This window comes from Plantibacter sp. Mn2098 (assembly GCF_049319745.1).
In the GTDB taxonomy this organism is placed as follows: Bacteria; Actinomycetota; Actinomycetes; order Actinomycetales; family Microbacteriaceae; genus Plantibacter.
Genome location: NZ_JBMOUH010000002.1, coordinates 342,038 through 453,421, shown reverse-complemented (window position 1 = coordinate 453,421; position 111,384 = coordinate 342,038). Strand labels below are relative to the sequence as shown.

The window sequence follows — 111,384 nt, the reverse complement described above, 5'->3', positions numbered from 1 at the left end:
TGCTCGTCGCCCGTGTCGACGGTGAGGCGATCGGTTGCGCGGTGCTCATGCGCCCGTTCGACGGCATCAGCGAGCTGAAGCGCCTGTGGGTGTCGCCGAGCGCACGTGGAACCGGTGTCGGCGGTCGTCTCGTCGCATCGGCGATCGAGGTCGCCACGACATCACCCGCATCACCGGTAGACCGACCCGACCGCGCGATCCGTCTGTCGGTCTGGGACTGGCGGCACGGTGCCATCGGACTCTACGAACGACACGGATTCCGCGAGGCGCCCAGCTGGGAGGAGCGCGACCGCCTGCGGTGTTTCCAACTCCGTCTGCCTGACGCCGTGCATCGTGATCCCAGCCCCGTCCGCCCGACGCCGGGTATCGTGCTTCCAACGAGTCAACAACCGAGCCGAGGACGCCGAGCGGGAGGCGCAGGATGAACGAATCGACCGAGGACACCAGCACGGCGGCAACGGCCGATGCCGGAACGGCGAGCGCGTACATCGTCCGCGAGGTGGTCGAGGCCGACTGGCCGCAGTTGCGCGAGCTCAGGCTCGAGATGCTGGCCGACACCCCCATCGCGTACGGCGAGACGCTCGACGTCGCCCTCACGCACGAGGAACCGGAATGGCGGATGCGGGCACGCCGCGGACTGCCGGAGCACACGATCCTGCTCACCGCGATCCACCGGGAGACCGGCCGATGGGTCGGCACGATGGGCGGATTCGTCCAGCGGGAGCCTGGCGCACAGGGGCCGTTGCTCGTCGGCGTCTACGTGTCGCCGGAACACCGCGGACGGTCGCACGGCGTCGCCGAGGCGATGATCGGCAGAGTCGAACAGTGGGCGGCCGGCGAGGCCGATTCGCTCCGGCTGATCGTGCACGAGGACAACGCGCGCGCCATCGCCTTCTACCGCCGGTTGGGCTACGTCCCGAACGGGCGCACGATCCCCTACGTCCTCGATCGGACTCGCAGAGAACTCGAGCTGGAGAAGCCCCTCCGCTGAGCCGGGCGACCGGGCGGATCAGGACGCCGCGAGTTCCTCCGCGCGCGCGATCGCCGCTGCCGTCGCCTCATCGAACATGCCCTTGAGACCGGCGTCCTGCATCACGGCGAGCGCCCGCTCGGTGGTGCCCTTCGGACTCGTGACGTTGATGCGCAGCTGCTCGGGGGACTCGTCCGATGCTGCGAGCAGCTCGGTCGCGCCACGGAACGTGCCGTTGACCAGCACGGCGGCCTGCTCCGGTGTGAAGCCCAGGTCGATCGTCGTCTTCGTGAGTTCCTCGATCAGGTAGAACACATACGCGGGGCCGGAGCCGGAGATCGAGCTGAGCGCGTTGATCTTGTCCTCAGGGACGACTACGACCTCGCCGACGGTCTCGAAGAGCGCCTGCACGGCCTGCAGGTCGGCGTCGCTCGACCTCGTGCCTGCCGCGACACCCGTGACGCCCAGTCCGACGAACGACGGAGTGTTCGGCATCGAACGGATGACGGAGACCGATGCAGGGAGCAGCGACTCGAACGTCGCCACCGTGACCCCGGCGGCGATGCTCACGACGATCGTGCCCGGCGTCAACGCATCGCCGATCTCCCGCAGCAGGTCCGGGACCATCGCCGGCTTGACCCCGACGAGCACGATCTTCGCGCCGGCGGCCGCACGACGGTTGCCGTCCGGATCGGATTCGAGCGCGATCGACGTCACACCGGGAAGCTCGGCGAGCGCCGCGGCCTTCGCAGCCGTGCGGTTCGTGACGGTGATCCCGCCGTCGACGACGACGCCTGGCTGGACGAGCCCGCGCAGGATGGCACCCCCCATCGAACCGGCTCCGATGATGGCGATACTGGGCAGCGTTGTGGTCTCGGTCACCCCGCAAGTCTAGGCTGGCAGCGTTGGACAGTGGAGGGCTGGGCATGGAACCGACCGCGGGCGACACGACACACGACACAACCGGCGCGCACCGGCTCCTGACGACCGTCGACCGGCTCGCCGGAGGCCGCAAGGCCGGCATCCGGGTCGGCGATGACGCCAGGACGCACCCGAAGACCAGGCGAGCGTTCACCACGATCGCCTGGCTGCTCGCCGCGGAGTTCGTGATCGGGATCGCCGCGGTCGTCGTCGCGATCGTGCTCCTCACGAACGGTGCGGACGTGCCGTGGTCCGTCTGGATGCGGAGCCTCGTGGTGCTCGGCATGACCGCGACGCTGTTCTACTTCGCCTGGCGGGCGGCCGCAGGATACGTCTGGGCATACTCTCGGCTGCGCCTGTTCAGCAAGATCTTCCCCGTCGTGACCCTCGTGATCGCCGCGATCCCCGGCTTCTACCCGCTGTGGATGGTGACCGAGCAGATCGTGTTCAGCCTCATCCTGATCGGTGTGGCCGACTACCTCGACTCGGACCACATGCGGGCGACGTTCCGGGCGCCGGTGGCGGGGTAGGGGCTGGGGCGCACTCGGCCGGTGCGGTTGTCGGGGTGGGCCCTTCGACAAGCTCAGGGACCGAGGAGCCCTTCGACAAGCTCAGGGACCGGGGGCCTCGATCGACTCAGGGACGGGTGGGCCCTTCGACAGGCTCAGGGACCGGGGGCCTCGATCGGCTCGGGGAGCGGGGCGGGCTACTTTGTCAGACAGGTGCCGGAGGCCACCGGCTGCGTGAGCGACGGGGCCTGCGCCACCACGGGCATGACCTCGTCCATCGCGAGCGCGTACCCGATGGGCGCCTCGTTCGCGTCGCGCGCGAACACCACACCCGTCACGGCGCCGTCCTCCGTGAGCAGCGGACCGCCGGAGTTGCCCGGCCGCACCTGCCCGGCGAGCGTGACGACCTCTCGCGGGGCCGGGTTGGCGCCGGTGATGTCCGCGACCATGCTCTGAGCCACCGTCATCACCCGGGCTCCGCCCATCGTGAACGGCCCGCCGAACGGGTACCCGGCAACAACGGCGACCGACCCGGGGGCCGGGTTCGGCGCGAGCGCGAGCGGCTTGGCGCCCAGGCCGTCGACGCGCACGACCGCGATGTCGTTCACGGGGTCGAAGTAGACGATCGTGCCGGTCTTCGGCACCGCGCCCGGAACCTCGACGACGGGTTCGTTGACACCGGCGAGGACGTGCGCGTTGGTCATCACGAGGTCGTCGGCGAACACGAACCCGCTGCCGGTGGACCCGCGCCCGCACTGCACAGCGTTGCCGCTCACCCGGACGACGGATGCGCTCGCCGCGACGAGTGCCTGGGAGTGGGTGTCGACATCGGGAACAGCCGGGACCTCCGTCGTGCCGCCGAACGCCTCGATGACCCGCTGCGATGCTCCGTCGACGACCGTCGAGCGCAACTGCGCCATCGCCGCGGTGACCTGCGGCGGCGTGTACCGGTCGATCGTGCGGATCACCGCGGACGACCCGACCGCCTGCGAGAGCACCGGGATGCCGAGCGATCCGACGCCGACGGCCGCCGTGACGACGACGAGCGCGGTGACGACGACGTTGAGGACGGCGCCCAGGAACCGCTCGATGACCCGCAGCGGCGTCTTGTGCAGCGCCGACCCGATGAGTCCGCCGATCGCCGCCCCGATCGAGTAGCCGACCGCCAGCAGGACCAGCCCGGCGCCGACCGCGGCGAGACCTCGCCACTCCGGAGCAGGGACCCAGCCGGCCACGAGCGGGATGGCGAAGAACGCCGCGACGCCGCCGGCCGCGAGCCCGATGAGGCTCCCGAGGCTGCCGACGAGGCCCGTCCGCCAGCCGCGGATCGCGAACGCGACGAGCAGCGCGATCAGCACGATGTCGAGGATGATCCCAGGCTCCATCCACAGATCCTCCCATCCCCGCCCGACACCCACCTCCGGGAACACTGGGAAGCTCGCTCCAGGCACCCTCCGTTTCCCGGACGAGGTCGGCGCAGACGCCCGCGCGCAACCGTCGCGCAGCTGCCGCTGAACACCGGAGAGAAACTCACCCGCGCGCCCGCCCGCCGGTCCCCTAGTATTGACTCCTCGACTGACTGGGGAGTCCACGAATGAGTGCTTCTGGCGGCAACAAGGCGATCATCGCGGCCTTCTCCGCGAACCTCGGCATCGCCATCACCAAGTTCATCGCCTGGGCGTTCTCCGGATCGTCCTCGATGCTCGCGGAGGGCGTCCACTCGCTCGCCGACTCCGGCAACCAGCTACTCCTCCTGCTCGGCGGCCGCAAGGCGAAGAAGGCGGCGGACACCGAGCACCCGTTCGGGTACGGCCGTGAGCGGTACGTGTACGCGTTCGTCGTTTCGATCATCCTGTTCTCCGTCGGCGGCGTGTTCTCCGTCTACGAGGGCATCGAGAAGCTGACGCACCCGCACCCGCTCGAGAACTGGTGGATCCCGATCCTCGTCCTCGTCATCGCGATCGGGCTGGAGAGCTTCTCCCTCCGCACCGCGATCTCGGAGAGCAACCCGCTCCGCGGAAAGCAGTCGTGGGTGCAGTTCGTGCGCCGCGCGAAGGCGCCGGAGCTGCCCGTCGTGCTGCTGGAGGACGTCGCCGCGCTCACCGGTCTTGTGTTCGCGCTCGTCGGCGTGGGCCTCACCGTCATCACGGGCGACGGCACCTGGGACGCGATCGGCACGCTCGCGATCGGCGTCCTCCTCATCCTCGTGGCGATCATCCTCGGCGTCGAGACGAAGAGCCTGCTCGTCGGCGAGGGCGCGTCGGACACGGATCAGGCGGCGATCATCCAGGCGATCGAGGCCGGCCCGGAGATCGAGAAGCTCATCCACATCAAGACGCTCTACCTCGGTCCGGACGAACTGCTCGTCGCCGCGAAGCTCGGTTTCGCGACCGATCGCCCGCTCGGCGACGTCGCGGCGGCGATCGACGCGATCGAGCAGCGCATCCGGGCGGCCGTCCCGATCGCGCGGGCGATCTACCTGGAGCCCGACGTCTACCGGGCGGCGAAGGGACCACGTGCGGCTGCGGAACCGCTTGCAGCTGCTGGACCGCGCTCGTCCGAGAAGCCGCTGCCGCCGAAGGCGCCGCTGTCGACCGAGGCCATCGTCATCAAGGGCGAGGACTGACGCTCCGAGCCGCACGGTAGCGTTCGACGTCCGCAGCGACCTCCTCGGTGACGAGCTCGGCATTGATGACCGCGCCGGCCATCATCCCCGACGCGGCCGCCACAACGACCTGCCCCATCGGGTTGCTCGCGTTCCCCACCGCCCACACGCCTGGCACCGACGTCCTGCCCTGCGCATCGGCATCGATCATCGTCCCCACACCGGACGGGTGCGGCACAGGCTCCAACCCGAGGGCGGCGAGCGCCCCGGCCCGGACCGCGAACCTCGGGCCGACGACGACCGCCTCCACCGCGTGCGCCGAGCCGTCCTCCAGGACGAGCGCGGTGATCGCATCGTCCACGACCTCCACCGATGCGACGATGCCACGCACCACGGGGATCCCCCGCGCGGCCAACTGCTCCAGTTCCTCGGCGGTCGGCTCGGGCGCCGTGCCCAGGTACAGGGTGACGTCATCGCTCCACTGGCTGAAGAGGATCGTCTGGTGCATCGCCATCGGGCCGCTGCCGAGGATGCCGATGCGCTGATCGCGCACCTCCCAGCCGTGGCAGTACGGGCAGTGCAGGACGTCGTTGCCCCAGCGCTCGCGGAGGCCGTCGACCGGCGGGAGTTCATCGACGACACCGGTCGCCAGGACGATGCGCCGGCCGAAGAGGACAGTCCCGTCGCCGAGTGCGACCGCGAAGCCGTCCGCCGTCCGCTCGGCCGTCTCAGCCGAGCCGTCGAAGAACGAGACGCCGTACTGCTCGGCGTCTGCGCGGCCGATCCGGACGAGTTCGAGCGGGTTGACGCCCTCCCGGCTGAGGAAGTTGTGGACGCCTTCCGCCGGTGCGTTCCGCGGCTCGCCCGCGTCGATCACCGCGACCCTCCGGCGTGCGCGACCGAGCGCCGTCGCCGTACTGAGGCCGGCGGCCCCTCCGCCGAGGACGATGACGTCGAAGCGTCGCTCGTCCGCGGGGTCCGGGGTCGTGGTGGTGGTGGGCCTGGGGTGGGCGCTGACCGGGTCTTGGGCGTTGTCCGGGTGCTGTGCGTTCGTCATCGTGATACCTGCTCCTCGTGCTTGGTGCTTGGTGCTTCGTTGCCTCCATGCTCGATCCGAGTTCTCCAAAACGACAAGCTTCGTTGCCGAAGTGGCAAACTGGAGGGATGAACGACACCACGGAAGCCGTCCTCACCGCCGTCGGGCCGAGGCTGCGGGCGCTGCGGACGAAACGCGACGTGACGCTCGCAGACCTGTCGGCGGAGACCGGCATCTCGGTCAGCACGCTCTCCCGACTCGAATCCGGACAGCGACGCGCCACCCTGGAACTCCTCCTCCCCCTCGCGCGGGCATACGGCGTCCCCCTCGACGAACTCGTCGGAGCGCCCGCAACGGGCGATCCGCGCATCCACATCCGTCCTGTCGACAGGCACGGGATGACGATCCTGCCGCTCAGCCGCGGCGTCGGAGCTGGCGATGCCGGCGGCCTGCAGGCGTTCAAACACCTCATCCCGACGAGCACACCGGTGAAGGAGCCGACGCCGCAGGTGCACGAAGGCTACGAGTGGGTCTACGTGCTGCGCGGCAAACTGCGGCTCGTCCTCGGCGAGCACGACCTCATCCTCCCGGCCGGGGAGGCGGCGGAGTTCGACACCAGGACGCCGCACTGGTTCGGACGGACCGACGACGGCGCCGTCGAGTTCCTCAGCCTGTTCGGCCGCCAGGGCGAGCGGATGCACGTGCGAGCTCGGCCGTCGTCCGCCACCGCCGATCGGGCGGCGTCAACGCGCTCCGTCTGAGCGGTTCGGGACTCAGGGCGCGACGTCGCCGCTCGCGCCGCGGAAGAAGTCGGTCAACAGTGCAGAGCACACCTCGGCGTCGACCCCCGCGTACACCTCGACCCGATGATTCAGCCGGCGATCCCGAAGCACGTCGTACACCGAACCCGCCGCACCGGCCTTGTCGTCCCAGGCGCCGTAGACGACCCGCGGGATGCGGGAGGCGAGGATCGCGCCGGCGCACATCACACACGGTTCGAGCGTCACGACGAGCGTCGCCCCCGTCAGATGCCAGTCCCCCGTCGCAGCAGCCGCCGCCCGGATCGCGACCACCTCGGCGTGCGCGGTCGGGTCCTGGTGCAGCTCCCGCTCGTTCCGTCCGATGCCGATGACCGCACCATCGGCATCCAGCACGATCGCGCCGACCGGCACGTCCCCCGTCGCAAGCGCAGCCCTGGCCTCAGCGACGGCGATGCCCATCCAGTCCGAGAACTCGCCCGGAACCTCCATGCCAGCACCCTTTCGAACCGTGGAATCCACCGGAAACCGATAGATTGAAGCCTATGCGAGTGCACGTAGCCGATCATCCCCTCATCACCCACAAGCTCACGGTGCTCCGCGACAAGCGCACACCGTCACCGGTCTTCCGGTCACTCACGGAAGAGCTCGTCACCCTCCTCGCGTACGAGGCGACCCGCGGCGTGACCGTCGAAGAGGTCGAGATCGAGACCCCCGTCACCACGACCGTCGGCGTCCGCATCAGCGAACCGCGCCCCCTCGTGGTCCCCATCCTCCGCGCCGGCCTCGGCATGCTCGAGGGCATGGTCAAGCTCCTCCCGACGGCGGAGGTCGGATTCCTGGGCATGGTGCGGAACGAAGAGACCCTCCAGCCCACCACGTACGCCGAGCGACTCCCGGACGACCTGTCCGACCGCCAGTGCTTCGTCCTCGACCCGATGCTCGCGACGGGCGGGTCCCTCGCAGCAGCGATCGACTTCCTGTTCCAGCGCGGTGCCGTCCACGTGACGGCCATCTGCCTCCTCGCAGCCCCCGAAGGCCTCGAAGCGCTCGATGCGGCGACGGCCGGCAAGGACGTCACGATCGTGCTCGGCGCGCTCGACGAGAAGCTCGACGAGAACGGCTACATCGTTCCGGGCCTCGGTGACGCCGGCGACCGCCTCTACGGACTCGTCTAGTCCGTTCCTCGCTTCGCTCTTCTCTCCGCTCTTCTCTCCTCCTCTCTGCGCTCTCTGCACGATGGCCGGATGACACACGTCATCCGGCCATCGTCGTCCCTTCCACAATTCAGGAACTTTCGCTGAATTCAGGACGAAACCGCTCGAAATGGGCCCCAAACGTCCTGAATTCTCGAAAAGTTCCTGAATTGTGCGAGCAGACGACGGAGCGATGAAGTCGGACGACAGCGAGCGAGTCTGATTGAGCGCACAAGAGGCGACGCAATAAAACGTCATTTGGCGCAAAGACTTGACACACGTCTTCCATTCGGGTTTGATTTCCAACTATGACGACCAACGCGCCCGCCCTGACCTCCCTTGAGGCCCCTGGGAACGCCGGCATGATGATGCCCGGCGGCGCTGTTATGTGTTGTCGAATGTGTCGCTGACCCGATCGCTCCAGCACAGCACCCCTCCCGCGGAGCAGGTGCACTGACGGGCCCCAGCCGAGTTCGCTGCTCCACCTGAGCCGAACTCCCGGATGCTGGCACCATCCGCCACCGGCCATCGCGCCATCACCGAACCACGGACCCTCCCGCAGCCGCACGACCGGCGCCCGGGTCCATGAGCCGAACGCTCAGGTTCACCGAAGCATCATCACTTCATAAGGATTCATCCCATGTCTCTTGCAGCCGTTCAGACCTCTCACGCCGTCTCCCCGATCCGCATCGCCGAGGCCCCCCGCCCAACCTCAGCTCCCCACGTCCGCGCCGTTCCGGCCGGTCCCGAAGCTCGTGGATTCGTCCTCTACGTCGGACTCGACGAAGCCAAGGCGGCAGCTGCCGGCACGAGCCTCGGTGAGATCGTCGAGGCGATCAAGGCGCTGACTGCACAGTTCGCTCCGACGTCCGAGACCCATGCGGCAGTCGCCCTCGCTCCTCGCGGAGCCGGTGGCCGCGACATCGACGTCGTCCGTCTCGCCCTCCAGGACCCCTCGGCCCTCGCCGCGAACCGCCAGGCGACCGATGAGGAGCAGGACCGCGCGCACGACGGCGTCGTCGTCGACATCTCGCGCAAGCGTCTCGTCCTCGACAACGAGGCGGCACCGCTCACCTACAAGGAGTTCGAGCTCCTCCAGTACCTCGTCCTTCGCGAAGGACGCACGATCGAGCGCGCAGAGCTCATCTCATCGCTGTGGCGTGCTGGTGACGAGGAAGAGGTCCCGAACGAGCGCACGATCGACGTCCACGTCCGTCGTCTCCGCTCGAAGCTCGGCCGCTACGAGGACATCGTGCGCACCGTCCGCGGTGTCGGCTACCGGTTCGACCGTCACGCCGACGTGTCGATCCGCTACGCGAGCACGCCGTCGCCCGACCTCTTCTGAGTTCGACGCGGGGGTCGGTCGTCGGGCTGGCGCTTTATCCGCGGCTCGCACGCTCCGTCCGCGAGTCTCCGGCTTCCACCCATCGCGCATAACTCCTTCGATTCGCAACTCGGTTCGACCGAGATCCCCGAAATTCCGCGGATCGCCAATCCGGCACCCTCCGATTTGAAGGAGTTGCGCTCGATGGCGGCTCGACCAGGCCGGTGGACGAGAGTGGTGAGTGAGATCGCTGGATGAGCGGGCTCAGTCGGTCGGAACGGGATCAGTGGGGTCGGAACGGGCCAGCACGTCCGAAGATCGGAACAGCCAGCACGTCCGAACGACGGAAGAACCAACCGGCCGAAGGACGGAGCGGGTTCAGTCGGCCGACGAGGTCGACGCGGAGGACGCCGAGGAACCGGACGACGCGGCAGGACCGACGGACGGCGCGGGCACCGGCCGGGTCGCGAGCTTCCACACGCCGTAGACGGCCATCGCACCGGCCACCACAAACGCCACCAGGGCGTACCACGGAGCGTTCGACGCCTCCCCAAGCACCACGATGCCGATACCGACGGCGACGATCGGATCGATGACCGTCAACCCTGCGACAACCAGCTCCGGCTGCCCCGTCTGATGCGCCTTCTGCACGAAGAACCCGCCCAGGATGCCGGCGGCGGCGAGTGCGACGATGCCCACGACCGTGAGTCCCTCGAAGTTCTGCGTGATGACCCGGTTGATGACGACCTTCGCGAGCGTCACCACAAATCCGTAGAGGACACCAGCGGCGACCACGAAGAACACCGTGTTGAGCTTATGCCGCAGGAACGCGTACGCCGCGACGAGCCCCACGATCACGATGCCCAGCATCACGAGGATGATGATGAGCTGCGGCTGCTCGATCGGCTGCTCGACGGCATACAACGCGGCGACGATCACAAACAGTCCGATGCCGACGACGCAGAAGATCATCGCGTGGATCTGCGCCTTGTCGATGCGCGTGTGCGTGAGCCTGGCGTTCAACAGCGCCGTGATCACGAGCGCGATCGCCCCCAACGGCTGCACCACGATGAGCGGCGCGAACCCGAGCGCGACGAGCTGGAACACGACCGCGAGCCCCAGCATCACCGTGCCGATGATCCACGACGGACGACGCAGCAGCTTCGGCAACTGCCGCAGCCCGAACGCGGACGATGCCGCCTCGACCTTGCCGACACCGCGCGACTGCAACTGGGTGCCGACCGCGAGGAACACGGCGCCGACGAGCGCGAACGGGATGCCGATCGCCTGGTACGGGGTGACCGAGATCGTCGGGATGTCGACCTCCGCCCCCGGCCACACCGACAGCCCGGCCAGGCCCGAGAGCCCGGCCGGCAACACACCGGTCGCACCGGCCGCAGCAGCACCGACCACCGCGAGGCCGGACACGACGGCCCAGTTCATCGCCGCCGTCACCATCCCGACCCCCATCAGCGGTTCACCGCCGGCGCGACATCGCCCTTCTTCGTCTCAGGGGTGAGCTTCGCATCCTGAGCGGGGAAGACGACCTTCTGCACGATGATGATGATCGATGCGGCGACCGGGATCGCGACGAGCGCACCGAGGATGCCACCGATCGCACCACCGGCGACCGCGGCGATGACCACGAGCGCACCCGGCACGGCGACCGCACGGTTCATGATCCGCGGGCTCAGGATGTACGCCTCGATCTGCATGTAGATGAGGTAGTAGATGATCGCGATGAGCGCGGTCACCGGCGAGATGAACAGGCAGATCACACTGTTGATGATCGACGCGCTGAGCGTTCCGACGAGCGGGATCATCGACCCGATGAACGCGATGAGCGCGAGCAGCGGCGGGAACGGGGCCCCGATGATCGACAGGAAGATGAAGCTCAGGATGCCGTTCACGAGCGCGAGGCTCACCTGTCCGACCACGTAGCGGCCGACCGCCTGCGTGATCTCCTCCAGCACCTGCGCGAACCCGTCACGACGGTACGCGGGGACGAAACGGTAGGTGACCCGCTTCATCGATCGCAGCGACGCCATGAAGTACAGGGTGAGGATGAGGACGATGATCGCGCCCGTCACCCCGCTCGCGATGCCGGTGCCGACGGCGAGGATGCCGCCACCGATCGACAGGAGGTTGTTCGGATCCTTGATGAAGTCGACGGCCTGCCCGAGGGTCTGGTCGATGTCGAAGTTCGGCCCGACGACCGTCTGGATCCAGTGCACGAAGTCGCTGTTCAGGAACTCCTTGGAGATCTGCGGGAAGTCGTTCACGAGGTTCGTGATCTGCGTCACGAGCAGCGGGACGATCGCGAAGATGATGCCGGCGAACGCCAGGATCACCGCGAGGACGATGATCGCGACGGCGGCGCCACGCGGAAGCTTCTTCTCGAGCCAGGCGACGAGCGGGTCGAGGCCGAGCGCGAGGAACAACGCGACGCCCACGTACACGAGCGTGGTGCTGAGCTGGGCGACGACGGAGCCGATGAGCAGGGCGACGAGTACCCCGAGCCCGCCGACGAGTCCGATGCGGAACGAGTTGACGTGCAGGCTCGGCCCGAATGCGGGCAGGCCGCTCACACTGCCGAGCGCGTTGCTGGCGGTCGTCTGAGCGGACTTCGAGGCCGGCTTGGCGGCGCGGGCGCTGGCCCGGCCCGCGTCGCGATCCTCTTGGTGGACCGCATCGCCGTCGTGTGCGGTGTGCTCGGCCCTCGCGGCCTTCCCCGTCACGCGCTTGAGTCGCTTCATCGTGCTCCCCCTCCATCGACCTCGTCGGTCGCTGATCCGTCGGCGTGTGCGCCTGCTGCGGATCGTCCATCACCAGTGTGGCCCGCCGCGGCTGCTTCCGCATCCGTCCGGGCGTCTTCCGTCTGCTCGTGCGCGGCGGCCTCGGCCTGGCCCTCTTCGACATGCACGTCGTTGACCGTCACGTCGATGTCGCCCGCGGTCATCCCGAGGAGCACCGTGATCGCGTGGGCGATGGCGGCGCGGACGTCGGAAGCGACCTCCTGCACGGGATGCGGGTAGTCGACGACGATGACGGCCGCCACCGAGACGACACCGTCCACGTTCGTGACCGTGACACCCTGCGAGTGATCCGTCGAACCGATCGCGTCACGCAGTGCGCCGAGCACCCGCGTCGCCCCGTCGCCGAGCGCGTACACGCCGTCGACGCCGGCCGCCGAGAGGCCGATGACCTTCCCGATCACCGAGTCCTGGATGGTCGTGGACCCCGGAACCGCGTCCGAACCGCCTGCACCATCAGCTTCGGCTTGGAATCTGTACATTCTCGGTCTCCTTCGTGCGCCGGTCGTGCCGACCGTACCAGTGTGTTTACAGTAGTGAGACGGAGCCTGAGGCGAAGATGTCACGGTCCGATCCGGATTCGTGTTCCGCACCACGCGAGACGAGGATGTTCGGCATGACCGAGGCGGTGGCTGGAACGGGGACCGGCGCGGCGCCGAGCCTGCTCGCCCAGGCGAGCGATCGCACCCTCGTCGAGCGCTGCGTCGATGGCGACACCCGCGCATTCGAGACGATCATCACCCGATACGGCCGCATGATGAAAGCGTACGCCGTCAGACTCACCGGTTCGGGAGCCGACGCCGACGACGTGGTGCAGGAGTCGCTCATCTCCGCCTGGAAACGCATCGACACCCTCGAAGACGGTGCGATGGTGAAGAGCTGGCTGATGCGTATCGTGAGTCGGCGGGCGATCGACCTCATGCGGCAGCGACGCGATGCCGACTCAACGGACGACGTGGTCATCGAGTCCCCTGAGCAGGACGGCCCGGAGCGGAAGGCGGAGGCGTCCTCGCAACTCGACGCGCTCTCCGCAGCGCTCGACCGCCTGCCGACGGGCCAGCGACAGGCGTGGGTGCTGCGGGAGATCGGCGGGTACTCGTACGAGGAGATCGCCGAGCAGGTCGGACAGACGACGGCGAGCGTTCGTGGGAGCCTGGCACGCGCCAGAGCGACCCTCGTGAAAGAGATGGAGGTTTGGCGATGACCGACACACCCGATCCGATGGCCGGCGGCTGCGGCCACGACATCGAGACGCTCAGCGACTACCTCGACCGGGGCATGACCCCTGCCGACCCGTCGATCGACGACTCCCCGGAGTGCCAGCGGATGCTGCGTTCCCTGCGGCGGGTGCGCTCGCTCGCCGAACCGCTGCTCGAAGCCGACGTCGCCGCCGTGAAACCGCTGGAGCAGAACTGGATCCGCGGCATCATGGAGACGATCGGTCGCGAGGTGAAGGCCGGGCGCGACATCCCGTTCGCGGCGTCGGACGATGCGTCGACGCTCGTCATCACCGAGGGCACCGTGCGCGGACTGGTGCGGGACGCCGGCGACATCACCCCGGGTGTCCTGGTGGGCAAGTGCGTCCTCGACGGCGAGGTGACGCGCATCGGGGCGCCGATCGCGCTGCGGGTCACGGTGAGCGCCGTGTGGGGCAAGCCGGTGCCGTCGACGACCGACGAGCTGCGGCGCAACATCATCGCGGCGATCCGTCGTCACACCGACCTCGTGCTGACGAGTGTGGACATCGTGGTGGACGACCTGTTCATCGACGAGGGCGGGGCCGGTGGGGCTGGGGCTGGGTCCGTGGGAAACCCTGGGGCCGCCGGGAACGACGATGGGAGCATCCGATGAGCGACGACCTGCGCAGCCAGGCGACCACCCTCGACGACGTCGTCGCCGCGGTTCCGGGCGTCGCGGCGGTGTATGCGACCCAGCCGGCGCTGCTGCACGCGGCGAAGGAGACGCTCGGCGCGATCCTCGGGTCGGGCCCCGCATCGCTCGTGCTCGCGAAGGAGGCCAAGGGGGTCGTCACCGTCGAGGCGAACATCGCAGTCGCCGCCGACGCCGCGGCGCCTCAGGTGGCTTCAGCCGTCCGCGATGCCGTCCTGGCCGTCCTGCCCGAGTTGTTCCCGGGCACAGCGGATCCCGTCATCACGGTCCGCGTCACGGACGTCCGCCCCTGACCGCTCGCCCGTCCACTGGTCCGTTCGCAATTCAGGAGGGCCCTCGGCGTGTCGCCGGAAACGTCGTGATCCGGGGCCGACACGCCGGGACGCTCCTGAGTTGTGAACAGCCGCTGGGCGCGGACGGACGAGTCAGGCGGCCAGGGAGTCGCGGGGCGACGGAGCCCGCAAGGAGTCGAGCAGCGCGTGGATCGTCTGCAGCGCTGAAACGTCCACCCCGAGCTCACGGCCGCGGCGCACCAGTTCCCCGGTGATGTAGTCGTGTTCGAGTGGGCGCCCCGATCGGCGGTCCGCCTGCATCGATGAGATCGTGCCTGGCGGCAGGCCGTCGAGGTTGGCGAGCATCCACCCGTGCTCCTCCGGACCGAACTCGATGCCGGACGCGGCGGCGACCGCGAGGCCCTCGCGGAGCATCCGTTCGATCACGGGTCGCATGGCCGGGTCAGCGCACACGTCCGCCGTTCGCGAGGTCAGGGTCGTGACCGAGTTGAGCGCCGAGTTGAGGATGAGCTTCCGCCAGGACGTCGTCGCGAACGCGGGGTCGATGCGCACGGGCAGGTGCGCTCCGGCGAGCTCCGCGAACGCCTCACCGAGGGCGGTGTCCGGGACGACGACGCTGTTGAGGGCACGCAGTTCCACGAGGTCCGTTGCGGTGCGCTCCGCGACGATGAAGACCGTCGCCGGCAGCACCCGCTCGGCGGGCACCCATCGGGCGACCCGATCCGCATGTCCGATGCCGTTCTGCAGCACCGCGATCCGGGTGTCGGGTCCGACGAGCGCATCGAACCACGGCCCGGCGGATGCGACGTCCTGCGCCTTGGTCGTCACGACGATCCAGTCCACCGGTCCGATGCCGGCCGCCCGGAGCGCCTCTGGCGAACCGACCACGGTCGCGTCGACGGTCCGCGTCGCATCGCCGTCCTGCAGCAGCATCGTGCGTTCGGAACCCCGCCGGCACAGGATCACGTCCGCCGCACCGCTCAGGGCATCCGCGACGACGACACCGATGGCGCCGACGCCGACGATCGCGATGCTCGGCCTGGCCGCGGCACCCGATCCGGCGGACCCGCCAAGCCCCGTCGCGCCAGCAGCGCCACCAGCGCCGGCAGCCCGACCCTCCCCAGCCGCTCCGTCGGATCTGTCCGTCATGTCCGCATCCAACGTCGGTTCCTCCTGGTGTCTCCCCCGACCACGTGCGGTCAGAGGTCCTGCGGTCATCGCAGCCCGGCTCAGTATGCGCTTCGTATGTTTCGAAAAGATCAGCACTTCCTGAGCGCACACGGCGTCCACACAGCTGGGAGCGGCCGGTATGGCGTAAGGTTCTCCGGGCCGTCGAGCAGATCGACGGCGAGGAGGACCGTGCACAACACCACATCAGCAGTCATCGACGAGACGGGCACCCATGTGCTCGACAACGCCGCTTGGCACTCGCTCACCGGGCCGCTCGTCGGCTTCGCGACGACCGACGGGACGCGCGCTCGCCGCTTCCGCCCGGACGTCTCCCCCATGGTCGGCATCCAGTATCCGACCGATGCCGACACGTGGACCGAACTGCACGCGCTCGTCGGGAACGACGCGGTCGCGATCAGCCTCGAACCAGGCACGTCGACACCGGAGGGCTGGGACGTCCTCGACCGGTTCACCCTCCACCAGCTGACCGATGACGACGTCGCCGACTCGCTCGCCGCCATCGCCACGACCCCGCTCGACCCGTCGCTCGAACTCGTGCGACTCGGTGAGGCCGATGCGGCTGCGATGATCGAGCTCGTCGCCCGTACCGAGCCGGGCCCGTTCCTCGACCGCACGATCGAGGTCGGCGCCTACTTCGGCGTCAAGGCCGACGGCGTGCTCGTGGCCATGGCCGGCGAACGGCTGCGGCCGGCCGGTTGGACCGAGATCAGCGCCGTCTGCACAGCGCCGGAGTTCCGCGGGCGCGGGCTCGCGGCCAGGCTCGTCCTCGCCGTGACCGAGCACGTGCACAGCCGCGGCGACCGCGCCTTCCTGCACGTCATCGACGGCAACCCGGCGCAGGCGCTCTACGAACGCCTCGGATTCCGTCGGCGCGCCGACATCGAGATCACCTTTATGCAGGTGGTGGACGGCGCACGATGAGCGATCGTCGGATCCGTTCGTTCACGGAGGTCGCGCCAGGGGTGCACTTCGTGGAGGGTCCGGCATCGAACTGGACCGTGCTGACGGGAGCCGGGAGCGACCCGACCCGTGTCGAGGTCGCCCTCATCGATGCGGGGTATCCGGAGGATCTCGCCCTCGTCGACGAGTCGATCGTGCGCGCGGGCGGACGGATCGACGACCTGAGCACGATCCTCGTGACCCACGGCCACAGCGATCACATCGGGACGATCGCTCCGCTCGTCGCCCGCACGGGCGCACGGGTCCTCGGCCATGCAGCCGAGCTGCCGAACATCACCCGCGTCGAGCTGCACCAGATCGCCATCGCCGACATCCTGCCCGTGCTGTGGAAGCCGCGCATCGCCAACTGGGTGGTGCACGCCATCCGGTCCGGCGGGCTGTCGGACGTTGCCGTCGCATCGCCGGTCGCATTCGGGTCCGACGTGCAGGTGGACGGGTATGCGAGCCGCGTCGTCGCCGGGCACACGGTCCTGCAGATCCCGACCGCCGGCCATACGCCTGGCCACAACGGGTACCTCCTGCCGGAACACGGGGTGCTCATCACGGGCGATGCGATCATCACGGACCATCCGACGACGTCCGTCGCAGGTCCGCAGATCCTTCCGCCGATGTGGCATACGGACGCGCGCGAGGCGGTGCGCGCGATCGACGCGTTCGGCGATCTCGACGCGACCGTGGTGCTGCCGGGTCACGGACCGCTGTTACGTGCGACCCCCGCCGACATCGTACGTCGTGTCTCGGAGCGTCTGCACGGCCGGTGAGCGCTCCGCGCCGTCCGGTCCTTCTTCGCGAGGGGCGGCAACTTGTCGCTCGCGCGCGCTTGGAGCGACGAAATGACTCCCCTCGGCCGGGGGTCACAAGCGTCGAAATCGGCTCTTGGGGAATTCCCAGCAAAAATAACGAACTGATAACTAGCGCTCGTTACCGATCCGTTATACATTGATGGAACGTTAGTTGTTTTGCTGTGGCAACTGACGGAATGTGATTGCAGGACACTCTTGGTGCAAGGGAAATGAGAGTCGGTCGTTGAGCCTCTACGACCGACTCTCTCCCATTTAACGGTCGCCTCGACGGTCGCCCCAGAACGTCTCGGCAGGGGCCGCCTGGAGAACCGTCGCGGATACTGCCGGCGCTCTCACAGCGGGCCAGCTGCCGACATCGGTGCCACCTCTGATGCCGATGTCACCAGTCCGGACTAGATTCGGGTGACGGAGTGTTCTCTCCGTAGGAGGCAATCATGGAAGACAGACGACTCGCGGTCACGGCTTGGGAGGCGCTCTTCCGCGCCCAAGTGGATGTCATGCGTCATCTGTCGCATGAATTCCCGAATCAGGGCATCTCCCTCAACGAGTACGACGTGCTCCTGACCATGTCGCGTGAGCCGGATCGCCGCATCCGCCTCCGCGATCTGAACACGCAGGTACTGCTGTCGCAGCCGAGCATCAGCCGCCTGGTGGATCGACTCGTCGCGCGTGGATTCGTCGGCAAGTGTCCAGACCCGGACGACGGCCGCGGCACGCTCGTGCGCATGACCGACGAGGGCTACAGCGTGTTCCGGAAGGTCGCGGTGCAGCATGGGGCGTCGATCGCCGAGCGGGTGAGCACAGCGCTCAGCCCGGAGGAGATGAGCACACTCGCCGCCCTCAGCAACAAGCTGCGCGGCAGCTGACGAGCGCGATCCTCGTGCACGCCTGACTCCTGCTGTCAGCGGCAGACGCCACCCGGATGACGACTCCACCGTCATGTCCGATTTCCGCTCGTCCGAGGGTGGATCAGGTGCGAGACTCGAAGCATGGACTTCGACGAACGCTACCGCGCCATCCAGGCGAAGGACACCCGGTTCGACGGCCAATTCATCACCGCCGTCCGCACGACAGGCATCTATTGCCGCCCGTCCTGCCCAGCACGGACCCCACAACCACAGAACGTCACCTTCTACGCGACGAGTGCCGCAGCGCATGAGGCCGGCTATCGGGCGTGCAAACGATGCCTCCCGGAAGCCGTCCCCGGAACACCGGACTGGAACCTCCGCAACGACCTCGCAGCCCGCGCGATGCGACTCATCGCCGACGGGGTCGTCGAGCGTGACGGCGTTCCCGGCCTGGCCGCGAACCTCGGCTATTCGAGCCGCCACCTGACGCGCATCCTGACCCAGGAACTCGGCGCCGGACCACTCGCCCTGGCTCGTGCGCACCGCGCCCACAGTGCCCGCAGCCTGCTGACCGGGACCGAACTGCCGTTCGGCGACATCGCGTTCGCCGCCGGGTTCTCCTCGATCCGGCAGTTCAACGACACCATCAGCGAGGTGTTCGAGCTGACCCCGGGACAACTGAGGGCGAAGCATCGCCGCACCCCGTCCGTCGAACCGGGAACGATCCAGTTGTCTCTGCCGTATCGGAAGCCGTTCAACGCTGCGGGGGTCTTCGCGTGGCTGGCGCCGCGGGCCGTCGCCGGCGTCGAGGAGGCCGGCCCGGATCGGTACTCGCGGCTGCTCGCGCTGCCGGGCGGTACGGCGTGGTTCGAGGTCCGCGAGGAGCATGGCGCCCTCACCCTCACCGCCGAAGTCGCTGACCTGTCCGACCTGCCGGTACTCGTCTCCCGTGTCCGCCGACTGTTCGACCTCGATGCTGACCCGCAGGCGATCGATGCGGCCATCGGTGCGGATCCACGGCTCGCCGCATCGGTCCGGGAGACGCCCGGCATCCGCCTGCCGGGAGCCGTGAGCGCGCCGGAGATGCTGTTCCGCGCGATCATCGGACAACAGATCACGGTCGCCGCGGCCCGCACGGCGCTCAGCAGGCTCACCGAGGCGGTCGGCGACACGGTCGAGGCGCGGCACGGACTCAGCAGGCTGTTCCCGACCGCCGCACAGATCGCCGAGGGCGGTCGAGACGCCCTGGTCGGTCCGAAGGCGCGGATCAACACCATCATCGGTGTAGCCGAGGCCCTCGCGAGCGGGGAGCTGACCATCGGCTTCGGTGACGACCGGACCGCGCTCCGCGACCGGTTGATGGCGCTCAAGGGCATCGGCCCGTGGACCGCCGATTACGTCAGCATGCGCATGCTCGGCAACCCCGATGTCTTCCTGCCTGGCGACGTCGCCGTCCGGACCGGCGCGAAACGACTCGGCCTCCCGGAAGACCCGCTGCCGCTCACCGTCGAAGCGTCTGGGTTCGCTCCCTGGCGGTCCTATCTGTGCCTGCACCTGTGGAAGGCGGCGGCGATGCCTGCGGCAGCACGCGCAGCCGAGAGCACGCCGCCTGCTCCCACAACATCACCACACTCCTCTGCCATCGAGAAAGGCAACCGATCATGACCAGCACCAAGACCATCCACCAGACCATCAGCACACCGGACGGCCCGTTCACGATCATCGCTCGGGCGGAGGACGGCGCCGTGCTGGCTTCCGGCTGGAGCGATGACGTCCAGGTGATGCTCGACCGCATCCGCCCGGCCGACCGACCCGCGTCCAGCGCGCCCGGCGAGATCGCGGCGAGCGAAGCGGTCGAGGCCTACTACGCCGGCGATCTCTCCGCGATCGACGATGTGCTCGTCGCCCAGTCCGGCGGCCCGTTCCGGACCCACGCGTGGTCCGTGCTCCGGACGATCGAGCCGGGGAAGCCGCTGACCTACTCGGAGTTCGCCGTGGCATCGGGGCGGCCCTCTGCCGTTCGGGCCGCCGCGAGCGCCTGCGCGACGAACGCTCCGGCGCTGTTCGTTCCGTGCCATCGGGTGCTGCGCACCGACGGGTCGCTCGGCGGGTTCGCCTGGGGCCTCGACGTGAAGCGCTCGCTCCTCGCCCGTGAGGCGTCCCTCGCGCTCCAGCCCGACTGAGGGCCGCCCGCCTGAGCCAGTCGCCCCGGTCCAGCCACGTCCAGCCCCACGCCCACCCACTGTTCGCAATTCCGGAACTCCTGTGACACGAGTGACGAAGCAACCGCTTTCCAGCTCTGCCATGCGCATTCCCGCCTCAGAGTTCCGGAATTGCGAACAGGGAAGGGTGGCTCGCGTAGGCTGACGGGATGGCCGAATCTCCAACGATCGTCTGGTTCCGCGACGACCTCCGGCTCGCCGACAACCCGGCGCTGCACGCCGCGATCGAGATCGGCGCACCGATCATCTGCCTGTACGTCCTCGAAGAGGACACCAACGGGCTGCGACCGCACGGCGGAGCATCGCGCTGGTGGCTGCACGGCAGCCTCGAAGCGCTCGGGGCGGACATCCGCGGTCTCGGCGGCACACTGGTCCTTCGACGAGGCGATGCTGCGCAGATTCTCGACGACCTCGTCACCGAGACCGGCGCGGCCGCCGCACTCTGGAACCGTCGCTACGGTGGCGCGGAACGCGACCTCGACACCCGGATCAAGACATCACTGCGAGACCGCGGTCTCGACGTCCGCAGCTTCTCGGCGACGCTCCTGGCCGAACCGTGGGAGATCACCACGGGACAGGGCAATCCGTACGCCGTGTTCACGCCGTTCTGGAACGCATGCCTCACCCGGCATACGACGAATCCGCCGCGCCATCCGATCGCCGAACCGTCGCAGATCACCGCTCCAACGGCTGCCGCCGACATCGCGAGCGACGACCTCGACGCCTGGGCACTGCGCCCGACCCGCCCCGACTGGGCCGGTGGCCTCCGCGACCTCTGGACACCGGGCGAAGCCGGCGCGCACGAACGCCTGGCGGACTTCATCGACGGGGAGATCATCGGATACGCGGAAAATCGCGACATCCCCGCGAAACCCGCGACATCACGACTGTCCCCGCACCTGCGCTTCGGTGAGATCAGCCCCAACCAGATCTGGTGGGCCGCGAAAGACGGCGGACGACGACTCGGCGATGACGGCGCCGTGTTCCTGAAGGAAGTTGGCTGGCGCGAATTCGCGCACCACTGCCTCTACGCGTTCCCGGCGCTCGCCACCGACAACTGGCGATCGACCTTCGACGCGTTCCCCTGGCCGGACGTCGACGAAGAAGCCTTCGAAGCATGGACGATGGGGCGCACCGGCATTCCGATGGTCGACGCCGGCATGCGCGAACTCTGGCACACCGGCACGATGCACAACCGCGTGCGCATGGTCGTCGCCTCGTTCCTCACGAAAAATCTCCTCATCCACTGGCGCCGCGGCGAAGAATGGTTCTGGGACACCCTCGTGGACGCCGACCCGGCATCGAACCCGTTCAACTGGCAGTGGGTCGCCGGGAGTGGGGCCGATGCTGCGCCGTACTTCCGCGTCTTCAACCCCGAACGGCAGCGCGAGCGGTTCGACGGCGACGGCGCCTACATCCGGCGGTGGATCCCGGAGCTCGGCACCATGGCGTACCCGCAGCCGATCGTCGACCTCGCGACGACCCGGCAGGCGGCGTTGGCGGCGTACAAGCAGGTGTAGGCCCTTCGACAGGCTCAGGGACCGGCGATACGGGCGGGCCCTTCGACAAGCTCAGGGACCGAGCGTGGTTCACGTAACGCCAGAAGCCGGTCGCTGAGCCTGTCGAAGCGTGCGACGTGGGCCCTTCGACAAGCTCAGGGACCGGGCGTGGTTCACGTGACGCCAGAAGCCGGTCGCTGAGCCTGTCGAAGCGTGCGACGTAGGCCCTTCGACAAGCTCAGGGACCGGGCGTGGTTCACGTGACGCCAGAAGCCGGTCGCTGAGCTTGTCGAAGCGTGCGACGTGGGCCCTTCGACAAGCTCAGGGACCGAGCGTGGTTCACGTAACGCCAGAAGCCGGTCGCTGAGCTTGTCGAAGCGTGCGACGTAGGCCCTTCGACAAGCTCAGGGACCGGGACGAGGACCGGGGCTCAGCGCGGACGGAAGAGGCCCTGACGCTGGGCGGCGGCGATGGCGGACGAACGGTTCGTGACATCGAGCTTTGTGTAGATGTGCGCGAGATGCGACTTGATCGTCGTCTCACTGACGTGCAGCCGCGCCGCGATCGCGAGGTTCGTGAGCCCTTCGGCCACTTTCGCGAGCACCTCGATCTCCCGCGCACTCAACGCCGTCTGCGGCGCGCTCACCCGCGCGACGAGCCGTGTCGCGACGGCCGGCCCCAGCACCGATCGCCCGGCGACGGCAGACCGGATCGCCGCAACGAGATCATCCGGGGGCGAGTCCTTCAGCAGGTACCCCGCCGCCCCCGCCTCGATCGCACCGAGGATGTCCGCATCGGAATCGTAATTCGTCAACACGAGGACGCGCGGGGATCCGGCGGCCGAGGCGATGACACGGGTCGCCTCGATCCCGGACATCCCGTCCCCGAAGCTCAGATCCATCAGCACGAGGTCGGGAACAGGACGTCCGTCGGCGCCGTGCAACGCGAGCTCGATCGCGTCCTCCGCCGTCGCAGCCTCACCGATCACGTCGAGATCGTGCACCGTTCCGAGCACGGCACGGAGGCCGGCTCGCACGATGGGGTGGTCGTCGGCGATGACGATGCGGATCGTCGGCACGGCGGGGCCGTCAGCGCCCTCGGCCGCCCGGTCCCCCATCGTCGCATCCTCGCTCATGCCGCCTCCTCGAATCGTGCCGTCACGGTCGTCCCCTGCCCCGGTTCGCTGCGGAGGTCGAGCGATCCGCCCAGTTCCTCGATCCGCTGCCGCATCGCGACGAGCCCGAACGACCCGCCGGCTGTCCGCTCGCCGGCCCCGCCGATGACCGCCGGTTCGAAGCCGATCCCGTCGTCGTCGACATCGAGGATCACCTCGGAGTCCAGGTAGCTGAGCGTGATGTCCGCGCGGGATGCCTCCGCGTGGCGGACGGCGTTGGACACGGCGCTCTGGGCGACCCGCAGGAGGCACGTCTGCACCGAGGTGCTGAGGTCGATGGGGTCACCCGTCACCGTGAAGGAGACGACGGGACCGCCCTGCGCCGTGGTCGTTGCGGCCAGCCGGGACAGCGCGTCGGCGATCGTGCTTCCCGCGAGGGCCGGCGGGCTGAGCTCGTCGATGAGGCCGCGGGTCTCCGTGAGCGCCGTGGCGGCCGCGGCCCTTGCACCGCGCAGGTGGACTGCAGCACGGGTGGGGTCGGTCTCGGCATCACGTTCGGCGGCGTGCAGGAGGAGCTGGATGCTCGACAGCGCCTGCGCGACGGTGTCGTGGATGTCGCGGGCGAGGCGCTCGCGTTCGGCCAGCTTCCCGGCCTCCCGCTCGGTCGCCGCGAGCTGTTCACGGGTGGCGACGAGTTCGACGATGAGCCGTTCGCGCGCCTCCGCCTCCCGCGCGAGCGCCTGGTAGCCGAGCCCGATCGCGACCGCCACGGCGGCGCCGACGATCGGCCCGACGACCCCGCCGAGGCTGAACCCGGAGTGCGCACCGATCGCGATGATCGCTGCGGCGGTCGCCGCGAGCACCGCGACGACCGCGACCGGCCAGCGCAGCAGGTGCAGGTAGAGGAAGAACAGCGGGAAGACGAGGTACGCCGCATCCGGGCTGAGGAACACGAGGGCGATCCACTCGATGCTGAGGACGGCGAGCCAGACGCCGATGACGATGCGGCCTGTGCGGCCGGTACGGGGCATCGTGGACCCGTCAGCGTCGGTACCGTCGCCGTTCGTGTTTCCGCCGCCACCGACTTCGTCAGCTCCCGCTCCCCCGCGCCCCCGCCGACCCCGCCGCGCCCGCGCGCCGAACACCGCCCCGAGGACGTGGGTCGCGAGCATCACCGCGGTCAGCACGATCGACAGCACCGAGTACGGGCCGGGGACCAGGATCGCCCGCACCACGACAACGAGTGCCAGCGCGACGAACAGCACGTGCAGACCCGCGTTCAACGCCGTGAACACGGGGCTGAGGGCCGAATGGTCCGCCTGCGCTCTCCTCGCCCCGAGGGCGCCGCCTGGCACCGATTGCGTCATCCGCCCAGCGTACGGTGCGCCGGGCGGAAACGGATCGTCCAAAAGGTGGAAGGAACCCTCCATACTCCCGCCGCCGGAGAGCATCATCCCGGCCGATGCCGGCGGTGCGCCGCACGGGGAGGCTTGAAGCGTGCACCACCAGACCGGATCCGCCGGCCTGCGGACGGGTGCATCGAGGAGGTTCCATGTTCGTCGCCTGGCGTGACATGCGATTCGCGACCGGACGGTTCGTGCTGATCGGCGCGGTCGTTACACTCATCACCCTGCTCGTGGGGTTCCTCAGCGGGTTGACCGCCGGGCTCGCGAACCAGAACATCTCGGCGGTGACGGGACTCGGCGCCAGCAGCATCGTCTTCTCTGCGCCTGCCGACGGTGAGCAGGCGAGCTTCTCGGACTCCGCGGTGACCGCGGACATGGCATCCGATTGGGCCGCCGTGCCCGGTGTGGAGCGTGCCGAGCCCATCGGGATCACGCAGACACGGCTCGAGACGCCCGATGCGCGCACGTCCGTCTCGCTCTTCGGCGTCGAGCCGTCGTTCGGACACGATGCGCCGACCGCATCTGGGCAGCTCCGACTGAGCGCCGCCGCCGCGAAGGAACTCAAGGTCACAGCCGGGGACGAAGTGTCCATCGGCGCGAAGCAGTTCACCGTCGAATCCGTCGGCGACGACGCGTGGTACAGCCACACGCCGGTCGTCTGGATGAGTGCGACGGACTGGCGGACGATGGCGGCAGCGACCTCCGGAGTCGCCGCGGGCAGTGCCGGCGCGCCGTTCGCCACCGTGCTCGCCGTGTTCGGGAATCCGACCGGCGCCACTGCGACCGCAGCCGACGCCCAGGCCGGCACCGTCTCGAAGTCGGTGCTCCCCGCGCTCATGGCGATCGGTTCGTTCCGATCCGAGATCGGGTCACTCCTCCTGATGGTGGCGATGCTGTTCGGCATCTCCGCGCTGGTGATCGGCGCGTTCTTCACGGTCTGGACCATCCAGCGCCGCGGTGACGTCGCGATCCTGAAAGCGCTCGGTGCGACGACCCGTCGGCTCACGACCGATGCGCTCGGGCAGGCACTCGTCCTCCTCATCGTGGGCGTGGGCGTCGGGATCGGGCTCACCGCCCTGCTGGGGTCGCTCGCGGGGACGGCGCTGCCGTTTGTGCTGAGTCCGCTCACGACCCTCGTCCCCGGCGTGATCATGGTGGTCCTCGGGCTCGCGGGCGCGGCGTTCGCGCTCCGGTCCATCCTCACGGCCGACCCGCTCACCGCCCTCGGCGGCAACCGATGAGCGCCCGTCCCCGGTCCCTGAGCTTGTCGAAGGGCCCCACCCACCCCCGGTCCCAGACCCTGTCCCACCCCCGGTCCCTGAGCTTGTCGAAGGGCCCCACCCCAGGAGGCACCCGATGATCCAACTGACCGACGTCACCCTCACCTTCCCCGACGGCGATTCCACCGTCACCGCCGTCGACCGTGTGAGCCTCACCGTCCCGCCGGGCACGGTCGCAGCCCTCACCGGCCCGTCCGGCTCCGGTAAGTCGAGCGTTCTCGCCGTCACGGCGTCGCTCATCCGGCCGGACAGCGGCACCGTCGAGGTCGCGGGCATCGATGTCACGGGCTTGGATCGCGGGGCGGCAGCCGAATTCCGACGCTCGACCCTCGGCATCGTGTTCCAGCAGTCGAACCTGATCCCGTCACTCACGGCACTCGAACAGTTGACGGTGATGAACGAGCTGGGCGGGCGCGGCAGTCGTGGCCGGCGCGCTGCTGTTCGAACCAGGGCGCTGGATCTGTTGAACGAGGTCGGGCTGAGCGCACATGCCGGCAAGCGTCCCCATCAGTTGTCGGGAGGCCAGCGTCAGCGGGTCAACGTCGCCCGGGCACTGATGGGCGAACCGGCCGCGCTCGTGGTGGACGAGCCGACGAGTGCGCTCGATCACGAGCGCGGGTCGGCGATCATCGACCTCATCCTGCGGTTGACCGAGGAGGCGCACACGTCGACGCTGCTCGTCACGCACGACCGGTCGCACCTTTCGCGGATGGATCAGGTGCTCACGATGCAGGATGGTGCGCTCGTCGCCGCTGTCGAGGACGAGGACGTGCTCGTCGCCGCGGGGCGCTGAGCGGCGACCCGGGTCGCTGAGCCCGTCGAAGCGCAACACCCAGGACCCTTCGACAAGCTCAGGGACCGAAGCCACCACACGCAAAAGCCCGGCCGCTGAGCTTGTCGAAGCGCAGGACACAGGACCCTTCGACAAGCTCAGGGACCGAAGGCTCCACACCCGAAAAACCCGGCCGCTGAGCTTGTCGAAGCGCAGGACCCAGAACCCTTCGACAAGCTCAGGGACCGAAGCCACCACACGCGAAAGCCCGGTCGCTGAGCTTGTCGAAGCGCAGGAAGCAGGACCCTTCGACAGGCTCAGGGACCGGTGGCGGCCAGCCTCGCCAGCGGATCGGCGAAGAACGCCTCCTCGTGCGCCGCCGAGACGAGGAACGCACGCCGCATCCGCTCACGGCCCGCAGAGTCGGCACGTGCAGCAGCCGCCCCGGCGATGTCGATGGCCCGCTGATTCGAGACCGCGAACGCCGGATCCGCGTACGTGTCCAACCAGCCCGCGAACGGGTGCTCCGGATGCGACCGCGTCACGAGCCGCTCACCGAGGTCCTGATAGATCCAGTAGCACGGCAGGAGCGCCGCGACGACGAGGCCGTAGTCGGTGCTCCTCGCCGCCGTCAGGAGATGTGACAGGTAGGCGGCCGTGACAGGTGTCGGTTCGACGCGTATACCGCTGGCGGCATGTTCAGCCAGCCAGGTCCGGTGCAGCTCCATCTCCGCGACGATCGAGCCGCTCGCGCCCTCCGCCCAGAACACCTGCTCTTCGGTCGTCGGCGCCAACTGGCTCGCCCGGGCGAGGACCCGCGCGTACTCGCGCAGGTAGATCGCGTCCTGCGCGAGATAGTGGGTGAAGGCCCCTGCGTCGAGGGTGCCGTCGCCCAACCCGAGGATGAACGGTGACTCGTCGATGCGCCGACGCACCGGCTCGACGTCATCCCACCAGGCGTCGGTGATCGATGCGGGAGCAACAGCGGCATCGGTCTCATCCAGCCGATGCCCGTCGAGGTCGAGAGCGCGACCGAGCGCATCCGCTTCTCCGATCCCGGCCGCGTCCCAAAGCTCGGCGAAGTGGTTGATCGGTCCGTTGCCGGACCCGACCACGAGCTCGTCGGCACGCGCGAGCGCCCCGGTGAGCCAGCGCTTCGCGTCGTCGAGGGCTCTCGTCCAATCGCCGTCGCGAGCGACGAGGGTCGCGATCGCACTCGACAGCGAACACCCGGTGCCGTGCGTGTTGGATGTCTCCACCCGGGCACCGACGATCTCGACGACCTGCTGGTCCCGGTCGTCGCCGAGACGGCCCGCGGCATCGACCAGGGCATCCGGCGATGACGTGCCGCCCAGGTGTCCGCCCTTCACCAGGACGATGACGCCGTGCTCGCGTGACAGGGCGAGCGCCTGATCGAGCGCGGTCGCCCAGTCGGTGGCGATCGGCGCGCCTGCCAGGACGGCGAGCTCCGGGAGGTTCGGGGTCACGAGGTCGACCATGGGAAGCAGCGCCCGCACGGCCGCCTCTGCGTCGGCGCGCAGCAGCCGGTCTCCGCTCGTCGCGACCATCACGGGATCGAGCACGATGGGCCCGGTCGCCGATGCGCGCAACCAGGCGCGGACCTCGTCCACCACCTCGACGCTGCCGAGCATGCCGATCTTGACCGCGTCGATCACGACGTCATCGCTCACGGCATCGAGCTGCTCGCGGAGGAACGACACGGGCGGTGTGTGGACGCTGCGGACGCCGTGGGTGTTCTGGGCGACAAGTGCCGTCACGACCGCCATGCCGTAGCCGCCGTTCGCGGCGATGCTCTTGAGGTCCGCCTGGATGCCGGCGCCGCCTGTCGGGTCGGTGCCGGCGATGCTGAGGATGCGCGGGGTGCGCGCTCGCGACACCGTCGAGCCGTTGGGGCCCCTCGACAGGCTCAGGGACCGGGCGGCGGGCAGGGGTCGGGCGGCTGCGTCACTCATAGGAGCGCCTCCGTCCAGGCGGCGCGGAAGGCGGCAGCCGCGGCCGTGGGGTCGTCGGCCGCACAGATCGCGGACACCACGGCGAGCCCTGCAGCACCCGCGGAGCGCAGCGCGGCCGTGTCGGACAGTGCGACACCGCCGATCGCGACGCACGGCAACGCCGTTGATGCGGCGAGCGCCCGGAAGCCCTCGATCCCGAGCGGTGCAGGGTGGTCCGGTTTGGTGCTCGTCGGTCGGATGACACCGACACCGAGATAGTCGACGGTCCCGGCCGGGAGCGCCGCGACGTCCGCGAAGTGCGCCGGCGTGTTCGCGGTGAGGCCGAGGATCGCATCCGGCCCGATGATTCGTCGCGTCTCGAGTACCGGCAGATCGCTCTGCCCGATGTGGACGCCGTCGACCCGCGCCCCGGCGGCTCGGGCGGCGAGGAACACGTCCACCCGGTCGTCGACGAACAGCAGCGCACGACCGGCGATGGCGGCGCTGGCCGCAACCGTCAACTCGAACAGCTCACGCGCCGTCCCCGACTTCTCCCGCAGTTGGATCGCGGTGGCGCCGCCGTCGACGGCACGCCCCACAACATCGAGGACCCCGCACGATCCACTCAGGGACGCATCGGTGACGAGGTACGTCGAAAGCGCGTCGGCGTCCATTCGCACTCCCCCGGTCCCTGAGCCCGTCGAAGGGCCCACCGTCCCCGCACCCACATCGAGTCCCGCCCCGCCGGTCCCTGAGCCTGTCGAAGGGCCCGGAACCACCGCTACCCCGGCACGCCCCACCCGGTCCCCGTCGAAGGACACCCCGTTCGCAGCGTCATCCCCACCCGTCCGGCTCACGCGATGACCGCCATCCGCCGCACGGTATCGGCGTCGACGGTCGACAAACGGTCGAGGAACGCGATTGCGAAGCTGCCCGGCCCACGGGATTCCGATGCCGCAAGCTCGGCGGCGATCGTGTAGACGGTCGTCGCGGCAACGGTCGTGACGAGTCGGTCGTCGTCGAGCGACGCGAACGCCGCCATGACCGAGCCGAGCGCGCATCCACCGCCCGTCACCGCAGTGAGCCAGACGTGTCCGTTGCTCGTGCGGACGACGCGTTCTCCGTCGGTGATGACATCGGTCGGGCCGGACACCGCGACCACGGAACCGGCACGACGAGCGATGGCGCGGGCCGCGTCGAGCGCGCTCTCCGCGGTGTCCGTCGCGTCCACGCCGCGGCCACCCGCTCCGAGGCCGGCGAGCGCGATGATCTCCGAGGCGTTCCCCCTCACGATCGTCGGGCGGAGGTCCAGCAGCTGGGATGCGAGGGCGGTGCGGACGGGCAGGAACCCGATCGCGACCGGGTCGAGGACCCAGGGCGTCCCCGCGTCGGCGGCTGCGGCGGCCGCTTCGAGCATCGCCTCCCGCGGTTCGGCATGCGGGGTGCCGAGGTTGATGAGCACCCCGGAGGCGATGCGCGCGAACGGGCCGGCCTCGGTCGGGATGTCGACCATCGCCGGCGCAGCGCCGAGCGCGAGGAGGATGTTCGCGGTGAAGTTGGTGACCACGGCGTTGGTGATCGACTGCACAAGCGGCGTGCGCGAGCGCAGCTCCTCGAGGAGGGTCGCCGCGCGTTCGGCGAGGGCCGCCGGATCGACGACACCACCCCCTGCGACGGCATCGGTGGACGGGTGGGCAGACTGCTGCGGTGTGCGAATGCTCATCCGCGACATCCCTTCGCTAGTACGAACTAGATCAGGTTCGACGGGTGTGTTCTCAGCCCGTGTCGCATCGCGACGGGCACCCCGTGTCACTCGCCACCACCATAGCGCGTGGCGCCGTGTGCGAAGATCGGTGGCCCGACAAACGCGGCCGGGCACGCAGACCGGGAGGTTCTGTCCGACGACCGGGCACGAGGGCCGGAACACAATGGGCGGATGCGAACCTCCAGCGCACGCCGATAGGGTGGCCCCGTGAACGACGTCGACACCTCAGCCTCATCCGCCGCCGCTGATCCCGAAGCGAGGACGACCATCCCTTGGTCGGTGGGGTCGTGGACGACTCCCCCGGTTTCAGCCGTCGAGGAGGAGACCGCCGATGGCGTGGACCTCCTCGTGACCGCCGTGGAGGGCAGCGATGCCTGGCGGCACACCTCCTACGGTTTTGTCCACGACACGGAGCACGCGCTGCTCACGCCGTTCGCGACGGGCACGGCCTGCGAGGTGTCGTTCACGGCGGCCTTCGACGCCCAGTTCGATCAGGCCGGGGTGTTCCTCCGAGCTGATGACGAGCACTGGATCAAGGCCGGAGTGGAGTTCGCCGATGGGCTGCCGCAGCTGGGCGCGGTCGTGACGGATGTCCGCTCCGACTGGTCCGTCGGGCCGGTCCCGGCGTGGGCCGGGCGTGTTGTGACCGTGCGGGCAAGCCGGTCCGGTGACGCCGTGACGATCCGTGCGCGAGTCGACGACGAGCCCTGGCAGCTCGTGCGGGTCGCTCCGTTCACGGCTGACGCGCTGGTCGCCATCGGCCCGTTCTGTTGCGCTCCGACCCGTTCCGGACTGACGGTCCGCTTCCACTCCTGGACCCAGTCCTCCGCCGATTCCGCCCTCCACTAGCCCGCGAACTGTCACTCGTGGCTGCTCTGACGCCCTGAAACCCACCACAACTGATAGCTCGCGAGCTGTCAGTTGTGGCTGTTCTCGGGCGCTGGAACCAGCCACGACTGACCACTCGCGGACGAAGTGCGGCATGATGGCGGGATGGCAGAGGGGGATGGCGTGACGGGATTCTTTGAGGCGGTGACGACCGTGTTCGAGGTCGTCGGGGTCGGCGCGATGGTCGTCGGATTCCTCGTCGCGATCGGTGTCTCGATCCGCGTCTGGATCCGTTCGAAAGACGGAGGCCACGCGTTCAAGACCCTCCGCGAGACGATCGGCGGCGTCATCCTGCTCGGCCTGGAGATTCTCGTCGCCGCTGACCTCGTCAAGACCGTCACCTCCACGCCATCACTCACCGATGCGGCGGTCCTCGCGCTCATCGTCCTCATCCGGACGGTGTTGAGCTTCTCGCTGCAGGTCGAGATCGATGGCGTCGCCCCCTGGAAGCGAGCGTTCGTCACCGGACCACAGGTGCTCACGAAGGCCGTCGCCAGAGGCAACGCGGGACCCGCCGACTAGCCCGCCCGATCAGCCCGCGAACTGTCACTTGTGGCGGCTATCAGCACGCCAGACCGGCCACGACCGACAGCTCGCGAGCTGACGGTTGTGGCTGGCAACCGGAGCGTCAGACCAGCCACGACTGACAGTTCGCGGGCCGGCAGGGCGGCTACCAGGTGGCCCGGATGAGGGCGGGGAGCTCTCGCATGTCGTGGAAGACGTGCGTGTTGGGGCCGACGAGGCGCGCTTCGGGGATGACGCCGCCGGCGTAGGCGTAGACGCGCATACCGGCAGCACGGGCAGCAGCGACGCCGACCGGGCTGTCCTCGATGACGATGCAGCGGGACGGATCGATGCCGAACGTCGCGGCCGCGTGCAGGAACAGGTCCGGCGCAGGCTTGCCGGTCGCGACGTCGCTCGCGCTGAAGATGCTGCCGTCGAAGTGCTCGTGCAGCCCCGTGTGTTCGAGGTTCCGCTTGATGTCCGGGTGCGCACTGTTGGACGCGACGCAGATGGGCGATCCGGCCTCGAGGATCTCGGTTATCGCCTCGCCGACACCGTCGACGGCCTCCAGATCGGCAGCGCACGCATCGCGGAACGCCTGGCCCCAACGGTCGAGCCAGGTGGGGTCGAGCGTGCGCCCGAGGTTCTCCTCGACGAGCTTGATGTACGTCTCGTACGATGCGCCGACGAGGTGCTCGTGGATATCCGCCTCGGTGAGGGTGCTCCCGGCCTCGGTCAGCAGCTTGAGGTTGACGCGGACGGAGATCCGTTCCGTGTCGACGAGGGTCCCGTCGCAGTCGAAGATCACCAGGTCGGGGTAGTCAGCCATACCGACGAGCCTAGGCGACGCCCGCGACACCGGCACCCGTCGCCTGTTGTGAACACTCGGGCTGGCCGAGTCCACGCAGAGGAAAATTGATAACAACTCTTTGTTATCATTGATTCATGACTGAGCAGCCGAGCCCGCGCGACCGCATCGTCGAAGCCGCCTCCGAACTCCTCTCCGCAGGAGGACGGGACGCCGTCTCCACCCGCGCTGTCAGCGCCGCCGCCGGGGTGCAGCCGCCGACGATCTACCGGCTCTTCGGCGACATGAGCGGACTGCTCGATGCGGTCACCAGCCACGGATTCGCCGCCTACCTGCACACCAAACGCAACCGCACGCTCCTTCCGGACCCGGTCGACGATCTGCGGGCCGGCTGGGATCTCCACGTCGCGTTCGGCGTCGCGAACCCGGCGCTCTACTCGCTGATGTACGGCCAGCCGGAGGCGGGAGCTGAGCCCACCGCAGCGCGTGAGGCGGAGGCCGTCCTGCGCAGCCTGATCGAGCGGGTCGCCGTCGCCGGACGCCTCCTGGTCGACGTCGATCGCGCCGTCCAGATGGTGCACGCGGCCAGCTCTGGCGTTGCGCTCACCCTCATCGCGACGCTGCCTGAGCGGCGTGACCCGCTCCTCTCCGAGACGATGCGCGAGGCCGTCCTGACCGCGATCACGACCCCGGCCGATGCTGCGGGCACGTCGACCGGATCGGCGGACGGTTCCAGCGTCATCGCTAGACACGCGGTGTCGCTCGCCGCGGCGATCGCCGACGACCGACGCAACAGCGCCCTCCCGGCCGACGAGGCGGACGCGGCCGAAACGACATCCCCGGGCGAGACCGGCGTCCTGACCGATGCGGAGACGGCCCTCCTCACCGAGTGGCTCGGCAAGCTCGCCAACGCCGCCGGCTGAGCACCACCGGGAGCGTCGACGCACGGCGCAGGCGGCCAGCGAGTCGGCCGCCGGCCGCTCAGCGGTTCAGCGCGCTGGCGGCCGTGCGCCGCAGATCTGGCCAGGCCCGGCCTGCCTGCCCCGGCCTGCCTGCCCGCCCCAGCTCAACGATTCCGCCGCGACTCCCGCACCCGTCGAACGATCAAGATCACGGCCCCCGCGATGACCACCACCACGGCGACGCCACCCGCCACCAGCAGCCCCGTCTGCACACCGGTCGACGAGAGCTGACCGGTGTGTGAGCCGACAGTCGCAGCATCGGTCGGCGTCACGGTCGGCGACGGGCTCGGCGTCGGTGCGACCACGGCCACGAGCACGAAGTCCGGCACCGTCACCGCAGCACCCGACCCGTCGATGGTGATCTGCTGGGTGAGCGGGCCACCGGCCGTGTATCCGTCCGGCACCGTCAGCGTCGCCGTGTACGTGCCCTCCGGGAGCGAGCCGATGGCGTATCCGCCGTCGGGCCCCGTCGTCAGCGTCGTCGGTCCACCCGGTCCGTCGATCACGACGGTCGCGTCGGGCACCGGATCGGTCCCCGCCACCACCCCGCCTCCGAGGCTGCCGAGCAGCACGGCGTCGAGGGTGAAGTCGACGCCCGTCACGTCGCTCTCAGCGACCGTGCGGTCGAGCGTTCCCGGGCCGACGAGTTCGAACCCGTCCGGCGTCGTGACGGTCACGCTGTAGTCGCCGGCGTCGAGGAGCGGGAACGTGTAGCTGCCATCTGATGCCGTCAGGGTGCTGAGGTCGCCGTCCGGTCCGTGGGCCGTGACCGTCACTCCGCCGAGGCCGGTGCCACCGGCCGTGACCGTTCCGGAAAGCGACGGATTCGGTACGAGCTCGAAGTCCTCACCCGTGATCGGCGTCGTGGAGCCGGCCGGGATGGTGAACGACAGACTCGGCGTGGACGTCGAGTATCCGGGCGGCGGAGTGACGACGACCGTGCGATCGCCCACGTCGACCGTGTCGAAGAAGTAGTTCCCGGAAGAGTCGGTCATCGTGACCTGCGGCGGGGCGCCATCGAGTCCGGGGATCGTGACCGTCACCCCGGCGAGCGGACCTCCTCCGGCAGCGGTGACCGTGCCGGAGACGGGCACCGGCACGATGTCGCGGACCACGAAGTCGGCGGTTCCGTCCGCATCCGTCAGGTCGACGGGCTTGCCGGTTCCGCCGACCGCGATCGTCCCGATGGGCGCCACGACCTCGACACGATACCCGTCCGTCGCGATGTACCCGGTGAACGAATAGGTGCCGTCCGCGCCGGAGGCCGTGGTGCCGACGATCGTGCCGTTGCGGTCGATGAGACGCAGCTGGGCGCCGTCGACCGGGACCGTCGGCTGCCCATCCGACTCGTTCGTGACCGTGCCGGCGATGTCGCGGGCGAGGCTCGCGAACCAGGTCTGGTAGACGGGGAAACCGGACCGACGCGTGTACACGAAGGTGAGCGTGGAAACCGGTGCGGACGGTTCGAACCACGCCGATGCGCCGTTCGTGTCCGCAGCGGCCGGATTGCCCGTGAGCGTCTGCGTCGCAGGATCCCAGCTGGGGACGTCCGCCGCATCGCCCGTGCACGACGGCTTCCCGACGACGCCGGGCGCGCAGTAATTGAAGGAGCTGCGGTACCCCAGCTGTGCGACAGTGAGCGGCACGCCGTCCGGCCCGGTCGCGCGGACCTGCACCTTGTCCGCATCGATGTCGCCCAGCACGAACGTCCACCCGGATGGCGGCGCCGGCGTCTGGAAGGTGTACGTCGTGGTCGACGGCGCAACCGCGGTGTCGGCCTTCGGACGCAGATTGAGGTACGGCTTGTTCTTGCTCGACCCGTACTTCGCCCCGACCGGCGTGCCCTCCGACAGCCAGGTGGTGCTCCCCGAGATGACACCGACGCTGCCGGCGCGGGAATCCGTCGCGAGCGTCGCGGTCAACGCGGGCTTGCCGGCGAGCGTCACCGACCCGGTGAACGCGTTGGCGGTTCCGACGAGGTCGGTCCAGGAACTCCACGACCCCGTGGTGGCGGCCGTGGCAGGAATCGCACCGGCGAACGCGGTGGTGACTGCGGCGAGCAAGGCGATGACGATGAGTGCGAAGCGGCGTCTCATCGCCTCAGGCTATGTCATGGAATCGGTGCCGTAAATGCTCACGACGGAATGGGATCGATCCGAGACCGATGCACTGCCTGGGCGATGGCTAGGCTGGGAACAGCGACGCCGCCACCCGATCGAAGGACCTGCATGACGACGAAACCGCCCCGCATCGGCTTTGGCTGGACACTGCTCCGGAGCGCTTGGGTGATCCCGAGCATCGCCGGCGCCGGCATTCTCACCTGGGCCGGGTTCCTGTTCATCGGGATCAAGGAGCGGCGAGCTCGCTGGTTGATCTCGGCCGCCGCCTGGCTGGCGTGGGCCATCCTGTTGTACAACCTGATGCGTTCGCTGCCCGACCTCCCCTATGGAGCACCGATCTTCTTCGCCTGGGTCGGCGGCATCGTCCACTCGCTCATTGCGAACCGGGAGTGGCTGCGACGCGTCACACCACGGTCCGCTCGCGAGATCGCGGCCGGGCAGACCGCGCTCTATCCGCCGCCGCCCGTGCTCCGCGAACAGGAGGCGCGCATCGACCTCAACACGGCGTCGTCCGCAGAGTTCCAGGCGAGGCTCGGCGTCGATCAGGCGTGGGGCGACTACCTCGTCGCGTTGCGTGCGCAGCGTGGCGGATTCATCTCCGTCGACGAACTCCTGACGGCGGCGCAGCTCCCGCCCGAGGCGTTCCTGAAGGGGCAGGACGCGTTCGTCGTCGGGCCAAGGCTCGAACCGCAGCGCCCGCCCCTGCAGTAGTCGGCGGCGACCTGGCGGCATCCCGCAACTGGTGGGAGCCGGCCACAGCTGGCCGGAAGGACGAGGTGACCTGGCGAAACATCGTCCTCTGGTGCCACCGAGGATCACTCGCCCGGGCGATTCGTTGCGCATCCAGATCGAGGAGGCTGGAAGCACATCAACGATCTCCGTACACACGGAGGAAGGAACACATCATGTCCGCCCTGAACACTCCCGAGACCTCCTCCACCTCGACCGTCGCAGCAGGAGTCACCGACTCTGCCAACGGTGCAACCCAGCCGGGTGCCGCACCGACCGGCAGCACCGTCGGCGTCCTGGAGCGCGTGGAAGGGGCAGAGACCACGTCGCCGGCCGATGGCTTCACCACCGCGCAGCAGACCGGCCAGCCCACACAGTCGATCCCGTCCGCGCAGTTCCAGCCGGTGCAGCCGTTCCAGCCGGTGCAGCCGGTGCAGTCGTCTGCTCAGCAGGCCCACCCTGCCGGGACCGGCCGTTCGCCCCTGTCCGACCGTGACAACACGACCCAGACGCTCGGCATCATCGCGTTCGTCCTGGCGATGGCCGCGATCGTGACCCCGTCGTTCGTCCTGCTGCCGATCGCAGCGCTTGTGCTCGGCATCATCGCGCTCGTGCGCAAGCCGCGTTCGAAGGCATTCGCCCTCACCGGCGTTATCGTCTCCGGTGTGATGCTGGCCGGTTCGATCCTCGTCGCTCTCGGTGCCGCGTTCTTCTTCGGCATCGCATCGCTCGCAGGCAGCGCCTTCTAGCCTCCGCCTCAGCCCGCGAACTGTCACTCGTGGCTGTTCCCAGGCGCTGAAAGCAGCCACTACTGACAGCTCGCGAGCTGTCGGTAGTGGCTGTTCTCGTTGCGGCAGAGCAGCCACGAGTGACAGTTCGCGGGCTGGTTCGGGTGGGCGAGGCGGGCTAGGGCAGGGCGGGCTAGCGCGGGGCGGTGACGGGGAGGATGACCGTGAAGGTCGTGCCGGCGGGCGAGGACGCGACATCGAGCTGCCCGTGATGCGCCTCCACGATGGACAACGCGATGGCCAGCCCGAGGCCGGTGCTGCCGGCCGCACGCGAACGGGACGCGTCCCCACGAGCGAATCGCGAGAACAGATCAGGCAACAGTTCCTCGGGGATGCCTGGACCATCATCCGCGATCGTGAGCCGGACCGTCCCGTCGCCGAGGGACCGCAACCGTGCCGTCACCGTGCTCTCCGGCGGGGTGTGCACCGACGCGTTGGACAGCAGGTTCACCACGAGCTGATGCAGCCGCTCACGGTCCGCCTGCACAACGAGCGCCGAATCCGGCACCTGGGCGATCCACCGATGCGACGGAGCCGCCGCCCGCGAATCGCTCACCGCAGTGGCCACCAGATCGCTCAGATCGACCTCGTCGAGGTGCAGGTCCTGTCCCTCGTCGAGACGCGCGAGCAAGAGCAACTCGCTCACGAGCGAACTCATCCTGGTGGCCTCCGATTCGATGCGCGCGAGCGCGTGCTCGGTCAGCGCGGGCAGTTCATCGCTGTCCTGCCGGGTGAGTTCCGCGTAGCCGCGGATCGCCGCGAGCGGCGTGCGGAGCTCATGGCTCGCATCGGTCACGAAGCGGCGCATGCGTTTGTCCGTCGCCGCCCGGACTGCGAGCGCATTGTCGACGTGGTCGAGCATCCGATTGAGCGACTCCCCCACCTTGCCGACCTCGGTCCTGGGGTCGCGATCGGTGCCGTGCAGGCGCATCGCGATGGTGGCGTCACCCGATTCGAGCGGCAGCGTCGAGACGGCGACCGCCGTTGCAGCCACGCGATCGAGCGGACGCAGCGCAATGCGGACGGCGAGGATGACACCGCCGATCGTGAGCGCGAGAGCGAAGGCGGAGATGGCCGCGATGACGATGGTCTCCTGCAGCACCGCCGCCTGGGCAGGTGCCAGCGAAACGCCGGCGACGAGCACTTCACCGTCGCCGTTCGACTGCAGGGCGAGTCGGTACCCGCCGAGGCCGGACAACTGGACGGTCTGCCGCGGGTCCGGCGAGGTCGCCGCCTCAGCGATCTGCGCGACGACCCGCGGGGACAGTGCCGTCGCATCCGCGTCCGAGAAGAGCGCGGAGTCGAGGACGTCGCCGTCCTGCACAAGCGCGATGATCGTGCCGCGGCCGTGTCCGACGAACTCGGTCAGGTTCTTCGTGAACCCTTTCCGGATGTCGTTCTGCGTGGGCTTCTGGGTCGGGTTCTGGGTCGGGTTCTGCGTGGGATTCTGCGTCGGGCTCTGGGTCGGACCGGTGCTCGGCGACGCGATGGACGGGTCGGTGCTCGTGCGCGCGCTGCCGCGGGACTTCGCAACCGAGTGTTCGAGCGCAGACAACGAGCCGGCAAGCTGTCGGTCGACGACCGTCGTCACCGACGCGTTCAACGTCACGATGCTGATGACACCGACCGCGATGAGGACAACCGCGACGACCGCACCGATGCCGACGACCAGCCGCCGCCGCAACGACCACGGCACAGGCGGACGCGAGGTGCCGATGCCACCCGTCACCGGGGAGGCGTTGGCAGTCTCCGGAGCACCCGGATCGCTGCTCACTCCGTCGCCCTGAGCACGTATCCGACGCCGCGGACAGTGTGGATCATCGGGGTGCGGTCTGCGTCGATCTTCTTGCGCAGGTACGACACGTAGAGATCGACGATGCTCGCCTTGCCCGCGAAGTCGTAGTTCCACACCCGGTCGAGGATCTGCGCACGACTGAGCACGCGGCGCGGGTTGCGCATGAAGTAGCGGAGGAGCTCGAACTCGGTCGTGGTGAGGGCGATCGGGGTGCCGTCGCGGCTGACCTCGTAGCTCGTCTCATCGAGGAACAGGCCGCCGACGGTGAGATGCGAGTCCTCTTCAGAGACTGTGTGCGCCGCCCTGCGGAGGAGGCCGCGGAGGCGGGCGACGAGTTCTTCGAGGCTGAACGGTTTGGTCATGTAATCGTCGCCGCCGGCGGTCAGGCCGATGATCCGGTCGTCGACGGAGTCGCGCGCGGTCAGGAAGAGCGTGGGAGTGGTGTGACCGTACTGGCGGAGCTGACGGAGCACGTCGAGGCCGTCGATGTCGGGCAGCATGATGTCGAGGACGACGACGTCGGGCCGTTCCGCGCGGTAGTGGGCGAGGGCGTCGCGACCCGTGCGCGCCACATCGATCACCCATCCCTCGTACCCGAGGGCGAGCGTGACGAGGTCGGTGAGGACCGTCTCGTCGTCGACGAGGAGGACGCGGATGGGAGACCCGTCCGGACGGTACATCCGGGGCAGTTTTGCGAGGACCGCGCGGCGTCGCCCGGTGTCCACGGCGGGATCTGGGGACGAAGACATGCTTCATTATCGGCAGTGATCAGGACTGAAGACGACCCGGCTCGGCGATTCATAGGAGCCTCAAATGTTTACTGGCCGCATCCATCGGGTCCGCGCCTACCGTGGCCGTCATGTCCCTCCAACGGTCAGCCCGCCTCCCCGTTCCCGGTCTCGACGTGCTCTCGTCGGCATCGAGTGTCCGCGAACGGATGGATGCACCGCTGCGTGCGCCGAGGCTGCTGACGCCCCGGTTGCTGCTGCGGCCGCACCGACTGGGCGATGCGGCGACCTGGTACGGGATCCAGTCGAATCCATCGGTGGTCGAGTATCTGCCGTGGCCGTTGCGGAATCGGGCGCAGTCCTTCGAGCACCTCCTGCACCGGACGAGGCACACACGGCTGCTGCGGGCCGACGATTTCCTGGCGTTGGCCGTCGTGCGCGATGGGCGGCTCATCGGCGATGTCTCGTTGCATCTGCGGGACGTCGGCGCGGATGACCGGTCGGCGGAGATCGGCTGGGTGTTCGATCCGGCGTGCAGCGGGCGTGGGTATGCGACGGAGGCGGCGGTGGCGATGCTGGGGCTCGCGTTCGGCGGTGGTTCCGGTCTCGGCGCCCGCGTCATGACAGCTGTTGTGCATCCCGACAACGACCGGTCGCTGGCGTTGGCTGCGCGGTTGGGTTTCGAGCAGGGCCCGTCCAACGACGACGGCCATGTGGTCCTGGCCCTCTCGGCTGCCGCGTTCGCGGCACAGGAGCGTGCGGGGCGGTTCGCGATGCTGCCGCGCCGCTGACGCCGCAGTGTCCGTTCGCAATTCAGGAGCGCCCTCGGCGTGTCGCCCTCAGACCGCCGTTTTGCCGCGACACGCCGGGGGCGTTCCTGAGTTGTGAACAGGCTCACGGACGGCGCACCAGAGATCGGTGGGTCGGCGGCCTCGTCTACTCGGCGTGAAGACGCGGGGTGGCGATTTCACCCGCCCACTCGACGATGCCACTCACCGCCTCGGTGAATGCCGGATCGTTCGGACGGTTGAGGAACGCGTGTTGGGTTCCGGGGATCAGGCGGTAGTCGAGGTCGACGCCCGCCGCTTCGAGTTCGTTGGCGAATGCCGCACTCGAGGCACGGATCGAGTCATGGTCGGCATCGATCATCAGCGTGCGCGGGAACGGCGGGAGCGGATGTCCGCCCGGGAAGGCGAACGGGTCCGACAGCGCATCGCTGCTGCCGGCGTAGTTGCGGCTCATGAGGTTGAGCATCGCGGGCGCGTGCGTGTACCGACGCCGACCGGTCGGCCGCACGAGGTCCGCGGGCGGCGCCGGGAACACCGCGTGGAACAGTCCGTAGATGAAGAAGACGCCTCGCAGCGGCTGGCTCGCATGGCCGGGCTGGGCGGGCAGTCCTGGCAGTCCTGGCAGTCCAGGCAGTCCAGCGGACTGCGCGAGGCGCGCGACGGTCGCTGCGGCCAAGCAAGCACCCGCGCTCGCACCGCCGAGCACCACACCGTCCGGCGATTCCGACTGGATCTGCTCGACGACGGCGAAGACATCGTCCAACGGAACCGGGTATCGGACCGTCGGTGCGCCACGCCGGATCGGCCATCGACTGCCGACGGGCGGCACTAGCCGGTAGTCGACCGTCACAACACGGAATCCTGCCGCGGCGAATGACCGTGCCACAGCATCGGACTCCGCCATGTCGAGGTTGCCGGCGAAGAAGCCGCCGCCGTGCAGCCAGACGATCGTCGGCGAGAGGGCCGATGGTGCAGCGCCCCCGGGCGGCGCGGTGGGCGCGTACCTGCGGATCGGGACCGGGCCGTGCGGGCCGGTGATCGAGTCGTCAATCGCATCCACAGGGTTCCGACGCATGCGCACACACTACGGCGGCGGACCGCCGTTCGCCCAGGAGCCGAGCCGCCATCGGCGTCCTTACGCTTGCGACAGCGGCACCTGCACGGTCATCCGCAACCGCGGACCGTACTGGTCGAGCTCCAGATCCGCCTCGACGGCAACCAGCCGACGATGGAACGCCGTCTCCGGCTCGCTCTCGCGGAATCCGCAGCTCCGATAGAAGGGCGCGTTCCACGGAACTTCAGCGTATGTGCGAAGCGTCAGTGCGTGATGTCCTCGACGCGCTGCCTCATCGATCGCAGCAGCGACCAGTGCACGACCATGACCTCGATGCCCGTGTTCGGGCAGAACCGCGAGCTGCTCCAGATGCGCAACGTCCTCGAGCTCGATCACGTGAGCGAAGCCGATCGCCGGACCGCCCTCCGTTTCGCATGCGATGAGGATGAACCCGGGCATGGACGCTCGCTCCTCGCCAGACGCTGCCGCGGGCCAGTTCGTCGCTGCAAAGCGGTCGATGAGGAGGGTGTCGGCGGAGGTCTCGATGCGTTCGAGGCCGGCACGATCGTCGAGGTCAGCTTCGCGGATGCAGGTCACCATCACTTCAGCCTACGAGGGCGCTCTCGTTGGCGCATCGCACTGGAGGAGGAGACTGCGGCCCGGACCCGCAGACCGGCTGCCAGCTGGCGACCGGCGCGTGCAGACGGTACAACGTCCTGTCACCCGACGTCCATCGACCGGGGTTACGCTCTCTTTCAGCATCGCCGAATCCGACGATCGACTCGCACCGATTGGACTCACGATGGCCGACGCCGCACCGACCGCAGCTCCCACGGGCACCATCGACGGATGGGCCCGCTCGACGTTCACCGCCGGTGGCATCACGCACGACCGGTTCGAGAAGGGGTCAGGCCCAGGCGTCGTCCTCATCCCCGAGATCCCGGGCATCAACCCGGAGGTGATCGGCCTGGCGGAACACCTCGTCGATCAGGGATTCACCGTCACCATGCCGTCGCCGTTCGGCACCCCGGGCAAGCCCGCGACCGTCGGGTACACGCTCGGGACGGTTGCGAGACTCTGCGTGTCGGCAGAGTTCAAAGCGTTCGCGACCGATGCCCGCCGGCCCTTCGCCGACTATCTGCGCGCGCTCGCGGTCGATCTCGCATCGCGCACCCCCGGCCACGGCGTCGGCGTGATCGGGATGTGCTTCACCGGCGGATTCGCGTTGGCGGCGGCGATGGACGATTCGGTGCTCGCAGCCGTGCTCAGCCAGCCGGCTGCGCCCTTCCCCATCAGCCGAGCGCGCCGGATGGACCCGACGATGTCAGCGGCTGAGTTCGATCGCGTCGCCGAGCGCGCCGCCGACGGATCCGTGTGCGCACTGGGGTTGCGGTTCAGCGAGGACGCGTCGGTCCCCCGCGAACGTTTCAAGACGATCGCGGATCGTCTCGGCGATGCGTTCGAAGTCATCGAGCTCGACTCCTCGCCCGGCAACGCGGGCGGTTTCGCGAAGGGCGCGCACTCGGTCATCACGGGCGAGGTCCGCGAGACGCCTGGGCATCCCGCGCTCGAGGCGCGTGAGCGGGTCGTCGCGTTCCTGAAGGAGCGGTTGGTCACGGCCTGAGTGACCGTGCACGCATATCTGCCCTGCAACAAAGCCTGAGTTCGACTGAACTGCTAAACCGTACGGTCGACCGATACGATTCAGAAGTGAACCCCGACCCACTCGCCCTCATCCTCCTCAGTGCTAGCCTCTGGCTGCTCGGGGCAATTATCGGCATCCTGATCCTGTTCCTCATCATCCGCGGGGCCGTTCTCTCGGCGCTCCGGAAGCACCATTCCGAAGTCGCGAGCACGGTGGCGCGCCAGAGCGCACAACGCAAACCGAACACCGCCGGGTTCTAGACTTCGGAGGGTCACGGGCTTAGCGTTGTCCGGACGGTGCTCCGTTTCCTGGGCGACGACCGTCGGCGATGCGAAAGGGTTCACAATGACGCATGATCGTCGGCAATCGCACCGAAGCTCCGGGCCAGCACGTCCATGACCGACACCGCTGACACCGCTCAATCCCCCACCCTCCAGACGTCGAAAGCCGGACGCAGCGCCTGGAAGTTCCTCCGCGATCTGCTCGTGATCGTGCTGATCGCCATCGTGGTCTCGTTCTTCATCAAGACGTTCCTCGTGCGCTCGTTCTACATCCCGTCGGCGTCGATGGAGAACACGCTGCAGATCAACGACCGCATCCTGGTCAATGAGTTGCAGCCGAAGGTGTTCGGGCTCGCGCACGGCGATGTGGTCGTGTTCACCGATCCGGGCGGCTGGTTGCCGGCGTCACCGCCGTCGCCTGACCAGAACAGCTTCGGACAGGCGGTGAACGGATTCCTGACGTTCATCGGACTCGGGACGGCCGACAGCGACGACCATCTGATCAAACGCGTCATCGGGCTGCCGGGCGATCACGTCGTGTGTTGCGGCGCATCCGGACAGATTGAAGTCAACGGCAAGCCGCTCGACGAGCCGTACATCATCCGGCCTGCGAACGGCGCCGCGGGTGCGGTCCCGTTCGACGTCACCGTACCGGCCGGCCAACTGTGGGTCATGGGCGACAACCGCTACAACTCGCAGGATTCATCACGGAACCAGAATCTCCCCGGGAAGGGATTCGTGCCGATCGACGATGTCGTCGGGCGCGCGTTCGTGATCACCTGGCCGGTGAACCGGTGGACGTGGTTGGGCGATTACCCGGACGTGTTCGCGGGGGTTGGGTAAGGAACGTGGCCACTTCGCAACAATGACAAACTTTGCCATGCGGATTACGATGTTCGTATGGCCACCATGAACATCTCACTTCCAGACGCGCTGAAACAGTTCGTCGAGTCGCAGGTCGGCGAGCACTACGGCAACAGCAGTGAGTTCATTCGCGACCTCATCCGTCGCGAACAGGCTCGTACGCAACTGCGAGCACTCGTGGTCGAGGGCATCTCATCCGGCGACGGCTCCGAGCTCGATCACGACTACTTCGACGGGCTTCGCGACCGGATTCGCAGTGCGAGTTCTACCAACGCTTGATGCATCACGTCAGAACGACGAGGCGCGCCGACGAAGACATCCTTGACGCCGTCGCGCACTATGTCGAAGAAGGGGCGGAGGACGCAGCTCTGCGCTTGGTGGACGCGTTAGAGAACGCGAAAGAACTCCTTGGTGCGCACCCATCGCTCGGGTCACCCCGACTGGCCATTGAAATCGGGATGCCCGATCTGCGCAGCCTCACCCTGCAACGATTCCCCTACGCCGTCCTGTATACCGAGAGCGCGGATGTCGTGCGCATCCTGCGGGTTCTTCACACACGTCGAGACATCCCCGTCGAACTCGCGGAGGAGTAAGAACGGCCACAAACAAGAACGGCCCCGTCCGAAGACGAGGCCGCTTTTGGTACTGTGCGCCCGAAGGGATTCGAACCCCCAACCTTCTGATCCGTAGTCAGATGCTCTATCCGTTGAGCTACGGGCGCATTGCCTCGCGGTTTCGATGTGAACATCAGCTCCGCAGGCCAGAGTAGAGCCTATCGCACGTTTCGCGATGGCGCCAATCGAGCGTGCGCGACGGGGTGTCGCGCGGGAAATCAGGGGTTTGTGGGGTGGGCGTTTCGTCAGGCTCAGGGACCGGGTGGGGTGGGCCCTTCGACAGGCTCAGGGACCGAGGCGGACGGAGTCAGGGGCGACGAGGGAACGCACCACACGGAAGCCGACGTCGTCGATCCGCAGACCGGGATAGCTGTTGCGCCGCACGGACGCACGCACACTCCAGTGCTCATCGAACCAGCCGCCGCCACGAAGCGAACGGTACGTGCCATAGCGATCGGGATCGGCGAGATCCCAGCACCACTCCCACACACTCCCGAGCATGTCGTACAGACCCCACCCGTTCGGCTCCTTGCCGCCCACCGGATGCAGCCGCTCGTCCGAGTTGTCACGGAACCAGGCGACCGCATCGATCGCCCCGTACCGCGGACCCGTCGAATCGGCCCGGCACGCCCGCTCCCACTCGGCCTCCGTCGGCAGTCGATACCCGTCGGACGCCACGAGCCACACCGCCGTGTCGCCGTATCGTTCGTACGCCGGCTGGAAGCCCGCCTGGATCGACAACGCGTTGCAGTACTCGATCGCATCCCACCACGACACCCCCTCGACCGGGAGCAGATCGCCCCGCCTCGCGGCCGGCCACTCCCCCGTCACCGCCGCGTACTCGATCTGCGTGACGGGAGTCGCCCCGATCTCGAACGGCGCGACCTCGACCGACCAACGTCGCCCCGTGCGTGCATCGTGCATCGCGACGCTGCCGGCCGGGATCGCGACGGCACGTGGGGCGATGGAGAGGGGCATGGATTGGACGGTACCCGCGATCCGCGCGGCCGATCGCTTTGTTACGAGGCAGCAGCACCCTTCGCCCGCAGATGGATGCGCTGCCCTTGCTTGCCGAACATGCTCAGGATCTCGACCGGCCCGGCACCGGCCGACCCGAACCAGTGCGGATTCCTCGTGTCGAACTCCGCCGCCTCACCAGCACCGAGCACGATGTCGTGCTCGGCGAGCACAACCCGCAACCGGCCGGAGAGGACGTAGATCCACTCGTAGCCGACGTGGGTGCGCAGGTCGACGGTTCGCTCCGTCGCCGGAATCGTGATCTTGAACGCCTGCGGTTCGCCCTGATGATGCGACAGCGGGGTGAGGATGCGCCCGTCGGCGCGCGTCGGCTTGAGCGGCACCCGCGGATCGGCGATCCGAGGCGGACTGACGATCTCCTCGAACGGCACGGCGAGCGCTGCGACGACCGGCAGCAGCAATTCCAGGCTGGGCTTCCGCTGGCCCGATTCGAGGCGGGACAACGTGCTCTTCGAGATCCCCGTCGCCGTCGACAGCTCCTCGAGCGTGATGTCCTTCTTCAACCGCGCCCGACGGAGCCTCGGGGCGATCTGCTCGAGTTCCGTCGCGATGCGCTGTGTGACGCTCATGCGCCCATCGAATCAGGCCGTCCCGATTCCGGCAACAGATTTCCCGGATTCGGCGACGGCGATGCCACGGTGAATGCACGACCGATCGCCGGACCAACGGCGGCCGGCGTGCAACATCTGAGGAGAGTTCCCGTGTCACACCCCATGTCGCAGCCCGGCCGGCCGAATCCTGCAACCCCGGCACCCCCGTCGAACACCATCGCAGCAGGGACTCCCGCTCCGCTCACGCCGCCGTCGATCCACCTGCGCGCGCTGGTGACCTGGGTCGCGATCTTCCCGCTCGTCACGCTCGGCTTCTTCGCCATCGCCCCGTTCGCGGAGGACTGGAATCCGGTGCTGCGCGCCTTCGTCCTGTCGATCGTCGTTGTGCCGGTCGCGGTCTACCTCGTCGTCCCGCAGCTGATGCGCGGGGTCGGTGTGCTGCGTCGGGCACGCGGGTAGGTGCACGTGAACCCTCGGGCGCACAGGAGGCCCATGGAGCCTCTGACACGTCGGAGAAGGGCTGCGATCAGGATGCGAGCTGCACCGGCACGTTCCGTCCGGAACCGATCGACGAGACATCCCGATCCACCGGGTTGATCTCCGCCCACACCGCATCCAGGGAGAGCCCGAGGACACCGGCGATCGCCGCGATCGTGGGGAAGGCGGGGGTCGCGACACGGCCGGTCTCGATCTTGCGGAGGGTCTCGGGAGAGACGCCGGCGTCGAGTGCGACGTCGAGCATCGACCGGTCGCCGCGCGCACGGCGCAGGAGGGCACCGAGACGTTCGCCGCGTTCGACGTCGGCGGGGGTGAGCGGCAGTCGGACCATGTCTCCGAGTGTACCTGCGGGATACTTTGACCGGTATAGTTATTGGTCGAGGCGATGCGGGACCCATCGGATCGCCGGCACACACGGCCAGCAGCGCCACCGGAGAGGCACCACATGATCGAGATCCTGACCCCCGCGGAACTGGGCCGGGCCCGCGAGACGGGCGCCCTCGTCGCGCACATCCTGCAGACGCTCAAGGGCCGCAGCGCCGTCGGCACGAACCTGCTCGACATCGACCGCTGGGCAAAGGCAATGATCCTCGACGCCGGCGCCGTGTCCTGCTACGTCGACTATGCACCGTCGTTCGGCAGCGGTCCCTTCGGTCACTACATCTGCACGGCCGTCAACGACGCCGTCCTCCACGGCCTCCCCCACGACTACGCCCTCGCCGACGGCGACCTCCTCACCCTCGACCTCGCCGTCTCCCTCAACGGGATCGCCGCCGACGCCGCCATCAGCTTCATCGTCGGCGAATCGCAGCCGACAGAGAGCGTCGCCATGATCGATGCGACCGAGCGCGCCCTCAGCGCAGGAATCGCCGCCGCTCGACCCGGCGCGCGCATCGGCGACATCTCCGCCGCGATCGGATCGGTGCTGAGCGCTGCCGGATACCCGATCAACGTCGAATTCGGCGGGCACGGCATCGGCTCCACCATGCACCAGGACCCACACGTGTCGAACACTGGTCGCCCGGGCCGTGGATACAAGCTGCGACCAGGCCTCCTGCTCGCCCTCGAACCGTGGGTGATGATCGACACCGATGAGCTGATCACCGATGCCGACGGCTGGACGCTACGCAGCGCGACCGGATGCCGGACGGCGCACAGCGAGCACACGATCGCGATCACGGAGGGCGGGGCGGAGATCCTGACGGTTGTGGGGTAAGGGCCCTTCGACAGGCTCAGGGACCGGGCGGGGTGGGGCTGGCCCTTCGACAAGCTCAGGGACCGCGAGCGAGACGGGGATAGGCTCGGACGGCCACCGAGTGAAAGGGTCCACGTGACCACCGCCCCACCCACCGGACCGACCCGCCTCGGCCCGCACCCCGCCGCCCGCAACGCCGCCCTCATCGGCATCGTGAGCGCCATCGCCGGCATCGCCATCGCCCTCGTGATCCAACCGTTCTACGGGCAGGATTTCAGCCTCGTCGTCATCGTCTCCGTGGTGCTGTTCGCGATCATCGCCGCCGCCATCACGATCGCCGTGAGCCGCGCCTACCGGCCGATCCTGGTCGACTTCAACGCCGGCATCTGTTCACTGGACGGCGAGACGGTCGCCCTCCGCGATGTCACGACCGCGTGGCGCAGACTCCAGCGCGACCCGCTGTCACTCAACTTCCTCAGCTTGAACGTCGCAACCGCGGACGGTCGGGCCGGCCGCCTGATCGTCACGGGCGTCCTGATGCGCGGCCTCCGCACCACGGATCTGCCGACGATCGAACGGTTCATCGAGGCGACGTCCATCGCCGATCCCGATGCCGCGACCATCGCTGCCGCGGCAGCCGAAGCGACCGCGCAGCCCACGTCATCGGACGGCCGTCGACGCCGCCGCAAGAAGCCGCGCCCGCCGCGCATCCCGATGGGCAAGCAAGCGATCATCGCGATGCTGCACAACGCCGCCGACGTGCTCGAGGACGACACGACGCCAGACCGCAGCTGAGCCTGCCGCCCGCCGCCGCGCAGGGTCGCGCCGCCGCCGCGCAGGGCCGCCCTGCCGCCGCACAGTGCCCGCCTGACAGAAGGAGAACCGCCCCGCAGAAGGCACGTTTCACGCGAAACGTCCTTCTGCGGGGCGGTTCTCCTTCTCTGGGGCGCGAGCTCAGCGACCCCGGAACTCAGCGACGCCGCAACCGCGCGTCCGCGAGCGCGGGGTCGTCCGCGTTGTAGTTGTCGGCCGGATTGACGTCGGTGCCTGGTGCGACGATCGCATCAATCGCGTCGAGCGTCTCGGCGGAGAGCACAACGCCGGCAGCGGTCAGCAGCCCGTCGAGCTGATCGTGCCGACGCGGCCCGATGATCGCCGACGTGATCGCGGGGTGCGCGAGGACGAAGCCGATCGCGAGCTGCGGCATCGTGAGGCCGGCATCCGCGGCGACGACGGTCAGCCGGTTGAGCGCATCGAGCTTCGCGGCACCCGTCGGCGTCGTCGTGTCGTACATCGACGGCCGGCTCGCCACCCGGTGCGCTCCGGTGATGTCGGCCCGGCCGGACAGCCATCCGCCGTTCAACGGGCTGTACGTCAGGACGCCCATGTTGTGACGCTGCGCGGTGGGGAGCACCGCAGCTTCCAGTTTGCGGGCGAAGATCGAGTACATCGGCTGCTCCGTGATGAACCGGCCGAGCCCGCGCTCCGTGGCGATCCACTGCGCTTCCACGATCCGCTCCGCCGGGAACGTGGAACTCCCGAACGCCCGGATCTTGCCCGAGCGCTGCAGATCGGTGAGCGTCGCGAGCGTTTCGCCCAGATCGGTCCCGTAGTCGAAGCGGTGCAGCTGGTACAGGTCGATGTAGTCGGTGCCGAGGCGGCGCAGGCTGCCCTCGACGGAGCTCGTGATCCACCGGCGCGATGCTCCGCGCTGGTTCGGATCCTCACCCATCGGCAGGCCGAACTTGGTGGCCAACACGATGTCGTCGCGGCGTCCGGCGATCGCTTTGCCGACGATGATCTCGGACTCGCCGGCGGAGTAGACGTCGGCCGTGTCGATGAAGTTGATGCCGGCATCGATCGCCTTGTGGATGATGCCGATCGAGTCGTTGTGGTCGGTGTTGCCCATCTGACCGAACATCATCGCGCCGAGAGCGAGTTCGCTCACCGAGATGCCGGTGCCTCCGAGGATTCTTCTGTTCATGCCTTCCAGCCAAGCGCCCGAGCCCTCCGTCGCATAGACCGATGCTGGCCGACCATTGCACGATCCTGCCAACCTTGCGAGAAACGGATACCGGGCAGTTGTGCCGCAGGCGCTCTCGCGGTTGGATCAGGAGACGAGCGGAGGACGGAGAAGACGATGCCGCGACCGGATGGGCGACACGGGTTGGCGGAGCTGCGCGAGCTCATACTGCGCCACGCCGACAACACCGCATACGACACTCCCGCATACACGACAGCGGTGGACGGGCTGTTGCTCGGCACCGCCGTGGAACCGATGGCTGCGCGCGCCGGCTTCACCGAACCATCCGTCGCGATCGTGGCACAGGGCACAAAACGCACGGTTCTGAACGGCACTCCCTACGACTACCGTGCCGGCCAGTTCCTCGTCGTGTCGATCGGACTGCCCGTCATCGGCGCCGTCATCGAAGCCAGCCTGGACGAACCGTTCGCCGTGTTCAGCCTGCGACTGCGTCCGTCCGTCATCGCATCGCTCCTCCTCGAGACGAGCCGACGCGATCCGACCCCGGCGTTCTCCGGGCTCGCGATCAGCGACGCGGAGCCCGACCTCATCGACGCAGCCGTGCGTCTTGTGCGCTTGCTCGATCATCCCGAGGACGTCTCTGTGCTGGCAGCCGCCTACGAGCGCGAACTGACCTGGCGACTCCTCACGGGAGCGCAGGGCGCGATCGTCAGGCAGATCGGCCTCGCCGACGGCAGCCTGAGCCAGATCTCTCGCACCATCCAGTGGATCCGGGCCCACTTCGCGCAGCCGGCGCGCATCGAGGACCTCGCGGCGATGGCCGGGATGAGCCCGTCGTCGTTCCACCGGCACTTCCGAGCGGCGACCTCGATGACGCCGCTGCAGTTCCAGAAGCAGATCCGCCTGCAGGAGGCCCGCGGGTTGCTGCTGGCAGGGCCCGCGGACATCGCCGAGGTGGGGCATCGCATCGGCTACGACAGCCCGTCGCAGTTCAGCCGTGAATACCGGCGGGCGTTCGGGGCGCCGCCCGGACGGGACGCGCTGCGATTGCGGGAGCACGCAGCCCCGTAGAAGCGCGCACCGGGCGCTTTCATGCACGAATGTCTTGACATGAGAATCGGGACTTGCTTCACTGATCGAATTCGAAGCGTACGACCGACTTCGGGCCGTGTGGACCAGGCGTCCTCGCGGTGTCAGAGCTGCAACGGAGCACGCTTCGGGGCCGGTTCGCTGCGCCATCACCATCGGGAGAACACCCATGACCATCAGCACCATCCACGATCGCGATGCCTCGGCGATGCCGCCGACCGACACGATCGACACCCCACGCCAGACCAGTCGCCTGAGTACCCGCCGCAGAAGGGTCCTGACCACCGCTGCAGCATTCGTCGGTGCGCTCGCCCTCGTGATGACCGCACCGCTCGCAGCACAGGCCGAGGTCCTCACGCTCCTGCCGCAGAATGCGAGCGGGCTCGAACAGACCTACTCCCCCGCGTACGACTACGACAACGACGGCTGCTACGCGACCGCGGCGATCGGCGCCGACGGGCGGCTCAACAGCGGACTCAAGCTCGGCGGCGCGGTCAATGGCAACTGCCACGATCCGCACCAGCTGCAGAACGCGAACACCTACTCGCGATCCAAGTGCAACAACGGCTGGTGCGCGATCATGTACGCGAGCTACTTCGAGAAGGACCAGTCCACGAACGGCGTCGGTGAGATCGCCGGCGGAACCAACGGGCACCGCCACGACTGGGAGCACGTCGTCGTCTGGGTGCAGAACAACCAGGTGCAGTACGTGTCCCGATCCGTCCACTCCGGGTGGCAGAAGGATCCGGCGTCGAGCGTCCGATTCGATGGCACGCACGCCAAGGTGGTCTATCACAAGGAGGGCGGATTCACGCACTACTTCCGCCTGGCCAACAACAACGACGAACCGGCCGAGAACTACACCGGCAACTGGTTCTTCCCACGCCTGGTCGGTTGGGACGGCTACCCGCCCGGATTCCGCGACTCGCTCATGAACGCGAACTTCGGGTCGGCGACCATCAAGATCAACGACCAGAACTTCAACAACTCCCTCAACAACGCCAAGCCGTCCGGGATCTCGTTCGACCCGTTCGCTTAAGCAGGATCCCTCCGGATCACCCCTCCGGTCCTCCGTTTTCAGGAAGAGGCACAGCTCGGCCGCGACACGCAGCCGTCGATGGCCCTCCTGAAAACGGAGGACGCACAGGCTCGCCGGCGGGCTAGGCAGGCGGCGCGACCCGGAAGACCTCGATGCCGAGGGCTGCGAGCGTCGCGAGGCCGACTCGACGCCGCCAGGACCGCCATCGACCAGGGGTGCCGACGGCGAGCGCGGCCGACTCGACCTGGAACTGCAGCTCGCTCCCGAGCAACCGCAACGCCTTCTCCGGTACACGCCCGGCGACGCCCGCGACCGTGACGACCACGCGGATCGCGTCGGGTGCGAGCTGCGATTCCCGATCGCGCACGGCATCGAGACCACGCGCGATGAGCGACTGGCCGACGGCGGCGCACACCGCGACCACCACGATCACCGCACGCTCCGCGACGGGTTCGCCTGGGGCGACGTCGGACGGGACCACACGGATCCCGAGTTCAAGCGCTCCCTTGCGCAACGTTTCGACGACGCCCTCGACATCGCCGGAGACGAGCATCAGCGGGGCGGCTGCGACGTCACCATCCGTCATGACCCGCTCCCCACGGGCGCTGCGACGACGCGCGCCAAGGTCTCGATCATCCGGTCGTACACCGCAGGAAGCGCCGGAGCGCCAGGGACCTGCTCGTTCGCCACCCACTCGTCGAACGCCAGCCGCAGCGCGTAAGTCGCAGCGCTCACGGTGATGCGCGCCTCCTGCAACCCGCCTTCGAGGTGCAGACGGTCGTTGATCATGCCGGCGAACGCGATGTTGCCGGCCTCCTCACCCTGCAACGATGCTGCGAGCATCCCGGGGTTCGCGATGAGCAGGCGCCGCGCGCGAACGAGCTGCCGCCTGGTCTCACCGGTCGAGTCGTCGAGTTGCACGGTGACCGCGCGGTAGACGGCGATCAGCTGTGGGAGGAGCGGTTCGTCATCGCGAACATCGGCGAGCAGGGCGTGGCTGGCCACCTCGAACGCGTCCTGACCGCTGAGTGCCGCGACTTCCTTCGATGGGAAGTAGCGGAAGAACGTCCTCGTGGAGATGCCGACGGCCGCGGCGATGTCGGCGACCGTCGTGTGGTCGACCCCGCGCTCCTCGAAGAGGTCGAGGGTCGTAGCGGTGATCGCCTGTGTGAGCTCGGCCCGCCGACGCTCACGCAGTCCGAGTGGGGCGTGCGCGAGGTCGTCGACGCCGTCCGGCGCCTCATCGACGTCTGCAGTCATCGAGCCCTCCTCGTCCGCACTCAGCATATCAACAGCTTGGTCCCATTGCGACATCTTGTCACACTGTGACACGATGTCGCACTGTAACGCTTTCAAGGAGACCAGCATCGACATGGCACACACGACCACCCCCACCCGACCCGGCACCCCAACCGCCGCCCCCACCGCCACCTATCCAGGCTCCGGCCGCGTCATCGGCGTCCTCCTGGTCACCGCCTTCGTGATGATCCTCAACGAGACGATCATGGGCGTCGCCCTCCCCCATCTCATGCGGGACTTCGACATCACGGCATCCGTCGCCCAATGGCTCGCGACCGGGTACATGCTCACCATGGCCGTCGTGATCCCTGCCACCGGCTACCTGCTGAACAGGTTCAGCATCCGGCCCATCGCGCTCACGGCGATCACGCTGTTCACGATCGGCACCCTCGTCGCCGCGCTCGCACCGGGCTTCGGCGTCCTGCTTCTCGCCCGCATCCTGCAGGCGGCCGGCACCGCAGTGATGATGCCGTTGCTCATGACGACGATCCTCAACGTCGTCCCGGCATCCCGCCGCGGACGCACGATGGGCACGATCTCGATCGTCATCGCCGTCGCCCCGGCAATCGGCCCCACCATCTCCGGCCTGATCCTCTCCTCGCTCAGCTGGCGCTGGATGTTCTGGTTCGTCCTGCCGATCGCCGTCGCAGCACTCATCCTCGCCGCATTCAATGTCCGCAATGTGACGACGCAGCGCCCCTCGACGCTCGACGTCCTGTCGCTCGTCCTCTCGGCCTTCGCCTTCGCCGGGCTCATCTTCGGACTGAGCAGCATCGGAGAGAGCCTGCAGGGGCACGCCCCGATGCCGATCTGGATCCCACTCACGGTCGGCGCCGTCTCGCTCGCGGCGTTCATCTGGCGCCAGCTCGTCCTGCAACGCAACAACACGGCCCTCCTCGACCTGCGCACGTTCGCGACGCCATCGTTCACCTTCGCCGTGATCCTCGTGTTCGTGAGCATGATGGCGCTCTTCGGCGCGCTGATCATCCTGCCGCTGTACCTGCAGAACGTCCTCCAGCTGAGCACCCTCTCGACGGGTCTGCTGATGCTGCCGGGCGGACTCGTGATGGCTGTGCTGTCGCCCGTCGTCGGCGCCCTCTCCGACCGGATCGGCGCCAAACGGCTGGTGATCCCGGGGACGGCGCTCATCGCGACCGCCTTGATCCTGTTCACCCTGACGCTCGGCGAGCACACCGCCGCACCGCTCATCGCCGTCCTGCTCGCGGTCCTCAACGCCGGCCTCGCGTTCACGTTGACCCCACTGCTGTCATCAGCGCTCGGCGGTCTCCGCCCGGAGCTCTACGCCCACGGCAGCGCGACCATCAGCACACTGCAGCAGGTTGCGGGTGCGACCGGGACCGCCCTGTTCATCACGCTCATGACGAGCACAACGACCAGCCGACTGACCGATGGCGCCTCCGCATTGGCAGCGGGGGCCGCCGGGGCGCACACCTCGTTCCTGTGGGGTGCGATGTTCGCCGTCGCGGCGGTGATCCTCGCCTGTTTCCTGCCACGGAAGAAGGCGGCACCGGCCACGGGAGGCGCGGGAACCACGTCCGGTGCGAACGGCACGAAGGACGAAGCCGACGCAGCCCCGACATCGATGCCCGTCCACTGACGCCGACCCCAACCGCACCACAACACACCAGGGAGCAACACCATGCAGCAACTCACCGACAAAGTCGCCATCATCACGGGAGGAGCCGGCGGGATCGGACGCGGGCTCACGACCGCGTTCATCGAAGCGGGGGCGAAGGTCCTGTTCGTCGACGTGGCCGCCGACGCCGGCCGATCTCTCGAACAGGAACTGGGCGCCGACGCCCGGTTCCTGGAGATCGACCTCGCGTCACCAGGGTCGGCCGAGACCATCCGCGATGCGGCGCTGGCGGCGTTCGGCCGCATCGATGCACTCGTGAACAACGCGAACTCGTCGACGCCTGCTCCGCTCCTCGCCGTGGACGACGCCAACCTCGAGCAGGTCTTCAATTCGAGCTTCCGGCCGACGCTCAAACTCATGCAGGCGTGTCACGATGCACTGGCGGAGACGAAGGGGTCGATCATCAACTTCGCGTCCGGCGCCGGGCTCAGCGGCGACCCGAACCAGGGCTCCTACGCCGCCGCGAAGGAGGCGATCCGCGGCATCACCCGAGTCGCGGCCAATGAGTGGGGGCCGGAGGGCATCCGTGTGAACGTCGTGTGCCCGTTCGCGTTGACCGATGGCGTGCGATGGTGGAGCGAGGCGTACCCGGAGCAGGCGGCGCACGCGTTGTCCATCGTGCCGCTGCGGCGCATCGGCGACATCGCGACCGACATCGCACCTGCCGTCGTCTTCTTCGCGAGCGACGCGTCGCAGTACATCACGGGCCAGACGATCATGCTCGACGGCGGCGGCATCAAGATGCGCTGACCACCACCTCTTCCCACCTGCCGAGGGGAGGCAAATCGTCGTCCGACGGGCACCCGGACGACGATTTGCCTCCCCTCGCGGAATGGAATCGGGAGATCGACGACGGACACTTCACCGTGGGTTACTTAATGCCTTAAGCTAGTCCGCATGAGCTCGCGCCCTTCACTGTCGAATGCACCCGCCATCGCCCGCCTCCACGCCAACGCCCTGCACAACCTGCTCGACCTGAACTCGGTCGAGACGGCAGACGGCGTGCCATTCATCCGGGCGGGAGGCGGCTACGAGGAACCCTGGACCAGGGATGCCGCCATCAACAGCTGGAACGCGGCGAGCCTCGTCTCCCCCGACATCGCCCGGTCGACGCTCGAACTCGTCTGCGAGACCGACACCGACGGTGAGCACATCGTCGCCCAGGACAACCAGTGGTGGGACCAGGTCGTGTGGATCACCGCCGCCTGGCGCCACCTCCTCCGCACGGGCGATGTCGCCTTCGGGCGTGAGGCCCGCCACATCGGACGCCGCACACTCGCCCACCTCCACACCGAACGATTCGACGCCGGCACCGGCCTCTACCGCGGCCCGGCGCTGATGCAGGACGGCATCTCCGGCTATCCGACGCCACCGAACGACCCGGCCATCACAAGTTCGTTCGTGCTCGACTACCCGATCGCCGCCACCCTGTTCTCCTTGTCGACGAACCTCTCCTACGTCCTCGGCCTCGAAGCCCTCGCCAACCTCGACGAAGCGGACGGCGTGCCGGCCCCGGCCCTCCGCGAGCGCGCCTCGGCCCTCCGCAAGGCGATCGACGCCGCGTTCTGGAGCGAGGAGGACGGGACCTACCGCTACGTGCTGCCAGGCGACCCGACCGAATGGCCCGAGGTCGGACCGCACATCGAACTCGCCGGGCTCGCCCTCGTCATCGAGACCGGCCTGTGCTCCCCCGAGCGCGCCGTCCACCTGCTCGAGACCACCCATCGTGAACCGTTCGGACACGTCAACGTGTGGCCGCACTACACCGATCGGTACTCGCCAGAGCACCCGGGCAGGCACAATGCGATCCTCTGGCCGATGGTCATGGGGATGTGGGGCAGCAGCGCCGCAGAGGTCCGTCACCTGGGCGCGTTCGATCAGGTCCTCACCGATCTGCAACGGCTCGTCGACGGCAGCGACGGCGACTTCTTCGAGGTCTACAACGCGCGAGACGGCAGCGTCGACGGCGGCTGGCAGATCAGCGAGGTCTGGTCGTCGCTGCCGAACCAGACCTGGTCGGCCACGGCGTTCCTGAAACTCGTCCACGAAGGACTTTTCGGCCTCCGCTTCGGCACGGGCGGCCTCCGGTTCGAGCCGCTCGTCCCAGCACGGTTCGACGGAGCCGGATTGCACAATGTCGCCTACCGCGGCGCCACCGTCTCGGTCACCCTGCAGGGTCACGGCGACCAGATCGCATCGATCCGGATCAACGGACGCGACGTCGACCTGGATGCAGCGGCGCACCTCCCGGCGTCGGCCACCGGCCCGCAGGACGTCATCGTCACACTGCGCTGACCTCCGGCCCTTCGCAACACAGAACGCCCCTCCCGCATCCGTAGCGAGGAGGGGCGTTCTGCGCTGCACGCCGACATCCGAGTCCGGTCACAGCTCAGGAGCGCCGACCACTCACGGTCTGTTCACAACTCAGGCGAGGGGCCGGCGTGTCGGCCCGAATCGCGCCGAGCGCGGGTCAACACGCCGAAGCCCTCCTGAGTTGTGAACGGACACAACTCGGGAGGGCGACGGACGCGGCAGAGACTAGCCCTTCACGGCCCCGGCGATCGCGGAGATGATGTACTTCTGCGCCACCACGAACACGATCACGATCGGGATGAGCGAGATGATGCTCGCAGCCGCGAGTCCCGTCCAGTTCGTCGAGGACTGACCGATGAACGCGTACAGCCCCACCGGGATCGTCCGCAGATCCGGCTGGCCCAGCGTGAAGATGAGTGGGAGCAGGAAGTCGTTCCACGAGGAGATGAACGTGAACAGCCCGATCGTCGCGATCATCGGCTTCGCGAGCGGCAGGATGACCCGGAAGAAGGTCTGGTTGTAGCCGGCGCCGTCGATCTTCGCAGCTTCCTCCAGTTCGAGCGGGACCGTGCGGAAGAATCCCATAAACAGGAACGTCGAGAAGATCAGCCCGGTGCCCACCTGCACGATGATGACCGAGAACAAGCTGTTGAGCAGGCCGAGACGTGTGATCAGGTCGTAGACCGGGATCATCGTGTACCCGCTCGGCAGGAAGAACGTCACGGCGATGACCACGAGCACGATGCGACGCCCGGGGAACGTCGTCCTGGCGAGCGTGTATCCCGCGGCCGCGGAGATCAACACGACGGCGACGACGGTCACCGCGGTGATCGTGAGCGTGTTGAGGAAGTACTGCGAGAAGTTCGCGTCGTTCCACGCCGCCGAGAAGTTCGCGAGCGCCTGATCGCCGAACGACAGTCCGGCTCCCCCGCTCAGGAACTCGGAGTTGGACCTCGTCGAGCCGGCCACCGCCCACAGCAGCGGGTACACCCACGCGAACCCGAAGACGAGCAGGATGACGTGGGTCAGGAGTCGCCGCAACCGCCCGACCGTCCGAGGCCGCCGAGCCCGCGCGACCCGACCGGTCCCGGAACCGGTGGCTCCGCCCGTGCCCGCCGACTCCACCCCGTCGACGGATCCGAAGGGTTGTGGTTGCTGGATCGTCTGTACGCTCATGCGCTCTTCACCTCTGCGGTCGGTTGCGCACGGCGGCGCATGCGCCCGAGCACGATGGCTTGGACGGCGGCGATGGCGATCAGGAGCAGGCCGTACAGGAAGGCCGCCGATGACGCGAGCCCGACATCGGGAGTCACCGGGACGCCGCCGCTGCCCGCGCCGCCGAACGCCATCTGGTAGATGTACGTGTTCACGACGCTCGTCGCGAAGTATGGGCCGCCGCCGGTGAGCACCTGGACGAGGTCGAAGACCTGCAGGCTGCCGATGATGGCGAGGAACACGATGATCGGCCCGATGGTCGCGAGGCCGGGGATCGTGATGTGGCGGAACAGCTGGAACCAGGAGGCGCCATCGATCCGGCCGGCTTCGTAGAGCTCCTCCGGGATGGTCTGCAGCGCAGCCAGGAAGTAGATGAGGTTGTAGCCGAGCGTGTTCCAGATGCCGATGGCGATGACCACGCCGAGCGCGGTCTTCGGGTCGGCGAGGAGCCCCAGCTTGGTGCCGAACATCTCGCCGATGCCCTGGCCGAAGTTGGAGATCAGCAACTGGAAGATGACACCGATGATGGCCGGCGACATCACCGCCGGCAGGAAGAACAGCGAGCGGTAGAAGGTCGAGAACCGCAGTTTGCGGTCGTTCAGCACAACCGCGAGGACCAACGCGAGCAACAGCTGCACCGGCACGAGCACAAGCGTGTACGTGAAGGAATGCGTGACGGCCTTCCAGAAGAAGTCGTCGTTGACCACGTTGATGAAGTTCGTCAGTCCGACGAAGGCGGAGGGCGATCCGATGCCGTCCCACTTGAAGACGGTGTAGACGAGCGATGCGCCGATCGGGTACAGCACGAACGCGCCCGTGAGGAGCACGAACGGGAGGAGGTACAGGTACGACCACCGCGCGCGGATGAGTGTCGTCAAACGACCGGCCCGCCGCCCCGCCACGCGCGTTGGCACGTGGACGGGGGCGGCGGCGGTCGAGGCTGGTTGCGAGGTCACAGCTTCGGGTACTCCGGGATGTCGTGTGCGTAGTCGGTCGTGAGGTCCCAGTCGGCGAAGGTGTAGTCCTTGCGGGACACCTTCGCGCCGCCGGCGACCGCCTCGGCGATGCCCGTGTCGAGCGCCGCGTTGGATGCGTCGCTCAACGAGTTGAGTGCGCCCGGCACGTCCGTGATCTGTTCCGTCAACACACCGACGATGATGTCGCGAAGGCCGGGCGTGACGCTCGCCGTCTTGACCTTGCGGACGTCGGGGTTGAGGATCGCGGGAGACGGCGCCCGGCGGACGAGGTCGACGAGCGACGCGTACTCGCCGAACTGCTTGGACGAGATCTTCGATGGTTCGTTGTTCTCGGGGTGCACGGAGAGGTCGATGTTGTACTTCTGCGTGAAGCGAGCTCCGGCGTCCTTGCTCGCCCACCAGGAGAGCCAGGAGAACGCTTCGTCCGCGTGCTTCGTGTCGGAGCTGACCCCCAACATAAAGCCGCCGGGGGTCGACTGGAAGTATCCGGCCTTCTTCTCGGTCGGGCTGATGAGGGTCGTGACGCTGAAGTCGGTGAATCCGGCTTCGACCCACGGGCTGATGACGTAGGAGCCGCCGACGATCATGCCGTACTTGCCGCTTGCGAAGTTGGCGCGGGAGACCTCGTCCGTCGCCGAGAGGGCGTCGGGGCTGAGGAAGCCCTTCTTGTACCAGTCGACCAGGAGGGAGATGAAGTCCGCGTAGTTGCTGTCGGTCCCGTAGGTGAATTCGCCTGTGCGGTAGTCGGGCAGGTTGTAGCCGCCGGGGCTGCCTGCGCCGAGGAGGAAGGTGTTGACCCACGCGTTGAAGATGGCGCCGCCGTTGCTGCCGAGGCCGAGGCCGTAGACGCTGCCGTTGCCCTTCTTGCTGATCGCTTCCGCGTACTTGGTGACGTCGTCCCAGGTGCTCGGGATGAGGACGTCGCCGCTGCCGTCGACGAGGCCGGCGTCCTTGAAGATCTTGTTGTTGATGTAGAGCTGGAAGCCGGGTGCCGTTGCGGTGACTGGGGCTGTGTAGACCTTGCCGTCGAACACGTTGACGCCCTCCACGAAGGAGTACTTCGGGAAGGACTTGATCCATGCGTCGTCGATGTAGGAGTTGAGCGGGGTGAGCCAGTCGCCGGCGACCTGGTCCGGGAGGCTGGGGACGTAGGGCAGCATGTACGTGTCCGGCAGGGTGTGGCTGCGCTGGGCGAGTGCGATGAGGTTCGCGTACTGGTCGAACTGGTTGAGCGTCCTCGTGATGGTGACGCCGGCGTTGGCCTTCTGGAAGAGCGCGATCTCGTTCTTGATCCACGGCTCCTGGGAGACCCACCAGTCCCAGTGGGTCAGCTTGGCTGCGCCGCCGGCTGCGGTGGATGCGCCTCCCCGCGGGGAGCAGGCTGCGAGGAGGCCGCCGAGGCCGATGAGCGCAGCGCCTGCTACGCCGCCGCGGATCACCGACCGTCTGGACAGCACGCTGTTCGACATGGAGGTGATGGCGCCGAACGCGGCGCCTGACGCCGAGGCTGCTCCGGTTGCTGTTTCGTCGGGTGAATGCACGGGGTACCTTTCTCATCGTTGAGGTGGAAGACGATGGGGCTACCCAATCACTTAAGGCATTAAGTTGTCAAGCGATGAAAAGCGAATGCGTCTGAATCCGTTACCGGCCCCCGAGCGATCACCGAGAGGGGGCCGCGGTGCTCCCCCGCACCACGAGCTCCGTCCGCGATCCGCGCACATGCTTCTTCTCACCGGACTCGATCGCATCCAGCAGCGCACGGGCCGACAGCCGGCCGTACTCCTCGATGTCACGGCGCAGGACCGTGAGCGGCGGACGCACGAGCGTCGTCTCCGATTCGTCGTCCCACGCCACCACGGACACGTCCTCAGGGACCCGCACGCCGTGCTCCATAAGCGCCGAGACGATGCGCACCGCCTCGGCCGAGTCCTCGATGACGAGCGCCGTTGCCGAATGGTCCGGATCGAGCAGGACGGCGACGACCTCGTCGACCGGCACGGAACCCGCCGCGAACCGCTCGTCGTACTCGAGCCCACGCTCCTTCATCACCTTCGCGAAGGCCCTGCGTCGGATGTCGACGTGCAGGAACAGCGGGTCGCCGCCGATGCGCAGGATGGAACGGTGCCCGAGCCCCGCGAGGTGGTCGATGGCCAGCTCCGTGGCCGCAGCATCGTCCGTCCAGACCGAGGACAGCGAGGAGCGTCGCCTCGCGTCGCCGACGACGACCGCCGGCAGACCGAGCCGTTCGAGCTCGGCGATCCGCGGGTCGTCCAGCAACGGGTTGAGCATGAGGACGCCGTCCACCCGTCGCTCCCCCAGCCAGCGCTGGTAGACGCCGCACGCGGCATCGACGTCGTCGACCATGTGCATCACGAGCAGCACGTCCTCGCGGCGCAGCGAATCCTGCAGGCCGACGAGGAAACGACCGGTGAACTCCGCGGACAGCGCAGGCTTCTCCGGGTCGTACTGGTTCACGATGCCGACGGCGGAGGACCGCGCCATGATGAGCGACCTGGCCGCGCTGTTCGGCCGCCAGTTCGCGGCAGCGGCGATGTCGAGGATGCGTTTGCGGGTCTCGTCGCCGACACCCTCGCGGCCGTTGAGCGCGTACGAGACGGCGCTCGTCGACACGTTCGCCAACGCCGCGATGTCCGCGATGTTCAGGCGCTCCGATCCACCGGCCTTCCGTGCCGCCGCTGGCCGAACCCGAGGTGAAGCATCCTTCTTGTCCACCGCGTCAGCTTACTGGGACACCCCGTCGGACAGGGTGTGTTCGGGTTCGGACTCCTCCGGCGAGAGGAATTCCACCGTCGCACGGGCGAGGGCTGCGTGCTCCGCGGCTTCCTCCGGGTAGGCGACGTGGCCCCCGGTCAACGTGAAGATCTGTTTGGAGTCCGGGAGCGCATCGGCGATCGACCACTGGCCGGCAGGCGGCACGAACGGATCGTGCAGGGCGGGGGCGATGAGCACGGGCACGTCCACGAAGCGGGCACAGCTCGCGGCGTCGAAGTAGGCGAGCACGTCGAGCACCCCCTGGTCCTCGAGCCAGCGTTGTCGCACGGCCTCCCCGCTGCCCTCGCACGGGATCGTCACCCGGACCGGGTGGTCGCCGAAGCTCGGGACGTCAACGACCGCACGACGGATTCGCGGGTCCCACGCCGTCGCCATGATCCCGATGCCGCCGCCGAAGCTGCCGCCGATCAGGCCGATCCAACGCGCCGCGCCCGGCGCGATTTCCACGAGGGCGTCGATGCCGCACCACACGTCTTCGACGCAGCCGCCGTGGATGTAGGTCTCCGTCGATCCGATGCCGTGCAGCACGTGCTCTGGGGCCGCAGCGGGATACTCCGTGGACAGGCTCAGCTCGCCGAGTCCGCGGGCGCAGGGCCAGATGACGGCGGTGCGCGGGAGGTCCGGGTGGATGACGTCAGTCTCTGCCGTACCTCCGTAGCCGTGGATGCGGACGATGCCGCGGTCCACGACGCCGTCCTCCGGCAGGGTGATCCAGGCGCCGATCGTGACGTCGTCCGTCGAGGTGTACTCGATGCGGAGGCGGCGTACGCCGTCGCCCACGATGTCGTCCGCGAGGATCCTGGGCCGGACATCGACCACGTGCGCCCGGCCGAGTCGTCTCGCCCAGAACTCCGCCAGGTCGCTCGGCGGGGCGGGCGGCGCGGTGATCGGTCTGGTCCCTGCATCGGTCGTCATAGCACTCAAGTCTTTCCTACTCTCCTCGTCCGTTCCCAATCGCCTCTGCCCGCGAACTGTCAGTCGTGGCTGTTCTGGCCACCCCAGACCCGCCACAACTGCCGGCTCGCGAGCTGGCAGTCGTGGCTGGAATGACGGCGTCAAACCAGCCACAACTGACAGTTCGCGGGCCGATGCGGCGGCTAGGGCACCAGGGGGATGCCGGTTCGGGCGGACAGTTCCGTCCACATCGAGGACATCTGCGTCGGGTTCAACGCCGCCTTGAACGGGAACAGCCCGTAGACGTCACCGCTGAAGTGCACGTTCCGGTACCAGCGGAAGTAGCCGATGTTGACGTGGTTGTCGTGCGCCATCGGGATGACCGAGTTGGTCGCAGGCGTCGACGCGATCTGCTTCCCGTCGACCCACGATGTGCGCGTGCCGCCCGCCTCCCACCGGACCGCGTAGATGTGCCACTTCGTCGGATCGGTGCCGAGCGCCTGGGCGACCGTGCTCTCCGCGCTCATCCCCCATCCACCGCTCTCGTTGCCGATGCTGACGTAGTCGGTCAGGACCCAGCTGAGCAGTCGCTGCATCCCGGCGACGTTCGTCGGCTTCACCACGAAGAACGTCGTGAAGCCCGTGATGTCGGCGATCGGCGAGACCGCATCCATCCGGTTCTTGTTGAACCGGAGCACGGGCTGCCCCGCCAGGCCGTTGAGGACGAGTTGCGGATAGTCGCTCGTCTGCGTCGGGAGGGGGCCACCCGTCGGGCCGTTCTGGTTCTTGTCGCCGACCGGACCGGCGTCTCGACGCGCAGGCGACTGGTCGAAGATCGTTTTCACCGTGACCGTGCTGCCACCCGCCCAAGCGGTGATCGCAGCCGAATCGAGGGCGTCGGACGTTCCTGCCGCATAGGGGAACGACTGCTCGGCGCCGTCGCTCGCCCGACGGAGAGTGAGCCCCTGGCCCGCGAACGGGCTGAACACGCGGGTCGCCGCGAGCACGTTGAGCAGTGCCGCGTCCGGGATGGCGGAGAAGGCGTCAGCCCTGGTGGAGAAGCCGACGGGGGCAGGATCGGTGAACCCGGCACTGTTGGTCGTGGCGATCTCGTAGCTCGCTACGCCGCTCGGCGTGTAGGTGAAGGTGCCGAGGCCGTTGAAACCGGGTGCGAGGGTGATCGATGCCGGCGAGAACGTTCCTCCCGCGCCTCCGTCGTTCGGGGTGACCGTCACAGCGGTGGTGATGAGTCCGCGGTAGTCGACCGTGAACGGGGCCGATGCCGTCCCGGACGTGCCGCGGTTCGGCCCGGTGAGCAGGTAGTTCGTCGGCTGCGCACCGCCGGAGTACTTCGTGAGCACCGCCATCTGGACGGTGTCGACGTCGCCCGTCGGTTCGACACCGAGCGGGTAGCCGCGGAAGAACCCGCCGGCGGACCAATACGTGACAGGGACGCCGCTCGCCTGAGCGTAGGCGAGCGCATGATCGAGTGCGGTCAGCCAGTTCGGGTTGGTGTTCGGCGCACCCGTTTCACCGATGTGGCCACGGAACCCGTTCGTCTGCAGCCAGTTGACGAATCCGACGAGCCGGTTCTTGCCGGTGTCGACGTCCAAGACCCCGACCGGCCACTTGAGCTGGTCGCCGGCGGCGACCTCCGTGTCCCAGTTGAAGTACCCGCCCGACGAGTTGCGGTCGTAGTACATGTGCGCCGAGTAGACGATGTCGTCGCTCGGGTCGATGATGTTGAGCGTCGCGTTGACCGTGGCCCAGGACGCCGATGACGACCAGTGGTCGCCTTCGACGTAGATCGTGGTCGTCGTGTCGACCAGGCGAATGGCGTCGACGGCGGCCTGCGCTGCAGTCGGCCAGGCCGATGGCGAGGGCATGTCGTGCGGCTCGTTCATGAGGTCGTAGCCGTACACGCCCGCGTGACCGACGAAGACCGTCGCGAGCCGACTCCACACGTCGGCGAGCGCGCTCGCGGGAGTCTCGGGCATTCCGAGGGGGATGTTGTTGAACCGCCCGTAGTTGTGGTTGTCGAGCATGACCTTCACGCCGAGCGTCGCCGCGATGTTGGCGACATCCTGCAGATATCCGAGATACGCGGTGTCGAGCGGGCCGTGCAGCACCGGCTGCAGTCGCTCCCACTTGAACGGAACGCGGATGTGGGTCAGACCGCGCTTCTGGTAGTGCTCGAACTGCTTCTGGGTCGGGACGATGTAGTGCGTGTTCACCTGACCGGGGATCACGTCGCCGGTCGATTCCAGGCCTGCCGCATTGACCCCCATCGTGAAGTCCCACGTGCCGAGCGTGTCAGCTCTGGCGAAGGTAGGACGTTCGACACCGATGATGGCGACGGCTGCCGCAGCGCCCGCGACGCCGAGCACGGTTCGGCGGGTGATGCCGCGGGGCCGTGATTGACCGTCCTGCTGCGAGGTGGCCTTGGACAATTCTTCGTTCACGTTCTCCTCCTTGAGACGCTGCCGCGCGGATACCGTCCGCTCCGTCGCAACTCAACCACTTAAAGCCTTAAGTAGTCAACACCCCCATCCCGCGAGCTGGCAGTCCTGGCTGCTCTGCCCATCCTCGAACCAGCCACAACTGTCAGCTCGCGAGCTGTCGGTTGTGGCTGGTCTGGCGGCGTCAGAACCGCCACGACTGACAGTTCGCGAGCTTCAGCGGGAGGGCTGGGCTGGGCTGGGCTGGGCTGGGCTGGACTGGACTGGGCCGGGGTGGGCTCGACTACTTGACGCTGCCGGAGGTGAGGCCGGCCACGAGCCAACGCTGGAGGAAGGCCGCAGCCGCGAAGACCGGGATCACACCGATGAGCGATGCCGCAGCGATCTTGCCGAAGTCCTGGATGCGCTCGCCCAGCATGAGCGACAGGACCACGGGCACGGTCTGCGCATCCGGGCCCTGCGTGAGGAACGTCGCCAACACGAACTCGTTGTAGTTGAGCACCGCAACGATCACCCCGACAGCGACGAGACCGGGCGTGAGCAACGGCGTCACGATGCTGAACAGCACCCGGAACGCACCGGCGCCGTCCAGCTGCGCCGCCTCATCGAGCTCCACCGGCAGCTTCCGCACGAACCCCTCCAACAACCACACGGCCACCGCGGTGTTCGCGAACGCGTACACGAGTGTGAGCCCGGCGAGCGTGTTGTTGAGGCCGAGGATGCGCAGGAGCGTGAAGATCGGGATCACGGCGACGATCGGTGGCAGCAGCCACGGGCTGAGGATCGTCCCAGCGAGCGTCTTCCCGCCCGACCGGTACCGCACCATCGCCCACGCCGCAGGAAGGGCGAAGGCGAGCGTGAGGACGGCGCCGAAGATCGCGGCCACGAGCGAGTTCACGATGCCGCGGGGCAGGTTCGACTGCCCGAAGGCCGCAGCCCAGTTGCCCCAGACCGGATTGGTCGGGAAAAGGATGCCGGACGCGACATCGGCCCGTGACATGAGGGAGACCGAGATCAGGTAGGCGATCGGGACGAGCGTGAACACGAGGGCGACGACGAGGAACGCGACGGCGCCGGGGGTGCGGCTGGGGCGGCGGGAGCGGGGGCGGCGCCCTTCGACAGGCTCAGGGACCGGAGTACCGGTCGCTGAGCTTGTCGAAGCGACGGGACCGGGGATGGGGGTGGACCCTTCGACAGGCTCAGGGACCGGGGCGAGGGGCGCTGTGCGATCAGTCATTGTGGAGCCTCCTCGTGACCGCCACGATCGGCAGCGTCACCACGGTCACGACCACCGCGAGCAGCAGCGTGATCGTCGCCGCCCGCCCGAGGTCGAACTGCTGCAGCGCCGCCTGGTAGATCAGGTAGGACGGAGTCGTGGTGGACGTGCCCGGACCACCGGACGTCATGATGTAGATGAGGTCGAAGACCTTGAACGCGAGCACCACGCGGATGAGGAACGCCGCGGCGACGGTGCCGGCGATCGCGGGGAGCGTGATGTGGCGGAAGAGCCGCCACCCGTGGGCTCCGTCGAGCTTCGCCGCCTCCGTCACCTCCGGGCTCTGCCCGAGGAGCGCTGCGAACACGAGCAGGGTGATGAGCGGCGTCCACTCCCACACGTCCGCGACCGCGACGCCCCCGAGGGCGAAGACGGGCGAGGCGAGGATCGACACCGGCTCGCCCGAGTACCCGAACAGGCCGATGACCGTGTTCAGCAGCCCGCCGGACGGGTTGAAGATGAGCTTCCACAGGATGCCGACGACGACCGGCGGCGTGATGAGCGGAAGCAGCAGGAGCGTGCGGACGAGCGACCCAGCGCGCACCGTCCGGAAGAGCGCCACAGCCACCGCGACGCCGAGCACCACGCTCGCGACACCGACGGCGAGCGCATAGAGAACGTTGCGGACGAGCGACGCCGTGACATCGGCATTCGTCAGCGCCTCACTGAAGTTGGCGGTGCCGACCCAGTCCTGGAACGGCTTGCCGAGGCTCGATTCGCTGAACGCGGCGAGCGCGATGAACACGAGCGGATACACCCCGAGCACGATGAGCGCGAGCACACCGGGGGTGACGAACGCGCGATGCGCCCAGCGACCGCCCGACGCAGCCCCGCCGTCGAGCCTCGGACGCGTGCTGCGTCCGGGGCCGGGGCTGGGGCTGCGCGGGTCGACCGTTGGGCGCACCGGCGAGGTGAGGCTATTTGCCAAGAACTGCTTCCCACTTCTTCTGCACCGTGTCGAGCGTCTGCTGCGCGGTGCCGCCCTGGCCGGCGAGGAGCTTCGCGAGCTCGTCGGTCAGGATCTGCGCGAGCTCCGTCGCGTGCTTGCCGGTCGGCCATGCGAGTGCGCCGTTGAGCGTCGCACGGTTGGCTTCCTGGATGGCCGGGAACTCCTTGCCGTACGTCGGGTCGTTGAGCGAGGACTCGCGGTTCGGGTCGATACCGGTCGGCGGGGTGGCCGTGAGGAGCTTGGCGTTGACCTCGCTCGACGACGCCCACTTGATGAACTCCTTCGCGAGCTCCGTCTTCTTCGTGTTGGCGGCGATGACCCAGCTGAAGCCGGCGACGAGCGATGCGCGGGACGTCGTGTTCGATCCACCGGTCGGCAGGAAGCTCACGCCCCACTTGCCGGCCACTTCGGAACCGCTCGACGGGTCCTCCGAACGGACGCCGAGGTCGGTCCAGTTCTCGATGAAGCCGACCTTGCCGGCGAACCAGGCGCTGTTGCCGGCGCCGAAATCGGTCTCGGCGGGGGTCGGGAGGGCGTACGGGTTCACATCGACGAGCGCCTGTGCGGCCTGGACAGCCTCAGGCGAGTTGATGACGGGCTTGCCGTTCTTGTCGAGGAACTCGCCGCCGAAGCCGGCGAGACGGTTCGCGAACGCTGCACCGAGGATGAGCGGCGACTTCTGACCGAACACGGCTGCACCGTAGACGCCGTTCGCGGACTCGTTCTGCGTGATGAGCTTCGTGTCGGCGAGGTACTCGTCCCACGTCTTCGGCGGCTCGGTGATGCCGTTCCGCGCAAGGATGTCCTTGTTGTAGAAGAGCACGTGCGTGTCGCCGTCGAAGGGCAGACCGTAGCGCTTGCCGTCGACGAGGCTGTACGGGTCGTAGATCGCGGGGATGAAGTCCTTGGTGTCGATGTCCTTGTCGGACTTGATCCAGTCGGTCAGGTCCTGGATGGCGCCGTCGGACGCCAGGTCGCCGAGCGACACGTACCAGGGGGCCGCGACATCGATCGTGTCTGCGCCGGACTGCTGGTCGAGGGCCAGCTTCGAGCCGATCTCGTCGTAGGGGACGATGACGGGGTTGATCTTCGCGCCGGTCTTCTTCTCGAACTCCCTCGAGAGCCACTGCGATGCGCCCTCGTGCGAGGAGATCATCAGGACCGTAAGCTCCTGACCCTTGAAGCTGCCGTCGGCGTTGGCGCCGGCATCGGTTCCGGTGGCGCAGCCCGCGAGGGCGACGGCGGACACGGCGGCGATGGCCGGGATGGTGAAACGGAGTGTGCGGCGCGAACGCGCGGCGCGACTCTTGGGGGCGTTGCTCGTCATGGGGACTCCTGGTGGGGTGCGTGGGTGCAATGGGGTGCGTCAGGGAGTGCAGCGGGTGCTGTGCTGCACATGAAGGGGATGCTCGGAATGTACGGGCAGGAGGCGCCCACCGCCCACCCGGGCCGTAACGAAACGACATGAGCGCAACCGTAGATGTCCTTGCGTTGCACCCTCCGCGCGCGCGAGAGAACCCCGATGCTACGTTCGTGCACACGGCGCCCCGCAGCGGCCGCCGTCTGGCGGATCCCCCGGTCCCCTGCCCGACTCAAGCACCAGGTGGTACCGCTCCGTGACCAAACGCATCATCCTGAACGCCTTCGACATGAGTTGCGTGACCCACCAGGCGCCAGGGCTCTGGCGCCACCCGGACAACCAGGCGCACCGGTACAACGATCTCGACTACTGGATCGATCTGGCCAAGCTGCTGGAGCGAGGCACCTTCGACGCCCTGTTCATCGCCGATGTCGTCGGCATCTACGACGTGTACCGCCACTCGGCGGCGACGGCGCTGACCGACTCCGCGCAGATCCCCGTCGGCGACCCGGTCGTGCAGGTCTCCGCGATGGCGAAGGCCACCGAGCACCTCGGCTTCGGCGTCACCGTCGCGTCCACCTACGAGCTGCCCTACGCGCTCGCCCGCCGCTTCTCGACGCTCGATCACTTCACGAAGGGCCGTGTCGGCTGGAACGTCGTCACCTCCTATCTCGACTCCGCCGCACGCAACCTCGGGCTGCGCACGCAGATCAAGCACGACGACCGCTACGGCATCGGCGAGGAGTTCCTCGACGTCACCTACAAGCTGTGGGAGGGCTCGTGGGAGGACGACGCGGTCGTCATCGACCGTGAACACGGCGTCTACACGGACCCGTCGAAGGTGCACCCCATCAACCACGACGGCGAGCACTTCCAGGTGCCAGGCATCCACCTCTCGGAGCCGAGCCCGCAGCGCACGCCGGTGATCTTCCAGGCCGGCGCATCGACCCGCGGACGCGAATTCGCGGCGAAGCACGGCGAGGCGATCTTCATCAACGGGCTCGCCCCCGAGCTCACCCGTCGGGTGACCGACGACATCCGCGATCGCGCAGAAGCCCTCGGCCGCCCGCGCGACAGCGTGAAGGTCCTCACCCTCGCGACCGTCATCGTGGCCGAGACCGATGAGGAGGCGCAGGCCAAGTACGACGACTACCGCCAGTACGTGAGCCTCGACGGAGCACTCGCCCTGTACGGCGGATGGTCGGGCCTCGACCTCTCGCAGTTCGACCCGGATGAGCCGCTCAAGTACGTCGACACCGATGCCGCACGCTCGGCGCTGTCGATCTTCACCCTCGCGGACCCGGACCGGGAGTGGACGCCGCGCGACATCGCGCACTACGTCGGCATCGGCGGTATCGGCCCGGTCATCGTCGGCAGCCCGACGACCGTCGCCGACGAGTTGGAGCGCTGGGTCGAGGTCGGCGGCATCGACGGGTTCAACTTCGCGTACGTCATCACCCCGGCCACGTTCGAGGACTTCGTCGAACTCGTCGTCCCGGAACTGCGCCGCCGCGGCCGCGCCTGGGACGAGTATCCGGAGGGCACCCTGCGTGGTCGTCTGAACGGCACCGGATCCCCCGTTGTGCCCGAGTGGCACCCGGCCCACCAGTACCGCGGGGCGTACGTCGGCAAGCCCAGCGCTGCCGATGGCACCGCACCGTCCCTGTTCGGCGAGGCCGCAGACGCCGCGCCGGCGCCCGCACTCGAAGGAGCATGATGAGCACCACCGACACCGCCACCACCTCGGTCCCTGAGCCTGTCGAAGGGCCCACGTCGACAAGCGCAACGACCGCGCCCGCGCCCGCCGACACCGCCCTCGCCCGCTCGTACTGGCACGGCCAGGCCGACGCGGCGGAGCTCGCGCGCTGGGACGCCATCGCGGTGGAGGTCGCAGCGAAGCTCGCCGCCGACGCCCTCGAACGCGACCACGCGAACCTCGACCCGACCACGGAACTCGACCTCCTGCGCGACGCCGGCCTCGTCGATCTCCTCCACCCGGCGGAGTTCGGCGGCGGCGGCGCGCACTGGGAGACGGCGTTCCGCGTCGTCCGCATCCTGTCGCGAGCCGACGCATCGGTTGCCCAGGTGCTCGCCTACCACTACATCAACTCGAGCAACATCGCCTTCGCGACCGAGCCGGCGAAGCAGGCCGACTGGTACCGCAAGACCGTCGCCGGCCGTTGGGTGTGGGGCGACTCGGTCAACCCGACCGACCCGAACCTCGAACTCGTGCCGGAGGACGACGGCTACCGCCTGACCGGTCTCAAGCGGTTCTCGACCGGGGCTTCGGCCGGCGACATCGTGCTGGTGAACGCCGTGGTCAACGGTGGAGAACTCGACGGCCGGTTCCTGTTCGTCGCGCTCGACCACGACCGCGCCGGCATCAACTACCTGGGCGACTGGGACGCACTCGGTCAGCGGCTGTCCGCGAGCGGATCGGTCCGTTTCGAGGGCGTGCGCGTGGACGAGGCGGATGTCCTCGGCGTCGGCACCGAGGAGCCGTTCTCCTCGCTCATCACCCCCGGCATCCAGCTGGCATTCGGCAACCTGTACCTCGGCATCGCCGAGGGGGCGCTCGCCCAGGGCACCGAACTGGTGCGCGCCCGCAAGAACGCGTGGTTCCTGAGCAGCGCGGAGACGTACCGCGACGACCCGTTCGTGCAGCGCGTCGTCGGCGAATTCGTTGCGAACATCGCCGCTGTCGAAGCCCTCGCAGACCGTGTCGGGGCTCGCTTCGACGCCGTTGTGGCGAAGGGCGCCGACGTCACCCCGGAAGACCGCGGTGCACTGGCGATCGACGTCGCGAAGCTCAAGGTCGTCTCCAACGAGCTCGGCATCGACGTGGCCAACCGCATCTTCGAGGTGACCGGTTCCAGCTCCGCGAAAGCGAGCGTCGGCCTCGACCTGTACTGGCGGAATGTGCGCACGCACTCCCTCCACGACCCGGTCGACTTCAAGAAGCTCGAGGTCGGCGCCCATCACTTGAACGGCGAGTTCCAGCCGATCTCCCTCTACACGTGATCCGGGCAGAGACGATGACGGACACCACAACGACGACCCCGGCCGCCGCGCCGGTCCCTGAGCGCACCGCGGTCCCCGAGCCTCACACGCCGGTCCCTCAGCGCAAAACCGCGGTCCCTGAGCCTCACACGCCGGTCCCTGAGCCTGTCGAAGGGCACCACCCCGACACTTCGACAAGCTCAGTGACCGGACCCTCAAGCTCGGTGACCGGACCCTCAACCTCAGCGACCGGGCCGGCAGACCTCTTCTCCACCGCCCGCGACCGCCTCCTCCCGGTGTTCGCGGACATCGCGGCGTCTGCGGTCGAACGCGAGCAGGAGCATCGCCTCCCCCACGACGAGGTCCGCGCCCTCGCCGCGGCCGGCTTCGGCGCCCTGCGCATCCCGGTGGAACTCGGCGGCGCAGGCCTCAGCATCGTGCAGCTCGCCGAGCTCCTCATCGAGCTCGCGGCAGCCGATGCGAACCTCCCGCAGATCTTCCGCGGGCACATCGCGTTCGTCGAGGACCAGCTCGTCGCCCCGGCGAGCGCATCGCGCGACCGGTGGCTGCAGCGATTCGTCGACGGCGAGCTCGTCGGCAACGCCTGGAGCGAGATCGGCGCGGGAGCGATCGGCGTCTCCGGCACCGTCGTCTCCAACGCAACGACACCCTCCGGCGACGTCGACCCGGAACGCCTCGTCATCAACGGCCGCAAGTTCTACACGACCGGCAGCATCTACGGCGACTGGATCGATGCCACGGCACGCGCCGAGATCGACGGCCAACCGCCCGTTGACGCGACCGTCCTCGTCCGCGCCGACCAGCCGGGTGTGACGATCCTCGACGACTGGGACGGGTTCGGCCAGCAGCTGACGGGCACCGGGACGCTGATCTTCGAGAACGCGGAGGTCGAGCGGGTGGAACTGCGCGCCTTCGACGACCGGTTCCGCTACCAGACGGCCCTCTACCAGCTGACGCTCGTGTCGGTGCTCGCGGGCATCGCATCGGCTGTCGAACGCGACGCCGGCCAGCAGATCCGCGAACGGACCCGCGTCTACAGTCACGGTCTCGCGCCGCTCGCGAAGGATGACGGGCAGATCCAGGCGGTCGTCGGCGAGATCTCGTCGATCGCATTCGTCGCGAGGCAGACGGTCCTCGGCGTCGCTGCGGCGGTCGATGCTGCTGCCGCACTCGCGCTCGCCCCCTCGGTTGAGCGGGACTCAGCCGCCGACCTCGCCGCGAACGTCGAGGCGGAGATCCGTTCTGCTCAGGCGCAGGTGTTGCTGTCCGAGCTCGTGCCGCGTGCGGCGACGGTCCTGTTCAACACGCTCGGGGCATCGGCCGTGAGTCGTTCGAAGGACCTCGATCGGCACTGGCGGAACGCGCGCGTCGTCGCATCGCACAATCCCGTGATCTACAAAGCGCGCATCGTCGGCGACTGGTCGATCAACGGCACCCCGCCCCCCTACATCTGGCAGATCGGCACGGCAGTCAAGTAGACCGCCCTCCCCGGCTCAGCCCGCGAACTGTCACTCGTGGCGGTTCTCAGCCGTCCAATCCAGCCACCACTGCCAGCTCGCGAGCTGGCAGTTGCGGCTGGTTTCAGGTCGTCAGAACGACCACGAGTGACAGTTCGCGGGCTTCAGGGGAGGTCGAGGGACTCCAGCGCTCTGAGCTGGCGGCGGAGGGCGACCTGCCGGAACGAGGTGTCGATGAGTTCGGCGATGAGCGTCCAGTCGGCGGAATCGACGTCGTCGTCTCCCACCCCGGCGTCGAACGCGAGCTTGCCGGAGGGCCCGTCGTACGGCGGGGACCAGACGCGCGGATCCTCGACCCACGTCTGTCGTTCGAGCGGGTCGGGTGTGAATGTGATGCTGTGCGGCACGTCCATAATCGAGCCGACGAGGGCGAACACCCGACCCGATGCTCCCGCCTTGAACACGGGCCGTCCGTGCGACAGCACCTCCGTCGCCTCCGGGTAGCGCAGGCATATCCCGCGGACCCGTTCGACGAACGGATCGCCCGGTTCGTGCACGAGCGGATGCTCCATGTCGATGAACCTACTCCCGCGGCACGCCTCGCGCCATCATCCTGAAAACGGAGGATGGGCGAGCGCGGCAGGGAAGGCCGACGGCCGGCGCCGGGTCAGGCAGCGTCGGGTGCCGGTTCGGGGTTCTCGACAGGGCAGTGCAGCTGCGTGCGCGGGCCGGTGCGATCGATCTCGTGCTCGGACATGGGGTGGCCGCACAGCGGACAACTCGCGCCGGACGTCGGCGGCAGAGGCTCCTCGCCGTATGGTCCGAGCGGCGGCGGTCCGATGTACGGCAGCATCTTGGCGTTGGCCCAGTTGTAGAAGCCACCCGCCTCGCGGACTGACTGTCGGAACGTTTTGCGCTCACTCATAATAGTTAGTGTACTAAGCATTTGGGTACGATGGAACCATGACGTCCACAGACATCGATCTTCTGAAGCTCGAGAACCAGGTGTGCTTCGCGCTCGCGGTCGCGTCGCGCAGTGTGATCGCACTGTATCGGCCCATCCTGGAGCCGCTCGGCCTGACCCACCCGCAGTACCTCGTGATGCTCGCGCTGTGGGAGGAGAGCCCGCGCTCGGTCAAGGGTCTCGGCGAGGCGCTCCAACTCGAACCCGCAACCCTGTCACCGTTGCTCAAGCGGCTTGAAGCCGCCGGGCTCGTCAAGCGCGTGCGCAGCTCTGTCGATGAACGCCTCCTCGAAATCACCCTCACCGCCGAGGGCGCGGCGCTCCGCGAGCAGGCCGAGGAGATCCCGCCCCGGGTGATGTCCGAGCTCGGGATGTCGGCCGATGAGCTCACGCGAATGCGCGAGATGCTGCACTCCGTCATCGCCGCCGCGACCGACTGACCCGTCAGGGTTCTTGTCCCGGCCCTGTCGCTGTCCAGGTTCTTGTCCCGGTCCGCCTTGGTCCCCGTCCCGGTTCTCGTCCCCGTCCCGGTTCTCGTCCCCGTCCCGGTTCTCGTCCCCGTCCCGCCCTGGCCCCATCCCCCGCGCGGCCCGCATCACCGAGCCATCGAGCATAACTCCTTCAATTTGGACGGCCAGATCTGCGGAACCCCGGAATTCCGGGGTCGAATCAGATCAGGACTGCCAAATTGAAGGAGTTATGGCTGAGAGAGGACGACAGATCGGTAGCCGATCAGGCGTTCTGGTTGTAACGTGCCTGCCCGAAACCGATGATGAAGTAGCCGATGAAGGGGAACAGGAACAGCAGGAAGAACGAGAACACCCCGCCCTTACCGAACTTCCGCCCGATGTCGAACGCGATCACGATCGCCACCACGATGTTCACGATGGGGATCAGATACAACAGGATCAACCAGCCGGTGCGACCAGCGATCCGGATCAGGATGAACAGGTTCACGATCGGGATGATCGCCAAGATCCCCAGACGACCGGCCTTCGAGAAGACGCTCCACAGCGCGATGACGGTGATCACATAGATGATGAACCCACCAACACCGCCGACACCCTGCAACTGGGTGAACGACGCGTCATCGGTGATGTCGGTTGCGAACGCGGGCAACGCGGCGAGCGCGGACAACGTGGACATGATGCTCCTTCGACCCGGGGTCGGCCGGGTACACGGCAGAGTCTATTGAACAGGTGGCGGATTCGGTGGAATGAGCGTGGGGTGGGCCCTTCGACAGGCTCAGGGACCGGCGGGAGCGGAGACGAGGACGGGCCCTTCGACAAGCTCAGGGACCGGCGGGAGCGGACCCTTCGACAAGCTCAGGGACCGGCGGACGAACTCAGGGGGCGGCGGACGAAGTCAGGGGGCCGGCGGGGGACGTCAGGGGCCGGTGGGGGACGTGGCGACGGAAGCCGTCTGCGCGCGGGGGTTGCGGATGCCGATGAACGACACGATGCCGCCGACGAACATCAGGACGGCCGTCGTTGTGACGACCCGCCCGAACCCGCCGACGTCGAGCGAACCACCCGTGATGACACCGACGAACGCGATCGACACGAGCCCGGCCACCCTGGACACCGCATTATTGGTGGCAGACCCGATGCCGGCCTGCGCCGGATCGATCGAGCCGAGGATCCCACTCGTGAGCGGCGCGACCGTTGCGGACAGACCGATGCCGACGAGCAGGATGCCCGGCAGCAGCTGCGTCCAGTAGTTCACGTCCGACTGCGCCGTCGCCATGAACAGGAACCCTGCGCCGGCCACGATCGGCCCGAACGTCATGAACAGCCGCGGTCCGTGCACGCCCGCGAGCTTGCCGAACCACGACGACAACGCCAGCATCACGAGCGTGGGCGGCAGCGTGGCGATGCCGGCCGCCGTCGCCGAGAATCCGGCGGTCTGCTGCACGAACACGGCGATCGCGAAGAACCCGAGCGACAACGCGCCGTAGATGAACGCCGTGGCGATGTTGCCGAACCCGAAGTTGCGAACCCGGAACAGGGACAGCGGCAGCATGGGCTGCTTGTGATGCCCCTCCCACCAGATGAACGCGGCGAACGACACCACACCGACGATGAGCGGCACGAGCGTCACCGGGCTGCCCCAGCCATACCGCTCCTGCTCGATGAGCGCGAACACGGGGCCGCCGAGACCGACCGCGCCGAGCACGGCTCCGAGTGCGTCGATCTTCGGCCGGTCCTCACGCTCCGGCACCGGCTCGATGCGACTCATGAGCCACACCGTGATCACGATGGGGATGACGTTGATCCCGAAGATGAGCCGCCACGAGAGCGTGTCGACGAGCACCCCGCCGAGCAACGGACCGGCGATCATGGCCGTGCCCGTCCACGCCGTCCAGGTGCCGATCGCCTTCGACTGCCCCACCCCGCTGAAGCAGGAGATGATGAGCGCCAGGGAGCTCGGGACCAGCAGCGCGGCAGAACCGCCCTGCAACAGTCGGGCGACGATGAGCACCTCTGCCGTCGGTGCGAACGCGCACAGGAGCGAGGTCACACCGAATCCGATGAGGCCGATCCTGAGGATCCGGATGCGCCCGAACGCGTCGGAGAGCGACCCGGCCAGGAGGATGAGCGCCCCGAGCGTGATGAGGTAGGCGTCGACCACCCACTGCTGCACCGCGAGCCCGCCGCCGAGGTCCCGTGTGATGGCCGGGAGGGCGACGTTGACGACCGAGCCGTCGAGGAACGCAACGAACGACGCGAGGATGGCGATCATCAGGACGAGACGTTGTTGACGGGTCATTGCTTCAGGCTACGCCCGGCGGGCTCCCAGGTGGGCACCTTCCACAGTTCGTACACTGGACCGCATGGCTGAGCTGCCCTGTGGAGGAACGTCCGACGACGCGATCGGGGCGACCCGGTGAACGGCCTCTGGTGGCTTCCGTCGTTCGTCGTGTTCGGTGGCGCGGCGGTCCTGGTGTGGCTCGTCGTGTCCGTCCTGCGCGGCCGACGCAAGGCCCAGCGCACCTCCGGCGCGTCGATCGACGACTTGCATCGCCGTGCCGGCATCGCCCTCGTCCGCACCGATGACCTCATCCGTGAAGCGGCCGACGAGGTCGACTTCGCGGAGGCCGAGTTCGGTCGCGATGTCGCACGCGGGTACGGCGAGGCCGTCCAGACCGCGCGCGCATCGCTCCAGGAGGCGTTCCGCCTGCGTCAGGCGCTCGAGGACGAGATCCCGGACACCGAGATCCAGCGTCGGCAGTGGAACGAACGGATCACACACATCTGCGGAGAGGTCGAGAAGACCCTCGCCGAGCACTTGCGGGCGCTCACCGACCGACGGGGCGTCGAGCGATCCGCCCCCGAGCGCGTCACCGAGCTCCGCACCAGACTCGACGATGCCCGCAGCCGGCTGACCGCCACCGGGCTGACCCTCGCGAACCTCGCGTCGAGCATCGCCGCCACCGCGTTGGCCGATGCCGGCGCCGTCCGCCGCCAGGCCCAGGAGTCCGCCGATGCCGCGGCAGCTGACCTCGATCGCGCCACAGAGCGCGTCGCAGCCAATCTGCCGACAGCCGACCCGCTCGATCGCGCCGGGCGCGCCCTCCAGCAGGCGACCGCCAGGCTCGACGCCGTCGACCGCTCACTCGCCGGGATCACCGCGGCGGCCGCGCAGGTCGAACCGCTCCGCGAGCAGACCAGACGGGCCCTCGCCGACGCCGCGATCCTGCGCGACACCGCGCTGCGCCCGGAGACCGTCACGATCATCGCGCGGACGATCGAGCAGGTCGGCCGGACGGTCGCTGAGACGGGGATGCGCGCGATCGACAGCAGCGCGTCCTCGATCGGTTCGGCCACGGGTGCAGCCGCTCAGCCCAGCACCCTGCCGGACCCCGTCGCCCAGCTGGACCGGCTCCGCACCGCGAACACGGAACTCGATGCGGCACTCGCGACCGCCAGGAGCGCCCAGCAGCGCCTCGCCAACGCGACGGAGGCCCTGTCCGGCGCCCTCTTCACCGCGCAGAGCCACCTCCGCGTCGCCGGCGACTACATCGCCGCGAACCGGTCCAGGGTCGGGGCCGATGCCCGCACGCGGCTCGCAGAGGCGACCCGTCAGCTGGAACTCGCGACAGCAGCATCGACCGACGACCCGGTCGAGGCGCTCGACATCGCCCGGCGGGCATCCCGCATCGCTCAGGACGCCGACGCCCTCGCGCGGTACGACACCGGCCCGCATCCCGCGCCGTTCGCCGACTGATCGACGTTCGCGCCACCCAGCCGACTCCCAGGGGCCGGTGCTAGGCTCATATTCGAGTCCCGTAGTAGCAGCCGCTCTCAGCGCGCAGCACCAGGACCGAACGTTCCGCTCCTTCCCCACGAGCACCGTTCGCAGTCATGCTCCGCGCACCTACTCCAGAAGCGCAGCCTCGATGCGGCTCATCCATGATCCATAGACATCTGAAACGAGTACCACCATGTCCACACAGACCACCGAATCCCAGCGATTCTCAACGACCAGCACACGACCCGACTTCGCAACGTCGACGCAGACGAGCGCCCAGGCGACCCGCCAGCACACGACCGCGAAGCTCACCTACCGCTTCGGGCTCAGCCCGCGCGGCGAGTCCGGACGCAACCAGTCCCGCACCGCGTCATCGTCCAGCCGCCGCTCCACCGGCGCCCCGGCACGACGCGCGTAGTCACAGCACCTGCTGCCGGATGGCAGCGCCGACGGCCCCGACACATGATGTGTCGGGGCCGTTGTGGTGTGTGGCCCTTCGACAGGCTCAGGGACCGGGCGTTGACACGCTCAGGGACCGGGGCGGGGCCCTTCGACAAGCTCAGGGACCGGGTTTCGACAGGCTCAGGGACCGGGCGGGCGGGCTAGTGGGCCGCACCGAACTCGACGAGCAGCACGCCTCCGACGATCAGGACGATGCCGACCGACATCACCCAGGTCAGCGGTTCCTTGAACAACACCCGACTGAGGATCGCGGTCAGCGCGACGCCGCACGCGGCCCACACACCGTACGCGACACCCACCGGCATACCCTCAGCGAGCACCACCGCGAGCAGGCTGAACGCCGTGAGATAACCGATCACCACTGGCGCGATCCACCGCTTGCGCGTGAAGCCCTTCGACGCACTGAGCGACAGGGTCGCGGCGACTTCAGTCACGATCGCCCCAGCGAGCAGCAGCCAGGTCATGCGGTCACTCCTGAGTCGCCGCTGGTCGACTCAGCATCGAGCGCCGCCGCGCGACGGCGGTTCTGGGCACGCTGCGAACCGAACTCCAGCATCAGCACCCCGCCGATGATCAACACGATGCCGCTCCCGCTGACCCAGCTGAGCGCATCGCCGAACACGATCGCCCCCAACACCGCCACGAGCGCGATGCCACACGCAGACCACACCCCGTAGGCGACGCCGAGCGGCATCCCCCGCGCGAGGATCACGGACAGCGCCCAGAACGCGCCCAGATACCCGATGACCACAACGATGTACCAGAACGGATGGCTGAATCCGCCGGTGGCGCGGAGGGAGAGCGTCGCGAGGACTTCGAGCAGGATGGCGCCGCCGAGCAGCAGCCAGTTGAGACGCATCCTCCAACGCTAGCGGCGGATCACGCCGTCGAATCCCCTTCGACGACTGCCGTCGGGAAACGGTTCGGAAACAGTCCGAGAACGGCAGGAACGAGCCTGACCCGATCAGGAATAGGAGGAGGTGCCGTACGAAATCCCGGTCGACCACAGCGCTCCGGCCGCGACGATCCACACCGCGACGAGCAGCCCCCACCCGACGATGAACAGTCCGTTCAGGACGATGCCCGTGATCGCCAGTCCACGACCGGCCGGCTCACGCTTCACACCGAGGATGCCGAGGACGAGGCCAGCGAGCGGCAGCAGGAACGTGAACCCGAACAGGATCGACACCAGCCCGAAGATCATGCTCGTCAGGCTGAGCCCCTTCGGCGCCGGCGGCGCGATATACACGGGGTACGGCTGGTACGGCTGGTACGAGTAGCCGGGCTGCGCGGGGTAACCGGGCTGGGCTGAGTATCCAGCCTGTCCCGGATATCCACCCTGTCCCGGATATCCAGGCTGTCCCGGATATCCAGGCTGCGCCGGGTAACCGCCCTGCGCGGCGTAGCCGGGCTGCCCCGGGTACGCGGGCGGCTGCACAAATCCGGCGGACGACGAGGGCTGCTGCGGATACGGCCGCACCTGCTCAGGCGACGACGCGCCCGCCGGGTCGTACTGCTGATCCGCGTTGCTCATCGAAACGTCCTCCTGGCCGGTCGCGACACCCGGCCGGATCTCGCACAATCAGCCTAGCCAGCGTGAGCCGACCGCGTGCAGCCGCCCGCGTGAGCCGCCATCGCGATCGCAGCCCCGACACAGCATCCCCACCACACCATCCCCACCCCACGTCACACTCGCCCCTGCGTGACGCCGGGTGCATCGACTCCCATCGGAAGCGACTACCGTAGTTCTCCGGTGGGTGGCACTCCGGCGGCCGTCCGGAACCCGCCGAAAGGGATGAGGAATCCGGTGCCGAACGATGCGATCGCCCAGGAACAGCTCCACCTCGACCGGCTCCACGAGCTGATCAGGGACCAGTCAGCCATCGAGGAACGCCGTTCAGAGGAAGCCCTGAAGTCGTTCGGGATCGGCGACGACGACGATGCGGCCTCGTTCTCGGAACGCGACGCACTCGTCGCGCACCACCGTCAGCGCATGGTGGAGCTGCGTTCCTCGGGGTACGGTCTCCTCTTCGGCCGACTCGACCGCGAGACCGGCGAGCAGCACCACATCGGCCGCATCGGCCTCCGCGACCCGGAGAACGGCGACCAGCTCCTCCTCGACTGGCGTGCACCGGCATCGCGTCCCTTCTACACGGCGACGCCGTTGCGGCCGGAGGGGCTGCGTATCCGCCGCCGCATCAGCACCGCCAACCGTGTCGTCACCGAGGTGCACGACGAGATCCTCGATGCCGAGCTGCTCGACGGCGACGAGGAGTCCGGCATCGGCGATTCCGGTGCGCTGCTCGCCGCGCTCGGCCGGGCACGCACGAAACACATGACCGACATCGTCGACACGATCCAGGCCGAGCAGGACACGATCATCCGCGCACCCCTGCCTGGCACGCTCCTCGTGCAGGGCGGCCCGGGCACTGGCAAGACGGCCGTCGCCCTGCACCGCGCCGCGTACCTGCTGTACGAACACCGCGAACGGCTCATGCGCAGCGTCGTCCTGCTCGTCGGCCCGAACACGACGTTCCTCGACTACATCTCCCGTGTCCTCCCCTCGCTCGGCGAGACGAGCGTCGTCCTGATGACGCCGGCGACGATCGTGCCGGGCCTGGAAGGTGTTGGCGATGAGGCGCTCGACGTCGCCGAGCTCAAGGGCGAACTGCGGATGACGGACGTCATCGACCGGGCGATCCTCACCAAGCAGGCGCCGGTGGAGACCCCGATCACCCTGCAGATCGCCGGTGACGGAGCCCTCCGCATCCTCCCGGGGGCCCTCCGCCGGATGCGCAACGCGATCCGCAAGTCCCGCACACCGCACAACGAGGCGCGTCTCCGGTTCGAGCGCGCGTTCCTCACCCACATCATCACGCTCGAAGGCAAACGCGACGGGTTCGAACCGCGCACGGGAGAGGACGCGGACGAACGCCGCGTCGAACTCCTGGAGGAGCCGGAGATCGAGGCGCTGCTCGACTCGCTGTGGCCCATCATCGAGCCGGCCGACATCGTCCGGGAACTCCTCGCATCGCCGGAGCTGCTGGAGACCGCTGCCATCGACCACACGCCAGAGGAACGTGCGCTCCTCCTCCGCGATCCGGAATCCCAGCTCACGCCGGGCGACATCCCGCTCGTGGACGAAGCGGCAGAGCTCCTCGGTGAGGACCCGCGCCCCGCATTGCTCCGCCAGCAGCGCGAAGCCTACGAACGCCGCCACGACCTCGAATACGCACGCGGCGTCCTCGAAATGCTCGGCGACTTCAGCACCGACGACGAACTCTCGGGCGACGACTTCCTCCAGTCGGCGCAGTCCCTCGCGGAACGCCACCAGGTCGAGGACGACCGCAGCCCCGCCGAGCGCGCGGCATCGGACCGCACCTGGGTCTACGGCCACGTGATCGTGGACGAGGCGCAGGAGCTCACGCCCATGATGCTGCGCTCGATCGTGCGACGCTGCCCCAGCCGCTCGATGACGCTCGTCGGCGACATCAACCAGAACAGCACGACGGCCGCCCGCACCAGCTGGACGGAACTGCTCGGCGAGCAGGTCCCCCGCTGGACCGAGACCGTGCTGACCGTGAACTACCGCACGCCGGAACAGATCATGGACCTCGCCGATCCCGTCAGGCGTGAGCTCGACCCCGGCTCCCCGGAACCCGTGTCGATCCGCCGCGGAGACGAGGAACCTGAGCTGTTGCACGTCGCGGCGGAAGCCGTGGTGCAGACGGCGGCCGATGTCGTCGCACGCAAGCTCACCGAGCACGCCGGCATCGTCGGACTCATCGCACCCCGACCGATGCTGGAGCGGCTGGAACTGTCCGTCGACCAGGCGCTCGCGGCAGCAGGGATCGCCGATGCGACGGGCTCACGACTGTGGGTCGGCACCGCCAGGGAGAGCAAGGGGCTCGAATTCGACACGGTTGTGCTCGTCGAACCCGAGTCGCTCGGGGGATCTGGGCGGACCGCGCTGTCATTGCAGTACGTCGCGCTCACACGGGCGACGCAGCGGCTCACGGTGGTGTCCTCCGCCGAGGGGTGACCGGGCGCCTGCGTGATCGCAGCATCGCTCGCCGGATGAACGGCCGGCCATCGATCCATCGCCAGTCTGAACGGCGGCTGACCACTGCGCTGAACTGATATCCATTTCGCGGTCTCAGTCCGTAGGATAGGGCGCCGGAACAGAATGTGAGGGCTGCGATGAAAGTCATCAGCTACAACCTCCGCAAGAACCGCGCCAGCGGCGAACTCCTCGAACTGACCCAGAAATTCGATCCGGACGTGCTCTGCCTGCAAGAGGCCGACACGACGATCCTCCCGGCGGAGGTCGGGCTCCTCCACCTCGCCGACGCCACCAGGCGCAACCGACTCGGACTCGCGGTCTACTACCGTCGCGACCGGTTCACGGCGACCGCGACGCAGACGTTCGCGCTCAAGAAGTCCCTGCACGACATGGTCCTCGCGCCCGCGCACGAGCGGCTGATCGGCACCCGACTGACGGACACGGTCGCCGGACGCGACCTCATCGTCGCCTCATTCCACGCGGCCCCCTTGACGGCGCTGAACTCGCTGCGCCGCAACCAGATCAAGGCGGCGCACGAGCAACTGCACGCGATGGGCGACGTCCCGACGCTGATGGTCGGCGACTACAACTACCCGATCTTCCAGAACAAACTCAGCAACACGGTCCAGGAGACCGGGTACGACCTGACGCTCAGCGACCGGCGCACGTACACCAGGTACAAGATGTTCCGCGGGCACTTCGACTTCGCGACATCGGTCGGCCTGCAGATCGAGAGTGTGCAGACGCTCCCCCGCGGCACCTCGGACCACCTGCCGATCCTCGTCGACGCCGTCTACGGCGACGGGCCGGCCGCCACCAAGAGCCGCGACCGTGAGAACGGCGTCGAGCAGGCGCCTGGCGCCGGGCGTTCAGGTGGAGCCGGTCGGGCTGCGACTGCCGGCCGTGCCGGTGCCGGGCGCACGGGCGGCGGCCGTCTGAGCGGGCGGAACCGCACGAAGTAGGCGTTGCGGGCGTCGCTGGCGCGTATCGCCGTCGCAGCCCTCAGCGCTCCCCTGTTGCAGAATTCAGGAACTCTTGCCCGGGAATGCGCTTACTCGCCCCGGAATGCGCATGCTCATCCTGAATGCAGCAAAAGTTCCTGAATTCTGAACAGGCCCTGGTGCTCAGATGAGGCCGCGGAGGAACTCCTCGACGCTGACGCCGCGCTCACGTGCGCGCCGCACGAGACGGGCATGCTCCTCGGTCGTGACGTTGAGCGTCAGCGACGTCCAGTCGGTGACCTCGTCCAGGCTGAACAACGCGTCACCGAACAACGTGTCGTCTGGGGCGTCGATGTCCTCGGCTTCCGGCTCCGGATCGCGGTCCGATGCGCGCTTGACGGACGAGTCCGGCTCAGCCGCAAGCGTCGCCCCGGCATCGTCGCCCGTCCACCCTGGACCCGCCGGGATCGCGATGCCGCGCTGATACGCCTCGGCGACGGCGCGCGCCCGCACATCGGCCGCCTCGTTGAGCACGTGCCCGACGTGCCCCTTCACCCACTCGAAGCGGTACCGTCGGCCGGTGATCGCCTCATCGATCTCCTTGAGCAGATCCAGGTTCAGGACCGGTTTGCCGTCGCCCTTCTTCCAGCCCTTCTTCTTCCAGCCCGGCATCCACTTCGTGACCGAGTTGATGACGTACTGGCTGTCGCAGAGGATGTGGAGGTCCTCATCCAGGTGCGCGGTCGCGCGGAACAGCTCGAGGACGGCCTTCAGCTCACCCTGGTTGTTCGTGGCGTGCTTCCACCCGCCAGCAGCCCAACACTCGTCGTTGACGTACCAGGCCCAACCGGCAGGCCCCGGGTTGCCGAGTGCGGATCCGTCAGCTGCGGCAGTGATCGTCATGTGAGCCTTTCAGAGTGGTGCAGGGTCGTCGTCAATCGTATCGACGCCCGCCGTTGCCGCGGCTCCCCGACTGAGCGCCCGGCACCGCGTGCAGAATTCCGGAGAACGTGTGACAGGAGTGACGAGGGAAGCGCTATCCGGTCGCGGCAAGCGCCTTCCGGGGCAAGAGTTCCGGAATTCTGGACACAACTCCGCACCGATATGGACAGCTGCAGTCCGGAACGGGTCACACCGAAGTCGGTTGAGGACCCGAGTTCTGCTGGACGTCGGCTCTGCAAGCACCTAGGGTCGGGGGATGTTCGAAAACTCGTTCCCGTTCTTCACGATCATCCCCATCCTGTATGGCGTCGTGGTGATCGTCGTCCTCGTCCTCGTGATCCGGCTGGCCCTCGCCGCGACGAGAGCGCTCAACGCGTACTCGACATGGCGCAAACTCGCGACCGACCTCCTCATCGCAGACAACCAGGCGCCGGTCATCCCGCCGGCCGCTCCCCCGATTGTCCCGCCGACCACGCCGCCGACCGAATAGTCAGGGCCGACGGAACGTGCTCACCGTGACCGCGACGGTCACCTCGGTGCGATCCGCGAGCGATGCGATGCGCTCGTCGAGTTCCGACGGGTCGAGATGGTGCGCACTCGGCCCCATAAGGACCTCATCGCGGATGTCGTCGCGACCGAGCACCAGGGTGTACTCCAGACCGGACCGATCAACGAGGTCGAACCCCGCCAGTTGCGTATCGAGCCGCTCGTCCTTGCGCTCCGCGATCCCGATCATCCCGAGCGCCGCGCGGAGCTCCGCGAGATGCCCCGGCTGCGGCGTGACCACAACGAGCGAGCCGCCAGGACGCAGGACGCGCAGCATCTCGGGACCGTTGCGTGGGCCGAAGATGCTCAGCAGATGTGATGCCGCAGCGTCGCGGAGCGGGAGCCGGCCCCAAGCATCGGCGGTCCCGGCCGCTGCGCGTCGATGTGATCTCGCCGCGCGTCGAGCGGCCAGCGGCGACAGGTCCAGCGTGAGGCCGATGAGCGAGGGGTGCGCATCCAGGACCCGCGCGAGGTAGTAGCCGGTCCCGCCCGCGATGTCCACGATCAGGCCAGGTAGGTGGACGGCAGCATCGGAGGGCGCGTCGGGCGCGTCGGCGGCACCGGCTTGCGGACCACCGGCGGCACCGGCCTGCGAGACCGCCGCATCGCCATCGCCCACCCGGCTGGCCGGGAGTGCTGCCGACACCGCATCGGCGATGGGGTCGTATGCTCCGGAGCGCAGGAAGGCGTCGCGAGAGGCCACCATGTCCGCGGTGTCGCCGGTCTTCGGCGTCCGACCGCCGACGACGAGTGACGCGTATCCTTGCTTCGCGACGTCGAACGTGTGGCGCGAAGGACAGCTCAGCGCTCGGCCGTCGCGGGTCAGCGGCTCCCCGCAGATCGGGCACGCGAGGGCGTCGGCGACGAGGTCCAGCCCGGTCGGAAGCGTTGGATCAGGGGTCGCCCCGCCTGCGCTGCCGTCGATCGTCACCTGCCGAGTGTACCGAGCGCCCAGAGCGCGGAACGGCGGACGAGTTCCCGGTGCTCCGGTGATTCGAACGAACGCTCGTCGTGTCCGAGGGCGTCGTAGACGATGCGGGAGCCGCCGTCCTCGCGCGCCCACAGCACGGGATGGAGGACGCCGTCGTGTTCGTGCTCCGCCAGGATCGCGACGTCGTCCCTCGTGCGCTGCAAGCGGCTGTACCGCTCATCGAACAGGGTGAAATCGGTCAGGCCGTCGACGATCGGATGGCGGTCCGCGTGCACGAAGATCTGCGCCTGACCGATGTCCGGGTGCATCGAGATGCCGGGCAGCCACACGCCTCCGAGCGCACCGGCCCAGGCCGGATAGTCGCGGAGGGTCGCCGCCGCGGAGTGGAACGCGAGGACGCCGATGCCGCGGTCGAGTGCGGCGGACAGTCCTGCGATCGATTCGGCCGGGGCGCCGATGTCTGCTGCGTGCGGCGATCCGTCGGCGTGGTCGCTCTCATCGCGCCATGGGTCGCCGGCGAGGATGACGAGCAGGTCGACATCCCCGAGGTCGGACAGGGCACGGTCGACGTCGGTGGCGACGCGGGTCTCGATGCCGGCGTCCTCGAGGATCTGCTCCACGATGACGGCGTTCCGCGCGAACGGGTGCCACGGGTCCGCGTAGCGCCCAGAACCGACGATGATGAGCGCCCGGCGGGTGTCGGAGTTGGGCATGCGGTACCTCCTGGTCGTGATCGCCAGAGCCTAACGCACCTGGGCAACCGCTTTCCAGCGTGTGGCGCTGCGGTGTCGCGATGCGGCGCTGTCGCGACGTCGCGGCACGATGCGCGCAGCGTGATGAGCGCGGGTCTATGCCGCGAGCGCGCCCCGGATCCAACCCGCGCTCGCGGCGCAGGGGTGCGCTCATCGGCGACGCTGGTCCCCTGTCGCATCGCGCTGCACTCCCAGGCTGGACGGGAGTGCGCCACTAGACTGCCGGAATGGCCGCAGGAACCAACACGGGAGCACCCACCCTGCACGACGTCGCTCGCGAAGCCGGGGTCTCGCTCGCAACGGCATCGCGCGTCCTCAACGGGAGCACCCGCGTCGTCGCGGAGGCGTATCGCGATCGCGTCACCCTCGCCGCTGACCGACTCGGTTACACGACGAACCTCTCCGCGCAGGCCGTCGCGCGCGGCACCTCGTCGATCGTCGCGCTCGTCGTCCCGGACATCGCCGACCCCTACTTCTCGCAGATCGCGGCCGGCGTCACCTCCGAGGCGGAAGCCGCCGGACTCGTCGTCAGCGTCTCGGTCACCGGCCGCGACCCGGAGCGAGAACTCCAGGTCGTCCGCACCCTGCGCGGTCAACGCCCCCGCGTGCTCATCCTCGCCGGCTCGCGCCGCACCGACGACCCCGTCGAAGCCGCACTCGCCACCGAACTCGCCGCATACACGAGCCTCGGCGGCACGGTGTCGTTCATCGGCTCCAACCAGCTCGGCTACGCGACCACCCGCGTCGACAACCGCACGGCCGCCCACGCGCTCGGGACGAGCATCGCGGCACTCGGCTACCGCAGCAGCGCAGCCGTCGTCGGCCCCCAGTTCCTCGTCACCTCCGCCGACCGGTTGGGCGGATTCCGCGACGGCCTCACCGAGAACGGCGGCAGGCTGGACGATGCGCACGTCATCGTGAGCGAGTTCAGTCGCGATGGCGGCTACCTCGGCACCCAGCGGCTCATCGAGGCGGGGCTCGGCGGCATCGACCTCGTGTTCGCGGCGAGCGACGTGATGGCGATGGGCGTGATGTCGGCCCTTCGCGATGCGGGCCTCACGCCGGGCGAGGACGTCGCCGTGTGCGGATTCGACGACATCCCGACCGTCCGCGACGTCACGCCGGCGCTCACGACCGTCCGCATCCCGCTCGAACAGCTGGGGCGGACGGCGTTGCGCCTCGCCCTGGGCGATGCGGACCAGGCGTCCGACACCGATGCCGATGCGTCGCTCGACGCAGAGGTCGTCGTGCGGGCGAGCACCCCGGCGCTCAGCCGCTAGCCAGCCGGGCGGCACCCGCAACCGGTCCTCGACCGTGACGCGACTCTTCACTCCTGTTCGCAATTCAGGAGCGCCCTCGGCGCGCCGCGCCAAAACGCGTCGAGGGGAGGCGACACGCCGGGGTGCTCCTGAGGTGTGGACAGACCGGACGCCACGGACGCCGACGCCGGCACAGCCACGGACGCAGCTGCAGCTACAACCCCGGTTCCGGACCCCGATCCCGATCCCGCCCCCGATGCCACACCGCTCCCTTGCGAGCGCCGCGCACCTCATCTACACTCGGGTAAACGCTTTCCCAACCATCGCATCCGACACCCCATCCAGCTCGTCGGACTCGACCGGGACGCGCCGCCCACCAGACCGACACCGCCCCGCGCCATCGCCGGCCGGACGCGCGCACCAGAAGGAAACACTGTGTCAGAGCAGACCATCGGCATCATCATGAACGGCGTCTCCGGACGCATGGGCTACCGTCAGCACCTCGTGCGCTCGATCCTCGCGATCCGCGAGCAGGGCGGCGTGCTCCTCTCGGACGGCAGCCGCGTCCAGCTCGAACCGATCCTCGTCGGCCGCAACGAGGCGAAACTCGCCGAGCTGGCGGCCAAGCACAACATCGAGCACTACACGACCGACCTCGACGCAGCCCTCGCCGACCCGCGCTGGCAGATCTACGCAGACTTCCTCGTGACGAAGGCCCGCGCTGTCGCCATCAAGAAGGCGATCGCAGCCGGCAAGGCCATCTACACGGAGAAGCCGACGGCGGAGAGCTACGAGGAGGCCCTCGAACTCGCCCGTCTCGCAGAGGAGGCCGGCATCAAGAACGGCGTCGTCCACGACAAGCTCTACCTGCCCGGCCTGCAGAAGCTCAAGCGCCTCATCGACTCCGGCTTCTTTGGCCAGATCCTGTCGGTCCGCGGCGAGTTCGGCTACTGGGTCTTCGAGGGCGACTGGCAGCCGGCGCAGCGCCCCAGCTGGAACTACAAGAACGAAGAGGGCGGCGGCATCATCGTCGACATGTTCCCGCACTGGAACTACGTCCTCGAGAACCTGTTCGGCCGTGTCGAGTCTGTGTACGCGAAGGCGTCCACGCACATCCCGAACCGCGTCGACGAGCAGGGCAACCGCTACGACGCGACGGCCGATGACGCCGCCTACGCGATCTTCGAGCTCGAGGGCGGCGTGGTCGCCCAGCTCAACTCCAGCTGGACCGTGCGCGTGAACCGCGACGAACTCGTCGAGTTCCAGGTGGACGGCACGCACGGCTCGGCCGTCGCAGGGCTCTTCGGCTGCAAGATCCAGCCGCGCAACGCGACCCCGAAGCCCGTCTGGAACCCGGACCTGGCCGACGCGCACGACTACGACGGCGACTGGATCGAGGTCCCGACGAACGACGTGTTCGAGAACGGCTTCAAGACGCAGTGGGAGGAGTTCATCCGCCACGTCGCCGAGGACGCACCGAACCCGTACGACTTCCTGGCCGGCGCCCGCGGCGTCCTCCTCGCGGAGAGCGGCCTGGAGAGCTCGCGCAGCGGCCGTCGCATCGACCTCCCAGCGGTCACGAGCACCGCGAGCACGAACGGCGAATGACGATGACCGACCTCACCCTGCTCGCGGAGGACGGCGGCACCAGCCGGGCGCCGCTCAACCCCGCACCGGGCTTCACCAAGCCGACCGGGACGCTCACGAGCCGTGTCGCGTACGCGGCCGCGCACGTCGTCCCTCGCGTCACGGCCGAGAACATCCCCGGTGCGCCGGCGGACATCGATTGGGATGCGACCCTCGCGTTCCGCCACCACGTGTGGTCCTGGGGGCTGGGCGTCGCGGATGCGATGGACACCGCCCAGCGCAACATGGGTCTCGACGCCGCAGCGACGCGGGAGCTCATCTCCCGGAGTGCCACCGAGGCCCAGTCGGTCGGCGGTGCGCTCGTCGTCGGTGTGAACACCGATCACCTCGACGAGGAGGTCGTGTCCCTCGACCGCGTGATCGACGCGTACAAGGAGCAGCTGCACTTCACGGAGGACGCCGGAGCCGGCGTGGTCCTGATGGCGAGCCGACACCTGGCGCGTGCCGCTTCGTCCGCGGACGACTACCGTCGCGTCTACCGCGAGGTCCTCTCGGCGGCGAGCACACCCGTGACCCTGCACTGGTTGGGGGCAGCGTTCGACCCGATCCTGGCCGAGTACTTCGGTTCGGCGGATTCCACGGTCGCGAGCGACACGGTCATCGACATCATCGAGGAGAACCGCGCCAGCGTCGCCGGCATCAAGATGAGCCTGCTCGACGCCGATGCGGAGATCGCGGTCCGGAAGCGGCTCCCGGAGTCCGCGCGCATGTTCACGGGCGACGACTTCAACTACGTCGGCCTGATCGCCGGTGACGGGACGGCGCACTCCGATGCGCTGCTCGGCGCGTTCGCGGCGCTCGCCCCCAACGCGTCGGCGGCCATCCAGGCCCTCGATGCCGGGGACGATGCGCGCTACCTCGACATCCTCGGCCCCACCGAGGCACTGTCGCGGCAGATCTTCGCGGCGCCCACCTACTACTACAAGACGGGTGTGGCGTTCATGAGCTGGCTGAACGGTCACCAGCAGGCGTTCTCGATGGTGGGCGGCCTGCACGCTGCGCGTAGCCTCCCCCACTTGTCGCGCATCGTCGAGCTGGCGAACGCGTCCGGCGGGCTGGAACGCCCCGAACTGGCGGCGGCGCGCTGGCACACGCTCCTCAGCGTGAACGGGATCAGCACGAACGGGGCCGGCGTATGACCGCGCACCAGCTGCTGTCGCTCAACCAGGCGACGATCAAGTACGCGACCCTCGACGAGGCCATCGCTGCGACGACCGCTGGCGGTATCGAGAGCATCGGCCTGTGGCGTGAGCCTGTAGCGGCGGTCGGCCTGCAGGAGTCGGCGAAACGCCTCGCGGACTCCGGCCTGCGCTTCTCCAGCCTCTGCCGCGGCGGGTTCTTCACTCCGGAGGAGGGCCCGACCAGGCGAGCCGCGATCGACGACAATCGCCTGGCAATCGAGGAGACGGCGACGCTCGCAGCAGCAGGCGCGGACGGGTCGGCAGCCGTGCTCGTGCTCGTCGTCGGTGGGCTCCCGGCGGGGTCGCGCGACCTCATCGGCGCCCGTGAGCGGGTGCGGGACGCCATCGGCGAACTCGCTCCGGACGCTGCGGCGGCCGGTGTGACGCTCGCGATCGAGCCGCTGCACCCGATGTATGCGTCCGACCGGGCCGTGGTCTCCACGCTGGGTCAGGCGCTCGACATCGCCGAGCAGTTCCCGATCGGTTCGGTCGGCGCCGTTGTGGACACCTTCCACGTGTGGTGGGATCCGGATCTGTACACGCAGATCGAGCGGGCCGGCGCAGCTGGTACCGGCGGCCCCCTCGGGCGCGGCGGTGGTCGCATCGCGAGCTATCAGGTGTGCGATTGGGCGACTCCGCTCGCCGCTGACGTGCTCCTGTCCCGGCATTACCCCGGCGATGGGGTGATCGACTTCGATCCGATCACGCGCGCCGTGTTCGCGGCCGGGTACGTCGGCGACATCGAGGTGGAACTGTTCAATCAGACCATCTGGGACTCGCCATACGGCGAGGTCGTCGATCGCACCGTCGCGGGCTTCGCAGCAGCCGTCGCGCCGCACATCCCCGCGGCCTGACGCAGCACCCAGACGCAGCGGCCTGACGCAGCGGCCTGACGCCGCAGCGTGACCCAGCAGCCCCCAACCGAGCCCGTCCTGTTCACAATTCAGGACGGGCTCGGCGTGTTGCGCCCGGCATCCGCGTTCCGACGCCGACGCGCCGCATCGCTCCTGAATTGCGCACGGACAACCAGCCGAGAACTCCCCGGGTTCGCATCGCGCGACATTCCTGCTACATTCTGGGAATGCGGTTTCCCATCCGCGGACGACCACCGACGACGGTGCCGGACCGCGGTACGGAACCCACCATCGACGATGCTGACAAGGAGTGCACCATGGACACGGCACCGGCGAGGAACGAGCCACAGCGGAGGCCGAAAGCCGCCTTCGCGCTACGCCCGGGACTCATCCCCCACCTCTTCTCCGAGCGCGAGCTCCACACCCTCCACGACCTCCTCGAGTTCGTCCAGGGGCACCCGCTCACCACGATCGACGAGCACGACACGCGCCTCGCGGACATCGAAGTCCTCATCACCGGCTGGGGCAGCCCGCAGCTCACCCCGGCGGCCCTCGATGCGATGCCGTCGCTCCGCACGATCATGCACGCCGCAGGGACCGTCAAGGGCCACGTCGACCCGGAGGCGTGGAACCGCGGCATCGTCGTCACCTCGGCCGCCGACGCCAACGCCTACCCGGTCGCGGAGTACACGCTCGCGTACATCCTCCTCGGCGGCAAGGGCGTGCCTGGCATCATCAACGACTACGCCGAGAACCCGGCCATCGACCTCGAACGCGACTATCCGGACATCGGCAACTACCGCAAGCGCGTCGGCATCCTCGGCGCCTCCCGGGTCGGCCGCCGCGTCATCGAACTCCTCGCGCCGTTCGACTTCGAGATCAGCGTGAGCGACCCGTTCCTCCGGGACGACGACCCGATCCTCGCGAGCGCGAAACGCCTGGAGCTGGACGAGTTGTTCGCGCAGAACGACATCGTCTCGGTCCACGCGCCGCTCCTGCCGGACACCGTCGGCCTCGTCGACCGTCGACTGCTCGCGATGCTGCCCCCGGGCGCCGTGCTCATCAACACCGCCCGCGCGCCCATCGTGGATCAGGATGCCGTGATCGAGGCCGCAGAGGCGGGCCGACTGACGGCGATCCTCGATGTCACGGACCCGGAACCGCTGCCGGCCGACCACCCGCTGCGGGGCGTCCGCAACATCATCCGCACACCCCACGTCGCGGGCGCGCTCGGCAATGAACTGCGCCGTCTGGGTGACTGCGTACTCGAGGAGGTCACGCAGTATGTGGCGGGTGATCGACCGATTCGTGCGGTCGGAATCAACGATCTCGCGGCGATGGCATGACCGCGCTTGACATGCGAGCCGCGGCTGCATATTCTCGTGAGCAGGTTGGGAAAGCGCATTCCGGGACTCGTTCCCGGAAGCTCCACCAGAACAAGGAGGTTTGATGATGGGATCCGCGACAACCGCCGGCACAACCGACGACGACGCCATCGCACTCATCACCGGCTGACGCCCCACCCAGCTCCAGCCGAGCCCCAACCGAGGCCCAGCCCAGCTCCAACCGGCTCCGGCCAGGCCCTCCAGGCCACACCCGAACACCCCACCACCCCGAACACCCCAACACCCCGAAACCACCCGTATCCGGCCCAGCACCCTCAGGCCGAACACAGCACCGTCCCACCCGGGGACACCCACCACATCAAAGGAGATGCACCATGAGAAGAGCGATCCTGACCGCAGGCGCGATCATCGCCTCGGTCACCTTGCTCGCCGGCTGCTCCGCCAACGGCGGCACCGCGAACACCGACTCGTCCGGCCCCGTCAAGCTCACGTTCTGGGACTGGGACCCCGGCATGGACTCGATCGTCGACGTGTGGAACAAGGCGCACCCGGACATCCAGGTCAAGCTCGCCAACCCGGCCGGCGGCGACGAGCTCGTCAGCAAGCTCATCACGGCCCACAAGGCCGGCAACGCCCCGGACATCACCAAGGTCGAGTACCAGTCGCTCCCCGCGCTGGTCTCCAACGGCGTCGCAGCGGACATCAGCGACTACACCGCCGACTCCGCCAAGGACTTCGGCAAAGCTGCCCTCTCGCAGGTCCAGTTCGAGGACAAGACCTACGGCGTCCCGCAGGACTTCGCGCCGCTCGTCTTCTTCTACCGCCAGGACGTCTTCGACTCCCTCGGCCTGAAGGCCCCCACCACCTGGGACGAGTACGCGGCCGCCGCGGCGACCATCCACGCAGCCGACCCGACCAAGTACCTCGGCACCTTCAGCGCCGGCGACCCGGGCTGGTTCGCAGGGCTCACCCAGCAGGCCGGCGCCAACTGGTGGTCCGCGAAGGGCAAGGACTGGACCGTCGACATCAAGGACGCCCCGTCCACGAAGGTCGCGGACTACTGGCGCGGTCTCATCGACCAGGGCGTCATCAAGGGCGACCCGTTCTGGTCCGCCCAGTGGAACAAGGAGATGGACGACGGAACGCTCGTCGGCTGGATCTCCGGCGCCTGGGCCCCAGCCCAGTTCGGCGGCATCGCCCCGAACACGGTCGGCAAGTGGACGATGACCTCGCTCCCCGCATGGACCGCCGGCGACAAGACCACCGGCATCTGGGGTGGATCCGCGATCTCCGTCACGACCGACTCCAAGCACCCCAAGCAGGCCGCGGAGTTCGTCAACTGGCTCAACACGAGCGATGAGGCCCTCGCCCTGCAGGTCGAGAAGATCAACATCTTCCCGGCGGCGACGAGCGGTCAGAAGCTCGACGCCCTCACCAAGCCGCCGGCATTTATGCCGAACCAGCCGGACTACTACAAGACGATCGCGGACATCGCGGCCGATGCACGCAGCTTCGACATCTGGGGCCCCAACGCGACCGTCACCTTCGGCGCGTACAAGGACGGCTTCGCTGCAGCGATCCAGAACAAGACCTCGTTCTCGGATGTGCTCGGCACGATGCAGGACACCACGGTGACCGACATGAAGAAGCTCGGGTTCACGGTCAACAAGTAGTATCGCCGCAGTTCCCGGCCGTCCGGGGAGGAAACCTCGTTCCTCCCCGGGTGGCCGGCCCACCGCACCACCGGTCCCTGAGCCCGTCGAAGGGCCCAGCACCACCCCACACCGGTCCCTGAGCCCGTCGAACGGCCCAGCACCACCCCACACCGGTCCCTGAGCCTGTCGAAGGGCCCAGCACCACAGCACCACCCCACCCAAGCCCCACCCTCAGCTCGAGGAGCGACCATGGCAACATCCACCCCCCAGCGAGCGGCAAGCACCGCACGCGGCGCAGCTCCCACCACGCCGCCCGGCGCGACCCCCGGCGCCCGGCCCCAGAAGCGCAAGCGTCTGTCCAGCCCGGTCTTCCCGATGCTGCTCGTCGCCCCGGCGATCATCCTGCTGGCGCTGTTCACGGTCGCACCCGGCATCTACGCGCTCGTCCTGAGCCTCCTGCAGCGCAAGGTCGGCGGCGGCCTCCTCGGCGGCGGGACGACCACCGAGGTCTTCGTCGGCTTCACCAACTACATCACGGCCCTCGCGGACAGCGAGCTGTGGGGCAGCCTCGGCCGGATGCTCGCGGTCGCCGTCATCGGCGTCCCGGCCACGATCATCCTGGCGCTGCTCTTCGCCCTCTGCCTCGACGCCAACCGGGCCCGCCTCGTCGGCTTCGCCCGCATCGCGATCTTCCTCCCGTACGCCGTGCCAGGCGTCGTCGCATCGCTCCTCTGGGGCTTCCTCTACCTTCCGGCCACGAGCCCGATCGGCGGCCAGGTCGTCAACTACTTCGGTTCGACCGAGATCTTCTTCTCCGTCGCGAACATCGCCGTCTGGGGTGTCGTCGGCTTCAACATGGTCATCATGTACACGGCCCTCCGCGGCCTGCCGAAGGAAGTGTTCGACGCGGCCCACGTGGATGGCGCGAACGAGTTCCAGATCGCCCTCCGCATCAAGCTCCCGATGATCAAGCCCGCCGTCATCATGTGCGCGCTGTTCTCGGTCCTCGGCGGCCTCCAGCTCTTCAACGAGCCGATGACGCTCCGCCCGCTCGCCAACGCGATCTCCTCCACCTGGGTGCCGCTCATGAAGGTGTACACGGATGCGTTCGTCAACGACGACATCCACCAGGCGGCAGCGACGTCGATGATCCTCGTCGTCCTCACCATCGGGGCATCGATCCTCGTCAACAGCGTCGGCTCGATCCTCGGAAGCAGGAAACGATGACCACCTCGACGCTCATCAGCCCGCGCATCACCGCACCTCGCGGGATGAAGAAGACGAACGTCTTCGCCACGACCGTCCTCATCGTCGGCGCCCTGTACTGCATCCTGCCGGTGCTGTGGATCCTCATCGCATCGACCAAGTCGAGCAGCGAACTGTTCTCGACGACCACGTACCTCCCGTCGTTCACGGGTGGCTTCTTCGAGAACATCCAGCAGCTGCTGAGCTACCGCGGCGGGATCTTCGGCCGCTGGGCGCTCAACTCGGTCATCTACGCGGTCGGCGGCGGCCTGGCGTCGACGCTCATCGCGGCGGCTGCCGGCTACGCGCTCGGCAAGTACACCTTCCCCGGTTCGAAGCTCGCGTTCCGCGTCATCATCGCCGGTGTCCTGCTGCCGCAGATCATGCTCGCTATCCCGCAGTACCTGATGATGTCGCAGGTGGGCCTGACCAACAACTACGCGGCCGTGCTGCTGCCCTTGCTCGTCAGCCCGTACGCGATCTACCTGTGCAAGATCTATGCCGAGGCTTCCGTGCCGGACGAGATCATGGAGGCGGCCCGCATCGACGGCGCCTCGGAGTGGAAGATCTTCCTCTCGACCGGCCTGCGGCTGATGTCGCCGGCGCTCGTGACGATCTTCCTGCTGCAGTTCATCGCGATCTGGAACAACTTCCTGTTGCCGTTCATCATGCTCTCGGACGACTCGATGTTCCCGCTCACGCTCGGCCTGTACGGCATGTTGCGCTCGAGTGCGTCGCAGGCCGCGCTGTATTCGCTCGTGATCACGGGGACGCTGCTGGCGATCGTGCCGGTCGTCATCCTGTTCCTGTCTCTGCAGCGGTTCTGGCGGGTGGACCTCCTCTCCGGAGGCGTGAAGAGCTAGCGCTCCGCCCGGGTCCCTGAGCCCGTCGCCCCGGTCCCTGAGCTTGCGCCCCGGTCCCTGAGCTTGTCGAAGGGCCCCGGTCCCTGAGCCTGTCGCCACGGTCCCTGAGCTTGTCGAAGGGCCCACCCCAGAAGAGCTCGGCGTCGACTGCACAACGCAGCCGACGCCGAGCTCTTCTCACAAACGAGGTTCGCCCCTCCGCCTCAGCCTGCGACCGGCGTGAGCAGATCCTCCAGCCCGATGCGACCGAGGAACTCCGCCCGGATCCGGTCCGCGACATCGCTCACTTCCTCCGACCCGTCGTTCGCCGGATCGATGTGGCTGCGGAACGGACGCTGCCCTGCCGGGAGCGCCACGATGCGTGCGATCTCGTCGGACACGAGCGACGCGTCGGCATCCGCAGGCGCCAGCTCGGCGAGTTTCGCCGACACCTGCTCCATCAGCCCCGCGTATCGCGTCTCGTACTCCGCGACGGTCGCAGCGTCGGCCGCATGTCCGCCGTTCGCGAAGTGGTTGGTCCCCGAGGTGAAGGAACCGGGGATCACGATGCTCGTCTCGACACCCCAGCGGGCGAGTTCGGCCGCGTAGCTGACCGCGAGCGCGTCCATCGCCGATTTGGCGGCGAAGTACGGCGCGAGGTACGGCGGCGTGCCACCCTTGGTGCTCGAGCTGCCGACCCAGAGGACGAGCCCGTTGCCCTGCTTCCGGAGCTGCGGGAGGGCCGCCCGGTTCAGTCGCTGCGTCGACAGCACGTTCGCGTCGTAGACGCGCGCCAGTTCTTCCGGGGTGAACGCCTCGGTCGGACCGGTGACCATGTGCCCGGCGTTGTGGATGACGACGTCGAGGCGGCCGTGTTCGGCGATGATCGCGGCGACGGCCGCATCGATCGACTCCTGCGAGGCCGAGTCCATCTCGATCGCACGGAGGTCCGCGCCGTGTTGTGCGGAGAAGTCCGCCGCCTCCTGCACGCGTGGTGCGTTGCGGCCGGTGGTTTCGCGGATGCCGGCGTAGACCGTGTGCCCCTGCAGCGCGAGGGCGCGGGCGGTGAGGGCGCCGAAGCCTGAGCTGGCGCCGCTGATGACGATGACGTGGTTCATGATGTGCTCCCTGCGGATTGCGATGGCGACCTAGGCCGCGCCGCCGTTGACGTAGACGACCTGACCGTTGACCCAACGGGCGGGTCCGGCGAGGAACGCGACGGATTCTGCGATGTCGGCCGGCGTGCCGAGGCGTTCCAGCGGGGTGACCTTCGACAGCTTCTCGATCGTGGCCTCGTCCTTGCCGTTCAGGAACAGGTCCGTCGCGGTGGGGCCGGGGGCGACCGCGTTGACTGTGATGTCGCGACCGCGCAGTTCGCGGGCGAGCACGAGGGTCATCGCTTCGACGGCGCCCTTGCTCATGGCGTAGGCGGCGTAGCTCGGGAAGGAGAGGCGTGTGACCGAGGTGGAGAAGTTGATGATCGCGCCGCCGGAGCGGACACGGCGTGCTGCCTGCTGGTCGACGACGAACGTGCCGCGGATGTTGGTGCGGTGCATCCGGTCGAGCGCGTCGAGGTCGAACTCCGCGACCGGGCCGAGGATCATGATGCCGGCCGTGTTCACCACGACGTCGACACCGCCGAATGCCGCCTCGACGGCGTCGAATGCTGCAGCCATCGCCGTCTCGTCCGCGACGTCTCCGCCGACGGCGATCGCGCGGCCGCCGGTCGCGATGATCCCGGCGACCACCTCATCGGCCTTCGCCTGGTTGCCGGCGTAGTGCACGCCGACCGCGAGGCCGTCGGCGGCGAGTCGCTCTGCGACGACGCGGCCGATGCCGCCCGATCCGCCGGTGATGAAGGCGACGCGCGCGCCGTCCGTCGTTGCCTGGTTGCTCTGCTCTGTTTCCATCGTTTCGTTGTTCATGTTTCCAACGGTAACACGCCTTCGTTATCACCGCAACCCTTTCCCCGCTATCACCGATACCGGCTTCGCTCCCATCCCCTCCTCATCCCCTCCCCATCCCCTCCTCTGCCCGCGAACTGTCACTCGTGGCTGTTCTCAGCCGCCTATGCCCGCCACGACTGCCAGCTCGCGAGCTGGCAGTCGTGGCGGTTCTGGCAGGTCCAGAGCAGCCACGAGTGACAGTTCGCGGGCTATCGACGGAGGGCGGACGAGGAGCATGATGGAGCATGGCGAGCGGACCAGCGGGACTCACGGCGTTGACGGCCATTCCGGCGGGCGACTTCCGGATGGGGTCGACCGATTTCTACCCGGACGAGGGCCCGGTGCACATCGTCCACGTCGACGCGTTCTCGATCGAGCAGCATCCGGTCACGAACCGCCAGTTCGCGGCGTTCGTCGATGCCACGGGCTACGTCACCGTCGCGGAGCGCCCACTCGACCCGGCAGACTTCCCCGGAGCACGCCAGGAGGACCTGATCCCCGGCGCCCTGGTCTTCACCCCGACCACCGGGCCCGTGGATCTGCAGGGGTGGCAGCAGTGGTGGCGATGGCAACCCGCCGCGAACTGGTCGCATCCCGAGGGGCCCGGATCCGACATCGCCGGCAAAGAGGACCACCCGGTCGTGCTCGTCTCTTACGAGGATGCGGCCGCCTACGCAGCCTGGGCGGGCCGCCGCCTGCCCACCGAGGCGGAGTTCGAATACGCGGCACGCGGCGGGCTCGATGGCGCGGCGTTCGCGTGGGGCGATGTCGCGAATCCCGATGGCGCCGTGCTCGCGAACAGCTGGCAGGGGCGCTTCCCCTATCTGAACACGGGTGCGGCTGGCTGGGTCGGAACCTCCCCCGTCGGCTCGTTCCCACCGAACGGCTACGGCCTGGTCGACCTCATCGGCAACGTGTGGGAGTGGACGAGCGACTACTACGTCGACGGGCGAACCCGTGCGGGCATCCACGACCACGACCACGACCACGACCACGACCACGACCACGACCACGACCACGACCACGACCACGACCACGGTGCCGCATCGGCATGCACCTGTTCCCCCGATTCGGCGACGGATGCACGATGGGCGACAGCCTCCATCGCACCAGGTGAGACCCAGCCGCGTCGCGTCCTGAAGGGCGGCTCGCACCTGTGCGCCCCCGAATACTGCCTGCGCTATCGTCCGGCAGCCCGGTCAGCCCAGTCCGTCGATTCGGCGACCACGCACATCGGCTTCCGCTGCGTCGCCTGACACCCGCCACCGTTCCCAGCCCGCGAACTGTCACTCGTGGCTGCTCTGAACCAGCCAGAACCGCCACAACCGACAGCTCGCGAGCTGGCAGTAGTGGCTGCTGTGGACCCGCCAGAACCGCCACGAGTGACCGTTTGCGGGCAGAGACCGGACGGGAGGACGGACAGCGAAAGGGGAAGGACGGACAGCGGGCGGAAGGCGGACAGCGGACTACTGCGGGGGCGTGCTGTCCCGCAGGATGGGGCTCGTCGGGACGACCCGACGGACCACGTCCTCGAGCGGCGCGATCGCCCGGGCGATGGCCTCCGTCGCGACCTCGTCGAGCGGCACGTGCACCGTCGTCAGGCTCGGAACCACGTCGCGCAGGGTCGTGACGTCGTCGAACCCGGCGACGCCGATCCGCTCCGGCACCCCAACCCCGCGCGCACGCAGGGCAGCCAGCGCACCGAGCGCACCCTCATCGGTCACCGCGAACACCACGTCGACGTCGGCGAGCGCCTCGTCGGACAGCCCCTCGATGAGCGCGTACGTCCCGGCCCAGGTGAACTTCGGTCGGACGACGCGATCGGCGGCGACCGGGACACCGGACGCCTCGAATCCGGCCACGAACCCGTCGACGCGCTGCTGCATCGCGAGCAGGGGGATGTCGCTCGCGAGCACGAGCGGACGCCGATACCCGAGCCCGGCGAGCTGCACGGCGAGCGCCCGCCCACCGTCGAAGTTGTCGAACGCGACCGTCTCGAACGGCATGTCGGCACGGCTGATGAGGACCACGCGCCCACCGGTCTCCTCGTACCGCCGCAGCTCGTCCTCCACCTCGGAGCCGGACGGCGCGTCGATGTAGCCACTGCCGGCCAGGATGATGGCCCGCGGCTGCTGCCCGCGTAGCTCCCGGACGAGTTCGAGTTCCCGATCGGCGCGGCGCCCGCTCACGGCGACGGACACGCGCAGCCCGACGGCCTCTGCCGCGGCCATGATCGCGGCCGTCATGGCCGAGAAGTACGGGTCGGCGATGCCGCCGACGATGAGCGCGATCGTGTGCGACGCCCCGCGCGCGACCGCCTGGGCCGCGAGGTTGGGCGTGTAGCCGAGCTCCTGGGCCGCCTGCATCACGAGCACGCGGTACTTGTCGTCGACTTTCCGGGCCGATCCGTTGACCACGCGGGAAGCGGTCGACTGCGAGACGCCCGCCCGTTTGGCGACGTCGGAAAGGGTCACTGGCCTGCGCGTTCCGGCATCGTTGTCGAGTTCCACGCGAGCAGGATACCGCTTGCCCGGCTCCCCCACCCGCGTCATCGCTGGCGCGCCCCGATCAATGCCAGCCGACAGCGATCATCACCACCATCACGATGAGCGACGCCCCCGTCACGACGGACCCCACGATGGCGACGGCATCGGCTCCGGAACCGGTTCCTCGCCCGTCCTCGCGCACACTCGTCAGTCGCGCGAGCATCGCCCACGCTGCCACGACGACCGCGGCGACGACGGTCGCCGTCACCGTCTGCCCGGCGCCGAACGCGCCGGCGACGCCGCCGCCAGCAGCAACGCCGCCAGCAGACACACCGCCGCCGTGATGCGCGCCGCCGGACGACACGAGCATCGGCACAGCCGTCACCGCAGCCATCGCGAGCAGGTCGACCACGGTGTGCACCGCGGCATGACCTCGCCCGAAACGCACACGCACGGCGACCACCCCGGCCCAGGCGATGAACACCACGACCGCCGCTGCAGCCCGCATGACGGAGTGCCCACCGACCATGGCGAACGCCATCACCGCGAGCATCGCGGCGTGCCCGACGACCGCCCGCACGATCGCAGACCCCGCAGGCCTCGCAGACCCCGCCGGCCTCGCAACCGTCACGGCGACGGCGACCGCAGGCGCAGGCGACGCGACACCCGCCATCGACGCCCCCACGCTCACGATCGGAGCCGCCCTACTTGCCGTACCCGTTGCTCAGCCCGGCGATGTACTGCCGCGAGAACACGGTGAAGAGGATGACGAGCGGCACGGCGCCGAGCGTCAGCGCCGCGAGGAGCGCCGGGTAGTCGTTCTGGAACTGGCCGACGAACTGCTGCACGCCGAGCGTGACCGTCTGGTTGCCCTTGCTCGGCGCGAGGATGAGCGGGAACCAGAGGTCGTTCCACACGGGCAGCATCGTGATCGAGGCGACGGCCGCGAGGCCGACCTTCACGATCGGGAGGGTGATGCCGAGGGTCCGAAGCTCGCCGGCCCCGTCGATCCGGGCCGCTTCCTTGAGTTCGGTCGGCACGGAGCGGAAGTACGTGGTCATGAGCGCGATCGCGAGCGGCAGCTGCATCGCCGTGTACACGAGGACGAGGGACGTGAGCGTGTCCATCAGACCCCACGCGATCATCGTCTTGAGCAGGGGAACCGTTCCGAGTCGGATCGGAAGCATGATGCCGAGCACGAAGAACCCGGCGATGAGCGGGCTGATCCGCACCTTGTACTCCACGAGCGCCCAGGCGGCGAGCGTCCCGAGGACGACCGTGAGGAGCACGGTCGCGATCGTCACGATGATGCTGTTCTGGTAGTTCAGCAGGATGTTGCCGCGGCTGAACACGTTGATGTAGCCCTGCAGGTTGAAGGTCTCCGCGTTCGGCAGCGCGAACGGTTCACCGAAGATCCCCTGTGTGGTCTTGAACGAGTTCATCACCACGATGAGCACGGGCACGGTGGAGCACAGCGCCATGATGATGAGGACGATGTGGACACCGGCGCCGGTCAGGACGTCGACGGGGGCCTTGCGTCGAGCCCGCGCCGAACCGGGTTCGAGCGTCACGGCCCGATCGGCTGCTGCGCGTTGGCGGGGCTTCGGGAGAGTGGAATTCTGCGTCATCGGAATGCCCCTAGAGCTCGTAGGTCTTCAGTCGACGCTGCAGCACCCAGAAGTACGCCGCGGTCGTGATGAGGATGATGAGGAAGATCACGGAGGCGACGGTGGCCCCGAGGTCGAGGTCGGCCACCTGCCCGCTGGATCCGAAGAAGGTGCGGTAGAACAGCGTGCCGAGGATGTCGGTGCTGTAGTTCGGGCCCGGCGCGGAACCGTTGAGGGCGTACACGATGTCGAAGCCGTTGAACGTCCAGATGTAGGTGAGGACGGCGATGAGGCCGAACTGCGGCGCGATGAGCGGGAACTTCATCCGCCAGAAGATCTTCCAGCCGTTCGCCCCGTCGATGCGGGCCGCCTCGATGACGTCGGCCGGGATGGCGAGGAGCGCGGTGTAGAGGAACACCATCGGGATGCCGACCCACTGCCACACGGACATGAGTGAGATCGTCGGGAGCGCGGTCGCCTCGGTCCCGAGGAGCGGGAAGTCGACGATGCCCCACAGCGGGTTGATGATGAGCCGCCAGACGAAGCCGACGATGACGACCGACAGCGTGGCCGGGATGAAGAGGAGCGTGCGGTAGATGCCGACGGACTTCCGGATGACCCCTGACGTCAGCAGCGCGGCCATCAGGAGGCCGACGGGCAGTTCGACGATGAGGTGGATGAGGAAGAACTGGAGGCTGTTCAGCAGCGCGTTCCAGAAGCGCTCGCTCACCGTCGGGTTCGTGAAGAGCGTCAGATAGTTCTCGAAGCCGACGAAGACGCTGCCGCCGCCCGCCGAGTCGAAGAAGCTCAGCACGATCGAGCTGATGAGGGGGTAGACCGAGAACGCGACGTACACGATCAGGGCCGGCAGCACAAAGAGTGCCAACAGGCGGTAGCGGGTCGAGGTGCGGATCATTCCAGAGCTCTCCGTCGTCGAACTTGGGGCGTATGGTGCTCGGCGGTGCGGGGGCATCGCCGATGATGCGGGGCTGCGGCGTATGGTCGCGGCCAGGTGGAACGGGTGGTGCGGTGGTGCGGTGAATCAGGTGGCGCTGATCGAGCAGAGACTGCTCGTTTTCCTGCGGGTGCGGGCGATGCGGTGGGCCGCCTCGGATGGGACGACCCACCGCATCGTTCCGGCTACTTGGCCGGCTTGTACCAGGAGTCGAGCCCCTTCTGGAGCTCTGCCGTGGCGTCCTCAGGCGAGAGGCCGGAGTTGTACATCAGCTGTGCGACGCGCCAGATCTCGTCGTCGAGCGGCGGCTGGCCGGCGCTCAGACGGTCGAGGGCGAGGCGCGAGGTGAGCTCGGCGCCCTCCTTGAGACCGGCGAACTCCTGCGCGAGCGGGTCGCTGTAGGTCACGGGCTCCTTGCCCATCGAGAAGAAGCCGGGGAGCTTGTTCACGTAGAGCTGCTGGAACTCCGGCGTGCCGAGCCATTCGAGGAACTCGGTCGCTGCTTCCTTCTGCTTGCTCTTGGCGTTCAGACCGAAGGCCATGTCGGCCATCTCCTGCTGGTAGCGCTGGTCGCCTGCCGCTGCCGGCGGGGCGCCGAACACGCCGACGTCGAGCCCGGTCGAGGTGACCTGGCTGATCTGCCAGGAGCCGTCGGGGATGATCGCGGCCTTCCCGAGCGTGAACAGCTGCATCATGTCCTCGTAGGAGATCGACTCGAAGCCCTTCGGCAGGTACTTCTTGTAGGCGTCGAATGCCGCGAAGCCCGCAACGAAGTTCGGGTCGGTCAGCTTCTGGGTGCCGTCGATGAGGCCGAGCCGGCCGTCCTCGCCCTTCCAGTAGTTGGGGCCGATCTGGTACAGCATGTTGTACGCGAGCTGCCAGCCGTCCGCACTGCCGAGGGCGAGCGGGGCGACCTTGCCGTCAGCGGCGATGGCGTCGAGGGTCGAGAGGAACTCGGCCTGCGTCGTCGGGACCTTCAGTCCGAGGTCGGCGAAGATCTTCTTGTTGTAGTAGAAGCCGGCGAGGACGGAGGCGGTGGGGACGCAGTACGGCTTGCCGTCATCGCCCTGCCACGCTGCGAGGGAGACGTCGTCGAATGAGGAGATGGCCTTGAGGGAGTCGAGCGGCTCGAAGTAGCCCTTCTCGATCCAGGAGCGGTTGACGTCGAACGGGCGGCACATGATGACGTCCGGTCCGGTGCCGCTGTCGATCTGGGACTGGATGGTCGCGTTGTAGTCGTTGGTGTCGACGGGTGCGTACTCCACCTCGATCCCGGGGTGCGACTTCTTGAACTCGGGGATGATGTCGCTCTCCCACATGGCGGCGTCTTCGGTCCGCCAGGTCCCGATGACGATTTTGGCTGAGTCCGCGTCTCCGCCCGGGCTGCTCGCCGAACACCCGGCGAGACCGAGTCCGATGGCTGCAGCGGTGAGGACGGCGAACGGTGCGATTTTCGAGCGCATCGATTGTTCTTCTCTCCGTGATGGTGAACATTGGGTGTCGCTTGCCGGCCAGGGCAGCCGGCTGGTGATGTGCCGGCCTTCGTCGGCACTGTGTCGCATGCGTCGGCCGGGTGCGCCAACGTGCTGGTCAGCATAACCAGGTCTCTATGAGGTAGCAAGAGGTATTTACCAGACCGAAACAAGGTCGTGATTTCACCGTGATCTATCGCGCTTCTTTGTGAAATAGGTATGGTGTGGTTTTACTGGACAACGTTTTCCGAGACAACATATCCCACGATACTGGTCATGGTCCGGAATGCGCGAGCCGCAGGATCGACCATCGGATCCCGGCGATCACCACCGCGGGAATGCAGACCCGAACCGCGATACCGGTCGCAGATCGCAAATTATCGCCCATAGTGGACGTGTATTGGTATGTTGTGGTAGCTATTGGTTTGCAGGTGTTATCGACGCTCGACTGATCGCCGGACCGCGATCATGATCAGGAGGAACCCATGGGAGTGCAGGAATTCGTCGCAGGTGGATCGAGTGCGGTCCTCCGCACTCTGACGAGCGAAGAGGTCGACGCCAACCGTCGCATCCTCGACGAAGCAGGGCTCGTCAGCGCCGACACCCACTTCGCCTACATCGGACTCCTCGAACCCGACAAGCGCATCATCCTCGCCGGCGGCACGGTCCCCCGGCTCGTGCGCAGCTTCATCATCGACCTCGGCACCGGCGTCTCGCACGACGTCGTCACCTCCCCGGCGGACGGCACGGTCGTCTCCTCCAAAGAACTCGACACCCCGGTCGACGGCGCCGTCCCCGTGGTCCTGCGTGAATTCAGCCTCGTGGAAGAGGTCGTCCACCAGGACGAGCGCTGGCTCGCCGCGATGGCGAAGCGCGGCCTGACGGACGTCTCCACCCTCCGCGTGAACCCGCTCTCCGCCGGCGTCCTCGACGACAGCGAACGCGGCCGCCGCATCCAGCGCTGCTTCACGTTCCTGCAGCGCACGCCGGAGGACCTCGGTTGGGCGCACCCCGTCGACGGCGTGACCGTGATGGTCGACGTCGTCACCGGCGAGGTCGTCGATGTCATCGACTACGCCGAACTGCCCGTCCCGCAGGAGGACGGCAACTTCCACCTCGCCTCCTGGCGAGGCCCCGACCGGACCGGCCTCAAGCCCATCGAGATCACCCAGCCGGAGGGTCCGAGCTTCACGATCGACGACGACGGCGTGCTCGACTGGGCCGGCTGGCGTATGCAGGTCGGCTTCGACCAGCGCGAGGGCCTCGTCTTCCACAACATCTCGATCGCCGACGGCGAGGAGCAGCGCCCGGTCCTCTACCGTGCGTCGATCGCCGAGATGGTCGTCCCCTACGGCGACCCGGCCCCGCAGCGCTGGTTCCAGAACTTCTTCGACTGCGGCGAGTACCTACTGGGCGGCTTCGCGAACTCCCTCGAACTCGGCTGCGACTGCGTCGGGGACATCACCTACCTCGATGCCGTCCTCGGCGGCAACGACGGCCACACGCAGATCATCCCGCAGGCCATCTGCATCCACGAGGAGGACGCGGGGATCCTCTGGAAGCACTTCGACAACTGGAACGGATCAAGCGACTCGCGCCGCAACCGTCGCCTCGTCGTGAGCTTCTTCGTCACGGTCGGCAACTACGACTACGGCTTCTACTGGTACTTCAGCCTCGACGGCAACATCGAGTTCGAGGTCAAGGCGACCGGTGTCGTCTTCACCTCCTCGTACCCGGGCGAGGGCTATCCCTTCGCCACCCAGATCGCTCCAGGGCTCGGCGCCCCGAACCACCAGCACCTCTTCAGCGCACGCCTCGACACGATGATCGACGGGCTCCCGAACGCCGTCGACGAGCTCGAAGCCGTCCTCGCACCGCGGAGCCCGCAGAACCCGCACGGCACCGGATTCACCCAGACCGTTACGCGTCTGCACCGCGAGTCGGACGCCCAGCGTCTGGCCGATAACCGCAAGGGCCGTGTCTGGTTCGTCGGCAGCACCGAGGAGAAGAACCGCCTCGGCCAGCCCACCGGCTGGGTGCTCTTCCCGGAGGGCGCGCCCGTGCTCCTCGCCGACGAGGACTCCGACATCCACGCCCGCGCGACCTTCACCTCGAAGCACCTGTGGGTCACCCAGTACGAGCCGTCCGAGCAGTACCCGGCCGGCGACTTCGTGAACCTGCACCCGGGCGGCGCCGGCATCCCGGAGTGGATCACGGCCGACCGCAGCGTCGACGGCGAGGACATCGTGCTCTGGCACACCTTCGGCCTCACCCACTTCCCGCGCCCGGAGGACTGGCCGATCATGCCCGTCGACACCACCGGCTTCGTGCTGAAGCCGCACGGATTCTTCGGTCGGAACCCGGCGATGGACATCCCGGCGAACGACCACTGCGCCGTTCCGGCCGCCGAGTCCGGAGCCGCCGGATCCGGATCATCGCACTGCGAGCCTGCGTCCGGCTCGCACGAACACCACCACCACGGCTGACGACCGAGCAGCTGAGAGGACACCAACCAGTGGACGGTTACATCACTTACGAGAGCGCACGCTCGACCCAGGCCGACGCGCTGGGCGACGCGATCGTGCGCCTGCGCGAGCGGGTGCAGGCGGCAGCGGCGGACGGCGGACTGCGGGGCCCAGGCCCCGTGTTCCTGGGCGTCGGCGCGAGCCTCGCCGCGACGAACGCTGCCGTCTGGGACCTGCGGGCCCGCGGCATCGACGCCTGGCGACTCGGTGCGGGCGACACTCCGCTGCCACTCCCGCACAGCGAGCACCCCATCGTGGGCATCTCGCAGAGCGGGCGCAGCACGGAGACCCTCGCGGCGCTCGCATCGGTCGCCCCCGAGTTGCGGTTGGGTGTGGTGAACAACAGCACCTCGCCGCTCGCAGATCTGGTCGACCGGCGATTCGATCTGGGCGACATCCCGGACAGCTACGCATCGACCATCGGCTACACAGCGACCGTCGTGGCGCTGTCGATGATCGCGGAAGCGTGGGACGGCGGCACGATCGATCCCAGCTGGGCCGGGTTCTCGGAGGTGTTCCGCGCGTTCGACGAGCGGCTCTCGACGGGTGTCGAGGCCGCGGCGGCGCTGTTCCAGACGGCGCCGAGCAGTGACTTCGTCGGTGGTGGAGCCTCGGCGGGTTCGGCCGAGGCCGGGGCCCTGCTGTTCCGCGAGGTCGCCCGCATCCCGAGCAGCGCCATGAGCACGAGGCAGTACCTGCACGGCGCGATGGAGTCCGCCGGCGAGGGTGTGCACGTCCTGTTCGGCGGCGCACGCGAGGTGGAGGTCGCCCGGATGCTCACGGCGGCGGGTCACCCCGTCGTCCTGGTGATCGCCGAGGCGGAGGCGGCAGACCTCCTTGCGGAGGCCGGTCTCGACGCGTCCTCCGGTGCTGGTGGTGTTCGTGATGCCGCGGGCACCGCCGGCCCGCTCGCCGTCATCACGCTCCCGGCCGGCTCGATCCACCAGCGCAGCATCCTCGAGGCCTTGGTCCTGCAGGTGCTCGTGGAGCGGGTCGCGGCGCTCCGCGGAGTCGACATCGAGGAGTTCGTCTTCGAGAACACCGACACCAAGGTCCCCACGCCGCAGCCCACCGCCTGAGCGCCCGTCCCACCCCATCCACATCTCGCGAGGGGAGGCGAATCGTCCCGTCCGCTGCTCGCGGACGACGATTCGCCTCCCCTCGCGGCGTGTGTGCGACACCGGGATCTGCCAGGATGTGGTCATCGCCGACACCCACCCGAAGGAGCCAGCATGATCAGCCGACGCCCCCGCATCCGTTTCGCCGCGATCGCAACCATCGCCATCGCCGGGACCGTGCTCCTCGCCGGTTGCGCAGACTCACCGTACGCGAAGGACTACGCGGGCACGCCGCCGGGCAGCTCGGTCGGCGACGAGTTCACCGACACACCGACCGCGGTCTGGATCGGCGACGGCAAGACGATCGCGCTCACCACCTTCGGCAGTTCCACGTGCCCGAACGCTCCGGCGTCGGTGTCCGTGGTCGATGCCACGAATCTGAAGATCGAACTCAAGCAGCAGGGCGGCGAGGTCTGTACCGCTGACATCGCGCCGCACACCTATGAGCTCCCGAAGCCCGGCGGTCTGGACGCCACGAACCCCGTCGCCATCGATCTCGGCAACGCCACGACGATCACCCTCGCCCCCGCCTCCTGATCCAGTCTCGCTCCAGTCCCCTCCCTTTCCCTCCTCCACAATTCAGGAAGTTTCCGCGAATTCAGGACGAGCATCCGCATTCCGAGCCGGTTTCGTCCTGAATGCTGGAAATGTTCCTGAATTCCGAAAGCCGATGCGGGACGCGAAACTGGACGACGACCGCGGCAGCAGCAGCACACAGCAGCTGCAACGGCGCTGGCCGAGCCGGCGACCTCGGCTAGCGCGCGCCGCGCGCGAAGAGCGTGCGGAGGCGATACCGCTCGCCGACGTACCGGATGGTGGACAACGCGACCGCGCGACCGTCCGCCCCGTGCGCGACCTGCTGCATCACGAGCAACGGCTTGCCCGGTTCGAGGCTGAGGTGCGCGGCGGTCTTGTCATCCGCCTCGCGGGCCTCGATGGTGCTGTCCGCCCGCTCCGGGGAGAACCCTGCGGCATCGAGCTGCTCATACAGTGAGTCCGTCGTGAAGTCGACATCGGTGAGATCCGGCAGCATGGACGATGGCACGACGGAGCTGTCGAGGGCGATCGGCACGTTGTCGAGCATCCGGATGCGCTCAAGCCGGAACACGGGCGTGCCAGGGGCCACCGCCAGTGCCTCGCCCTCGTCGAGGGTCGCGAAGCCGCTCTGAGCCTTCAGCACGACCGAGCTCGTGACGAGCCCCATGCGCTTCGCCGTCTCCGAGAATGATTCGAGGCTGTTCGGCCATTCCTTGGCTGGACCGGCCGATGCCACATACCACCCGCGTCCATGCGAGGGGCTGAGCACCCCTTCATCGACGAGGTGCAAGAGCGCTTTACGGAGCGTGACGCGGCTGATGCCGAGCTGCTGGCAGAGGTCACGCTCCGGTGGGAGGCGCGCTCCGGTGGCGAGCGCACCGGACTCGATCTCCGCCGTGATCAGGTTCACCGCCTGGATCCAGAGCGGCTCCGGATAGTCGGCGCGGATCGGCGACGCGCCGTCCGATGCGGCGTCCGCTGCACTGTCCTCCGCACGTTCCACGTCGTCCCCCTGCTCCTGATGCTCGAACCGTTCCTGGTATACCACATGAGTACCCTATACGACCACTGACGAAAAATGGTCTCCCGCACCGTATT

At 68.3% G+C, this 111,384-nt stretch carries 109 protein-coding genes, 1 tRNA gene, 1 pseudogene and 1 riboswitch (1 of these 112 running past the window's edge); of the genes and pseudogenes, 58 read left to right on the top strand and 53 right to left on the bottom strand.

Annotation, left to right across the window (positions count from 1 at the left end; all coding sequences use genetic code 11):
• Both ACL9RL_RS04900 and ACL9RL_RS04895 read left to right on the top strand, forming a co-directional pair.
• Positions 1-425, top strand: the 3' portion of a protein-coding gene (locus ACL9RL_RS04900) for a GNAT family N-acetyltransferase (RefSeq protein ID WP_422779090.1). Its footprint begins 178 nt before the window's first position; 425 of the gene's 603 nt are visible here — the last part of the coding sequence; its start codon lies beyond the left edge, outside the window; it ends in the stop codon at positions 423-425.
• The gene (locus ACL9RL_RS04895) at positions 422-991 is read left to right on the top strand and encodes a GNAT family N-acetyltransferase (RefSeq protein ID WP_422779089.1); all 570 of its coding nucleotides are present in this window, start codon (positions 422-424) and stop codon (positions 989-991) included. Before ACL9RL_RS04900 ends, ACL9RL_RS04895 begins: the two co-directional genes overlap by 4 nt.
• A gap of 18 nt (positions 992-1,009) precedes the next feature.
• On the opposite strand, the gene proC is transcribed toward ACL9RL_RS04895, so the two are convergent.
• Entirely contained in the window at positions 1,010-1,852 is an 843-nt protein-coding gene (gene proC, locus ACL9RL_RS04890; RefSeq protein WP_422779088.1) for a pyrroline-5-carboxylate reductase, read from the bottom strand.
• A gap of 44 nt (positions 1,853-1,896) precedes the next feature.
• Here proC and ACL9RL_RS04885 point away from each other — a divergent pair, with 44 nt between their 5' ends.
• Positions 1,897-2,421, top strand: coding sequence for a hypothetical protein (locus ACL9RL_RS04885; RefSeq protein ID WP_422779087.1), 525 nt, complete (start codon positions 1,897-1,899; stop codon positions 2,419-2,421).
• Between the two features lie 176 nt (positions 2,422-2,597).
• Here ACL9RL_RS04885 and ACL9RL_RS04880 read toward each other — a convergent pair whose 3' ends face one another.
• On the bottom strand, positions 2,598-3,785 hold the full coding sequence (locus tag ACL9RL_RS04880; RefSeq protein WP_422779086.1) for a MarP family serine protease: 1,188 nt from the start codon (positions 3,783-3,785) through the stop codon (positions 2,598-2,600).
• 209 nt (positions 3,786-3,994) lie between these two features.
• On the opposite strand from ACL9RL_RS04880, the gene ACL9RL_RS04875 reads away from it, so the two are divergent.
• On the top strand, positions 3,995-5,026 hold the full coding sequence (locus ACL9RL_RS04875; protein ID WP_422779085.1) for a cation diffusion facilitator family transporter: 1,032 nt from the start codon (positions 3,995-3,997) through the stop codon (positions 5,024-5,026).
• Here ACL9RL_RS04875 and ACL9RL_RS04870 read toward each other — a convergent pair.
• On the bottom strand, positions 5,010-6,062 hold the full coding sequence (locus ACL9RL_RS04870) for an NAD(P)/FAD-dependent oxidoreductase (RefSeq protein ID WP_422779084.1): 1,053 nt from the start codon (positions 6,060-6,062) through the stop codon (positions 5,010-5,012). The genes ACL9RL_RS04875 and ACL9RL_RS04870 overlap by 17 nt on opposite strands.
• A 107-nt stretch (positions 6,063-6,169) precedes the next feature.
• Between ACL9RL_RS04870 and ACL9RL_RS04865 the strand changes: the two genes are divergently transcribed.
• Positions 6,170-6,802 (top strand): helix-turn-helix domain-containing protein, encoded by a 633-nt coding sequence (locus ACL9RL_RS04865; RefSeq protein WP_422779083.1) that lies wholly within the window; start codon positions 6,170-6,172, stop codon positions 6,800-6,802.
• 12 nt (positions 6,803-6,814) lie between these two features.
• On the opposite strand, the gene tadA is transcribed toward ACL9RL_RS04865, so the two are convergent.
• Positions 6,815-7,291 (bottom strand): tRNA adenosine(34) deaminase TadA, encoded by a 477-nt coding sequence (tadA, locus tag ACL9RL_RS04860; protein WP_422779082.1) that lies wholly within the window; start codon positions 7,289-7,291, stop codon positions 6,815-6,817.
• A 53-nt stretch (positions 7,292-7,344) separates the two neighbouring features.
• On the opposite strand from tadA, the gene upp reads away from it, so the two are divergent.
• Positions 7,345-7,977, top strand: a complete 633-nt coding sequence (upp, locus tag ACL9RL_RS04855; protein ID WP_422779081.1) for a uracil phosphoribosyltransferase — start codon at positions 7,345-7,347, stop codon at positions 7,975-7,977.
• 658 nt (positions 7,978-8,635) lie between these two features.
• The gene (locus tag ACL9RL_RS04850; RefSeq protein WP_422779080.1) at positions 8,636-9,340 is read left to right on the top strand and encodes a winged helix-turn-helix domain-containing protein; all 705 of its coding nucleotides are present in this window, start codon (positions 8,636-8,638) and stop codon (positions 9,338-9,340) included.
• Between the two features lie 357 nt (positions 9,341-9,697).
• Here the strand turns inward: ACL9RL_RS04850 and ACL9RL_RS04845 are convergent, their stop codons facing one another.
• The 3 genes from ACL9RL_RS04845 to ACL9RL_RS04835 are packed head-to-tail and all read right to left on the bottom strand — an operon-like array spanning position 9,698 to position 12,614.
• Positions 9,698-10,777, bottom strand: coding sequence for a DMT family transporter (locus tag ACL9RL_RS04845; protein ID WP_422779079.1), 1,080 nt, complete (start codon positions 10,775-10,777; stop codon positions 9,698-9,700).
• Positions 10,778-10,788: 11 nt separating this feature from the next.
• The gene (locus ACL9RL_RS04840) at positions 10,789-12,075 is read right to left on the bottom strand and encodes an AI-2E family transporter (protein WP_422779078.1); all 1,287 of its coding nucleotides are present in this window, start codon (positions 12,073-12,075) and stop codon (positions 10,789-10,791) included.
• A complete protein-coding gene (locus ACL9RL_RS04835; RefSeq protein ID WP_422779077.1) occupies positions 12,072-12,614 on the bottom strand; it encodes an Asp23/Gls24 family envelope stress response protein in 543 nt (180 codons plus the stop codon). Before ACL9RL_RS04835 ends, ACL9RL_RS04840 begins: the two co-directional genes overlap by 4 nt.
• 134 nt (positions 12,615-12,748) lie before the next feature.
• Here ACL9RL_RS04835 and ACL9RL_RS04830 point away from each other — a divergent pair, with 134 nt between their 5' ends.
• Genes ACL9RL_RS04830 through ACL9RL_RS04820 form a run of 3 tightly spaced genes read left to right on the top strand, consistent with a single transcriptional unit; the run spans position 12,749 to position 14,315 of the window.
• A complete protein-coding gene (locus ACL9RL_RS04830; RefSeq protein WP_422779076.1) occupies positions 12,749-13,336 on the top strand; it encodes an RNA polymerase sigma factor in 588 nt (195 codons plus the stop codon).
• Positions 13,333-13,983 (top strand): hypothetical protein, encoded by a 651-nt coding sequence (locus ACL9RL_RS04825; RefSeq protein ID WP_422779075.1) that lies wholly within the window; start codon positions 13,333-13,335, stop codon positions 13,981-13,983. Before ACL9RL_RS04830 ends, ACL9RL_RS04825 begins: the two co-directional genes overlap by 4 nt.
• A complete protein-coding gene (locus tag ACL9RL_RS04820; RefSeq protein WP_422779074.1) occupies positions 13,980-14,315 on the top strand; it encodes a hypothetical protein in 336 nt (111 codons plus the stop codon). Before ACL9RL_RS04825 ends, ACL9RL_RS04820 begins: the two co-directional genes overlap by 4 nt.
• 132 nt (positions 14,316-14,447) lie before the next feature.
• Here the strand turns inward: ACL9RL_RS04820 and ACL9RL_RS04815 are convergent, their stop codons facing one another.
• Positions 14,448-15,464 (bottom strand): ketopantoate reductase family protein, encoded by a 1,017-nt coding sequence (locus tag ACL9RL_RS04815; RefSeq protein ID WP_422779073.1) that lies wholly within the window; start codon positions 15,462-15,464, stop codon positions 14,448-14,450.
• A gap of 210 nt (positions 15,465-15,674) precedes the next feature.
• On the opposite strand from ACL9RL_RS04815, the gene ACL9RL_RS04810 reads away from it, so the two are divergent.
• The 6 genes from ACL9RL_RS04810 to ACL9RL_RS04785 all read left to right on the top strand — a co-directional run bounded on the left by ACL9RL_RS04810 (position 15,675) and on the right by ACL9RL_RS04785 (position 21,859).
• A complete protein-coding gene (locus ACL9RL_RS04810; protein ID WP_422779072.1) occupies positions 15,675-16,427 on the top strand; it encodes a GNAT family N-acetyltransferase in 753 nt (250 codons plus the stop codon).
• A complete protein-coding gene (locus tag ACL9RL_RS04805; protein WP_422779071.1) occupies positions 16,424-17,227 on the top strand; it encodes an MBL fold metallo-hydrolase in 804 nt (267 codons plus the stop codon). The genes ACL9RL_RS04810 and ACL9RL_RS04805 overlap by 4 nt, the downstream gene beginning before the upstream one ends.
• Positions 17,228-17,703: 476 nt before the next feature.
• Positions 17,704-18,135: a MarR family winged helix-turn-helix transcriptional regulator gene (locus ACL9RL_RS04800; protein ID WP_422779070.1), complete on the top strand. Its 432-nt coding sequence runs from the start codon at positions 17,704-17,706 to the stop codon at positions 18,133-18,135.
• 123 nt (positions 18,136-18,258) lie between these two features.
• The gene (locus ACL9RL_RS04795; RefSeq protein WP_422779069.1) at positions 18,259-19,782 is read left to right on the top strand and encodes an AlkA N-terminal domain-containing protein; all 1,524 of its coding nucleotides are present in this window, start codon (positions 18,259-18,261) and stop codon (positions 19,780-19,782) included.
• Entirely contained in the window at positions 19,779-20,300 is a 522-nt protein-coding gene (locus ACL9RL_RS04790) for a methylated-DNA--[protein]-cysteine S-methyltransferase (RefSeq protein ID WP_422779068.1), read from the top strand. Before ACL9RL_RS04795 ends, ACL9RL_RS04790 begins: the two co-directional genes overlap by 4 nt.
• A 188-nt stretch (positions 20,301-20,488) precedes the next feature.
• Positions 20,489-21,859, top strand: coding sequence for a cryptochrome/photolyase family protein (locus ACL9RL_RS04785; RefSeq protein WP_422779067.1), 1,371 nt, complete (start codon positions 20,489-20,491; stop codon positions 21,857-21,859).
• A 409-nt stretch (positions 21,860-22,268) separates the two neighbouring features.
• Here ACL9RL_RS04785 and ACL9RL_RS04780 read toward each other — a convergent pair whose 3' ends face one another.
• Complete coding sequence (locus ACL9RL_RS04780; protein WP_422779216.1) at positions 22,269-22,955, bottom strand: response regulator; 687 nt, start codon at positions 22,953-22,955, stop codon at positions 22,269-22,271.
• A gap of 14 nt (positions 22,956-22,969) precedes the next feature.
• On the bottom strand, positions 22,970-24,319 hold the full coding sequence (locus ACL9RL_RS04775) for a sensor histidine kinase (protein ID WP_422779066.1): 1,350 nt from the start codon (positions 24,317-24,319) through the stop codon (positions 22,970-22,972).
• Positions 24,320-24,504: 185 nt separating this feature from the next.
• On the opposite strand from ACL9RL_RS04775, the gene ACL9RL_RS04770 reads away from it, so the two are divergent.
• Together ACL9RL_RS04770 and ACL9RL_RS04765 are read left to right on the top strand one after the other, a co-directional pair.
• On the top strand, positions 24,505-25,599 hold the full coding sequence (locus tag ACL9RL_RS04770; protein WP_422779065.1) for an ABC transporter permease: 1,095 nt from the start codon (positions 24,505-24,507) through the stop codon (positions 25,597-25,599).
• A 115-nt stretch (positions 25,600-25,714) separates the two neighbouring features.
• On the top strand, positions 25,715-26,431 hold the full coding sequence (locus ACL9RL_RS04765) for an ABC transporter ATP-binding protein (protein ID WP_422779064.1): 717 nt from the start codon (positions 25,715-25,717) through the stop codon (positions 26,429-26,431).
• A 296-nt stretch (positions 26,432-26,727) separates the two neighbouring features.
• Here the strand turns inward: ACL9RL_RS04765 and ACL9RL_RS04760 are convergent, their stop codons facing one another.
• From ACL9RL_RS04760 to thiM, 3 genes are all read right to left on the bottom strand, one after another.
• A complete protein-coding gene (locus ACL9RL_RS04760; protein WP_422779063.1) occupies positions 26,728-28,383 on the bottom strand; it encodes a bifunctional hydroxymethylpyrimidine kinase/phosphomethylpyrimidine kinase in 1,656 nt (551 codons plus the stop codon).
• Positions 28,380-29,036, bottom strand: a complete 657-nt coding sequence (gene thiE, locus ACL9RL_RS04755; protein WP_422779062.1) for a thiamine phosphate synthase — start codon at positions 29,034-29,036, stop codon at positions 28,380-28,382. Before thiE ends, ACL9RL_RS04760 begins: the two co-directional genes overlap by 4 nt.
• 179 nt (positions 29,037-29,215) lie before the next feature.
• On the bottom strand, positions 29,216-30,094 hold the full coding sequence (gene thiM / locus ACL9RL_RS04750; RefSeq protein WP_422779061.1) for a hydroxyethylthiazole kinase: 879 nt from the start codon (positions 30,092-30,094) through the stop codon (positions 29,216-29,218).
• Positions 30,077-30,179, bottom strand: a riboswitch (TPP riboswitch). It overlaps the preceding gene by 18 nt.
• A gap of 155 nt (positions 30,180-30,334) precedes the next feature.
• On the opposite strand from thiM, the gene ACL9RL_RS04745 reads away from it, so the two are divergent.
• On the top strand, positions 30,335-30,976 hold the full coding sequence (locus ACL9RL_RS04745) for a DUF1349 domain-containing protein (protein ID WP_422779060.1): 642 nt from the start codon (positions 30,335-30,337) through the stop codon (positions 30,974-30,976).
• A 144-nt stretch (positions 30,977-31,120) separates the two neighbouring features.
• Complete coding sequence (locus ACL9RL_RS04740) at positions 31,121-31,537, top strand: DUF1622 domain-containing protein (protein ID WP_422779059.1); 417 nt, start codon at positions 31,121-31,123, stop codon at positions 31,535-31,537.
• A gap of 148 nt (positions 31,538-31,685) precedes the next feature.
• On the opposite strand, the gene ACL9RL_RS04735 is transcribed toward ACL9RL_RS04740, so the two are convergent.
• A complete protein-coding gene (locus ACL9RL_RS04735) occupies positions 31,686-32,348 on the bottom strand; it encodes an HAD family hydrolase (RefSeq protein ID WP_422779058.1) in 663 nt (220 codons plus the stop codon).
• Between the two features lie 116 nt (positions 32,349-32,464).
• Here ACL9RL_RS04735 and ACL9RL_RS04730 point away from each other — a divergent pair, with 116 nt between their 5' ends.
• Positions 32,465-33,250, top strand: coding sequence for a TetR/AcrR family transcriptional regulator (locus ACL9RL_RS04730; RefSeq protein ID WP_422779057.1), 786 nt, complete (start codon positions 32,465-32,467; stop codon positions 33,248-33,250).
• Between the two features lie 143 nt (positions 33,251-33,393).
• Here ACL9RL_RS04730 and ACL9RL_RS04725 read toward each other — a convergent pair whose 3' ends face one another.
• Positions 33,394-35,385, bottom strand: coding sequence for an MSCRAMM family protein (locus ACL9RL_RS04725; RefSeq protein WP_422779056.1), 1,992 nt, complete (start codon positions 35,383-35,385; stop codon positions 33,394-33,396).
• 132 nt (positions 35,386-35,517) lie between these two features.
• Between ACL9RL_RS04725 and ACL9RL_RS04720 the strand changes: the two genes are divergently transcribed.
• Both ACL9RL_RS04720 and ACL9RL_RS04715 read left to right on the top strand, forming a co-directional pair.
• Positions 35,518-36,120 (top strand): helix-hairpin-helix domain-containing protein, encoded by a 603-nt coding sequence (locus tag ACL9RL_RS04720; protein ID WP_422779055.1) that lies wholly within the window; start codon positions 35,518-35,520, stop codon positions 36,118-36,120.
• Positions 36,121-36,314: 194 nt separating this feature from the next.
• Positions 36,315-36,887, top strand: a complete 573-nt coding sequence (locus ACL9RL_RS04715) for a DUF4190 domain-containing protein (RefSeq protein ID WP_422779054.1) — start codon at positions 36,315-36,317, stop codon at positions 36,885-36,887.
• 172 nt (positions 36,888-37,059) lie between these two features.
• Here ACL9RL_RS04715 and ACL9RL_RS04710 read toward each other — a convergent pair whose 3' ends face one another.
• Both ACL9RL_RS04710 and ACL9RL_RS04705 read right to left on the bottom strand, forming a co-directional pair.
• Positions 37,060-38,700, bottom strand: coding sequence for an ATP-binding protein (locus tag ACL9RL_RS04710; protein ID WP_422779053.1), 1,641 nt, complete (start codon positions 38,698-38,700; stop codon positions 37,060-37,062).
• The gene (locus ACL9RL_RS04705) at positions 38,697-39,470 is read right to left on the bottom strand and encodes a response regulator transcription factor (RefSeq protein ID WP_422779052.1); all 774 of its coding nucleotides are present in this window, start codon (positions 39,468-39,470) and stop codon (positions 38,697-38,699) included. Before ACL9RL_RS04705 ends, ACL9RL_RS04710 begins: the two co-directional genes overlap by 4 nt.
• A 110-nt stretch (positions 39,471-39,580) precedes the next feature.
• On the opposite strand from ACL9RL_RS04705, the gene ACL9RL_RS04700 reads away from it, so the two are divergent.
• Positions 39,581-40,240 carry a GNAT family N-acetyltransferase gene (locus tag ACL9RL_RS04700; protein WP_422779051.1) on the top strand — a complete coding sequence of 220 codons (660 nt, stop codon included), beginning with the start codon at positions 39,581-39,583 and terminating at the stop codon, positions 40,238-40,240.
• Between the two features lie 145 nt (positions 40,241-40,385).
• Here the strand turns inward: ACL9RL_RS04700 and ACL9RL_RS04695 are convergent, their stop codons facing one another.
• Both ACL9RL_RS04695 and ACL9RL_RS04690 read right to left on the bottom strand, forming a co-directional pair.
• Complete coding sequence (locus ACL9RL_RS04695) at positions 40,386-41,312, bottom strand: alpha/beta hydrolase (protein ID WP_422779050.1); 927 nt, start codon at positions 41,310-41,312, stop codon at positions 40,386-40,388.
• A gap of 60 nt (positions 41,313-41,372) precedes the next feature.
• On the bottom strand, positions 41,373-41,891 hold the full coding sequence (locus tag ACL9RL_RS04690; protein WP_422779049.1) for a GNAT family N-acetyltransferase: 519 nt from the start codon (positions 41,889-41,891) through the stop codon (positions 41,373-41,375).
• 202 nt (positions 41,892-42,093) lie between these two features.
• On the opposite strand from ACL9RL_RS04690, the gene ACL9RL_RS04685 reads away from it, so the two are divergent.
• The 5 genes from ACL9RL_RS04685 (at position 42,094) to ACL9RL_RS04665 (ending at position 44,674) form a co-directional block, all read left to right on the top strand.
• Entirely contained in the window at positions 42,094-42,915 is an 822-nt protein-coding gene (locus ACL9RL_RS04685) for a dienelactone hydrolase family protein (protein ID WP_422779048.1), read from the top strand.
• Positions 42,916-43,001: 86 nt separating this feature from the next.
• Positions 43,002-43,196, top strand: a complete 195-nt coding sequence (locus ACL9RL_RS04680) for a hypothetical protein (RefSeq protein WP_422779047.1) — start codon at positions 43,002-43,004, stop codon at positions 43,194-43,196.
• Positions 43,197-43,331: 135 nt separating this feature from the next.
• Positions 43,332-44,060: a signal peptidase I gene (lepB, locus tag ACL9RL_RS04675; RefSeq protein ID WP_422779046.1), complete on the top strand. Its 729-nt coding sequence runs from the start codon at positions 43,332-43,334 to the stop codon at positions 44,058-44,060.
• Positions 44,061-44,117: 57 nt separating this feature from the next.
• Entirely contained in the window at positions 44,118-44,360 is a 243-nt protein-coding gene (locus tag ACL9RL_RS04670; protein ID WP_422779045.1) for a type II toxin-antitoxin system ParD family antitoxin, read from the top strand.
• Positions 44,360-44,674, top strand: coding sequence for a type II toxin-antitoxin system RelE/ParE family toxin (locus tag ACL9RL_RS04665; RefSeq protein ID WP_422779044.1), 315 nt, complete (start codon positions 44,360-44,362; stop codon positions 44,672-44,674). The genes ACL9RL_RS04670 and ACL9RL_RS04665 overlap by 1 nt, the downstream gene beginning before the upstream one ends.
• Before the next feature lie 55 nt (positions 44,675-44,729).
• On the opposite strand, the gene ACL9RL_RS04660 is transcribed toward ACL9RL_RS04665, so the two are convergent.
• The 3 genes from ACL9RL_RS04660 to ACL9RL_RS04650 form a co-directional block, all read right to left on the bottom strand.
• A tRNA-Arg gene (locus ACL9RL_RS04660) sits at positions 44,730-44,802 on the bottom strand.
• A gap of 178 nt (positions 44,803-44,980) precedes the next feature.
• Positions 44,981-45,673 (bottom strand): formylglycine-generating enzyme family protein, encoded by a 693-nt coding sequence (locus tag ACL9RL_RS04655; RefSeq protein ID WP_422779043.1) that lies wholly within the window; start codon positions 45,671-45,673, stop codon positions 44,981-44,983.
• Positions 45,674-45,714: 41 nt separating this feature from the next.
• Positions 45,715-46,302, bottom strand: a complete 588-nt coding sequence (locus tag ACL9RL_RS04650) for a helix-turn-helix domain-containing protein (RefSeq protein WP_422779042.1) — start codon at positions 46,300-46,302, stop codon at positions 45,715-45,717.
• A gap of 132 nt (positions 46,303-46,434) precedes the next feature.
• Here ACL9RL_RS04650 and ACL9RL_RS04645 point away from each other — a divergent pair, with 132 nt between their 5' ends.
• Positions 46,435-46,743: a hypothetical protein gene (locus tag ACL9RL_RS04645; RefSeq protein ID WP_422779041.1), complete on the top strand. Its 309-nt coding sequence runs from the start codon at positions 46,435-46,437 to the stop codon at positions 46,741-46,743.
• A gap of 67 nt (positions 46,744-46,810) precedes the next feature.
• Here the strand turns inward: ACL9RL_RS04645 and ACL9RL_RS04640 are convergent, their stop codons facing one another.
• Positions 46,811-47,113 carry a helix-turn-helix domain-containing protein gene (locus ACL9RL_RS04640; protein WP_422779040.1) on the bottom strand — a complete coding sequence of 101 codons (303 nt, stop codon included), beginning with the start codon at positions 47,111-47,113 and terminating at the stop codon, positions 46,811-46,813.
• Positions 47,114-47,227: 114 nt separating this feature from the next.
• Between ACL9RL_RS04640 and map the strand changes: the two genes are divergently transcribed.
• Together map and ACL9RL_RS04630 are read left to right on the top strand one after the other, a co-directional pair.
• Complete coding sequence (gene map / locus ACL9RL_RS04635) at positions 47,228-47,998, top strand: type I methionyl aminopeptidase (RefSeq protein ID WP_422779039.1); 771 nt, start codon at positions 47,228-47,230, stop codon at positions 47,996-47,998.
• Between the two features lie 114 nt (positions 47,999-48,112).
• Complete coding sequence (locus tag ACL9RL_RS04630) at positions 48,113-48,772, top strand: hypothetical protein (protein ID WP_422779038.1); 660 nt, start codon at positions 48,113-48,115, stop codon at positions 48,770-48,772.
• A 175-nt stretch (positions 48,773-48,947) separates the two neighbouring features.
• On the opposite strand, the gene ACL9RL_RS04625 is transcribed toward ACL9RL_RS04630, so the two are convergent.
• On the bottom strand, positions 48,948-49,961 hold the full coding sequence (locus ACL9RL_RS04625) for an aldo/keto reductase (RefSeq protein ID WP_422779037.1): 1,014 nt from the start codon (positions 49,959-49,961) through the stop codon (positions 48,948-48,950).
• 156 nt (positions 49,962-50,117) lie between these two features.
• Between ACL9RL_RS04625 and ACL9RL_RS04620 the strand changes: the two genes are divergently transcribed.
• Positions 50,118-51,032, top strand: coding sequence for an AraC family transcriptional regulator N-terminal domain-containing protein (locus ACL9RL_RS04620; protein ID WP_422779036.1), 915 nt, complete (start codon positions 50,118-50,120; stop codon positions 51,030-51,032).
• Between the two features lie 187 nt (positions 51,033-51,219).
• Entirely contained in the window at positions 51,220-52,089 is an 870-nt protein-coding gene (locus tag ACL9RL_RS04615; RefSeq protein WP_422779035.1) for an NPP1 family protein, read from the top strand.
• A 121-nt stretch (positions 52,090-52,210) separates the two neighbouring features.
• Here ACL9RL_RS04615 and ACL9RL_RS04610 read toward each other — a convergent pair whose 3' ends face one another.
• Complete coding sequence (locus ACL9RL_RS04610) at positions 52,211-52,675, bottom strand: hypothetical protein (protein WP_422779034.1); 465 nt, start codon at positions 52,673-52,675, stop codon at positions 52,211-52,213.
• Positions 52,672-53,349: a TetR family transcriptional regulator gene (locus ACL9RL_RS04605; RefSeq protein ID WP_422779033.1), complete on the bottom strand. Its 678-nt coding sequence runs from the start codon at positions 53,347-53,349 to the stop codon at positions 52,672-52,674. Before ACL9RL_RS04605 ends, ACL9RL_RS04610 begins: the two co-directional genes overlap by 4 nt.
• A 112-nt stretch (positions 53,350-53,461) precedes the next feature.
• Here ACL9RL_RS04605 and ACL9RL_RS04600 point away from each other — a divergent pair, with 112 nt between their 5' ends.
• The 3 genes from ACL9RL_RS04600 to ACL9RL_RS04590 all read left to right on the top strand — a co-directional run bounded on the left by ACL9RL_RS04600 (position 53,462) and on the right by ACL9RL_RS04590 (position 57,340).
• Complete coding sequence (locus tag ACL9RL_RS04600; RefSeq protein ID WP_422779032.1) at positions 53,462-55,006, top strand: MDR family MFS transporter; 1,545 nt, start codon at positions 53,462-53,464, stop codon at positions 55,004-55,006.
• Positions 55,007-55,048: 42 nt separating this feature from the next.
• Positions 55,049-55,795, top strand: a complete 747-nt coding sequence (locus tag ACL9RL_RS04595) for an SDR family NAD(P)-dependent oxidoreductase (protein ID WP_422779031.1) — start codon at positions 55,049-55,051, stop codon at positions 55,793-55,795.
• 147 nt (positions 55,796-55,942) lie between these two features.
• Positions 55,943-57,340, top strand: coding sequence for a hypothetical protein (locus ACL9RL_RS04590; RefSeq protein ID WP_422779030.1), 1,398 nt, complete (start codon positions 55,943-55,945; stop codon positions 57,338-57,340).
• Positions 57,341-57,583: 243 nt separating this feature from the next.
• On the opposite strand, the gene ACL9RL_RS04585 is transcribed toward ACL9RL_RS04590, so the two are convergent.
• The 9 genes from ACL9RL_RS04585 to ACL9RL_RS04545 all read right to left on the bottom strand — a co-directional run bounded on the left by ACL9RL_RS04585 (position 57,584) and on the right by ACL9RL_RS04545 (position 69,248).
• Positions 57,584-58,534, bottom strand: a complete 951-nt coding sequence (locus ACL9RL_RS04585; protein ID WP_422779029.1) for a carbohydrate ABC transporter permease — start codon at positions 58,532-58,534, stop codon at positions 57,584-57,586.
• Entirely contained in the window at positions 58,531-59,451 is a 921-nt protein-coding gene (locus tag ACL9RL_RS04580) for a carbohydrate ABC transporter permease (protein ID WP_422779028.1), read from the bottom strand. Before ACL9RL_RS04580 ends, ACL9RL_RS04585 begins: the two co-directional genes overlap by 4 nt.
• A gap of 74 nt (positions 59,452-59,525) precedes the next feature.
• Positions 59,526-61,091, bottom strand: a complete 1,566-nt coding sequence (locus tag ACL9RL_RS04575; protein WP_422779027.1) for an ABC transporter substrate-binding protein — start codon at positions 61,089-61,091, stop codon at positions 59,526-59,528.
• A 118-nt stretch (positions 61,092-61,209) separates the two neighbouring features.
• Positions 61,210-62,283 (bottom strand): LacI family DNA-binding transcriptional regulator, encoded by a 1,074-nt coding sequence (locus ACL9RL_RS04570; RefSeq protein ID WP_422779026.1) that lies wholly within the window; start codon positions 62,281-62,283, stop codon positions 61,210-61,212.
• A gap of 9 nt (positions 62,284-62,292) precedes the next feature.
• On the bottom strand, positions 62,293-63,258 hold the full coding sequence (locus ACL9RL_RS04565; RefSeq protein WP_422779025.1) for an acetylxylan esterase: 966 nt from the start codon (positions 63,256-63,258) through the stop codon (positions 62,293-62,295).
• 182 nt (positions 63,259-63,440) lie between these two features.
• The gene (locus ACL9RL_RS04560) at positions 63,441-65,699 is read right to left on the bottom strand and encodes a glycoside hydrolase family 5 protein (RefSeq protein WP_422779024.1); all 2,259 of its coding nucleotides are present in this window, start codon (positions 65,697-65,699) and stop codon (positions 63,441-63,443) included.
• Positions 65,700-65,979: 280 nt separating this feature from the next.
• Complete coding sequence (locus ACL9RL_RS04555) at positions 65,980-66,933, bottom strand: carbohydrate ABC transporter permease (protein ID WP_422779023.1); 954 nt, start codon at positions 66,931-66,933, stop codon at positions 65,980-65,982.
• A complete protein-coding gene (locus ACL9RL_RS04550) occupies positions 66,926-67,900 on the bottom strand; it encodes a carbohydrate ABC transporter permease (RefSeq protein ID WP_422779022.1) in 975 nt (324 codons plus the stop codon). The genes ACL9RL_RS04555 and ACL9RL_RS04550 overlap by 8 nt, the downstream gene beginning before the upstream one ends.
• On the bottom strand, positions 67,890-69,248 hold the full coding sequence (locus tag ACL9RL_RS04545) for an ABC transporter substrate-binding protein (RefSeq protein ID WP_422779021.1): 1,359 nt from the start codon (positions 69,246-69,248) through the stop codon (positions 67,890-67,892). Before ACL9RL_RS04545 ends, ACL9RL_RS04550 begins: the two co-directional genes overlap by 11 nt.
• Before the next feature lie 289 nt (positions 69,249-69,537).
• Between ACL9RL_RS04545 and ACL9RL_RS04540 the strand changes: the two genes are divergently transcribed.
• The 3 genes from ACL9RL_RS04540 to ACL9RL_RS04530 all read left to right on the top strand — a co-directional run bounded on the left by ACL9RL_RS04540 (position 69,538) and on the right by ACL9RL_RS04530 (position 73,780).
• Entirely contained in the window at positions 69,538-70,998 is a 1,461-nt protein-coding gene (locus tag ACL9RL_RS04540) for an LLM class flavin-dependent oxidoreductase (protein WP_422779020.1), read from the top strand.
• The gene (locus ACL9RL_RS04535) at positions 70,998-72,302 is read left to right on the top strand and encodes an acyl-CoA dehydrogenase family protein (protein ID WP_422779019.1); all 1,305 of its coding nucleotides are present in this window, start codon (positions 70,998-71,000) and stop codon (positions 72,300-72,302) included. The genes ACL9RL_RS04540 and ACL9RL_RS04535 overlap by 1 nt, the downstream gene beginning before the upstream one ends.
• A gap of 203 nt (positions 72,303-72,505) precedes the next feature.
• Positions 72,506-73,780, top strand: a complete 1,275-nt coding sequence (locus tag ACL9RL_RS04530; protein WP_422779018.1) for an acyl-CoA dehydrogenase family protein — start codon at positions 72,506-72,508, stop codon at positions 73,778-73,780.
• Between the two features lie 143 nt (positions 73,781-73,923).
• On the opposite strand, the gene ACL9RL_RS04525 is transcribed toward ACL9RL_RS04530, so the two are convergent.
• Both ACL9RL_RS04525 and ACL9RL_RS04520 read right to left on the bottom strand, forming a co-directional pair.
• On the bottom strand, positions 73,924-74,331 hold the full coding sequence (locus ACL9RL_RS04525; RefSeq protein WP_422779017.1) for an MmcQ/YjbR family DNA-binding protein: 408 nt from the start codon (positions 74,329-74,331) through the stop codon (positions 73,924-73,926).
• A 95-nt stretch (positions 74,332-74,426) separates the two neighbouring features.
• Positions 74,427-74,684, bottom strand: a complete 258-nt coding sequence (locus ACL9RL_RS04520; RefSeq protein ID WP_422779016.1) for a hypothetical protein — start codon at positions 74,682-74,684, stop codon at positions 74,427-74,429.
• 38 nt (positions 74,685-74,722) lie between these two features.
• Between ACL9RL_RS04520 and ACL9RL_RS04515 the strand changes: the two genes are divergently transcribed.
• Positions 74,723-75,163, top strand: coding sequence for a MarR family winged helix-turn-helix transcriptional regulator (locus ACL9RL_RS04515; RefSeq protein ID WP_422779015.1), 441 nt, complete (start codon positions 74,723-74,725; stop codon positions 75,161-75,163).
• Positions 75,164-75,455: 292 nt separating this feature from the next.
• On the opposite strand, the gene ACL9RL_RS04510 is transcribed toward ACL9RL_RS04515, so the two are convergent.
• Positions 75,456-75,869: a DUF5684 domain-containing protein gene (locus tag ACL9RL_RS04510; RefSeq protein WP_422779014.1), complete on the bottom strand. Its 414-nt coding sequence runs from the start codon at positions 75,867-75,869 to the stop codon at positions 75,456-75,458.
• 240 nt (positions 75,870-76,109) lie between these two features.
• On the bottom strand, positions 76,110-77,492 hold the full coding sequence (locus tag ACL9RL_RS04505) for an MFS transporter (RefSeq protein WP_422779013.1): 1,383 nt from the start codon (positions 77,490-77,492) through the stop codon (positions 76,110-76,112).
• Between the two features lie 117 nt (positions 77,493-77,609).
• Between ACL9RL_RS04505 and ACL9RL_RS04500 the strand changes: the two genes are divergently transcribed.
• Positions 77,610-78,950 (top strand): hypothetical protein, encoded by a 1,341-nt coding sequence (locus ACL9RL_RS04500; RefSeq protein WP_422779012.1) that lies wholly within the window; start codon positions 77,610-77,612, stop codon positions 78,948-78,950.
• A gap of 217 nt (positions 78,951-79,167) precedes the next feature.
• Complete coding sequence (locus ACL9RL_RS04495) at positions 79,168-79,392, top strand: hypothetical protein (RefSeq protein ID WP_422779011.1); 225 nt, start codon at positions 79,168-79,170, stop codon at positions 79,390-79,392.
• Positions 79,393-79,576: 184 nt separating this feature from the next.
• Here ACL9RL_RS04495 and ACL9RL_RS04490 read toward each other — a convergent pair whose 3' ends face one another.
• The 3 genes from ACL9RL_RS04490 to ACL9RL_RS04480 form a co-directional block, all read right to left on the bottom strand.
• A complete protein-coding gene (locus tag ACL9RL_RS04490) occupies positions 79,577-79,900 on the bottom strand; it encodes a DMT family transporter (RefSeq protein ID WP_422779010.1) in 324 nt (107 codons plus the stop codon).
• Positions 79,897-80,295, bottom strand: a complete 399-nt coding sequence (locus tag ACL9RL_RS04485) for a DMT family transporter (RefSeq protein WP_422779009.1) — start codon at positions 80,293-80,295, stop codon at positions 79,897-79,899. The genes ACL9RL_RS04490 and ACL9RL_RS04485 overlap by 4 nt, the downstream gene beginning before the upstream one ends.
• A 105-nt stretch (positions 80,296-80,400) precedes the next feature.
• Complete coding sequence (locus ACL9RL_RS04480; RefSeq protein WP_422779008.1) at positions 80,401-80,970, bottom strand: hypothetical protein; 570 nt, start codon at positions 80,968-80,970, stop codon at positions 80,401-80,403.
• 273 nt (positions 80,971-81,243) lie between these two features.
• On the opposite strand from ACL9RL_RS04480, the gene ACL9RL_RS04475 reads away from it, so the two are divergent.
• Together ACL9RL_RS04475 and ACL9RL_RS04470 are read left to right on the top strand one after the other, a co-directional pair.
• Complete coding sequence (locus ACL9RL_RS04475) at positions 81,244-83,478, top strand: HelD family protein (RefSeq protein WP_422779007.1); 2,235 nt, start codon at positions 81,244-81,246, stop codon at positions 83,476-83,478.
• A gap of 158 nt (positions 83,479-83,636) precedes the next feature.
• Positions 83,637-84,299, top strand: a pseudogene (locus ACL9RL_RS04470) (endonuclease/exonuclease/phosphatase family protein); the annotation flags it as partial.
• A gap of 324 nt (positions 84,300-84,623) precedes the next feature.
• Here the strand turns inward: ACL9RL_RS04470 and ACL9RL_RS04465 are convergent.
• Positions 84,624-85,343: an RNase H family protein gene (locus ACL9RL_RS04465; protein WP_422779006.1), complete on the bottom strand. Its 720-nt coding sequence runs from the start codon at positions 85,341-85,343 to the stop codon at positions 84,624-84,626.
• A gap of 295 nt (positions 85,344-85,638) precedes the next feature.
• Between ACL9RL_RS04465 and ACL9RL_RS04460 the strand changes: the two genes are divergently transcribed.
• The gene (locus tag ACL9RL_RS04460; protein ID WP_422779005.1) at positions 85,639-85,872 is read left to right on the top strand and encodes a hypothetical protein; all 234 of its coding nucleotides are present in this window, start codon (positions 85,639-85,641) and stop codon (positions 85,870-85,872) included.
• Here ACL9RL_RS04460 and ACL9RL_RS04455 read toward each other — a convergent pair whose 3' ends face one another.
• Both ACL9RL_RS04455 and ACL9RL_RS04450 read right to left on the bottom strand, forming a co-directional pair.
• Positions 85,873-86,802 carry a putative RNA methyltransferase gene (locus tag ACL9RL_RS04455; protein WP_422779215.1) on the bottom strand — a complete coding sequence of 310 codons (930 nt, stop codon included), beginning with the start codon at positions 86,800-86,802 and terminating at the stop codon, positions 85,873-85,875.
• Positions 86,803-86,855: 53 nt separating this feature from the next.
• Positions 86,856-87,572 carry a ThuA domain-containing protein gene (locus ACL9RL_RS04450; RefSeq protein ID WP_422779004.1) on the bottom strand — a complete coding sequence of 239 codons (717 nt, stop codon included), beginning with the start codon at positions 87,570-87,572 and terminating at the stop codon, positions 86,856-86,858.
• Between the two features lie 266 nt (positions 87,573-87,838).
• Here ACL9RL_RS04450 and ACL9RL_RS04445 point away from each other — a divergent pair, with 266 nt between their 5' ends.
• The 8 genes from ACL9RL_RS04445 to ACL9RL_RS04410 all read left to right on the top strand — a co-directional run bounded on the left by ACL9RL_RS04445 (position 87,839) and on the right by ACL9RL_RS04410 (position 97,661).
• Positions 87,839-88,891 carry a LacI family DNA-binding transcriptional regulator gene (locus tag ACL9RL_RS04445; protein ID WP_422779003.1) on the top strand — a complete coding sequence of 351 codons (1,053 nt, stop codon included), beginning with the start codon at positions 87,839-87,841 and terminating at the stop codon, positions 88,889-88,891.
• A 441-nt stretch (positions 88,892-89,332) separates the two neighbouring features.
• Positions 89,333-90,478: a Gfo/Idh/MocA family protein gene (locus tag ACL9RL_RS04440; RefSeq protein ID WP_422779214.1), complete on the top strand. Its 1,146-nt coding sequence runs from the start codon at positions 89,333-89,335 to the stop codon at positions 90,476-90,478.
• 2 nt (positions 90,479-90,480) lie between these two features.
• The gene (locus ACL9RL_RS04435; RefSeq protein WP_422779002.1) at positions 90,481-91,656 is read left to right on the top strand and encodes a dihydrodipicolinate synthase family protein; all 1,176 of its coding nucleotides are present in this window, start codon (positions 90,481-90,483) and stop codon (positions 91,654-91,656) included.
• On the top strand, positions 91,653-92,552 hold the full coding sequence (locus tag ACL9RL_RS04430) for a sugar phosphate isomerase/epimerase family protein (protein WP_422779001.1): 900 nt from the start codon (positions 91,653-91,655) through the stop codon (positions 92,550-92,552). The genes ACL9RL_RS04435 and ACL9RL_RS04430 overlap by 4 nt, the downstream gene beginning before the upstream one ends.
• Positions 92,553-92,869: 317 nt before the next feature.
• Positions 92,870-93,898, top strand: coding sequence for a hydroxyacid dehydrogenase (locus ACL9RL_RS04425; RefSeq protein ID WP_422779000.1), 1,029 nt, complete (start codon positions 92,870-92,872; stop codon positions 93,896-93,898).
• A gap of 374 nt (positions 93,899-94,272) precedes the next feature.
• A complete protein-coding gene (locus ACL9RL_RS04420; protein ID WP_422778999.1) occupies positions 94,273-95,571 on the top strand; it encodes an ABC transporter substrate-binding protein in 1,299 nt (432 codons plus the stop codon).
• A gap of 231 nt (positions 95,572-95,802) precedes the next feature.
• Positions 95,803-96,780, top strand: coding sequence for a carbohydrate ABC transporter permease (locus ACL9RL_RS04415; RefSeq protein ID WP_422778998.1), 978 nt, complete (start codon positions 95,803-95,805; stop codon positions 96,778-96,780).
• Positions 96,777-97,661, top strand: coding sequence for a carbohydrate ABC transporter permease (locus tag ACL9RL_RS04410; RefSeq protein WP_422778997.1), 885 nt, complete (start codon positions 96,777-96,779; stop codon positions 97,659-97,661). Before ACL9RL_RS04415 ends, ACL9RL_RS04410 begins: the two co-directional genes overlap by 4 nt.
• Positions 97,662-97,864: 203 nt before the next feature.
• Here ACL9RL_RS04410 and ACL9RL_RS04405 read toward each other — a convergent pair whose 3' ends face one another.
• Positions 97,865-98,758: an SDR family oxidoreductase gene (locus ACL9RL_RS04405; RefSeq protein ID WP_422778996.1), complete on the bottom strand. Its 894-nt coding sequence runs from the start codon at positions 98,756-98,758 to the stop codon at positions 97,865-97,867.
• Between the two features lie 30 nt (positions 98,759-98,788).
• Positions 98,789-99,565: an SDR family oxidoreductase gene (locus ACL9RL_RS04400; RefSeq protein ID WP_422778995.1), complete on the bottom strand. Its 777-nt coding sequence runs from the start codon at positions 99,563-99,565 to the stop codon at positions 98,789-98,791.
• A 266-nt stretch (positions 99,566-99,831) separates the two neighbouring features.
• On the opposite strand from ACL9RL_RS04400, the gene ACL9RL_RS04395 reads away from it, so the two are divergent.
• Positions 99,832-100,842, top strand: coding sequence for a formylglycine-generating enzyme family protein (locus ACL9RL_RS04395; protein WP_422778994.1), 1,011 nt, complete (start codon positions 99,832-99,834; stop codon positions 100,840-100,842).
• A gap of 210 nt (positions 100,843-101,052) precedes the next feature.
• Here the strand turns inward: ACL9RL_RS04395 and ACL9RL_RS04390 are convergent, their stop codons facing one another.
• The 5 genes from ACL9RL_RS04390 to ACL9RL_RS04370 all read right to left on the bottom strand — a co-directional run bounded on the left by ACL9RL_RS04390 (position 101,053) and on the right by ACL9RL_RS04370 (position 106,097).
• Positions 101,053-102,096, bottom strand: a complete 1,044-nt coding sequence (locus ACL9RL_RS04390; protein WP_422778993.1) for a LacI family DNA-binding transcriptional regulator — start codon at positions 102,094-102,096, stop codon at positions 101,053-101,055.
• 58 nt (positions 102,097-102,154) lie between these two features.
• Positions 102,155-102,763, bottom strand: a complete 609-nt coding sequence (locus ACL9RL_RS04385; protein WP_422778992.1) for a hypothetical protein — start codon at positions 102,761-102,763, stop codon at positions 102,155-102,157.
• Positions 102,764-102,776: 13 nt separating this feature from the next.
• Complete coding sequence (locus ACL9RL_RS04380; protein ID WP_422778991.1) at positions 102,777-103,700, bottom strand: carbohydrate ABC transporter permease; 924 nt, start codon at positions 103,698-103,700, stop codon at positions 102,777-102,779.
• Positions 103,701-103,710: 10 nt separating this feature from the next.
• A complete protein-coding gene (locus ACL9RL_RS04375; protein ID WP_422778990.1) occupies positions 103,711-104,595 on the bottom strand; it encodes a carbohydrate ABC transporter permease in 885 nt (294 codons plus the stop codon).
• Positions 104,596-104,819: 224 nt separating this feature from the next.
• Entirely contained in the window at positions 104,820-106,097 is a 1,278-nt protein-coding gene (locus tag ACL9RL_RS04370; RefSeq protein WP_422778989.1) for an ABC transporter substrate-binding protein, read from the bottom strand.
• Between the two features lie 494 nt (positions 106,098-106,591).
• On the opposite strand from ACL9RL_RS04370, the gene ACL9RL_RS04365 reads away from it, so the two are divergent.
• From ACL9RL_RS04365 to ACL9RL_RS04355, 3 genes are all read left to right on the top strand, one after another.
• Positions 106,592-108,592 carry a primary-amine oxidase gene (locus tag ACL9RL_RS04365; RefSeq protein ID WP_422778988.1) on the top strand — a complete coding sequence of 667 codons (2,001 nt, stop codon included), beginning with the start codon at positions 106,592-106,594 and terminating at the stop codon, positions 108,590-108,592.
• A gap of 29 nt (positions 108,593-108,621) precedes the next feature.
• Entirely contained in the window at positions 108,622-109,710 is a 1,089-nt protein-coding gene (locus ACL9RL_RS04360; protein WP_422778987.1) for an SIS domain-containing protein, read from the top strand.
• 153 nt (positions 109,711-109,863) lie between these two features.
• Positions 109,864-110,286 carry a hypothetical protein gene (locus tag ACL9RL_RS04355; RefSeq protein WP_422778986.1) on the top strand — a complete coding sequence of 141 codons (423 nt, stop codon included), beginning with the start codon at positions 109,864-109,866 and terminating at the stop codon, positions 110,284-110,286.
• A gap of 217 nt (positions 110,287-110,503) precedes the next feature.
• Here the strand turns inward: ACL9RL_RS04355 and ACL9RL_RS04350 are convergent, their stop codons facing one another.
• Positions 110,504-111,334 carry a GntR family transcriptional regulator gene (locus tag ACL9RL_RS04350; RefSeq protein ID WP_422778985.1) on the bottom strand — a complete coding sequence of 277 codons (831 nt, stop codon included), beginning with the start codon at positions 111,332-111,334 and terminating at the stop codon, positions 110,504-110,506.
• Positions 111,335-111,384: the final 50 nt, after the last annotated feature.

Bases quoted from the DNA above. Each gene is read 5' to 3' on its own strand.
- thiM (WP_422779061.1), bottom strand. From the start codon at position 30,094: ATGTCGCGGATGAGCATTCGCACACCGCAGCAGTCTGCCCACCCGTCC.
- ACL9RL_RS04835 (WP_422779077.1), bottom strand. From the start codon at position 12,614: ATGTACAGATTCCAAGCCGAAGCTGATGGTGCAGGCGGTTCGGACGCG.
- ACL9RL_RS04440 (WP_422779214.1), top strand. From the start codon at position 89,333: ATGAACGGCGTCTCCGGACGCATGGGCTACCGTCAGCACCTCGTGCGC.
- ACL9RL_RS04735 (WP_422779058.1), bottom strand. From the start codon at position 32,348: ATGGCTGACTACCCCGACCTGGTGATCTTCGACTGCGACGGGACCCTC.
- ACL9RL_RS04775 (WP_422779066.1), bottom strand. From the start codon at position 24,319: ATGACGCAATCGGTGCCAGGCGGCGCCCTCGGGGCGAGGAGAGCGCAG.
- ACL9RL_RS04600 (WP_422779032.1), top strand. From the start codon at position 53,462: ATGGCACACACGACCACCCCCACCCGACCCGGCACCCCAACCGCCGCC.
- ACL9RL_RS04895 (WP_422779089.1), top strand. From the start codon at position 422: ATGAACGAATCGACCGAGGACACCAGCACGGCGGCAACGGCCGATGCC.
- ACL9RL_RS04655 (WP_422779043.1), bottom strand. From the start codon at position 45,673: ATGCCCCTCTCCATCGCCCCACGTGCCGTCGCGATCCCGGCCGGCAGC.
- ACL9RL_RS04730 (WP_422779057.1), top strand. From the start codon at position 32,465: ATGACTGAGCAGCCGAGCCCGCGCGACCGCATCGTCGAAGCCGCCTCC.
- ACL9RL_RS04450 (WP_422779004.1), bottom strand. From the start codon at position 87,572: ATGCCCAACTCCGACACCCGCCGGGCGCTCATCATCGTCGGTTCTGGG.
- ACL9RL_RS04425 (WP_422779000.1), top strand. From the start codon at position 92,870: ATGGACACGGCACCGGCGAGGAACGAGCCACAGCGGAGGCCGAAAGCC.
- ACL9RL_RS04780 (WP_422779216.1), bottom strand. From the start codon at position 22,955: ATGGGGGACCGGGCGGCCGAGGGCGCTGACGGCCCCGCCGTGCCGACG.
- ACL9RL_RS04880 (WP_422779086.1), bottom strand. From the start codon at position 3,785: ATGGAGCCTGGGATCATCCTCGACATCGTGCTGATCGCGCTGCTCGTC.
- ACL9RL_RS04870 (WP_422779084.1), bottom strand. From the start codon at position 6,062: ATGACGAACGCACAGCACCCGGACAACGCCCAAGACCCGGTCAGCGCC.
- ACL9RL_RS04650 (WP_422779042.1), bottom strand. From the start codon at position 46,302: ATGAGCGTCACACAGCGCATCGCGACGGAACTCGAGCAGATCGCCCCG.
- ACL9RL_RS04700 (WP_422779051.1), top strand. From the start codon at position 39,581: ATGTCCCTCCAACGGTCAGCCCGCCTCCCCGTTCCCGGTCTCGACGTG.
- tadA (WP_422779082.1), bottom strand. From the start codon at position 7,291: ATGGAGGTTCCGGGCGAGTTCTCGGACTGGATGGGCATCGCCGTCGCT.
- ACL9RL_RS04480 (WP_422779008.1), bottom strand. From the start codon at position 80,970: ATGAGCAACGCGGATCAGCAGTACGACCCGGCGGGCGCGTCGTCGCCT.
- ACL9RL_RS04595 (WP_422779031.1), top strand. From the start codon at position 55,049: ATGCAGCAACTCACCGACAAAGTCGCCATCATCACGGGAGGAGCCGGC.
- ACL9RL_RS04770 (WP_422779065.1), top strand. From the start codon at position 24,505: ATGTTCGTCGCCTGGCGTGACATGCGATTCGCGACCGGACGGTTCGTG.
- ACL9RL_RS04685 (WP_422779048.1), top strand. From the start codon at position 42,094: ATGGCCGACGCCGCACCGACCGCAGCTCCCACGGGCACCATCGACGGA.
- ACL9RL_RS04800 (WP_422779070.1), top strand. From the start codon at position 17,704: ATGGAAGACAGACGACTCGCGGTCACGGCTTGGGAGGCGCTCTTCCGC.
- ACL9RL_RS04495 (WP_422779011.1), top strand. From the start codon at position 79,168: ATGTCCACACAGACCACCGAATCCCAGCGATTCTCAACGACCAGCACA.
- thiE (WP_422779062.1), bottom strand. From the start codon at position 29,036: ATGGACGCCGACGCGCTTTCGACGTACCTCGTCACCGATGCGTCCCTG.
- ACL9RL_RS04840 (WP_422779078.1), bottom strand. From the start codon at position 12,075: ATGAAGCGACTCAAGCGCGTGACGGGGAAGGCCGCGAGGGCCGAGCAC.
- ACL9RL_RS04445 (WP_422779003.1), top strand. From the start codon at position 87,839: ATGGCCGCAGGAACCAACACGGGAGCACCCACCCTGCACGACGTCGCT.
- ACL9RL_RS04460 (WP_422779005.1), top strand. From the start codon at position 85,639: ATGTTCGAAAACTCGTTCCCGTTCTTCACGATCATCCCCATCCTGTAT.
- ACL9RL_RS04720 (WP_422779055.1), top strand. From the start codon at position 35,518: ATGACGACGAAACCGCCCCGCATCGGCTTTGGCTGGACACTGCTCCGG.
- ACL9RL_RS04665 (WP_422779044.1), top strand. From the start codon at position 44,360: ATGCATCACGTCAGAACGACGAGGCGCGCCGACGAAGACATCCTTGAC.
- ACL9RL_RS04420 (WP_422778999.1), top strand. From the start codon at position 94,273: ATGAGAAGAGCGATCCTGACCGCAGGCGCGATCATCGCCTCGGTCACC.
- ACL9RL_RS04525 (WP_422779017.1), bottom strand. From the start codon at position 74,331: ATGGAGCATCCGCTCGTGCACGAACCGGGCGATCCGTTCGTCGAACGG.
- ACL9RL_RS04605 (WP_422779033.1), bottom strand. From the start codon at position 53,349: ATGACTGCAGACGTCGATGAGGCGCCGGACGGCGTCGACGACCTCGCG.
- upp (WP_422779081.1), top strand. From the start codon at position 7,345: ATGCGAGTGCACGTAGCCGATCATCCCCTCATCACCCACAAGCTCACG.
- ACL9RL_RS04405 (WP_422778996.1), bottom strand. From the start codon at position 98,758: ATGAACCACGTCATCGTCATCAGCGGCGCCAGCTCAGGCTTCGGCGCC.
- ACL9RL_RS04790 (WP_422779068.1), top strand. From the start codon at position 19,779: ATGACCAGCACCAAGACCATCCACCAGACCATCAGCACACCGGACGGC.
- ACL9RL_RS04705 (WP_422779052.1), bottom strand. From the start codon at position 39,470: ATGTCTTCGTCCCCAGATCCCGCCGTGGACACCGGGCGACGCCGCGCG.
- ACL9RL_RS04670 (WP_422779045.1), top strand. From the start codon at position 44,118: ATGGCCACCATGAACATCTCACTTCCAGACGCGCTGAAACAGTTCGTC.
- ACL9RL_RS04490 (WP_422779010.1), bottom strand. From the start codon at position 79,900: ATGACCTGGCTGCTGCTCGCTGGGGCGATCGTGACTGAAGTCGCCGCG.
- ACL9RL_RS04410 (WP_422778997.1), top strand. From the start codon at position 96,777: ATGACCACCTCGACGCTCATCAGCCCGCGCATCACCGCACCTCGCGGG.
- ACL9RL_RS04515 (WP_422779015.1), top strand. From the start codon at position 74,723: ATGACGTCCACAGACATCGATCTTCTGAAGCTCGAGAACCAGGTGTGC.
- ACL9RL_RS04850 (WP_422779080.1), top strand. From the start codon at position 8,636: ATGTCTCTTGCAGCCGTTCAGACCTCTCACGCCGTCTCCCCGATCCGC.
- ACL9RL_RS04375 (WP_422778990.1), bottom strand. From the start codon at position 104,595: ATGATCCGCACCTCGACCCGCTACCGCCTGTTGGCACTCTTTGTGCTG.
- ACL9RL_RS04825 (WP_422779075.1), top strand. From the start codon at position 13,333: ATGACCGACACACCCGATCCGATGGCCGGCGGCTGCGGCCACGACATC.
- ACL9RL_RS04820 (WP_422779074.1), top strand. From the start codon at position 13,980: ATGAGCGACGACCTGCGCAGCCAGGCGACCACCCTCGACGACGTCGTC.
- ACL9RL_RS04695 (WP_422779050.1), bottom strand. From the start codon at position 41,312: ATGCGTCGGAACCCTGTGGATGCGATTGACGACTCGATCACCGGCCCG.
- ACL9RL_RS04465 (WP_422779006.1), bottom strand. From the start codon at position 85,343: ATGACGATCACTGCCGCAGCTGACGGATCCGCACTCGGCAACCCGGGG.
- ACL9RL_RS04395 (WP_422778994.1), top strand. From the start codon at position 99,832: ATGGCGAGCGGACCAGCGGGACTCACGGCGTTGACGGCCATTCCGGCG.
- ACL9RL_RS04625 (WP_422779037.1), bottom strand. From the start codon at position 49,961: ATGAACAGAAGAATCCTCGGAGGCACCGGCATCTCGGTGAGCGAACTC.
- ACL9RL_RS04610 (WP_422779034.1), bottom strand. From the start codon at position 52,675: ATGACGGATGGTGACGTCGCAGCCGCCCCGCTGATGCTCGTCTCCGGC.
- ACL9RL_RS04435 (WP_422779002.1), top strand. From the start codon at position 90,481: ATGACCGACCTCACCCTGCTCGCGGAGGACGGCGGCACCAGCCGGGCG.
- ACL9RL_RS04430 (WP_422779001.1), top strand. From the start codon at position 91,653: ATGACCGCGCACCAGCTGCTGTCGCTCAACCAGGCGACGATCAAGTAC.
- ACL9RL_RS04355 (WP_422778986.1), top strand. From the start codon at position 109,864: ATGATCAGCCGACGCCCCCGCATCCGTTTCGCCGCGATCGCAACCATC.
- ACL9RL_RS04545 (WP_422779021.1), bottom strand. From the start codon at position 69,248: ATGACGAGCAACGCCCCCAAGAGTCGCGCCGCGCGTTCGCGCCGCACA.
- ACL9RL_RS04485 (WP_422779009.1), bottom strand. From the start codon at position 80,295: ATGCGTCTCAACTGGCTGCTGCTCGGCGGCGCCATCCTGCTCGAAGTC.
- ACL9RL_RS04765 (WP_422779064.1), top strand. From the start codon at position 25,715: ATGATCCAACTGACCGACGTCACCCTCACCTTCCCCGACGGCGATTCC.
- ACL9RL_RS04510 (WP_422779014.1), bottom strand. From the start codon at position 75,869: ATGTCCACGTTGTCCGCGCTCGCCGCGTTGCCCGCGTTCGCAACCGAC.
- ACL9RL_RS04415 (WP_422778998.1), top strand. From the start codon at position 95,803: ATGGCAACATCCACCCCCCAGCGAGCGGCAAGCACCGCACGCGGCGCA.
- ACL9RL_RS04815 (WP_422779073.1), bottom strand. From the start codon at position 15,464: ATGACGGACAGATCCGACGGAGCGGCTGGGGAGGGTCGGGCTGCCGGC.
- ACL9RL_RS04615 (WP_422779035.1), top strand. From the start codon at position 51,220: ATGACCATCAGCACCATCCACGATCGCGATGCCTCGGCGATGCCGCCG.
- ACL9RL_RS04590 (WP_422779030.1), top strand. From the start codon at position 55,943: ATGAGCTCGCGCCCTTCACTGTCGAATGCACCCGCCATCGCCCGCCTC.
- ACL9RL_RS04845 (WP_422779079.1), bottom strand. From the start codon at position 10,777: ATGGTGACGGCGGCGATGAACTGGGCCGTCGTGTCCGGCCTCGCGGTG.
- ACL9RL_RS04830 (WP_422779076.1), top strand. From the start codon at position 12,749: ATGACCGAGGCGGTGGCTGGAACGGGGACCGGCGCGGCGCCGAGCCTG.
- ACL9RL_RS04380 (WP_422778991.1), bottom strand. From the start codon at position 103,700: ATGACGCAGAATTCCACTCTCCCGAAGCCCCGCCAACGCGCAGCAGCC.
- ACL9RL_RS04620 (WP_422779036.1), top strand. From the start codon at position 50,118: ATGCCGCGACCGGATGGGCGACACGGGTTGGCGGAGCTGCGCGAGCTC.
- lepB (WP_422779046.1), top strand. From the start codon at position 43,332: ATGACCGACACCGCTGACACCGCTCAATCCCCCACCCTCCAGACGTCG.
- ACL9RL_RS04690 (WP_422779049.1), bottom strand. From the start codon at position 41,891: ATGGTGACCTGCATCCGCGAAGCTGACCTCGACGATCGTGCCGGCCTC.
- ACL9RL_RS04505 (WP_422779013.1), bottom strand. From the start codon at position 77,492: ATGACCCGTCAACAACGTCTCGTCCTGATGATCGCCATCCTCGCGTCG.
- ACL9RL_RS04365 (WP_422778988.1), top strand. From the start codon at position 106,592: ATGGGAGTGCAGGAATTCGTCGCAGGTGGATCGAGTGCGGTCCTCCGC.
- ACL9RL_RS04585 (WP_422779029.1), bottom strand. From the start codon at position 58,534: ATGAGCGTACAGACGATCCAGCAACCACAACCCTTCGGATCCGTCGAC.
- ACL9RL_RS04535 (WP_422779019.1), top strand. From the start codon at position 70,998: ATGAGCACCACCGACACCGCCACCACCTCGGTCCCTGAGCCTGTCGAA.
- ACL9RL_RS04640 (WP_422779040.1), bottom strand. From the start codon at position 47,113: ATGGTCCGACTGCCGCTCACCCCCGCCGACGTCGAACGCGGCGAACGT.
- ACL9RL_RS04795 (WP_422779069.1), top strand. From the start codon at position 18,259: ATGGACTTCGACGAACGCTACCGCGCCATCCAGGCGAAGGACACCCGG.
- ACL9RL_RS04785 (WP_422779067.1), top strand. From the start codon at position 20,489: ATGGCCGAATCTCCAACGATCGTCTGGTTCCGCGACGACCTCCGGCTC.
- ACL9RL_RS04565 (WP_422779025.1), bottom strand. From the start codon at position 63,258: ATGACGACCGATGCAGGGACCAGACCGATCACCGCGCCGCCCGCCCCG.
- ACL9RL_RS04740 (WP_422779059.1), top strand. From the start codon at position 31,121: ATGGCAGAGGGGGATGGCGTGACGGGATTCTTTGAGGCGGTGACGACC.
- ACL9RL_RS04875 (WP_422779085.1), top strand. From the start codon at position 3,995: ATGAGTGCTTCTGGCGGCAACAAGGCGATCATCGCGGCCTTCTCCGCG.
- map (WP_422779039.1), top strand. From the start codon at position 47,228: ATGATCGAGATCCTGACCCCCGCGGAACTGGGCCGGGCCCGCGAGACG.
- ACL9RL_RS04555 (WP_422779023.1), bottom strand. From the start codon at position 66,933: ATGACTGATCGCACAGCGCCCCTCGCCCCGGTCCCTGAGCCTGTCGAA.
- ACL9RL_RS04370 (WP_422778989.1), bottom strand. From the start codon at position 106,097: ATGCGCTCGAAAATCGCACCGTTCGCCGTCCTCACCGCTGCAGCCATC.
- ACL9RL_RS04400 (WP_422778995.1), bottom strand. From the start codon at position 99,565: ATGAACAACGAAACGATGGAAACAGAGCAGAGCAACCAGGCAACGACG.
- ACL9RL_RS04520 (WP_422779016.1), bottom strand. From the start codon at position 74,684: ATGAGTGAGCGCAAAACGTTCCGACAGTCAGTCCGCGAGGCGGGTGGC.
- ACL9RL_RS04885 (WP_422779087.1), top strand. From the start codon at position 1,897: ATGGAACCGACCGCGGGCGACACGACACACGACACAACCGGCGCGCAC.
- ACL9RL_RS04715 (WP_422779054.1), top strand. From the start codon at position 36,315: ATGTCCGCCCTGAACACTCCCGAGACCTCCTCCACCTCGACCGTCGCA.
- ACL9RL_RS04865 (WP_422779083.1), top strand. From the start codon at position 6,170: ATGAACGACACCACGGAAGCCGTCCTCACCGCCGTCGGGCCGAGGCTG.
- ACL9RL_RS04725 (WP_422779056.1), bottom strand. From the start codon at position 35,385: ATGAGACGCCGCTTCGCACTCATCGTCATCGCCTTGCTCGCCGCAGTC.
- ACL9RL_RS04760 (WP_422779063.1), bottom strand. From the start codon at position 28,383: ATGAGTGACGCAGCCGCCCGACCCCTGCCCGCCGCCCGGTCCCTGAGC.
- ACL9RL_RS04805 (WP_422779071.1), top strand. From the start codon at position 16,424: ATGAGCGATCGTCGGATCCGTTCGTTCACGGAGGTCGCGCCAGGGGTG.